Source organism: Caballeronia arationis, from assembly GCF_001544975.2.
Lineage (GTDB): Bacteria > Pseudomonadota > Gammaproteobacteria > Burkholderiales > Burkholderiaceae > Caballeronia > Caballeronia arationis.
Genome location: NZ_FCOG02000002.1, coordinates 1 through 115,343 on the forward strand (window position 1 = coordinate 1; position 115,343 = coordinate 115,343).

The window sequence follows — 115,343 nt, forward strand, 5'->3', positions numbered from 1 at the left end:
CGGGCGCTGGTGAACTCGATCGCCAGCCGATACGTCTCGCTGATCGCCTCGCGTCCTTCGAACGACAACACCGAGAACGGCGCCGGCTGCTTCGCGACACGCAGGCTGTACCCTTGCGTCGGCATCGTCAACGAACCCATCGCTCAGCCCTTCGCCTTCGGCATCTGCGACACCAGCGACAAGCCAATATCCATCCCTTCGACCTGGAAGTGCGGAATGATGACAAGCTTGATGCGGAAGAATCCCGGGTTGTCCTCGATGTCTTCCACCGTCACCTTCGCCTCGCGCAGCGGATGTGAGGCTTGCAGGTCGTCACCCGCATCGGTCATCTCGGTGACGAGGTTCTTGATCCAGTTGTTCAGTTCCATCTCGAGCAGCCGCCGGTCCTTGGTCGTGCCGATGTTCTCGCGCTGAATCAGCTTCAGGTAATGCGCGATACGCGAAAGCAGGAAGATGTACGGCAGACGTGCATTGATACGGCTGTTCGCGGTCGCTTCCCTGGTGTCGTACAGCGCGGGCTTTTGCGCCGAATTCGCCGAGAAGAAGCACGCGAAATCGTGGTTCTTGTAGAACGACAACGGAATGAAGCCGAGATTGGCGAACTCGAATTCACGTGTCTCGGGAATCAGTACTTCGGTCGGGATCTTCGGCTGGTAGCCCGTGCCGAGGTCATACAGATGCACAGGCAGATCGTCGACCTTGCCGCCCGCCTGCGGACCGCGAATCTGCACGCACCAGGCGTTCTTGATGAAGCTATTGACCATGTTCGCAGCGAACGCGAACGAGGCGTTGACCCACAGATAGCGGTTGTGATCGGTGCCTTTCACCGCCTCCTGATAATTGAAGCCACGCACCGGCGTCGTATCCGGCCCATAAGGCAGGCGGCCGAGCACACGTGGCATCGTCAGGCCGATATAGCGTGCATCGTCGGTATCGCGGAAGCTCTTCCATTTGATGTACTCGGCGCGATCGAAGTAATTGCCGATATCCTGGATCGCGGCCACCTCTTCCATCGTTTCCTTGCCGAAGAACCTCGGCCCGACCGAACCGATGAACGGCATGTGCGCGGAAGCGGCCACCTTCGAGTATTTCGCAGCAACGCAATATCCTGCGGCGAGTTGGCGAACTCGAAGCTCGAAATGATCGAACCGATCGGCTCACCGCCTGGCGTGTCGTATTCCTGGATGTACGTGTGGCGATACAAGCCGCTCTGGATTACCTCGGGCGTGTCCTCGAAGTCCTGCTGCAGCGCTTCCTTCGAGCAATCGAGCACTTCGATCTTGATGTTCTTGCGGAAGTCGGTGCGATCGACCAGGAACTTGAGTCCGCGCCACGCCGATTCGATTTGCTGGAACTGCTCCGAATGCATGACCGCGTCGAGCTGGCGGCTGATCTTCTGATCGAGCGTATCGATATGAAAGTCGAGCAGCGATTTGTCGAGCCGATCGACCGGCCGGGTCGACTCTTCCACCATCTTCAGAAACACGCTCGCCGCGCGCGCGAGACGCTCGTCGCTCGGCGCTTCGGCGAGTGCGTCGTTGTCCTGGAATGCTTCGAGCGGACGCGCGCTGTCGACGGGTTTCAGGTTGATCTTTTCGAAGAGCGTCGCATAGACGCTGCGGCCGTCGTGCTCGAGCCTGGTGGTGATCGTCTCGGCGGTAGGGGCGCCGAGCTGCCGGGTTTCGTTGCGTGCCATGGTCTTCCTGTCGTGCGTGCGGTGTACGTATTGGGTCGAATGAGCGGTGAACGCGCGCTCAGGCGTGACCCGCTGGCGGCGTGCTGGTCGTGCCGATCTTCCCCAGATCGGCGCGCAGGCTCTCGGACAGCGCGGGGTTCTTGACGATCTTCTCCAGCTCGCGCCGGAACGTGCTGTTGTCGAGCAGGTTCGATTTGAGGTCGCGCAGCAGATTGCGTGTGGCGAGCAGCGCCTGCAATTCGGGAATCTGGCGGGCCACCTGCTCCGGCTCAAAGTCCTTCATCGACTTGAAGTTCAGCGCCACGGTGGTGTCCGACCCGTCACCGGCCAGCGTGTTTTCCACGTTGATCCTGGACTGCGGATTCAACTTGGCAAGCACGGCATCGAAGTTGTGCTTGTTGACATCGATCTTCTTGCGCTCGGCGAGCGCGCCCGTTGCCTGGCCCGCGCTGTAGTCGCCCATCACCAGCAATTTCAGCGGCAACTCGACGCGCTTTTGCGCGCCGCCCGTATGCAGATCCAGCGAAATATTGACGCGGGACTTCGGAATCTCTCTCTGAAAGCTTTCTGACATGGTTTCGCTCTTCCTTAATCGATGGTTGTACGACACGCAGATGACGTCACCACAAATCACGGCCATGCGGGGTGAAAGCGTTCGATATTCCGTCGCTTTAATAGGCCTGCCTCGCCGTGAAATCAGCTGTTGCGCCGTTTTTTGTTTTTTATTACATCAGGCAGAGCGAACTCTCGTCAAGAGATTAAGTGGAAATTATATTGAGATAAATCGGTGAGATTATGAGATCGCGTCGGCAATGGCTAAAGCGCCTAAGGGTTTGAGCATTCAGCGCGGCCACCAATCGCTGCGACGCCCGCTCGACAGGCCTCCGAGCGATTTCCTATACATATGGAGTATTTTCAGAGATATCTCTGACGGCCTTACTCAGGAAATAAGAAAGCCGAATATGAAGAGTCACGTCAAACTAAAAGGATCATCTCAATAATAGACGTGACGGTATGCTTCGTGTTTAAAATGCCGAACACCTGACAAACTCAAAATAGACAAATAATCGTTATGCGGATTTTCAAGCCGCTCTGGCACGAGGGGGTGATCCTCACGCCTCAGCATTTTCAACAGCAGGAACAATGGCTTAATGTCGCACATCGACAATTCGCCTCGCTTGCAATTGCCGAGCCGTGGGGAATCGTCGACGTAGAGCTTGAAGAAGAGTCGCTTGCCGCCGGCCGGCTCACGCTTTCGCGCCTGAAGCTGCGCCTGCCCGACGGCACGCTCATCGACTCGTCGGCGATCGATGTGCTGCCACATCCCCGCGATCTGTCGCGCGACCTTCAGCCCGAGGTGCAAAGCGTGACCGTCTTCGCCGCCCTGCCGCTTCTGAACGCCGACGGCAGCAACTGCCGCTTCGACGACGAAACGCTGTCGCGCCCACGCCGATCCTTCCGCGAGTTCGTGGAAGTCCCTGATCTGAACGGCACCGGCGTCGAGGAACTGTCGGTCGAGCGCCACGCGGTTCATCTGCTTTTCGATTTCGAGCCGCAAGCGGATGACGTCGTATGTCCCATCGCGCGGCTCGTGCGCGGCGCGCGCGGCCAGTTTGAAGTCGACCGCGCTTTCGTGCCGCCATGTCTGACGCTCGCCGCGCACGGTCGTCATCGGGAGCGCATCGCGCGGCTGTCCGACATCCTGCTCGCGAAGAGCACGGCGCTCGCCGCACGGCGCAGCGAACGAATCGACCAGATCGCCGAGTTCGGTGTCGCCGACGTATCGCTTTTCTGGCTGCTTCATTGCATTCATACGCACTGGCCGAAGCTGTCGTTTCTCGGCACGCATCCGAACCAGCCGCCCGAGCGTCTCTACGATGTGCTCGCCACGCTGGCCGGCGCGCTGATGACGTTTTCCACGGGCACGTCGCTCGCCGCCATCCCGCCCTACGAGCACGCGAGGCAAGACGAGATCTTCAGCACGCTCGAAGCGCTGATCCGCGATCTGCTCGATGCGATCATCCCATCGCGCGCCATTCCGATCGGGCTCGTGCACAGGAGCGCGACCCTTTGGGCGGCCCAGTTCAAGGATGAGCGGCTGCTCGAAGGCGCGGACTATTACCTGTCGGTGAATGCCGCGCTGCCCGCGTTTCAGCTCGTCGAGCAGATTCCGAAGCTCTGCAAGATCGGCTCGCCCGACGATATCGAGCACATCGTCAATTCGGCACTCGCGGGCATCCCGCTGAAGGCCGTGCAGCGCGTGCCGGCAGCAATACCCGTGCGCCTCGAAAACCAGTACTTCGCGCTCGATGCGAGCGATCCGGCGCACGCGCGCATGCTTGCCGCGCGCGCCTGCCCGTTGTATTTGCCGGCGTCGGTGCCGGAGGCATCGCTTGAGCTCTATGCGGTGCTGACATCATGAGCGAAGCGAGCATGATGCAAGCCGATCCCCCGACGATGCGCGCCTTGCTGCGCGACACTGCGCTGGAAGTGTCACTGCTCGCGCAAGGCGGGACCGCCGGATCCGTGCCGGACCTGCGCGCGCGGTGTCTGCAACTGGTGCAGGACTTCGACGCTGCGCTCGAAGCCCGGCAGGTTCCGCGCGATGTGAAAGAAGACGCCGTCCATGCGCAATGCGGGTTGCTCGACGAGATGGCGATGAAGCATCTTTCCGGTGTCGGACGCTCGCAATGGGACGAATATCCGCTGCAGGTCGAACGAGCGGGGAATCATCACGCCGGCGAGCAGGTCTACGAGCGTCTCACAGCGCGCATGCGGGAAACGCCGTCGAACATCGAACTGCTGGAGTGTTACGCCCCAATCCTCGGACTCGGATTCCGCGGGCGTTACGCGCGTGACGAGGGCCAGGGCGAGCGCGCTGCGCTGATCAAGGCGCTCAACGCGCAGATAGCAAAGGCGCGTCCGTCCGTCGAGCCGTCGTTCGTCATCGATTGCGGCGGCGGCAGGCGCTTTGACTGGATGCGTCAAGTGTCGCCGTGGGCGCTCGCAGGCGTCGCGTGCGTCGTGGCGGGTGTGATCTGGTTCGCCTGGGCGCAATCGCTCGATTCGCAGCTGGCGCACCTGCTGGCATCCAGACCGTGATGAACGCAATGGGCGTACCGAGTACCGGCCGCTTCCCCGCGTATCCGTTCCGCTCGCTGGTTGCGTTCGGCACGGTGCTCGCGGCGGGTGTCGTGCTCGCGGTGCTGCCGTTGAGTCGCGGCATCGCGTGGGGCGTGACGGGGGCAGTGTGCGCGGTGAGTGCGGCCCTGATCGGGTGGCACACGCTGCGCATGCGGCGCGCAGTCGAACAGAATACGGCGTCGTTATCGGCGCTCGGCAGATCTTCCGCCGTGGGCAACCTGCCGGTCGAGCTTCGCACGCGCATGCCGCTCGTGATCGTGCTGGGCGATGCTCTCGAACACGTCTTCGCGAACGGGCGAAGCGTGCATGTCGGTGCGGGCGCAATCTGGCTGCGCGCGGACCGGCCTCAGAAACTCGCTGAACTAGCACTCGCCCTCAAGGCGTGGCGCGGCGATCGCGCGCCAGATGCCGTCGTGCTGACGCTCACGCCCGACACCCATAGCCACGAATCGCTGACGCAGACACTGCGCGTGCACCGGCAAGCGCTCAGCGATACGGCTCGCCTGCTTGCTACACGAATGCCGGGCTATGTGGCCGTCTATCAGCGGCTCGCGCAAGATGGCTGCCCGACGTCGGCCGATGCGCGCTGGTTCGGTTTGTCCGCCAGCGCACCGCTACGAGACGCGCGACCGTTCGACGCCGTCGTGCAAGCGGCCGAAGCCGAAGCGCGCGAGAAAGACGGCGAAGAGGCTGAACGACGCGCGGCGGGGCTCGCGTCGCTCATCGGCTGGACATGGCAGGTCGTCAACGACGTGCTGCAGGACCCGCGCCAGCCAGCATCGCCGTGGCCGCTGCACGGCGCAGCGTGGATCGATTGCGGACCGGCCACAAACCCTGCCTCGCCATGGCAAGCGCATCTGCGCTCGCGCACGCGTCTCGCTCCACCCGCACTCGCCGCATCGCCCACGCCCTGGCCGTTCCCCGAACCGCTCGTCGATGGCTGTCCGAAACGCGCGTGGGTACCGCCGCGTCTGCGCGCGCTCGCGCACGCCATTGCGATGCTCGCCTGCGCCGGCGCGCTCGCGTGCTGGGGCGCGGCCAAGAACAATCAGGCGTTGCTGAACCAGGTCGGGTCGAACCTCGCGCGCTTCTCGTCCACGCCCGCCGATCACGACACCGCGCGTCGCACGGCCCTCGTTGCGCTCACCACCGACCGCGACCGGCTCGACCGCTACGAGCGCACCGGCATTCCGCTGCGTCTGAGTTTCGGGATGTATCGCGGAACGGCGCCGCTGCTGCCGCTCAATCGCGCAATCGCGTCGTACCAGCCGCCCGCCCCGCCACCGACCATCATCACGCTCGACAGCATGTCGCTCTTCGACAGCGGTCGCGCCCAGCTCAAGCCCGGTTCGACGCGCTCGCTCGTCGGCGCGCTGGAGATGATAAAGGCGCATCCGGGCAAGCGAATCCTCGTAGCGGGCCACACCGACAACCTTGGCGAGAGCGAGGGCAATCAGCGCCTCTCGGTCGCCCGCGCGAGCGCCGTGCGCGACTGGCTGATGGAAGCGGCCGCGACGCCCGCGTACGCATTCGCGATCCAGGGCCTACGGCGATACCCGCCCGATCGCGGATAACGACACGCCCGAAGGCCGCGCGCGCAATCGTCGCGTTGATATCACGCTGGTTCCGGACATTCCCGGAGCCTGACATGCGCCCGGAACAGAGGGCTCCGGGACTCTTGCTGCAACCACCAAGGAGAAAAAGAAATGGCTATTCCGGCATACATGTGGATCAAGGACGACGGCGGCGCCGACATCAAGGGCTCGGTCACGGTCCATGGGCGCGAAGGCAGCGTCGAACTCGTCGAGTTCAATCACGGCGTCAACATTCCGACCGACGACAACACCGGCAAACTGACCGGCACGCGCGTGCATGCACCGATCACGTTCACGAAGGAAACCGACGCCTCGACGCCGTATCTCTACAAGGCCGTGACGAGCGGCCAGACACTGAAATCGATCGAGATCAAGTGGTACAGGATCGACGACGCCGGCAAGGAAAAGGAGTACTTCAACACCAAGCTGGACAACGTGAAGGTCGTCGCGGTCAAGCCAAGATGCTCGACATCAAGAATCCGGCGTTCGAGAAACACAACCACCTCGAAGACATCGAACTGCGCTACGAGAAGATCACCTGGTCGTACAAGGACGGCAACATCATCCACGCCGACAGCTGGAACGAGCGCTCTTAAATCGTTTCCTTCGATGCTGGCGTAAGCCCGGCTGATCCATCGTCAGCAGGGTGCCAGCGTTTTGTCAGTCCGCCACGCGGACTGACGTCCTTTCGCCCTCTGCGCCATGACCCAACGCGATCTTTCCCCGTTCCTGCGCCGTCTCAACGATCATTGCGCCCGCACACTCGCCGCAGCGGCAAGCTTGTGCGAAACGCGTGCTCATCGCGCAATCGAAGTCGAGCACTGGCTGATCAAGCTGCTCGAACTCGGCGACGGCGATCTCGATGCGATCGTGCGCCGCTACGAACTCGACGTCGACGCGATCTGGAACGGGCTGCTCGCCGCGATCGACCGGCTGCCGCACGATCCGCGCGGCAAGCCTGCGCTGTCGCAGCGCCTGGGTATGTGGCTCGAAGCGGCGTGGATGCGGGCGTCGCTCGAAGAGGGCGCGACCTCGATTCGCTCCGCTCATCTCTTCGCCGCACTCGCCGACGCGCCGCATCTCCTGCACGCGTCCGAGGCGTGGCCGCTGCTCTCCGTGTCCGCCGCCCAGATCGAGCGGCTGCGAGCAGAACTCGACCGCGTTTCGGCGGAGGCACCAGGCGTTGCCGAAGAACAAGGCACGCCGCAGTTGATTCAAAGCAAACAGGAACACGAAGAGCCTGCGTCGAACATCACGCACCGAAGCGAATCCGAAGCGCTGCGGCGCTTTACCATCGACATCACGCAGAAGGCGCGTGACGGCAAGATCGACCCCGTATTCGGACGCGACGTCGAAATCCGGCAAATGGTCGATATCCTCGCGCGCCGCCGCAAGAACAATCCGATCCTGGTCGGCGAGCCGGGCGTCGGTAAGACTGCGCTGGTCGAAGGGCTCGCGCTCAGGATCGCCGAAGGCGATGTGCCCGCGGTGATCCGCAACGTGAGCCTCCTCACACTCGACCTCGGCCTGTTGCAGGCGGGCGCAGGCGTCAAGGGCGAATTCGAGCAGCGCCTGAAGAACGTGATCGAAGCCGTCCAGCAATCGGCCACGCCGGTGCTGCTTTTCATCGACGAGGCGCACACGCTGATCGGCGCGGGCAATACCGCAGGCGGCGCGGACGCCGCGAACCTGCTCAAGCCCGCGCTCGCACGCGGCGAACTGCGCACGATCGCGGCGACGACGTGGTCGGAATACAAACAATACTTCGAGCGCGACGCCGCGCTCGAACGGCGTTTCCAGATGGTCAAGGTGGACGAGCCCGACGACGAACGCGCCTGCCTGATGCTACGCGGCCTGAAGGAACGTTACGCGCAGCATCACGGCGTGCATATCACCGATGCCGCTGTCGGCGCGGCCGTGCGTCTGTCGCGCCGCTATCTGACCGGGCGCCAGTTGCCCGACAAGGCCGTCGACCTGCTCGACACCGCCTCAGCTCGCGTCAGGATGAGCATGGACGCAACGCCCATCGCGATTTCAACCTGCGTGGCCGAACGCGCGGCGCTCGGGGTCGAACGCAAGGCGCTCGTGGAAGACCAGTGCGCGGCATCGGGCGACGTAAGCGAGCGGCTCACCGCCATCGACACTCGGCTCGCGGCGCTCTCGACCGAGCTCGATCGGCTCGAACGCGCTTTCGCCGCGCAGAAAGCCGCGGCCGAAACGCTGATCGAGCGGCGCGAAAAGTGGCTCGCGTCCACCGACGAATCGGCGCGGCGCGACCTGAAGCAATCGATCGCGGCTGCGCACGCGGTCATCGCGGCTCACGGCGCCGACGCCCTGATCCATGCCGAAGTTGACGAAGCGGCGATCGCCCGCGTGATCGCCGACTGGACGGGCGTGCCGGCCGGGAGTCTCGTCGCCGACGAACTCGCGACGCTGCTCGATCTGGAAACGCAACTCGGCCGCGTCGTGGTGGGCCAGGACGATGCGCTCATGGCGCTCGGCAAAAGCCTGCGCGCCGCGAAAGCCGGGCTCAAGTCGGAAGAAGCGCCGCTTGGCGTGTTCCTGCTGGTGGGACCATCCGGGGTGGGCAAAACGGAGACCGCACGCACGCTCGCCGACCTGATGTTCGGCGGGGAACGAGCGCTCGTCACGATCAATCTGTCCGAATGTCAGGAGGCGCATACCGTCTCACAACTCAAGGGCTCGCCGCCGGGCTACGTCGGTTACGGACAAGGCGGCGTGCTGACCGAGGCCGTGCGGCAGCGTCCCTACTGCGTGATCCTGCTCGATGAAGTCGAGAAGGCGCATCGCGATGTGCTGAACCTGTTCTATCAGGTGTTCGATCGCGGCTTCATGCGCGACGGCGAAGGTCGCGTGATCGATTTCCGCAATACCGTGATCCTCATGACGTCCAATCTCGGCAGCGAGGAGATCATCGCCGCGAGTGAGGCTGTTCGTGGCGCCGGCGACGAGGTGACGAGCGGCACGCTGATGGACGTGATCCGCCCTCTGCTCGTCGAGCATTTTCAGCCGGCGCTTCTGGCGCGTTTTCAGACCGTCGTGTTTCGGCCGCTGTCGGCTGACGCGCTGGCGTCGATCGTGCGGATGAAACTCGACACGGTCGCGAAGCGCATCGAACGACGCTTCAACGTGCCGTTCGCCTGCGACGACACGCTGGTAGCTGAACTCGTGCGCGCCTGCCAGTTGCCGGATTCGGGCGCACGCAACATCGACAGTTTGCTCGACCAGCAGATTCTGCCGGTGCTCGCGCGCGAACTGCTCGCGCGTACGGCAAGTCAGCGGGTGAGCATGGGGGTCCGGATGACGTACTCCGATGACGAAGGTGTCGCCGTCGAATTCGAAGACGCGGGCCGCGCGCCATGACGGCCGGCCCGTCGCTCTACGACATGCTGCTCGGCCACATCGATGGCGTGCCGCTCGACGGTCACGACAGCAGCACGCTCGAAATCCTGAGCGTGCTGGAAAACCTGAGACGTATTCTGAACACCCGCGCCGGCACGCTCAAGCATCTGCCGGATTATGGGCTGCCGGATCTCAGCACGATCTATCGAAACCTGCCGGCGTCGGCTCACCAGCTCAAGGCGCAGATGGAAGCCACCTTGCTCATCTATGAGCCGCGCATTCGCTCGATCGATCTGGAAGTGCTGCCGACCGAGAACGGCATGCTGATCAGCTACGAGATGACCTGCCATCTGAGAAAGCACGGGCTCGTGCGCTTTGGCACGCACTATGAGCCGCAAGGGCGCACGCGGGTGGAGTGGCGGCGCCATGGCGATGCCGGCTGAGCAATGCGCTCCGTTGTCAGATGCGCACACTAGCGCTTCGCGTCGCAGCGACAAGCACGATTTGAATGATCTAAACGTTTCCTCACACGGATCCGTCCGCATGCGCAATCGAGGCGCATCGCTTCAATGCCGCACCCCGCGTTGCAAGCATTCGCGCTTCACCGTCAACCGCGCGTAATATTGAGCGCTTAAACCCGACCGCCAATATAAAAGCCGACCAGGGAGACACCATGAGCACCGGCATGTACGAAGCAGGCCTCGACAAGACCGCCGCCAACTTCGCGGCCCTCACGCCGCTCACGTTCATCGAGCGCACCGCGGCCGTCTATCCGACGCTCCCCGCCATCGCGCACGGCGCGGTGCGCCGCAACTGGGCCGAGACCTACGCGCGCACGCGACGCCTCGCGTCAGCGCTGAAGGCACGCGGCATCGGCGAGGGCGACACGGTCGCGGCGATGCTCCCGAACATCCCCGAGATGGTGGAGGCGCACTTCGGCATTCCGATGGCGGGCGCCGTGCTCAATACGCTCAACACGCGCCTCGACGCGAACACCCTCGCGTTCATGCTTGCGCACGGCGAGGCGAAGGCGGTGCTGATCGACCGCGAGTTCTCGGCGGTGATGCGCGAAGCGCTCGCACAGATCGATCACCCGGTCCTCGTGATCGACATCGACGACAGCGAATACACCGGGGCGGGCGAGCGCATCGGCGAGATCGACTACGAGAGCCTGCTCGCGAGCGGCGATCCGGCGTTCGAGTGGTCACGGCCGTCGGACGAATGGAACGCGATCTGCCTGAACTACACGTCGGGGACGACCGGCAACCCGAAGGGCGTCGTCTATCACCATCGCGGTGCCTATACGAACGCTGTGAGCAACATCCTCGAATGGGACATGCCGAAGCACGCCGTGTACTTGTGGACGCTGCCGATGTTCCATTGCAACGGCTGGTGCTTTCCATGGACGGTCGCCGCGCGCGCGGGTGTGAACGTGTGCCTGCGCCGCGTCGATGCGAAGACTATCTTCGACCTGATCCGCAGCGAACGCGTCACGCACTATTGCGGCGCGCCGATCGTGCAGAACCTGCTCGTCAATGCGCCCGATTCGATGAAGGAAGGCATCGCGCATCGCGTTCATGCGATGGTCGCGGGCGCGGCGCCGCCCGCGGCGATGATCGAAGGCATGGAACGGCTTGGCTTCGAGCTGACGCACGTCTACGGCCTCACCGAGGTGTACGGACCGGCCGCCGTCTGCGCGCAGCAGGACGCGTGGCGCACGCTCGATATCGGCGAACGCGCGCGCCTGAACGCGCGGCAAGGCGTGCGCTATCACCTGCAGGACGCGGTATCCGTGCTCGATACGCTCACGATGCAGCCAGTGACCGCCGACGGCGAAACCATCGGCGAAATCATGTTTCGCGGCAACATCACGATGAAGGGCTATCTGAAGAACGCGGCCGCGACGGAAGAAGCGTTTCGCGGCGGCTGGTTCCACACCGGCGATCTGGCGGTCGCGTATCCCGACGGCTACGTGCGCATCAAGGACCGCAGCAAGGACATCATCATCTCAGGCGGCGAGAACATTTCGAGCATCGAAGTGGAGGACGTGCTGTACCGGCATCCGGCCGTGCTTGCGGTGGCCGTCGTCGCGAAGCCGGACCCGCGCTGGGGCGAGACGCCCTGCGCCTTCGTCGAACTCAAGGCCGGCGCGAACGTGAGCGCCGACGATCTGATCGCGCATTGCAAGGCACACCTCGCGGGCTTCAAGGTGCCGCGCGCGATCGAGTTCTGCGAGTTGCCGAAGACGTCGACGGGCAAGATCCAGAAGTTCGAGTTGAGAAAACGCGCCGGATCGGTCACGGCCATCGATGTCTGACGGAGCGAAGACATGAGCGAAGCACCCTTGATCGTCGAGCGGGACGCATATGGACTGCCCGGCGTCTTGCGCATCACGTTGAACCGGCCGGCGGCGTTCAACGCGTTGTCGGAAGCGCTGCTCGATGCGCTGCAGCGCGCGCTCGATGAAGCGTCGGAATCCGATGCACGTGTGGTCGTGATCGGCGGCAGCGGGCGCGCGTTCTGCGCGGGACACGATCTGAAGGAGATGCGCGCGGAGCCGTCGCTTGCGTACTATCGGACGCTGTTCGCGAGTTGCTCGCAGATGATGCTGACGATCCAGCGCATGCCGCAGCCGGTGATCGCGCGCGTGCACGGCATCGCGACGGCGGCCGGTTGCCAGCTCGTCGCGATGTGCGATCTCGCCGTGGCCGCGAGCGACGCGCGCTTCGCCGCCTCGGGCGTCAACTACGGCCTGTTCTGCGCGACGCCCAGCGTGCCGCTCTCACGCAACCTCTCGCGCAAGGCGGCGTTCGAAATGCTCGTGACCGGCGACTTCATCGATGCGGACACTGCGCTCGAACGCGGCCTCGTCAATCGCGTCGCCGCGCCCGATCAACTCGACGATGCCACGCGCGCGCTCGCGGCAAGCATCTGCGAGAAGCCGCGCGCGGCGATTTCGGCGGGCAAGGGCCTCTTCTACCGACAGCTGGAAGCGGGCATCGAAACTGCATACCAGCTTGCCGGCGAGACGATGGCGTGCAACATGATGGACGACGCCGCACTCGAAGGCACGCAGGCGTTTATCGACAAGCGCACGCCGAACTGGCGCAAATCGTAACCGCGCTCCTTAGCTCATCGTCAGCACGACCCTGAAGCGCGCCGCGCCGCTCATCATGCGGTCGTAGGCTTCGGCCGCGCGTGCAAGCGGGAATTCCTCGATCACCGGCTTCACGCCCGAGAGCGCGCTGAATTCGAGCGTGTCCTGCGAATCCGCCGACGTGCCCGACGGCCAGCCCTGCACCGAATGCCGCCCCATGATGAACTGGGCGATCGGCACCTCGACCGGCTCCTGCCCGAGGCCGACCATGATCATCTTGCCGTTCAGACCGAGGCCGCCGAGCGCCGCGCTCATGGCCTTGCCGCTTGTCGCCGTCGCGAGGATCACCTTCGCGCCGCCGAGAGCGGTCAGCGATTCGGCGACGTTCTCCGCGCTGCTGTCGATGTAGTGATGCGCACCCAGTTCCTTCGCGAGCGGCGCCTTGTCCTTGCCGCGCGCGATGGCGACGGTCCGAAAGCCCATCTTTCTCGCGAATTGCACGCCGAGATGCCCGAGCCCGCCGATGCCGAGAATCGCGACGACCTCGCCCGCCCGCGCGCCGCTGTTGCGCAATGCGTTGAACGTCGTGATGCCGGCGCAGAGAAGTGGGGCGGCATCGACGTCGGAGAGGTCGTCGGGGATACGTGCAAGCGCCTGCACGGGTGCGACCATGTAGTTCGCATAGCCGCCGTCGTAGCTGATGCCTGGCACGAGCGCGCGCTGGCAAAGCACGAAATCGCCGCGCCGGCAGTGATCGCAATGACCGCAGTGACCGCCATGCCAGCCGACGCCCACGCGCTGTCCGACCTTCCACTCGTCGACCTCGGCACCGACGGCATCGACGATGCCCGCGATCTCGTGTCCTGGCACGCGCGGATACTGCAGGCCCGGCCACTGGCCTTCCTTGGTCAGCGAATCGCTGTGACAGATGCCGCACGCCTGCACCTTGATGCGGACCTGCCCCGGTCCCGGTTCGGGCACATCGCGCTCGACCAGTTGCAGCGGGCCGCCCGCTTCCGTCACTTCCACGGCTTTCATCTTTGCCATCGCCTGTCTCCGGTGATCGATGAATCTTGAAATTTACCACCACGGAGATTTGCAGGCAGCGACCGCTCAGCCGGCCGCCGATTCGACCGGATGCTGCTCCAGCCACGCCCATTCGTCGTCGTCGAAAAGACGCGAGCGCGTGAGAAAACGCAGGCCCGTGGGCCGTTCCAGCGAAAACATCCCGCCGTTGCCCTTCACGCAATCGATGATCAGTTGCGTGTGCTCCCAGTATGCGAATTGCGATTCGCTCATGTAGAACGGCACGCCCGCAATCGTGCCGAGCTTCACATCCGAGCCGCCGACCATGAACTCGCTGGCCGGAAACATCATCGGAGCGCTGCCGTCGCAGCAACCGCCCGACTGATGGAACAGCACCTCGCCGTGTTCCGCCCGGAGCTTCCCGATCAGATCGATGGCGGCGGGCGTCGCGATGACTCTTTCGATGTCTTCATTACTCATGATGCGTCCCCTTTGGCGAGCGGCCTTCAAGGCCGCCCGCGTCTTTCGGCTTAGAAGAAGCCGAGCGGCTTCTGGCTATAGCTCACCAGCAGGTTTTTCGTCTGCTGATAATGATCGAGCATCATCTTGTGATTCTCCCGACCAATACCCGACTGCTTGTACCCGCCGAACGCCGCATGCGCCGGATACGCGTGATAGCAGTTGGTCCACACGCGCCCCGCCTGGATGTCGCGGCCGAAGCGATAGGCGCGCGTGCCATCGCGTGTCCACACGCCAGCGCCGAGACCGTAGAGCGTGTCGTTGGCGATTTCAAGCGCTTCCTCTTCGTTCCTGAACGTCGTCACCGAGACCACCGGCCCGAAGATTTCCTCCTGGAAAATGCGCATCTTGTTGTGGCCGCGAAACACGGTCGGCTTCACGTAGTAGCCGTTCTGCAGTTCGCCGTCGAGCGCATTGCGCTCACCGCCGATCAGGCATTCCGCACCTTCCTGCTTGCCGAGATCGATGTACGACAGGATTTTTTCGAGCTGCTCGTTCGAAGCCTGCGCACCGATCATCGTCTTCGAATCGAGCGGATGGCCCTGACTGATCGCCGCGACGCGCTTCAACGCGCGCTCCATGAAGCGGTCATAAATCTTCTCCTCGACCAGCACCCGCGACGGACACGTGCACACTTCGCCCTGATTGAGCGCGAACATCGCAAAGCCTTCGAGCGCCTTGTCAAAGAAGCTGTCGTCTTCGTTCATCACGTCGGCGAAGAAGATGTTCGGGCTCTTGCCGCCGAGTTCGAGCGTCACCGGAATCAGGTTCTGGCTCGCGTACTGCATGATGAGACGCCCCGTCGTGGTCTCGCCGGTAAAGGCGATCTTGGCGATGCGCTTGTTCGATGCAAGCGGTTTGCCCGCTTCGAGGCCGAAGCCGTTGACCACGTTCAGCACGCCGGGCGGCAGCAGGTCTTCGATCAGCTCGATCACGACCAGGAGCGAGGCGGGCGTCTGCTCGGCGGGCTTGAGCACCACGCAGTTGCCGGCGGCGAGCGCGGGCGCGAGCTTCCAGGTCGCCATCAGGATCGGGAAATTCCACGGGATGATCTGGCCGACCACGCCGAGCGGCTCGTGGAAGTGATACGCGACGGTGTCGTCATCGATCTGCGAGAGCGAGCCTTCCTGCGCACGCGCGCAGCTTGCGAAGTAGCGGAAGTGATCGATGGCGAGCGGGATGTCGGCGGCCATCGTCTCGCGCAGCGGCTTGCCGTTGTCGATGGTCTCGGCCACCGCGATGCGCGCCAGATTCGCTTCGATGCGGTCCGCAATCTTGTTCAGGATGTTCGCGCGCTCGGTGGCGGAGGTCTTGCCCCATGCGGTCTTTGCCTTGTGCGCGGCATCGAGTGCGAGTTCAATGTCGGCTTCGCGCGAACGCGGAATCGAGGTGAACGGCTCGCCGGTGATGGGCGAAATGTTGTCGAAGTATTCACCGCCTACCGGCGCGACCCACTTGCCGCCGATGAAATTGCCATATTGCTTCTTGAACGGGTATTCGGTCGTCAGGAACTGCATCTCGGCGTGATTCATGTGTGCTCCTCGCATATCGTTTGAGTGACCGGCCCGGTCTAACCGTGCCGTACCGGCCATCCACGCTTGCGAGTTCCATGCCATCCGCCGCTTCCCGCTCCGGCAAGGGTTGCGGGCCAAAGCGAGTCCATCCATCACCGCGCGCGATGTCTCGTTTCAGCGCAGTGTGTCGAAACGAAACAGGTCGTCTTATCCTTCCGCGTCCGCCAGAGCCTTGATCATCGCGACGCCCGCGGCCGGATTGAGCACCTTGTGCCCGCTGATCACGTAGAGATAGACGTCGCGCGGGGTTTCCTTCGCTGGCGGCGTCGTGACCATTTCAAGCCCCTCGGGGACGCCGCCCGACGCCCACACGCGGGCGCGTTCCGTCCACAGGTCGAGCTGCCTCTGCGGATAGCCAAGCCGATGCTTTTCCTCGGTGCCCATGATGCGCGCGTAGACGAACGGCGCGGTAGGGTCCGCGATCTGCGGATACTTCGAATCGCCCGCCATCACGATCGCGACGCCATACTTGCGCGCGAGCGCAACGAAGGCCGCGTCGCGAAAGCTCTCGTGCCGCACTTCGACCGCATGACGAATCGCCCGCCCTTCGACGCGCTTCGGCAGGAGCGCGAGAAAGCCTTCGAAGTCCTCGGCGTCGAATTGCTTGGTGACGGCGAACTGCCAGTTCACGGGACCCAGCTTGTCCTTCAGTTCGAGCACGCCGCTCGCAAAGAACCGTTCGATCGATTCGCCCGCCTCCGAGAGCACGCGCCGGTTCGTCGCGAAGCGCGGTGCCTTTAGCGAGAACACGAAATCGTCGGGGGTTTCGTCATGCCATTTCACGAAGCTCGCCGGCTTTTGCGACCCATAGAACGTGCCGTTGATCTCGATACTGGTCAGCTGGCGGCTCGCGTATTCGAGTTCACGCTTTTGCGCGAGTCCTTCCGGATAGAACGTTCCGCGCCACGGCTCGAAGGTCCACCCGCCAATGCCGATCCTGATTTGTGCCTTCTTCTTTCGGGTTGCCATCGATGATCGCTCGCTGAACGTGAGATGCGCCCCAGTGTAAGGAATAAGCCGCAATCGTGTGAGCGTCGACGTTTCCGCTGACCGAGTGATGCGCGCGGAAAAGATGCCAGACGCTGTTCGCGGCCGTGCTCGCTGCCTTGCGCAAAATGCTCAAGCGACTGAAAAATTTAGCGCCCCTCTTGAGCTACGCGCGCACGACACAGGTCCGTCACGCGTGGCGTTGTCGCTGGAGCGCAGGATGGCATGCCCGATGCTTTGACTCGGATAGACCTGTATACGGACCGCGACACACCGCAGCGGCCGGGCAAGCCAACGGAGCCGTGCCATGCACAGAACCATCGAACCTCACGATCTCGACCACGTCGACTTGTCGCACTATCAGGTAATTCAGGTTTCGGACGGCCAGCATAGCGTCGTCATCTGGGAAGGGCCGTTGTCGCTCGGCGATCTGCGTGCGGGCGAGGTGCGCCCATCCCTTACCGATTCAGCGTCCACACTGACAATACACGTCCCCAATTCGCTCGACGCCGGCCGCCGACGCGACATCTGCGAGCATCTGTGGTCGCGCGTCGTCAAGCGGCGCGATGCAGGGCGGAACCCACAAAAGCGTGTTCAGCAGGGGTGAGCCGCCCGCGCCAGACAACAAAAACGAACGACCGCGCGATAAAAATCTTGGCAGGCAAGACGGAATGACTAAACTTTAGATCAATTCGTTTCAAGCCAGGACGCGCGGATGAGCACACGAGCACACTCGGCGGTGAACGGGTCTCAGCGGGAGTTCCCCCCGTGACACGTTCAGCCGCGCTCGCTGCACTGTTTCTTGCCCTCGCCTCGCTAGTGCAGGCCGAGCGCGTCTGGATCGTCGCCGGACCGAGCGACGCGACGGCGTCGGGAATCGCGAGAAAAGCCGAACCGCTCTACCGGTCGGTGCCCGATGGCTTCGTCATCCAGTCTGCGGACTGCGGCGACAAGCAAAACGTCTTCATGTGGGTCGGCGCGACGGCCAACGCCGATAAGCCCGCGCTCGCCGCGCGCCTGCGCATTCGCCAGACGGTCCCCGATGCCTACATGCGCATCTGCGACGTGCGGTCGGGCTCGTTGGTCGCGCTACGCATGAGCGTCGTCGACCGGTCGATCGGATTGTTGCCCGATAGCGCCGCCAACTGGGAAGCAGGCGATCGCCTTTCGCTCCTGCGGCCGCTGCCGGACGGGCGCAGCCTCGTCATCGTCCGCTACTTCGCCAACGACCCGAGCGATCCGTTCGGCGGCAAGCGCGAACGCGTCGTGCTGGTCAACCGCGGCGGCAGGCGAGTCGCGCTGGACAACGACTGCGTCGATCCGTCGGATGCAATCGCGCAACACGGCTATGTCGCCTTCGAATGCGTGAGAGGGCTCGCGTCGAACAACGTGGTCCACGGCGTCGCAGTCTTCGACGATTCGGGCGCGAAGCTCTTCGAAGCAAACCGCTGCCGCGATCCCAAATGGGCGGGTGACCGGGTGCTGGCGTGCGATTCCGAAGACGCGGACGCGGACGGACGGCTGCACCTCCACCGAAAGCGCATCGCCGTGCAGAGCGGCAAGGAGTTGATGTAGCGGGTCGTTGCACAAATCCGCCGCTTTTGTTATCGGTGACGAATCTACGATGAAAACGGCAACGGCTGGGTGCGTCGTTTTGGTTTCCTATAATCGAATCATTGGCGTTCCTGCGGCGGATCGTTCGCGCAGTGCCCGCTCTGGCCACGTTCCACGTTGCGCGGAGGTCTCAAATGAATCTGGAACGCCTCAAACCGGAAGCAACCCCGGAACAGCGGCTCGTCGTCCGCAACAAGTTGCGGGTGCTGCTCGCCGCGATCGGCACGCTCGCCGCGGTCGTCGGCATCGGCATTGCAGTCAATGGATTGCTCGAATTCAACGAGAAGAAGGTGATTGTCGGAGCATGCGTGATCGTGTTCTCGACAGTCATGTATATCGTGATGCTTTCCCGGGCTAGCTAGCGCGTGATCCATCATGTCGTGAGGTATTGGAAAGCAGGTCGCTGACACGGATTCCATTCCCCGTTCGCCCTGTTTTCGCGGTGTCATCTATCGTAAAAACGCGTTGATTGAGGCGTTTTTCTCATCAATCGGTCGCAATCAGGGAAAACGCCAACAGGCATTTCCCTGCCCCTCCCGTCCGTCGTGACCACCTGCTTTTATGTCACAATGCCATATATTTCATACGGTATCGCACCGCCTTTCGTCGACTTCGATAACCCAAGATGCGCCCCGTTCTCGCTCGCTGGATCGCCAGTTTCGTCCCTTCGCCGGTTGCCGTGAAATGGCCCGAGCGCCTGCGCTCAGGCCTAGGCGCGCTCCTCGGCATCGCGTTCACGGGCGGCTCCATGCTTCTGCTGCTCGGCCCCACGGCGAACATTCCGCTTCTCGTCGCGCCGATGGGCGCCTCGGCCGTGCTGCTCTTCGCTGTGCCGGCCAGTCCGCTCGCGCAGCCGTGGTCGATCATCGGCGGGAATCTCGTTTCCGCGACGGTGGGCGTCGCCTGCGCGACCTTGATTGCCGATCCCATCGACGCCGCCGCGCTCGCCATCGCCATCGCGATCTGTGCGATGTTCGCGTTGCGCTGCGTGCATCCGCCCTCGGGCGCGGTCGCGCTCACCGCCGTGCTGGGCGGCCCGTCGATCCACTCGCTCGGCTTTCGCTTCGTGCTGGAACCCATCGCGCTGCAATCATTCGCGTTGCTCACCTCGGCGATCGTGTTCCATGCGCTGACGGGCCATCGCTATCCCCACGCCGCCGGGCAAAGCGCCGCGAAAGCGCAGGCCGCCGGCCACCCGCCCGCGAATCCGGGCTTCACGCGCGCCGATCTCGACGCCGTGCTCGCGCGCCGCGGCGAATTGCTCGATATCGACCCGGCGGACCTCGAATCGGTCGTCAACGAGGCGCAAATGCGGGCGTACGTCCGCACGTTCGACGAACTGACCTGCGCCGACATCATGTCGCATCCCGTCGCGTCCATCTTCGCGACGACGACAACTGCGACTGCCGCGGATTTATTGAGCCGGCGCGCGGTGAAGGCGCTGCCGGTAGTCGATACGACTCAGCGCGTGATCGGCATCGTCACGCGTGCGGACCTGATGCAGTACGGCTCCGGCGGTGCACTCGCGGCCCTGTTCCGCCTGCCGGCGCGATGGCTCGCGAGCGACGAGGCGACCCGCACGGCCGGCGCGCTGATGACCACGGATGTCTGCACGATCGCCGCCGCGACACCCATCACCGAACTCGTGCCAATCTTCGCGAATTTCGGCCATCACCATATTCCGGTGCTCGACGCCCAGGAAAGGCTCGTCGGGATGATTACGCAGGCCGATGTCATTTCGGGCCTCTACCGGCAGACGCAGCAGCAAAGCAGACAGGCAGCCTGAGACGAACGGCGTCGCCGCAGCGCCGCCATCGCGTCCATTCATATCATCTTGTGATATATTTTCCGTTTGCACTCTTCAGGGCATCACGATGAAAGAACTCGTTCGCACTCCGGCCCGCAGCCTGGCGAAAAAGGATTTCGAACAGCTATCCGAGTTTCGCTATCAGATGCGGCGCTTCGAGCGCTTCTCGGAGAACGCCGCGCAGGGCGAGGGCATCACGCCCTTGCAGTATCTGCTGCTCCTGCATATTCGCGGATACCCCGGCCGCGACTGGGCCACCGTCGGAGAACTGGCCGAGCGCCTGCAGGCGCAGCATCACGGCGTGGTCGCGCTGGTGTCGCGGTGCGAGGCGCTCGGGCTAGTCAGACGCCAGGTCAGCGAAACGGATCGCAGGCAGGTGGAAGTGCATCTGGAGAAGCCCGGCGAGAAAGTGCTGGCAAGACTGGCGGAATTGCATCGCGCGGAATTGAAGTCGCTGCAGGGCGCATTCCGCGTGCCGCAGATCGATTACTAGAGCGCCATGACCCTCCATTCCACAAAACGCGACTTCGCCGCCAACGCGCGACTCCCCGGCATTTCGGCGCTCGCTGCGGTGATCGGCGGCGTCAGCACACTGGCCGCGTTCGTGCTGCTCAGCGTCATCCATCTGTTCACGAACCTCTTTTTCTTCGGCAGCTTTTCGTTCGCCGACCGCTCGCCCGCAGGGAACACGCTCGGCCTCTGGGTGCTCGTCGTGCCGGTCGCGGGCGGACTCATCGTCGGACTGATGGCGCGCTACGGATCGGAGAAGATTCGCGGACACGGCATTCCCGAAGCCATCGAGGCCATCCTGTTCGGCAAGAGCCGGATGTCGCCGAAGGTGGCCGTATTGAAGCCGCTGTCGTCCGGCATCGTGATCGGCAGCGGCGGGCCGTTCGGCGCCGAAGGTCCGATCATCATGACGGGCGGCGCGCTCGGCTCGCTGATCGCGCAGTGCGTGAAGCTCACCTCGGCCGAGCGCAAGACGCTGCTCGTCGCGGGCGCCGCCGCCGGCATGACCGCGGTGTTCGGCACGCCGGTCGCGGCGGTGCTGCTGGCCGTCGAACTGCTGCTGTTCGAATGGCGTCCGCGCAGTTTCCTGCCGGTCGCGCTCGCGTGCGCCGTCGCGGGCTTCGCGCGGGTCGCGTTCTTCGGCCAGGGCCCGCTCTTTCCGCTCGTCACCGCGCCGCCGGACGGGCTCTCGCTAGTGTCGTGCGTGATCGCGGGGCTGCTTTCCGGCGCGCTGGCCTCGGGGCTTTCCGCCGCGCTCTACAAAACCGAAGACCTGTTCGCCAAGCTGCCGATCCACTGGATGTGGTGGCCCGCGCTCGGCGGCGTGATCGTCGGCATCGGCGGTTACATCGAGCCGCGCGCACTCGGCGTCGGCTACGACGTGATCGGCGATCTGCTGCACGGGCACGTCGCGCTGCAGATCGCCGTCGCGATCCTGGCCGTAAAGGCCGTGATGTGGGTCGTCGCACTCGGCTCGGGGACGTCGGGCGGCGTTCTCGCGCCGCTCCTGATGCTCGGCGCCGGGCTCGGCACGGTGCTCGCGCCGGTCCTGCCGGGCGGCGAACCGGCGCTCTGGCCGCTCGTCTGCATGGCCGCGACGCTCGGCGCCACGCTCGGCGCGCCGCTCACCGCGATCGTCTTCGCGTTCGGCCTCACGCACGACGTCAACGCGCTGCTGCCGCTGCTCGCCGCGACGCTCGTCGCGCACGGATTCGCGACGGTCGTCATGAAGCGCTCGATCATGACGGAAAAGATCGCGCGGCGCGGCTATCACATTTATCGCGAATACGGGGTCGATCCGCTCGAGCGGCACCACGTGGACGAGGTGATGTCGCACGCGGTCAAGACGATCGACGCCGGGCTTACGGTCCGCGACGCGCTTGCGACGTTCTTCGACGCGGCGCAAGCGCATCGCGCCTATCCGGCGGTGCGCGATGGCGCGGTGCTGGGCATGGTCGAGCGGGGAATGCTCGACGGCGATCCCGATTCCACCGTCGCCGATGCGCTGCGAGGTCGTTCGCCAGTCGTCGCGCTGCCGCACGAGACCTGCCGCCTCGTTGCGACGCGGCTCGCCGTCCACGGGCTGGAGCGGCTGCCGGTCGTCGCGGACACCGAGTCGCGGCGTCTGGTCGGCATTGTGGCGCGCAGCGATCTCGTGAAGCCGTCGCTCGCCCACTTCGACGAGGAACACAAGCGCGAGCGCTTCCGCCGCATCGCCGTTCCGGCGCTCGCTCGCCGCAGGCGCCTCCCGCGCGGCTGACCGCAGAGGCGCCACGCCCTTTTCCGCGCCTGCGGCGCATGATGCGCCGCAAGACAAGCTCTCCGTGCTATTTGTCCGCGACGCGACTACCCTCTTGTCAGCCGCGCGCGGCATTCAACGCACGAATAGGCAATTTGTCCGCGATTAACTTCCGTGCCCGCCCCGCGTGGGGATTTCCCTGCTTTACGCGCGGTCGTCCGTGGTATTAAATAAATCAACTTGATTTAATTAATCAGAAAGCCAACGGTCCAGACCCGGAGGAGACGCGTGAGAAGCCCCCATATCGGCCAGGGCAGCAACTCGGCCAACGTGCGCCGCTACAACGAGCGCCTGCTGCTGCAGGCGCTGCGTCGCACCGAGCCCGCCTCGAAAGCCGACCTCGCGCGCCACGCGAACCTGACCAGCACGGCAGTCGGCAGCATCATCGAGTCGCTGAACAAGGCCGGCCTGATCGAATTCTCGGGACGGCGTCTCGACGGCCAGCGCGGCCAGCCCGCCTCGCTGATCAAGCTGGACCCGCGCGGTGCGTTCGGCATCGGCGTGCGGCTCAACCGCACGAGTCTCGAAACTGTGCTCGTCAATTTCACCGGTGCGGTGCTGGCGCGCGCTTCCTACGACATGGTGCTGCCGCACCCGAACGAAGTCCTCGCGATCCTCCAGCGCGACATCGAAACATTGCTCCAGCACCTGAGCCCGGGCGAACGCGAGCGGCTCGCGGGCGTCGGCCTCGCGCAACCCTTCAATCTCGGCAGCTGGCTGCGGGAACTCGGCCTGCCCACGGATACCTTCCGCGCCTGGGACGAAATCAACTTCCCGGCCGAACTCGGCCGCGCGCTGGGGCTGCCGGTGTTCAACGAGAACGACGGCAACTCGGCCGCCATCGCCGAACTGTTCTACGGCTACGGCCGCCATTGCGACGACTTCATCTATCTGTTCCTCGGCTCGGCGATCGGCGCAGGCATCGCGGTCGACGGCGACTGTCTGCGCGGCGTGTCCGGCAATGCGGGAGACATCGGCGTGATGCCCGTCGCGCCGAGCCGCCTGCCGTCGGCGCCGCAGCCGTCGAAGCAATGGGACATTTTGATCTCGCGCGCGTCGCTGAACGCGCTCGCACGGCACTTGCGCTTTCGCGGCGAGCCGGTCGAAACGCGTGCCGATCTCGAAGCGTGCATCGCGCGTCGCGTGCCTGCGGTCGACGAGTGGATCGACGATTGCGTCGACGCCCTCGCCCCGGCGCTGCGCTCGATGCTCTGTGTTCTCGACGTGCCGGTGGTCGTGCTCGACGCCGACGTGGACGCGGGCCTGCTAGACACGCTGATCGAACGTCTGCGCGGCACGATGGCGGCCAACGCGCCCGAATCGCGCGGCCTGCCGGTGCTCGCACGCGGCTCGTTCGGCCGCGATGCGGGCGCGATCGGCGCGGCGACGCTGCCGATGTTCTTCAACTTTTCTCCGCGCGCGGGGATTCTCAAGGGCGCCGGCGCCCATACGAACGAGGTGAGTCATGTCCAGTCCTGAGTCGAGGCCCGTGCTGCTCGAAATGCGCGGCATCAGCAAGACGTTCCCGGGGGTCCGCGCGCTCGACAACGTGCGTCTCACGGTGCACCCCGGCGAAGTGCATTCGCTGATGGGCGAAAACGGCGCCGGCAAATCGACGCTGATGAAGATCCTGTCGGGCGCCTATCAGGCCGACCCGGGCGGGCAGATTCTGATCGAAGGCAAGACGGTCGTGATCGACGGGCCGCTCGCCGCGAAAGACCTCGGCATCGCGGTGATCTATCAGGAACTGAGCCTCGCGCCGAATCTGTCCGTGGCGGAAAACATCCACGCAGGACGCGAACTGCGGAGCGGCTTCGGCCTCGTCGACCGGCCCGCGATGGAGCGCGGCTGCGAGGAAGTGCTCAAGCGCCTCGGCGCCTCGTTCAAGCCGCATACGCTCGTCGGCGACCTGTCGATCGCGGAGCAGCAGCTCGTCGAGATTGCCCGGGCGGTGCATGCGCAGGCGCGCATCCTCGTGATGGACGAACCGACCACGCCGCTCTCGTCGCGCGAAACCGACCGCCTCTTCGAGCTGATCCGCCAGTTGCGCAAGGAAGGCCTCGCGATCATCTACATCAGTCACCGGATGGCGGAGATCTATGAACTGTCCGACCGCGTGTCGGTGCTGCGCGACGGTGGCTACGTCGGCACGCTGGAGCGTGCGGACCTGTCGGCGGAAAGCCTCGTGAAGATGATGGTCGGACGCGACATCTCCGGCTTCTACAAGAAGGAACACGCGCCCTACGATCCGGGCAAGGTCGTGTTGCAGGTGCGCGACGTCGCCGATGCGGGCCGCGTACGCGGCTGCAGCCTCGACCTGCATTCGGGCGAAGTGCTCGGCATCGCCGGACTGGTCGGCGCCGGGCGCACCGAACTCGCGCGGCTCATCTACGGCGCGGAGCCGCGCACGCGCGGCGAGATCACCGTCGACGGCAAGAAGCTCAACCCGCGCACGCCGCGCGACTCGATCGAAGCCGGCCTCGTCTATCTCACCGAAGACCGCAAGGGCCAGGGACTCTTTCTCGACATGAGCGTGCGCGACAACATCAACGTGTCGGTCGCAGGACGCGACGCGCGCATGGGCGTGCTCGATCTCGCACGAGGCGCGACGCGTGCACGCGACGCGATTTCCTCGCTGACGATCCGCGTGCCTAGCCCGAAGGTCAACGCGGGCGCGCTCTCGGGCGGCAACCAGCAGAAGGTGCTGCTCTCGCGGCTGCTCGAAACCAAGCCGCGCGTGCTGATCCTCGACGAACCGACGCGCGGCGTCGACATTGGCGCGAAGTCGGAGATCTACCGAATCATCAACGAGCTGGCGAAGACCGGCGTCGGCATCATCATCATTTCGAGCGAACTGCCCGAAGTGATCGGCACCGCGGACCGCGTGCTCGTCATGCGCGAAGGTGAACTGGCCGGCGAACTCGGCGGCTACACCGGCAAACCGATCTCGCAGGAAGCGATCATCGAGCTCGCCACCGGGTCACGCCCGGCGCTCGGCGAGGCGGCCTGATTCAGATATCGCAAGACACACACACAGCAGCTCACAGAGACATATCCGGAGGACGACATGAGCAAGACCATCAAGCATGAGAGCGACGCACCCGGCATCGTGAAGGGACAGAGCCCGGCCCAGCGGCAATCCCGCATCGAGCACAAGGAGCGCATGCAGACACTGATGCGCACGGCCGGCATGCTGCCAGTGCTGATCCTGCTGTGCATCGCGTTCGGCGTCGTGACCGATGGCTTCTTCAGCCTGCAGAACGTGTCGATCGTCGCGCAGCAGGCCGCGATCAACGTCGTGCTCGCGGCCGGCATGACCTTCGTGATCCTGACGGGCGGCATCGACTTGTCCGTCGGCTCGGTGCTGGCGGCGTCCGCGGTGACCGCGCTCATCGCGTCGAACATTCCGGGCTGGGGCTTGCTCGGCATTCCGGCGGCGCTCGGTGTGGGTCTCGTGTTCGGCCTCATCAATGGCGCGCTGATCGCGCTCTTGCGGCTGCCGCCGTTCATCGTCACGCTCGGATCGCTGACTGCGGTCCGCGGCATCGCGCGTCTCATCGGCCACGATACGACCATCTTCAACCCGCAACTCTCGTTCGCGTTCATCGGCAACGACACGGTGCTGGGCGTGCCCTGGCTCGTGATCATCGCGATCGCCGTGGTGATCGTGTCGTGGTTCATCCTGCGACGCACGGTGCTCGGCCTGCGCATCTACTCGGTCGGCGGCAATCCGGAAGCAGCGCGCCTCTCGGGCATCAAGGTGTGGGGCATCCAGATGTTCGTCTATGCGGCATCGGGCGTGCTTGCCGGACTGGGCGCGGTGATGTCGGCGGCGCGGCTCTATGCGGCGAACGGCCTGCAGCTCGGCCAGTCGTACGAACTCGATGCGATCGCCGCGGTCATTCTCGGCGGCACGAGCTTCGTGGGCGGTGTCGGTTCGATCGTCGGCACGCTGGTCGGCGCGCTGATCATCGCGGTGCTGACCAACGGCCTCGTGCTGCTCGGCGTGTCGGACATCTGGCAATACATCATCAAGGGCCTCGTGATCATCGGCGCGGTGGCACTCGACCGCTATCGCCAGCGCGGCTCGGCACGCACGTAATCCAATCGTTTTCTCTGCACGACGGCGTGCGGGAACATGCAGGTCCGCTTGTTCCCGCCAACACCAATGGACCACCTGGAGACATAAAAATGTTCAAGCAAAAAGTCGCATATGCGAGCATCGCGCTGGCCCTCTCGTGCGGCCTCGCCGTTCCCGCGGCGCAGGCGGCCGACAAGGAACTGAAGTCGGTCGGCATCACGGTCGGCTCGCTCGGCAATCCGTACTTCGTGACCATCTCGAAGGGCGCGGAAGCGAAGGCTAAGCAGATCAATCCAAACGTGAAGGTGCAGGCGGTGTCGGCGGACTACGACATGAACAAGCAGTTCACGCAGATCGACAACTTCATCTCTGCGCACGTCGACATCATCCTGCTGAACGCCGCCGACCCGAAGGCGATTGAGCCGGCGGTGAAGAAAGCGCGTGCGGCGGGCATCGTCGTGGTGGCCGTCGACGTGGCCGCAGCCGGCGCCGATGCGACCGTACAAACCAACAACGTGCAGGCCGGGCAGCTGGCGTGCGACTTCCTGTCGAAGAAGATCAACGGCAAGGGCAATGTGATCATCGAAAACGGCCCGCAGGTATCCGCCGTGATCGACCGCGTGAAGGGCTGCAAGGAAGTGCTCGCGAAGTCGCCGGGGATCAAGATCCTCTCCGACGACCAGGACGCGAAAGGCTCGCGCGAAGGCGGCATGAACGCGATGCAGGGCTATCTCACACGCTTCCCGAAAATCGACGGCCTGTTCGCGATCAACGATCCGCAGGCGGTGGGCAGCGATCTGGCGGCCAAGCAACTGCATCGCAAGGATATGGTGATCACGTCGGTGGACGGCGCGCCCGACATCGAAACGGCGCTCAAGAGCGACACGCTGATTCAGGCGTCGGCGAGCCAGGACCCGTGGAAGATGGCGCAGACAGCCGTGGAAGTGGGCTACCAGATCATGAACGGCAAGAAGCCGGCCGATCCGATGATCCAAATGCCGTCGACGCTTATCACGCGCGAGAATATCGGAAGTTATAAGGGATGGTCGGCGCCGCGGTAGGCGATTCGTCCAGCCTCCGGCAAAGCGCTCGCCATATCGGCGAGCGCTTTTTTTACCCCCAAAGCCGCGTCACTTCCCCCTCTGCCCCACCCACCGGATCGCTCTTCGGAAGCGGCAGCGCTTCCATTCTGCGAAGTTCGCTGTCGTCGAGCGCATCGCGTCGGATGTCCCACTGTTGTCCAGGCGGATAGGCGCCCACTACCTGAAAGCGGCCTTCGCTCGCGAGCAGGCAGTGGCCGGTCCCGGCGGGTAACACGAGCGCATCGCCCGCCTGTACGCCGATGATCCGCCCGCCCGGCCCGCCGACGATGAGTTGCGCACGCCCGGTAGCGATTCCGAGCGCCTCGTGCGCGGTCGAATGATAGTGGTGATAGTCGAAAACGCTGTCGCGCCACTGCGGAGGCCAGCCGTTGCGGGCGAACAACGCCTCGAAGCGCTCGGCGCCGTCGGGTTTGCCGCCGTCGATGACGCCGCGGTAAAGCAGCACCGGCAAACGCCGGTTGTTCGGCACCCAGCCGTTCCGGTCGAGTATGAAAGGTTCACAACGCGAATCGAGCGCATGCAGGTGTTCCGTTTCGTAAGTCATCGGGTTTCTCCTGAAGCCTTCCGACAATCACGCAAAGCACGTTCCCGTTGCGCACCTGAATGGGGCGCTCAGCCAGCGCTCCACGGCTCATTCCGACAAAACCTTGACACGGCGATTTGGGCCGATCCGAATGATCGGCCCGTCACACGCTCCATTTGCTCCGTGCGAGAATTCCGAAGTTCGGCCGTCACGGGCCGGCCGCGTTCGGGGCAGCGCGGCCGTTACGTTCGAGCGAGTGGTCCGGGACGGCAGCAGCGCCAAGCGTGTCGAGGAGAAACGCGTTAATGAAACCAGATAACCTGATGGGGGACGCGGGATCCGCCGGCGTCACCGCGAGCTTTCTCGCGGGCGGCGGCGAGATGGGCGCGCTGATGCGCGCGCACGACTGGAACGCGACGCCGCTCGGCAGCCCCGAGACTTGGCCGCAAAGCCTGAAGACGGCCATCCGCATCATGCTGACCTCGCGCCAGCCGATCTGGATCGGCTGGGGCCGCGAACTCATCTTCTTCTATAACGACCCTTACAAGTCGATCATCGGCGGCAAGCACCCGGTTGCGCTCGGCCAGCCGACCGAAGTCGTCTGGCGCGAGATCTGGCCCGACATCGCGCCACTGCTCGCGACGGCGCTGACGGGTGTCGAAGGCACGTTCGTCGAACAGAAGCTCCTCATCATGGAGCGCAACGGCTTTCCCGAAGAGACGTACTACACGTTCTCCTACAGCCCGATTCCCGACGACGACGGCAGCATCGGCGGCATCATCTGCGCGAACAGCGACGACACGGCGCGCGTCCTCGGCGAACGGCAGCTGATGCTGCTGCGCGAACTCGCCGCATCGACGCCCGACGCGCACACGTGGCGCGAGGCGTGCTCGCTCGCCACCCGCGCGCTCGCGACCAATGCGCACGACCTGCCCTTTGCGCTGCTCTACACCGCCGAACCGGGCGAAGCGCAGGTCTCGCTCGTCTGCGCCTGCGGCATCGGCACGGACCATCCTGCGGCGCCCGCGACGATGCAGGCGAGCGCCGCGTCGCCCTGGCCGTTCGACGAAGCGTTGAGCACCCAGGCCCCGGTGCTCGTCGACGATCTCGCGGCAAAGTTCGGCCCCGCTCTTCCGACCGGCGCCTGGACCATCCCGCCGCGCCAGGCTCTCGTGCTGCCGATCCTTGCCGCCGGCGAGACGGGTCGCGCGGGCGTGCTGATCGCCGCGCTCAACCCGTGCCGCCTCTTCGACGACGGCTACCGCGCATTCATGAACCTCGTCGCCGGCCAGATCGGCGCGGCGATCGGCTATGCGCACGCGTACGAGGAAGAGCGGCGCCGCGCCGAAGCGCTCTCGGAAATGGACCGCGCGAAGACCGCGTTCTTTTCCAACATCAGCCACGAATTCCGTACGCCGCTCACGCTGATGCTCGGTCCGCTCGAAGAACTGCTCGCGAAGCCGGAGGTGCCCGGCGACACGGATCGCGAACTGGTCGAGCTTACGCATCGCAACGGCTTGCGGCTGCTGAAGCTCGTCAACGCGCTGCTCGACTTCTCGCGCATCGAAGCGGGCCGCATGCAGATCAACAAGCAGCCTACCGACATCGGCGCGTTCACCGCCGATCTCGCGTCGCTCTTTCGTTCGGCGATCGAGTCGGCGGGCATGCAGCTCGTGATCGATCTCGATGACGAAGGCGGCCGCCCCATCGTCGACCTGGATCGCGAGATGTGGGAAAAGGTCGTGATGAACCTGCTCTCGAACGCGTACAAGTTCACGTTCGCTGGCGCGATCACGGTCGCCATGAGGAAGACAGCCGAAGGCGGCGTCGAAGTGAGCGTGACGGATACGGGCATCGGCGTCGCGGAGGACGAACTGCCGCGACTCTTCGAGCGCTTTCACCGCGTCGCAGGCGCGAAAGGGCGCTCGGTCGAAGGCAGCGGCATCGGGCTCGCGATGGTGCAGGAGCTGGTGCGGCTGCATGGCGGCACGATCGGCGTCGAGAGCCGGCCCGGCGGCGGGTCGCGCTTCTCCGTCACGCTGCCGCAGGGCGCGGCTCGGGCCGCCCGCGCGGTGGAACCCGGAAGCCGCCGAAAGTTTCGCAGAGGACGCCGTCGCGGCCGCGCAAGCCGACGAGGCGGCGCCCGCGCGGGTGCTGGTCGTCGACGACAACGCCGACCTGCGCGATTACATGAAGCGCATTCTGAGCGCGGCGGGTCATCGGGTCGAAGTCGCCGTCGATGGGCAGGCGGCGCTTGATGCCGCGCGCGCGACGCAGCCGGAAATCATCGTGTCGGACGTGATGATGCCGCGCCTCGACGGATTCGGCCTCTTGCGCGAACTGCGCGCGGACGCGCAGCTGCGCGACACGCCGGTTCTGCTGCTGTCGGCGCGGGCGGGCGAGGAAGCGCGCGTGGGCGGCCTCGAATCCGGCGCCGACGACTATCTGACGAAACCCTTCTCCGCGCGCGAACTGCTCGCGCGCGTCGCGAGCAATCTGCAACTGGCGCGGCTGCGACGCGAAACGGAGCAAAAGCTGCGCGAGGAGTCGCGCACGCTCGAAGTGCTGAATCGCGTGGGTCAGGCAGTGGCCGCCGAACTCGATCTGAGCCGCGCCGTGCAGATCGTCACCGATGCCGCGACCGAGCTGACCGGCGCCGCGTTCGGTTCGTTCTTCTACAACGTGCTCGACGAAGCAGGCGGCAGCTACATGCTGTACACGCTCTCGGGCGTGCCGAAGGACGCCTTCTCGAAGTTTCCGATGCCGCGCAACACGGCCGTCTTCGCGCCGACGTTCGAAGGCGCCGGCATCGTACGCTCCGACGACATCACGAAAGACCCGCGCTACGGCCACAACGCGCCGCATCGCGGCATGCCGCACGGGCATCTCGCGGTGCGCAGCTATCTCGCCGCACCGGTCATCTCGCGCAACGGCGAAGTGCTGGGCGGCCTCTTCTTCGGCCATCCGCAGCCCGGAATATTCACCGAGCGCGCGGAACGGATCATCGTCGGGATAGCCGCGCAGGCCGCAATCGCGATCGACAATGCGCGTCTCTATCAGGCCGCGCAAAGCGAGATCGCCGAACGCGCGAAGACGCAGGACGCGCTGCGCGATCTGAACGAGACGCTCGAGCGCCGCGTGATCGAAGCCGTCGCGGATCGCGACCGCCTCTGGGAACTGAGCGAGGATCTGCTCGTCGTCTCAGGCCTCGACGGCAGGCTGCAACGCGTGAGCCCGTCCTGGTCACGTTTGCTCGGACACAACCCGTCGTGGCTGCTCACGCGCTCCTATCTCGATCTCGTGCATCCCGACGATATCCCCGCGGTACGCGAGCATCTCGAACGGCTGCGCGCGAACGGCTCACCGGTGCGCCACGAAAGCCGCCTGCGCCGCATCGATCATTCGTGGCGCTGGGTCGCGTGGACGCTGTCGATCGATCCTTCCACGGAGCGCATCCACGGCGTCGGACGCGATGTCACGTCCGATCGCGAAACCACCGAAGCGCTGCGTCACGCCGAAGAGGCGCTGCGCATGGCGCAGAAGATGGAAGCGATCGGCAAGCTCACGGGCGGCGTCGCGCACGATTTCAACAATCTGCTGCAGGTGATCGGCGGGAACCTGCAACTGCTCGCGAAGGACGTCGCGGGATCGGACAAGCCCGAGCAGCGCGTGCGCAACGCGCTCGCGGGCGTGGCGCGCGGCGCGAATCTCGCGTCGCAACTGCTCGCGTTCGGCAGGCGCCAGCCGCTCGCGCCGAAGGTCGTGAATCTCGGGCGCTTCGTGCGCGGCCTCGACGACATGTTCCGCCGCGCGCTCGGCGACGGCATCGAAATCGAGACGATCGTCTCGGGCGGCCTGTGGAATACGCTCGTCGATCCGTTCCAGGTCGAGAACGCGCTGCTCAATCTCGCGATCAATGCCCGCGACGCGATGAGCGGCCACGGGCGTCTGACGATCGAGGCAGGCAACGCCGCGCTCGACGACGCCTACGCGACACGCAACGCCGACGTGATCCCCGGCCAGTATGTGATGGTGGCCGTCACGGATACGGGCTCGGGCATGTCGCCGGAAGTGCGCGAGCGCGTGTTCGAGCCGTTCTTCACGACCAAGCCCGAGGGCCAGGGCACCGGCCTCGGGCTCTCGATGGTGTACGGCTTCGTGAAGCAGTCGGGCGGGCACGTGAAGGTCTACAGCGAGCCCGGTCACGGCACGACGATCCGCATCTACCTGCCGCGCGTGCGCCAGGAGGAAGACCTGGAGACGAATGTCGACGCCGGCCCCGCGAAGGGAGGCACGGAAACGATCCTCGTCGTGGAGGACGACGAGGAAGTGCGTACGACCGTCGTCGAATTGCTGTCGGACCTCGGCTACCGCGTGCTGCGGGCGAAAGATGCGCAGAGCGCGCTTGCAATCGTCGAAAGCGGCGTGCCGATCGATCTGCTGTTCACCGATGTCGTGATGCCCGGGCCGCTGCGCAGCACCGAACTCGCGCGCAAGACGCGCGAGCGGCTGCCGACGGTCGCCGTGCTGTTTACGTCGGGCTATACGGACAACGCCATCGTGCATTCAGGGCGGCTCGACGAGGGTATCGAGTTGCTCAGCAAGCCCTATACGCATGAAGCGCTCGCGCGCAAGGTGCGGCACGTGCTGACGATTACGGATCAGCGACTGGCGGCGGCGTCGCCCGGGGCGGACGCGGAAGGGCAAGGAGGCGCACTTGGCGTGCCCGAAAGCCTGCGTGGGCTGCGCATCCTGCTCGTCGAGGACGACGACCTCGTGCGCGCGAGCACCGCCGAGTTGCTCGCGACCTTCGGGCTGAACATCGTCGAGGCCAACTCGGAGACCGAAGCAATGCGCATTCTGGGTAGTCAGGCCATCGACGTGATGCTGACCGACATCGGGCTCGGCAGCGCCTCGGGAATCGATCTCGCAATCGCGGCACGCCAGCTCGATTCGACGCTCGGCGTGATCTTCCTCAGCGGTCGGGATCTGGCGTTGGCGCCCGGACAGCGGCAGGCGCTCGAAGGCGCGCAGCAGTTGCGCAAGCCGTATGACCCGCGCGATCTGATCGAAGCGCTGAAGGCCTGCGTGCGAGCAGGCTGATTGCCGGTTGATTGTCAGGCAAACGCATGCCGCGCCGCTTGGGGCACTTGACCGACGCGGCAACGGTCCGATGCGCCTTAGTGCGAGAAGTCGCTTGCGTGAAGCACGATCGGCGCACGTTTGTCGCGCAGCATTTTTCGCTCGACGGCCGCCGCAATGCGTTTGCGCCCGTCCATGTAGGCCTTCAGGAGCCGGGCGTCTGGCGCGCCGACGGGCGTCCAGAAATGCTCCTCGAGCGCGTCCCGCGTGATCGCGCACTGGACCGTCTCGCCGTGCGCGACCGCCATGAAAACGACCATTTTTCCGTCTGACGAGACGCTTGCCTCTGCCGTAAGTGTGCTTTCCATGATCGCGCTTCATGTCTGCCGACCGGCGCCGGCCCACCCGGACGCCTCGCGTCGAATCTGTCCACAGCGAAATAATAGCGCCCAAACGCATTCGGCGCCGGTGCGCCTTCCTGCAATGCCGCCGCCCGTCGTTGTCGAGGCCGTGACAGTGCCGGGCAATGATGCGCAAGGTTCGTCGCGTCGTCCTGATCGTTATGAGCGTGTCGCGTCTGGTTATGTCCGCATAAGTCTGCGAATGAATAAGCGGTTCACTTCAATACGTCAGCGGATGGTTAGGCATGCCTCTAGCGTCATATGATCCGCCGAATCCGGTAATGCTTTCGCACGCCCTTTCCTAGCGCTTACCGTTTTAGAACCAGACCCCGGACGACGCAAACCAACGATGCTTCATGCCGAATCGCGCTGCTTTTAGCATCTTTGCTTGTTCGATGTGGTCAAAGTCTTCGCTAAATGCGCTAAAGATGGCATAGTGCGAGCAAGACCTTCTTTAGGAGATGAATATGGCCACACTCGATCAGCTTTACCAACGAATTGCGCGTCTGCAAAAGCAAGCGGAAACCATCGTTGCGAAGAAGGCTCAGTCCGTACTCGACGACATCCGCGCAATGATGGAACGCCATGGCTTGACCACCGCCGACATCGAAGCGCATGGAAAGCCCGGCAAGGTTACACGCAAGGCCGCATCCAAGAAGGCTGGCGTGGCCGCGAAAGCCAAAGTTCAGGGCAAGCTTCCGCCCAAGTACATGAACCCCAAGACCGGCGAGACCTGGAGCGGGCACGCGCGTCCTCCTGCATGGATCAAGGACGTGAAGGACCGCACCAAGTTCCTGATCGATGGTGCGGCAGCGCAAGCGGCCCCCGCAGCCCGGAAGCCGGCGGCCAAGAAAGCCGCGGCGAAGAAGACGCAAGCCGCGAGTCGCAAGACGGCGGCGAAGAAGTCTTCGACGGGTGTCAAGGCGGCAGCCAAACGCAAAGGTGTCGCGTCGAACAAGACGGCGACACGCCGCCCGCGTGCAAAGCCGGTAGTAGACGGAGCGGTTGAACAGGCGCCTGCTGCCGCTGCTTGACGTAGCGTGGTCAAGTCTTGCCGGGAGCATCCCCCGCAAGACAATCTGCGTTTCGGCACTGGCCGATTCGCGTTTGAACGAACAAGCTGCCGTTGAGCGAACGGCAGCCATTCTTGTCCATCGACTACGCTTACGACTGCGCAATCGTGCGCGCAAGGCGTCGTCCTAAGGCAAGGATAGTCATCGGAATGACAATCCCTCGCTGAGCACGCGGATAGCGGCATTCATACGCAAACATGCGTCACGCCCTTTGAAGTGAAGACTCCAGGAACGCTACGTCAGACGGAGCAATGCTCGCAGTCGAAGCCGGCGGCGAGTCGGGGAGCGGCATAATCGTTCGGGTTTCACGACTTCCGAAAGCGCAATCGATGACCTCGTTCCATTCCTTGCCGTTGCCGTCATGCTGCCCTCCGGAGCTTTCCTTGTGGCGCATCGACATGACGCTCAACGTTCCATTCGACGAATCGAATTTTCCGTCTCTCTCGGACACCGAACGTTTGCGCGCGCGGTCGTTTCATCGAAGTGAGGATGCCTTGCGTTTCGCCGCCGTCCGCGCGGTATTGCGCGAGATCCTGGCCAAGGTGACGGGCATGGCGGCAGCCGACGTGGCGCTCGTCGAAGCTCAGAACCGTCGCCCGGCGCTAAGGCACGCAAGCGAAAGCGCGCAAGAACCGCCCCTCGACTTCAACGTCTCTCACTCAGGCGCGCATGGACTGATCGCGGTGGCATCGGGAAGGCGAGTCGGCGTGGATATCGAACAGTGCATAGCCGGTTTCGACTGGCGCACGATCGCGGACATCGCGCTGAGTCCCGGCGAACGCGCGCATATCGAGCGACTCGGACGCGCCGCGCAGACCGCGGCGTTCTACGATATCTGGGTGACGAAGGAAGCGACTTTGAAGGCCCATGGCGTCGGGCTGACGGACGGCATGCAGCATTTTTCGACGCTGGGCACGCCGCGCGAAGGCATCGCCATCGGCGACGCATTCTTTCAGACCGCCACGCTTGCCGCGCCACCGGGTTATGCGGCATCGGTGGCGTGGTCGGTCTGACGCATCAGAACCTGAAATCGCTAAAGAACTTCTCGCGTTCGATCACGGTGAGCGCTGCGCGCTTGTGCGGGAAGTCGAATTCCTTGAGCGTATGGAAGCCCATGCGGTGCATGTACGCGATGTGCCGCACGTGATCGACGCGCGGTTCGCCGACGAGTCGCTCGGTGCGCGGATCGTCGACGAACATATAGTGCAGCACGCCACTCCACCATGCCCTGAGCTTGCCCGCGCTCTGGAATTGCGGATCGCCGATCAGAAGATGCAGGCCGCGATCGAAATCGCCCGCGTCGTAGAACGGGCCGAGACGGTCTTCCTTCGCCCAGTAGAACTCGAAATAGCCGAAGGGGTTATCGTCGAAATAGCCGAGCATCGGATGCATGTGCGGGTCGTCGCGACGCTCGGCCAGATAAGCCTTGTGCTCGGCGCGCGTACCCTTCTGATCCCAGAAGTACGCGACGCGATCGAGATTCTGCCACTCGCTGAAGACGTCGGCGTCCGCTTCCGGATCGGCGGTGCGCAAGCTGAATGTCATCCCGATCTGCGGAAAGAAGCGCTCGTAGATCGTGCCCTCGGCGTTGTCCGGCCGCACGGGATGACGCCGTCCGTTCGTCTCGGTGTAATGCAGCGGCGTGTCGCCCGACGCGCGCGACCTGAGCCACGGGCGCGGCAGTTGCCAGAAGGTCCTGCGCGAGATCGTGAGCAGCAGTCGGCCGTCGTGCGGCCCGGCCTGATCGATCACGCCTTCGGCCTTCGCACGCGCGACGAACGCGTCGATGGCCTTGGTGTCGGCGCTTGCGAACGGCATCGCGAGCGTCGCACTCTGACGATCCGTCTCGCTGCAAAACAGTTCGGCGAGCGCGGGCAGGAGCGCGTCGGGCACGAGGTCCGGCCGCCATGCGGCAAGCGTGCGATCGGGCGGTTCGATGACGGCGGAAGCCGCCGTCATCTCGGGATCGAAGCGAATGTTCATCGTCATGTCTCCGGCGTTGACGGGTTGGTGGAAGGGCGCGATCCTCAGATCGCCGCTTTCACGAAACTCTCGGCCATCGTGGCGAGCCCGCCTTCCAGCGCGGGAAAAAGGCTTTGCTGAAAATTGTTCCAGCGCAGTTCGAGAATCGTGTCGTTCACGTCGATGGGTGTTTCAAGCACATCGAAAATCACTTCGCCCGAATCGATCCCGTTGTCGACGTAATGGAACGATGCGCCCGTCCGCTCGACGGGCGGCACCGGGCGCGTCTCGCCGGTCGTCCAGTCGACGACCTTCCGGCCGCGCGCGCCATGGAGCGCATCGAGCGTCGCGTACGCCCCGCGCCGTTCGTAGCGCGAGCCGAGCCGCGTCACGCCCGGATGGATATTCGCGATCCGCCGATGAAACGGCGCGCCCGGCCGTACCAGTTCGTCGAGAATCACGAGCAGGCCGTCGAGCACCACGAAATCCGCGTCGAGCGCGACCAGCTTGTCGAGCAAGCGACGCTCGAACACGCTCTTCTGCGCCGGGCGCTCGGACGAATTCAGCGGCAACCGCCGGTATTCCGAAGGAATCGCGTGCAGCAGGCTCGTCACCGGCCTGCCGTGCACCGCGAGATGCGGCGGATGGATCCACGGCCTGCCGGGCTGGCAAGAAAATCCGTATTGGCCGAGCTTCGCGCGGTCCGTGGCCGAACCTTCGTCGTCGTCGTAGATCACGCCTTCCAGCGAATAGGTTTCGCCGAGTTCCGTTTCATTGAGCTGCTCGACGAGAAATTCGAGCGGCGATTTCATGTAGCGCAGGCCGCCCTTGTATTCGATGTCCTGTCCGGCCCGATCGGCGGCGGCGTTACGCAGGGACAGGATGTAGACCAGCTTTATCTTCGTCATGGGTGATGGTTTGTTAAGTGAGCGTCACCAGTTGTAACGGGCGCTGGCGATAACAGTGCGCGGATTGCCGTAGAAGCACGCCGACGACGACTGGCAGCCGCTCACGAAGGTGCGATCGAAAATATTCGAAGCGTTCACCGCAAAGCGCCAGTGACGCATGTCGTAGTGAACGGCGGCGTCATACACCGTGTAGCTCGGCACGTAGAGCGAGTTGTCGGCGGCGCCCGCGAGTCCGCTCTGGTAGCGGATGCCCGCGCCAAAGCCCAGGCCTTCGAGCGGACCCGCGTGCCAGGTCCAGTCGGCCCAGAGCGATGCCATCTGGCGCGGCAGCGGAATCGATACCGGCCACTTGTCGAGCGTGACGTCGTTTGCGCGGATGTTCTTCACGTCCTGATACACGTAGGCCGCGATTACCGAAAAGTTGCGCGTCACGTTGCCGACCGCGCTCAGTTCGATGCCGCGCGAGCGCACTTCGCCGGTTTGCACGGAGAACGTACCGGTCGGGTCGGCAGGATCGGGCGTGAGGACGTTCGTCTGGTTGATCTGGTAGATCGCGGCGTTGAGCATCAGGTTCTTGCCCGCCGGCTGCCAGCGCAGGCCCGCCTCGATCTGCCGGCCTTTGGTCGGCGCGGGCAGGCTGCCGTCGGCCATCTTCACGCCGATGATCGGATTGAACGAGGTCGAATAGCTGATGTACGGCGAGAGACCGTAGTCGCCCAGATAAGTCAGCCCGACGCGCCCGGTGAACGCGCTGTCGTTCTGCTTCTGCTGCGTGCCGCCGATGACGTCATCCTGCTTCGTATCGGTCCAGTCCTCGCGGCCGCCGATCGTCAGCATCCAGCGCTGCCATTTGATCTGATCCTGCGCGTAGAGGCCGAAGGAATCGAGCGTCGAGCGCGTGTTGGTCTGGCCGAACGAGTCCGGGCCACTGAAGATCGCGGTCGAAACCGGCGTGTAGAGCGGGTTGTACATGTTGAGGCTCGGCCCCTGCGCGAGCCATTCGCTGTCGGTCGAGTTCTGGCGGTTGTACTCGAAGCCGAGCAGGACCGTATGCTCGACCGGCCCGGTGCCGAAGCGCGCCTGCGCCTGATTGTCGATGTCGAAGCGGCTGTAGTTCGGCTGGAAGAGCCCGGCATAGCGCGCGAGCGTCTGCTCGGTCGGATCGCTCGGGTCGAGGCCGTCGCCCCAGACCGCGCCGTTGTCGAGCGAGAGATGCATCCAGCGCGTGTTCTGGCGGAAAGTCCAGATGGGATCGAACTTGTGCTCGAACTGATAGCCGACCGACCACTCCTTCTTGCGATAGTACGAGTAGGTCGGGTCGCCGGTGTACAGGTTCTCCGAGATCCTGCCGTTCGGATTCGGCAGCACGGTGCCTTCGGCCGGCAGGAAGTTGTTCGACGCGTCGCCCCAGTCCTGCAGATAGCTCGCGGCAACCGTCAGCGACGTGCTCGCGTTCGGCTGCCACCGGACCGAAGGTGCGATGGAAAAGCGCTGTTCCGCGTGCGGCCCGGTGAGCGAATTGCCGTCGCGTCCGACGGCCAGCACGCGATACGACAGCGTGCCGTCACGGTCGATCGTATCGCCGATATCGAACTGCAGTTGCTTCCTCGCATAGTTGCCGAGCTGCATGCCGACTTCGCGGATGCGCTCGCCGTTCGCGAGCTTGCTCTGCACGTCGACGATTGCACCTGGATCGCCCTGGCCGTACAGCACGGACGTGGGTCCGCGCAGGATCGTGATGCTGTCGATCATGTACGGATCGACGCGCCAGCTCGACAGATTCAGCGTATTGGGTACTTGAAGGCCGTCGACGAACACGGTCGGCGTGAAGCCGCGCAGCGCCGAGTACCAGTCGGAGCGCACGTCCGCGCCATACGACGAAAAGCCCGGAATATAGCGCAGCGCTTCGTTGATGCTCGTGGCGCCGGTTTCCTCGATTTGCGCCGAGGTGACGACGTTGATCGTCTGCGGAATTTCGTCGATCGGCGTATCGGTTTTGGTGCCCGTCCGGCTGCGGCGCGCGACGAGACCGACCGTGCCGTCGCCCTCTGCGGCCGCGCTGACCCTGACTGCGGGCAGCGTGGCTTGTGTTCCTTCCTGGGTTGTCGTTTGCGTTGCTTCCTGCGCCAGAGCGTGATCCATGGCGGCTGCGCAGAACGTCACGCCCGCCGCCGCCGCGATCGCGGTCCGACGCATCCCTCTTCCCCACACCATTATTTTTCTCTCCAGACTGCGTTTCGGCCAACGGCCGCTATCTCATCGACGACATCAAAGAGCGAAAGCCACGTGGCCGCCGCTCACCCCGTTCTTTTTCGTATCCGCCGGCTGGCCGCCAACGCGCTTGTCCGCCGCCTGTTCCGCGAGCGACGCGACGATCTCGTCCGAGCGCAGCGCCAGCACCGAAAGCAATGTGTCGGACAGTCCGTGGCTGTCTTCGCAGCAGCCTTGCAGATAGATGCGCGGCTTGAAGTGCGCGGGCGTCGCGAGCCGGTAGTCGCGGCCGACGCTGCGCTCCGCGAGCGCGTCGCCGAGATGCGGCGGGAGACCTTCGAGCAATGCCAGGTGCGTGTCGCGCCGATAACCCGTCGCGAGCACGAGCGCGTCGAAGCGCTCGGCGCGCGCGTGGCCGCTCAGGCGGTCGCGCATCGTCAGTTCGATCTGGCCGTTCGCCGTGCGCACGGCGCCTTCGATTGCCGTGTTCGCCAGCAAGCGATGCCGCACGTCGTCCGAGACCGTCTGCAGGTACAGCATTTCGTAGATCTGCTCGATCAGCGGGCGGTCGACGACCGCGTAGTTCGTACCGCGGAACCGTTCGATCAGCGAGCGCCGGCCGTCCTGCAACTGTGAATACACGACGTCGGTAAAGGCCGGGCTGAAGATTTCGTTGACGAACGGCGTGTCATCGGCGGGCTTGAGCGCGCTCGAACGGACGACAAGGCTCGCATCGACGTGCGGGAAGCGGCGCGCCAGATCGGAGAAGACTTCCGCCGCGCTCTGTCCCGCGCCGATCACGGCGACACGCTTGTGGCCGCCCTCCGGCTTCCCGACCACGCGCTCGATCGAATTCAGATAGCCCGACGAATGAATCACGTTATGCGGCCCGAGCGCCGCGAACGCCTCCGGCACCTGCGCCGCCCCGCCGATTCCGACCGACAGCGCGCGCGTCACGCGCTGCCACTCGCGGCCCTGGCCGTCTTGCGACAGCACACGCAGTGCGGCGATCTCGCCGCTCGCGCCGGCTTCCATGACCGGCTCGATCGAGGTGACGGTCTGCCCGTAGTGGACGCGCTCCTCGAACGCATCTGCGACCCAGTTCAGGTAGTCGTGAAACTCGATGCGGGTCGGATAGAAGTTCTTCAGGTTGACGAATTCGTTCAGGCGGCCGCGCTCGAACAGATAGTTGATGAACGTGAAGCGGCTTTTCGGATCGCGCTGCGTGACGAGGTCCTTCAGGAAGGAAATCTGCATCCGGCAATCGTCGAGCAGCATGCCGCGATGCCAGCCGAATTCCGCCTGCCGCTCGACGAAGCAATGCGCGAGGTTCGCCGTGCCCGCCTCTTCGGCAAGACGTACGGCGAGCGAAAGGTTCGACGGCCCGAAGCCGATGCCGATCAGATCGAATACTGTTTCTCTCTTCATGTCTCAGATCTCTGTCAGGTGTCTCAGGAGTTATTGGTTGATGGCCGGCACGCCGCGCGGCCCTTCCGCGAGAAGGCTTTGGCGCGCGAGTCGCCGGCCGAGCCCGGCGAAATCCGGTGCCGCGAAGACGTCGTCGATCGCGATGGCGAAGCCCGCCTTGTGCGCCGCATCGACGAAGCGCACGACGTCGAACGACGTGGCGCCTGCTTCGAACAGGTCGTCATGACGGGAAAGGCTTTGGTCCTCGAAGAGATCGCGCCAGACAGCGGCGAGCGCTTCGGCCGTGCGCATGGCGTCGGCTTCGGCGGCTTCGTCGTGAGGCGGCGCTGGCTCGTTCGCTAGCGTGACGATCGAGAAACGCGTCTGAGCTGCACCAAGTGCGTCATGCGGCGCATCGACAAACTGCGCGACGGCCTGCAGATAGCTCTTAGCCAGCGCCTCGGCGAACGCGCTGTCGACCAGTTCGTTCGCATACGAGAACGCGCCGGTCACGCGCCCGTCCGGATGCTCGACGATGTCGAGTTCCAGTTCGAACACCACGCGATGCCGCACGTCATTGAACTCGTCGAGCGCGAGGCCCGCCCAGTTGCGTTCGGCAGCGCCTGTCGGACGCAGATAGTTGAACATCACCTGGAAGAGCGGATTGCTACCACCCGCGCGCGGTGCGCCGAGCGTCGCGACCACATCCGCGAATGGCACGTCCGCATGGGTGTAGGCGGCGAGCGCCGCGTCGCGCACGGTGTTCAGGATCGTCGCCGGCGAATCCTCCCGCGCGATCCGCGTGCGCACGACGACCGCGTTGATAAAGAGCCCGAACGCCTGGCGCGCGGCGTCGCCGGTCAGCTCGCGGGTCGAAGCGAGCACGCCGACAGGCTGGTCGTCCGCACCCGTCATCCGATAGAGCGCAAGGTTGAGCGCGGCGTGCAGGAGCATCGGCAGAGTCGCGTGCGCGTCGAGCGACATCGCGCGGGCGCGGCGCACGAGCGCGCCGTCGAATTCGAACGCGATGCGGCTCGCGGACCATTGCGGCTTCGGGGTGCGACCGGTCGCGGGCGGCGGCAACGCAGTCGCGGGCAGGTCCGCGAGCGCCTCGCGCCAGAACGCGAGCCGCGCGCGTGGCGCCGATGCGGGCAGCACAGGAATGTCGGCGGCCAACGCCGGCCTTGCCAGCGCTGCGCCGGCTTCGAGCGCGATGTAGGTCGTCCGGATATCGTCGAGCCAGAGATCGATCGAATGGCCGTCGGACACGATGTGATGCACGACGAGCGAAAGCACGTGATCGTCGGCGGCGAGGCGGATCAGGCGCACGCGCCAGAGCGGCTCGGCGGCGCAGAGATCGAACGGGGTGAGCGCGTCATCGTCGGTGAGCCTGGTCGCATGCGCGAGACGCGCGGCCTCGTCATGCCCGGAAGCCAGATCGACGACCGGAAGCTCGAACGGCGCCATCGGCACGATGCGCTGGCCCGGCAGCGATCCGGCACGCTCGACGAAGCGCGTACGCAGCGCCGGATGACGCGCGGCGGCGTGCGCAAAGGCTTCGCGCAGCGCATCGGCGGCGAGCGGACCGCGCAGCCGCAACGCGACCGGGATGTTGTACGCGGCGCTTTCCGGCTGCGCGCGCCAGAGGAACCACAAGCCGAGCTGCGCGGCGGAGAGCGGCAGGACGCCTTGCGCGTCCGGCACGAACGCGGGCACCGAAGCGTCCGACACGGTTTCGCTCGCCTGCGCCCGCGACACGCGCTGCGCGTACTGCGAGAGCACCGGCGCTTCGAACAGTGTGCGCACGGGCACGTCGCGCCCGAGTTCTTCCGCGACGCGCGTCGCCACGCGCACGGCCGCGAGCGAGTGTCCGCCGAGTTCGAAGAAATGATCCGCACGGCCGACGCGGCCGATATTGAGCACGTCGCCCCAGATTTTGGCGAGCGCCGCTTCCGTGCCGAGCGCCGGCGCTTCGTACACGCGCTCCTTGCGTGCGGGTGCCGGCAGCGCCGCGCGGTCGACCTTGCTGTTCGCGTTGCGTGGCAACGCGTCGAGCACGACGATATGCGCGGGCACCATGTAGTCGGGGAGCGTGCGGCGCAGGTGTGCGTCGAGCTCGGCGGCATCGGCTGCGTTGCCGCTTTTCGAGCGCTCGCGCGCCGCGTCGGTCAGCTCCACATACGCGACGAGCGCTGTCTGCACGACCTTGCCATGCACGACGGCGACGGCTTCGCGCACGTCGTCATGCGCGGCCAGCTGCGCCTCGATCTCGCCGAGTTCGATGCGCAGGCCGCGCAGCTTCACCTGATGATCGACGCGTCCGAAGAAGTCGAACACGCCGTCCGCGCGCCGCCTGACGAGGTCGCCGGTGCGATAGAGACGCGCGCCCGGCGCGCCGTACGGATCGGGCACGAAGCGCTCGGCGGTCATGGCGGGCCGGTCGAGATAGCCGCGCGCCACGCCGACGCCCTCGCCGCCCAGATACAGCTCGCCCGTCACACCGACCGGCAGCGGATTGAGCCGCGCGTCCAGCACGTGCGCCGTGCGCGCGCCGACCAGCGTGCCGATCGGAAGATAGGCGTTGTCGGCGAGTTTCGTGGGATCGTCACCGGGATAGAACATCCACAGCATCGGCGTGATGACGGTCTCGGTCGGCCCGTAGCCGTTGACGATGCGTGCGTTCGGGAACGCGCGGCGCATCAGCGCGAACGCTTCGCGCGAAGTTGCTTCGCCGCCCACCGTGAGCGAGCGCAGCGTCGGCGGCGCGCCGTGCGCGAGCGCCCATTCCGCGAGTTGCGTCGCGCAGCCGGGCGGGACGTAGGTCATCGTCACGCCCTCGCGCACCATCAGGCGGCAGGTGAGCGCGGGCGGCCAGAGCGTGTTGGCCGTGATCGCGACCGCCGCGCCCGCGATGTACTGCGAGAACCAGCCTTCGTGCGCGCCGTCGAAATTGACCGACTGGAACAGCAGGAACACGTCGTTCGCGGTTGCGCCGTAACGCTCGGCGATCGCGACGCAATGCAGCGCGAACGAGCCATGATCGACGATCATGCCCTTCGGCTTGCCCGTCGATCCCGACGTATAGATTGCATACGCGGCCTGCGTCGGCGCGACGGCGGGGAGTTCGACCGCTAGCGTGGCGTCGTCGTCGAAGAGGCTTTCGTCGTCGATGAGCCAGACGCGCGCGCCTTCGGGCACCGGCAGTGAAGCGAGGCTCGCGCGTTCGGTGACGATGTGGACGATGTCGGCGTCATCGAGAATCTGCGCGAGGCGTTCGCGCGGATGGCTCGGATCGAGCGGCACGAACGCGCCGCCCGACTTCAGCGCGGCGATCAGCCCGACGAGCAGATCGACCGAGCGTCCGAGCGCCACGCCGACGCGCATTTCGGCGCTCACGCCCGCATCGACCAGACGCTGCGCGATGCGCGTCGCGCGGGCATCGACTTCGCCGCGCGTGAGCGAGCGGTCGCGATCCGCGACACCGCGCGCGTCCGGCCGCGCCCGCGCGTGCCGCGCGATGCGCTCGTGCACAGGCACGAACGCCGGTGCTTCGGAAGGCGCGTTGCGGTTCCACGCATCGAGCTGAACGCGCTCGTCGTGCGGCAGCCATTGCAGGTCGGCGACGAGCGTTTCGGGCGCATCGAGCGCATTCGAAAGCAGTTCGACGAAGCGCTGCGCGAGCCGTGCTACGGCGTCGGCGTCGAAGAGATCGAGCGCGTAGATGAAACCCGCGTCGATCGAGCCGTCCGCGCGTTCCTCGAAATTTGCGGTGAGATCGAACTTGGCGAACGGCGTCCCCGACGGCAGTTCGGTCGCGCGGACTTCGGCAAACGACGGCAGCGCGCGGCGCGCGCCGAACGCGGCCATCACCTGGAAGAGGGGATGATGGCTCGCGCTGCGCACGACACCGAGCGCCTCGACCACCTGCTCGAACGGCACGTCCTGATGCGATTGCGCATCGATGAGCGCCTGCTGGGCCGCATCGACCAGCGCCGCGAACGGCGCGGCCACGCCGACGCGCGTCGCGAGCGTCAGCGTGTTGACGAAAAAGCCGATCAGGCCCGCCGTCTCGCCACGCTCCCGGTTCGCGGACGGCACGCCGATCTGGATATGCGATTCGCCCGAAGCGCGCGCAAGGAGCGCATCCAGCGTGGCGAGCAGCACGGCGAACGGCGTCGCGCGTCGCGCGTTGGCGAACGCCCGCACGCGTGCGCCAAGCGCGGCATCGAGCGTGAAAACGTGACGCGCGCCGCGCGCGCTGCGCTGCGCGGGACGCGGCGCAGCGCCGGGCAGCATCAGCACGTCGCGCGCCGGATCGAGTTGCGCGCGCCAGAATTCGAGCTGCCGGTCGCGCTCGCCCGCGTCGAGCCAGCAGCGCTGCCACAGCGCATAGTCGGCGTACTGGATCGGCAGCGGCGCGAGCGAAACGGCCTCGCCCTTCGCATACGCGCGATAGAACGAGGCCAGTTCCGCCAGCGCGATGTCGGCAGACCAGCCGTCGGAGACGATGTGATGCGTCGTCAGGGAAAGCCAATGCGTCGTCGCGTCGAGGCGGATCAGGTGCGCCCGCATCAGCGGCGCGTGCGCCAGATCGAACGGACGCGCTTCGTCGGCGAGCGCGAGTGCGCTAGCGCGCGCTTCACGCTCGGACCCCGGCAACGTGCTCAAATCCACTGCGTGCCACGGACAGCGCATCGGCGCGTGGACCGTCTGCAGCACGCCGTCGGTGCCTTCGGCGAAAGTCGTGCGCAGCGCCTCGTGACGCGCGATCAGCGCATCGCAGGAAGCGCGCAGCGCGTTGGCGTCGAGCGCGCCGCCAAGCCGCATCCGCTCGGTGATGTGATACGCCGCCGGCTCGTCGATCATGCGCGCGTGCAGCCACAGCCGCGTCTGCGCGAACGAAGCCGGCACGCTCGCCGCGCGCTCGGCACGCGGCGGAACCGGCAACAGGCGAAAGTCGATGCCCGCTTCGTCGAGCCTCGTCAGGAACACCTTGCGCTGCGGCTCGGGCAATTGCGCGAAGCGCGTCGCGAGCGTCAGCAGGTCGGGTCTTGCAGTCGTCATCGTCTTTCCTATTCCATTTCCAGTTCGCCGAGCAGGGCATCGATCGCACTCGCGGCGTCTTGCGCGCGCTTCCCGCCGCGTTCCGCCAGCGCCCGGTCGATGGCCGCCGCACACCGTTCGAGCGTGCGTTCGTCGAAGAGCGCGCGCAGCGGCAGCATCAGCGACCAGTGCAGGTTCGCCTGCGCATTGGCCTGCGTGGCGAGCAGCGAATGACCGCCGAGCGCGAAGAAATCGTCATCGCGGCTCACCGCTTCGACGCGCAGCACGCGCTGCCAGATCGCGGCGAGTTCGCGTTCGGTCGGCGTGCGCGGCGCATCGACCGGCTTCGCTTCGCGCGAGGGCGCGGGCAACGCATTGCGATCGCACTTGCCGTTCGGCGTGACGGGCAGCGCGCCCAGTTCGACAAGTTGCGCCGGCACCATGTACGCGGGCAGTTGCGCACGGAGCGCGGCGAGCAGCGCCGGGCAATCGAGCGCGCCCTGCGCACCGCGGGCGACGTAGCCGATGAGTTGCTCGTCGCGCACGATCACGACCGCGTCGTGAACACCGTCAACCGCGCGCAGCAGCGCCTCGATTTCGCCCGGCTCGATCCGCTGTCCGCGCAGCTTCACCTGCGTATCGATGCGGCCGAGGTAGTCGAGCGGTCCGTCGCTGCGTCTCTGCGCAAGGTCGCCCGTGCGGTAGAGGCGCGCGCCCGGCACGAACGGATCGGGCACGAAGCGCTCGGCGGTGAGCGCGGCGCGGCCTAAATAGCCGCGTGCCAGACCCGCGCCGCCGAGATACAGTTCGCCGGTCGCGCCCTGCGGCACCGGATGGAGCGCGGCATCGAGCACGTGCAGTTGCAGATTGGCGATCGGATGGCCGATGGGCACCGACGCCGCTTCGGCGTCGCTCGCCTCACAAGTCCAGTGCGACACGTCGATGGTGGCTTCGGTCGGGCCGTAGAGGTTGTAGAGGCGCGCGTTCGGCAGCAAGCTGGCGACGCGAGCCGCCAGTTCGGGCGCAAGCGCCTCGCCGCTCGCGACGATCCGCTCGATGCTCGCGCAGCGCGCGGCGGCGCCGAACTCGTCGAGATGCGCGACGAACGCCGCCAGCATCGACGGCACGAAATGCAGCGTGGTCACGCGCTGCGCCTCGATTGCGGCGACGAGACGCGCCGGGTCGCGGTGATCGCCCGGCGCTGCGATCGCGAGCTTCGCGCCCGTCGCGAGCGGCCAGACGAATTCCCACACCGAGACGTCGAAGCCGAACGGCGTCTTGTGCAGCACGACGTCGTCCTTCGTCAGCCGATACGCGTCCTGCATCCACGCGATGCGATTCGCGAGCGCGCCATGCGTGTTGCCCGCGCCCTTCGGCTTGCCGGTCGAGCCGGACGTGTAGATCAGGTAGGCGAGTTGTCGCGCGTCGACTTCGATGGGCGCGTCGAGTGTCGCGTCCCTTCGCATCAGGTCGTCGACATTGAGGAGGCGGACGTCGCCGCCTGGCGTTGCCGCTTCGACGCGTCGGCGCAGATGCGGCTGCGTCAGCACGACGGCGGGCTTCGCGTCGCCGAGCAGGTAGGCGATGCGTTCCGCCGGATAATCCGGATCGATCGGCAGATAGGCCGCGCCCGCCTTCAACACGCCGAAGAGCGCGACGACCATCTCGAACGAGCGCTCGACGCACAGCGCCACCGCCGTGTCCGGCTTCACGCCGACCGCGACGAGCGCCGCCGCGACGCGGTTCGCATGCGCATCGAGTTCGGCGTAGCGCATGTGCCGCACGGCGCCGGTTGCGTCGATGAATTCGAGCGCGACGGCTTCCGGCGTTGCTTGCGCGGCTCTTTCGAACTGACGATGCAGCGCTTCTTGCTGAGCGGCGGGCCACTCACGCGCGGTCGCGTTGTAGCGCCCGGAGTCGGCCGTCGCGATGGAGATCGCGCCGAGCGGCGCGTCCGGATTCGCGACGAACGCATCGAGACAGGCCGCCAGCGCGCGATGCAGCGCAGCCACACGCGTTTCGTCGATACGCATTGCGTCGTAGCCGTAGTCGATCGTCATCGCATTGCCGGCTTCGATCACGAGCGTCAGCGCGAAGTCGGTCGCTTCGATGTTGCGCAACTCGCGCATCTTCAGCGCGCGCTCATCGCGGCCAGCCCACGCTTCGTCGACCGGATAGTTCTCGAAGACGACGAGCGTGTCGAACAGTGTGCCGCCGCCCTGCCCCGCCCAGCGCTGGATTTCCGCGAGCGGCGTATGCGCATGCTCGGCGGCGGCGGCGTTGTCGCTCTGCAACTCGCGCAGCCACGCGCTCGCCGCGCGCTGCGGCTTAGGCGCAGTGATGACCGGCAGCGTGTTGATCAAGAGTCCGAGCACGGCATCCGCGTCGGGGAGCGCATCGGGACGGCCGGCCACCGTCGCGCCGAATGCGACCGACAGTTGATGGGTCGTGCGTTGCAGCGCGAGCGCCCATGCGCCCTGCACCAGCGTGTTGACCGTCACGCGCAGACGGCGTGCGGTATCGGTCACGCGGGCGAGCGTCGCGGCGTCGATGGTCGCGCGCCAGGTGCGGTTCTGCGCCTGCGGCGCATCCGCATCGCGCTCCGCGACGAGCGTAGGTTCGTCGAGTCGCGCGAGACGTTCGAGCCAGAACGCCTCGTCGGCTTGGGCATCCCGCGCGGCCAGCCACGCGATGAAGTCGCGATAGCGCGTCTTCGCGGGCAACGCGAAGGGCTGCGCGCGCGGCGGCTCGATGTAGTCGCGCAAAACCTCCGCGAACAGGCGCGCCGTGCTCCAGCCGTCGAGCAGCAAGTGATGGCGCGTCCAGACGAGACGCCATTCGTCGTCCGTCAGGTGGATCAGCGTGACGCGCATCAGCGGCGGCACGGCAAGGTCGAAGCCCTGCGCGCGGTCGGCGGCAAGCCACGTTTCGAGCGCTGCCTGGAGATCGGCTTGCCGGTCGCGCCAGTCGAGCGCAGGATGTCATGGCGCGGCACGGCGGCATCGAACGCAGCGCGCCGACACTCGACGTCCGGCGCGGCCAGCGTCGCGACGAGCTGGTTCACGTAGGTGGACTGCTCCGGCGCAAAGAGCGAATGAAACAGGATGCCCTGCTGCATCGGCGAGAGCGGATAGATGTCGTCGACAGTGCGCAGGTCGAGCGTCAAACGGTCGAGCGCCGCCTGTGTCAAACCGGCGTCGCGGGCGAGCGGATAGTCGCCCGGCGTGGCGCCTGCGCCGGTGTTCGCAAGACGCGCGATGCAGGCTGCCGTGATATCCGAGAGCGCAGTCTCGAAGCACGCGGCGAGCCCTTCGATCGTCGCGCGGTCGAACTGCGTCGCGGCATATACCCAGTGCAGTTTCAGCGTGCGCGGGCCGTCGGCGTCAAGATAGGCGTGAATCGCGAGCGCATTGCCGAGCGGGCCTTCTGGATCGCGCTCGCAGCCCGCACCGCCGAAGCGCGGCACGAGCGCGGCATCGCGCGGTGCATCGAACTGGCCGAGATAGTTGAACGTCACGCGTGGACGCGTCACGCGGGAAAGCGCTGCACGCGTCGCTTCGTCGCCGTAGTGGCGCAGCACGCCGAAGCCGAGGCCCTTGTGCGGCACCGCGCGCAACGCGTCCTTGACCGCCGTGAGCGTGCCGGCCGGCGACGCCTCGACGGGCAACGTTACCGGATAGTGGCTCGTCAGCCAGCCGGGCGTGCGGCTCACGTCGAGGTCGTCGAAGAGCGCCTCGCGGCCATGCCCTTCGAGTTCGAGGCGGCACGAACCGCGCTCCGCCTGCGCGCCGAGCGCATGTGCAAGCGCCGCGATTAGCAGTTCGACGGTCTGCGTCCGATACGCGGCGTTCGCCTCGCTGAGCACGGAGCGCGTGAGATCGGCGCCGAGCGTCTGTTCGACGACGGCTGCGTCGGCGTTGGTCGCCGCGGCTTGCGGATGATCGAGCAGGAGGTCGTCGCCGTCCGTGAGCGCCGACCAATAGGACAATTCGCGAGCAAACGGCGACTGCGGATCGCGGGCCGCGTGTGCGAGCCGCGCGGCCCAATCCTGCGCGCGGGTGCCTGTTTGCGCGAGGCGCACGGGACGTCGCTCGCAGGCAGCGCGATAGGCGGTGTCGAGATCGTCGAGCAGCACGCGCCACGACACGCCGTCCACGATCAAATGATGAATCGCGAGATACAGCTTCGTGCGCCCGTCGGGCAGTGCCGCCGCCAGCGCGCAGGCTAGCGGGCCGCGCGTGTTGTCGAGGGTGCGCTGCAATGCGTCGAACTGCGCGAGCGCGTCGGTTTCGTCGCGTGCGCTGGTCGCCGCAAGCGGGAGCGTTTCAAAGGGCTTCGGCGCATGAATGAGCCGCCATGTGTTCCCGAGTTCGAAGCGCTGACTGAAGATATCGTGATGCGTCAGGAGCGCGTCGAACGCGCGAGCGAAGGCATCGAGATCGAACGGCGCCGCCGTATCGAATTCGATCGACTGGTTCCAGTGGCCGCGCTTCGGCACGTCGAGCGCGAAGAAACGCAGTTGTGCCGGCGTGAGCGAGGTCCCTTCGCCATCGTTCGACACGGCGGGCGCGCGAGGCGCCGCTGCCGCATCCGTCGCCGTGGCGACGAGCGCGAGTTGCGCGACGGTCGGACCGTCGAAAAGTTGTTTCGGCGTGAAGCGCAGACCGCGCTTGCGCAGCCGCGCGATCACCTGAAGTACGAGAATCGAATCGCCGCCGAGTTCGAAGAAGTTGTCGTCGCGGCCGACCTGCTCCGCCTTCAGCACCTCCTTCCAGACCGCCGCGATCGTTTCTTCGGACGCGCCGCTCGGCGCATCGCCGCCCACGCGGACAGGCGCGGGAGACGCAGCGAGCGCGCGCAGCGCGGCGCGATCGATCTTGCCGTTGGCCGTCACGGGCAACGCATCCAGCGTGAGGAGCACGGACGGCACCATGTAGTCCGGCAGGCGCGCGGCGAGAGCCTCGCGCAAAGACTCGTCTGTCAGGCCACGGCCCTTCAGCGTCACGAACGACGCGAGATGCAGGCGCCCGTCGTCCTGTTCGACCGCGAGCGTTTCCGCCTGCGAGACGCCGTCGATGGCGCAGAGCGCCGCGCTCACCTCGCCCGGTTCGACGCGATAGCCGCGAATCTTGACCTGATCGTCGAGCCGGCCGAGAAAGGCGATGCGCCGATCGGCGAGGAGTCGCACGCGGTCGCCGGTGCGGTAGAGCCGCTCGCCGTGCGCGAACGGATGCGGCACGAAGCGCTCGGCAGTCGCCGCCGGGCGTCCGACATAGCCGCGCGCGACGCCCGGACCGCCCAGGCACAGTTCGCCAATGCCGCCCGGCGGCACGCACGCGCCGTTCGCGTCGAGCACCAGCGCGCAGGCATTTGGCAAGGGACGTCCGAGTGGAACGCCTTGAGCGCCACGTTCGTCGCGTGCGAGCGCGGACGTATCGCACGTCAGCGCGCCGACCGTAGCCTCGGTCGGACCGTAGTGATTGATGACGCGGCAGCCCGGTTTCAGCGCCGCGACGCGATCGACGAGCATCCACGGCAGCAGTTCACCGCCCGTCACGAGTGCGCAGGAAGGCAGCACGTCGACGGGATGCTGCGCCTCCAGCAGCGCATGAAGGTGACTCGGCACGATCTTCAGCACGCCGACTTCGCGCGAACGCATCTCGGCTGCGAACTGGTCCGGATCGAACGCGCAACGCGCGGGCAGCAAATGCAGCGTGCGCCCCGAGCACAGCGCGCCGAAGAGCGTCGTGTGACCGAGATCGGCGGCGACGGTCGAGACCATGGCCATCGATGCGTCGGGCGCGAACGCGAGTTCGTCGAGCATGCCCTGCACATAGTCGGCGAGCGCGCGATGCGAGACCGCGACGCCCTTCGGCGTGCCCGTCGAGCCCGACGTGAAGATGACGTACGCGCTTTGTTCGGGCGCCGGCGGCACGCGGCGCGCGGCAGCGTTCGCGAGCGACGCGTCGTGGGCGAGCGAATCGACCTCCAGTATCTGCGCGTCGCCGAGCGCGGCCGGGACGCTGTCGCGCGCAATCAGCGCCCAGCGCGCGCCGCACGCCTTGACGGCGGCATCGAGCCGCGTGGACGGCATCGCCGGATCGAGCGGCACCGCGTACGCGCCGGACTTCAGCACGCCGAGCAACGCGACGACGAAACGCGCCGACCGCTCGATGCACACCACCGCCGCCTCTTCGGCGCGCGCGCCGCGCTGGATGAGCGCAAGCGCGACGCGGTTCGAGGCGTCGTCGAGTTCGGCGAACGTGAATTGCCTCGCGGCGTCCGCGAGCGCGACCTTGTGCGGCGTCGCGCCCGCATGGTGCGCAAAGAGCGCGAGCACGTCATGCGCCGCGAGCGGCAGCGCGCGGCCCTGCCGGGCTTCGCGGTACGCGGGCCCATCGGCGCAATCGAGCAGCGCGATCGGGCGCTGCGGATCGCGAACGGCATCGGCGACGAGGGTCGCGAGACTCGCGAGCCATGCTTCGGCCGTCGGCTTGTCGATGCAGTCGAGCGCATGGGCAGCGACGAGTTCGATGCCGCGCGGATCGTCGGTGAAGTCGAGCGCGAAATCGAAGCGCGCGGCGAGATCGGGGCCCGGCGTCGCAACCGCCGAGGCGCCCGGCAACTCCGCCTTCAACCCGGCGTCGAACTGTTGCGCGAATTTCACGCGCAGCCATTCATCGCCGCGCTTGACCGGCGGCTTAACCGCATCGAGCACCTGATCGAACGGCACGTCCTGATGCGCGAACGCGGCGAGCGACGCGGCGCGCACGGCATCGACGAGCGCAGCAAACGGTTCGCGCGGCGCGATACGCGCGCGCAATGCGAGGGTGTTCAGAAAGAGACCGATGAGCGGCGCTGTCTCCGGCCGCTGACGATCCGCAACCGGCACCGCGACAGCGAAATCATTTGCGCCCGTCAGGCGATAAAGCCACGAGTCGAAGGCGGCGAGCAGCACGGTGAACGGCGACGCGTGGGCGCGTCGCGCGAGTTCGCGAACGGCGGCCGATGTGTCCGCGGGAAGGCGCAGCGAAACGCGTCCACCGCGATGATCGCGCTCGGCCGGACGTGCACGGTCGCCGGGCAGCGCGAGCGGTTCGGGCGCCGCTCGAAGTGCTTCACGCCAGTACGCGAGCTGGCGCTCGCCTTCTTCGCCCGCGACGAGTTCGCGCTGCCATTGCGCATAGTCGGCGTACTGGATCGGCAGCGCGGGCAGCGACGGTTCGCGTCCCGCCACGCACGCCGTGTACGCGGCGGCGAGCTCCTCGAAGACGAGGCGCGAGCTGTAACCATCGGTGATCGCGTGATGCGCCGTGAGCATCAGGCGATGTGCAGCGTCCGCCAGTGCGACGAGCGTCGCGCGCAGCAGCGGTCCTTTCGACAAGTCGAAGGGCGCGCTCGCATGTTCAGCGGCCAGTTCGTTCGCCTCCTGATTGCGCAGGTCGGCGAATTCGATCTTCACCGGCAAGCGCGCATGAATGCGCTGCATGACAATGCCCTCGTCGCTTTCGACGAGCGTCGTGCGCCATGCTTCATGCCGCTCGATCACGCGATCCAGAGCGCGCTGGAGCGCGTCGGCATCGAGCGCACCGCGAATCTCCCAGTGTCCGGCGATGTGATACGCCGAGCCCGCGTCGCGCGTCTGTGCGAGCACCCAGAAGCGCTGCTGCGCAAACGACGCTGGACGGTCGATGAAATCTGCATCGTTGCGTTGCTTCGCGAAGGATGAAATCTGGAGCGACGCCTCTTCCTTGTCGCTCCGATCGATCAGCGCGGCGAGATCAGCCATCGACGGGTCGTCGAGCAGTGCGTCGAGACGCAGGTTCACGCGCCATTCGATGCGGATTGCCGCCTGCACCTGCATCGCCGCGAGCGAATCGCCGCCGCGTTCGAAGAAGCGATCCGCGCGGCCAGGCGCCGCCGGTTCGTTCAGGATGCGCTGCCAGCATTGCGCGAGGTGGCGCTCAGTGTCGGTTTTCGGCGCTTCATAGTCCGCGTCGAGGATCGAGGCAGCTTGTGACGCCTGCATCTTCAGCGCGTCGCGGTCGAGCTTGCCGTTCAGTGTGTACGGCAGGCGGTCGAGCCGCACGAACAGATGCGGCTGCCACGCGTCCGGCAAACGCGCGGCGAGATGAACCTTCAACGCCGCATCGTCCGTTGCATCGGAAGCGATGCACGCGATGAGTTGCGTCCGGCCATCGGACGATTCAGCGAGCACCGCGGCATCGCGCACCGAAGGATGCGTACGCAGGCACGCCGCGATCTCAGCAGGCTCGACGCGCACGCCGCGAATCTGCACCTGATCGTCGATACGGCCGAGATAGTCGAACGCACCGTCTGCGCGTTCGCGCGCGAGATCGCCCGTGCGATAGATGCGCGAGCCTGGCTCGCCCGACGCGTCGGGCACGAAGCGCTCGGCCGTCAGCGCGGCGCGGCCGTGATAGCCCCGCGCGACGCACGCACCGCCGAGCAGCAGTTCTCCTTCTTTTGCTTGGGGGTGCGTCGTGTCGAGCCGCACCACACGCGGGCCGATCGGCTGCCCGATGGGAAGCGCGGCGTACGCGTCGTCATCGGCGAGTTCGGGCGTCACGCCCGGTTCGACCGGCCACAGCATCGGCGAAATGACGGCCTCGGTCGGCCCGTAGCCGTTCACGAGGCGCACCGCCGGGAACACGCGGCGCACGTTCGCGAACGCTTCGCGCGACAGCGCCTCGCCGCCGAACGCCAGCACCCGCAGCGAGGCGGGCACGCCGAGCCGCTCGGCCACCGCCGCGAACTCGCGCAGATACGCCGGCGGGAACGCCGCGATGCTCACGTTTTCGCGCTCGATCAGCGCGCGCGCCGCGTCGGGCGCAAAAGGCGGCTGCTCGCTGATGACGATGCGCGCGCCCATTGCGAGCGGCGCGAGCCAGCATTCGTGCGCCGCGTCGAAGTTGACCGACGCGAAATGCAGCAGGCAATCATCCGGCCGGATCGGCAGTGCGGCGGCAAGCGCGTCGCAATGCGCGGCGAGCGGGCCGTGTTCGACCACGACCGCCTTCGGGGTGCCCGTCGAACCCGACGTGTAGATCATGTAGGCCGCGGCGCGCGGATGAACGTCCTGTTGCGCCATCGGTGTCGCGGATGCATCGTCATCGTCCGGCACCGTGAAGCACTGCGCGAAGCGCGCGCGCAACGTCACGTCTGCGGACGCATCGACGATACCGTGCACGAGGCCCGCGTCCTTCGCGATCCAGTCGAGACGCGCGGCCGGATGACGCGGGTCGAGCGGCACGAAGACGCCGCCCGCCTTCATCACCGCGAGCAGCGCGACGAACAGTTCGCACGAACGCTCGACGCACACGCCGACTCGCATCTCCGTCGTCACGCCCGCTGCGCGAAGACGCGCGGCAAGCCGCTCGGCACGGGCATCGAGTTCGCCGCGCGAGAGACGTGCTTCGGAAGTCGAATCGGACACACGCGCGAACGCAAGCGCGGGTGCTTCAGGACAAAGGCGCGCGAGCGCCTGGATACGGAGATGCAACACAGTGGGAAAACTCGTCATGAACATGAAGTCCTTCGGGTCTGGCCGCGTCGGTCGCGGCCTCGGCCGATCTTGGCCGACCTTGGCCAATACGCAGCGCAGCAGGAATTGCGGCTTCATTGGGATGACGAATCGCGCGAAAAAATTTTTACCGCTTTTTTTGCATTACCCCGCGCAAGCCAATGACAGCGCGATTTCGGCGTGCTATCGCGCATCGTCTTTGACGAACTGCTAAACATTCGCCGCGCCCAAACGTCTATCAAGAAGGAGGTGCATTCCGCACCCGCTCTTTCCCTCGTGCTTTCCTTCCAGTGACCCATTGCCGATGACCGTTGCCAACGAGCGTTCCGACGCCCCGTCTTCCTCCAGTTACGCCGCGCCGCCCAAGCCCGCGGCGCGCCTGATCCTCGCGCTGCTCAGGCGCTCGCGTGGCGCGTTCGCGTTCGCGCTGACCGCGTGCGTGCTGAACGGCATCGCGAGCGTGATGCTCGTCGCGACGCTCAACCGCGCGCTCTCCGTACCCTCTTCCGCCGACAGCGCCCTCGCCTGGCGCTTCGCGCTCTGCGCGATCGTCGCGCTCATGACGCGCGTGATTTCGGGCGTGCTGTTCGCGCGTCTCTCGCAGGACACGATGGCGCAACTGCGCGAACACGTCGCGCAACGGGTGGCTGCGGCGGAACTGCGCGATGTCGAGCGCACCGGCGCGGCGCCCGTGCAGTCGGTCCTGACCGACGACGCAACGAACGTCTCGATGCTCTTCTTCGCGCTGCCGAACATCGTGATGCACGGTTCGATCGTGTTCGGCTGCCTCGGCTATCTAGCGTGGCTGTCGTGGCCGGTGTGTCTGCTCGCGCTCACGGCGATCGTCGCGGGTTCGCTCGGCTATCACACCGGCGACAAGCGCGCGATCGCCTCGCTCGAAGCAGCGGGCAAGTCGCAGGACAAGCTCTTCGGCTATCTCGGCGCGCTCTTTGCTGGCGCGAAGGAACTGAAGCTGCATCAGGCGCGTTCGCAACAGTTCGTCGAGGGACAACTCGGCGCCGCGATCGGCGAGGTGCGCGACCATCGGCGCCGCGCGTTCAGCGCGTATGCGGTCGGGGTCGGCTGGATCATCTTTCTGTTCTATGGGTTTCTCGGAGCGGCTGCGTTCTGGCCGTCGCTCGGCGTGCACGCGGACACGCCCGCAGCCGCCGGCTACGTGATCGTGTTCCTGTTCATGCTGGTGCCGCTCGACGGCTTGCTCAACAACCTGCCGACCGTGAATGCGGCGCGCGTGTCGCTCGACCGGATCGAAAAGGTGATGGGCGAATTCGGCAGCGTCATTGCGATGCCGCCGACGCCTGCGCAACAGCGCGCAGCGCATGCACCGTTCTCGACGCTCACGCTGCGCGGCGTCACGCATTCGTATTTTCACGAGCGCGACGAGCGCATGTTCCGCATCGGTCCCGTCGATCTGACGTTCAGGCCGGGAGAACTCGTGTTCATCGTCGGCGGGAACGGCAGCGGCAAGACCACGCTCGCGAAGGTGCTGACCGGTCTGTACGAGCCGGAAGGCGGCGTGATCGAAGTGGACGGCGCGCCGGTCGGGGCGAGCGAGCGCGCCGCGTATCGCGAGCGCTTCACGGCGGTGTTCAACGACTTTCACCTCTTCGATGCGCTGCTCGGCATCGTCGATCCGAACGATGCGTCGCGCGCGGACGCCGATGCGCGTGCGAATGCGCTCGTCGCGAAGCTCGCGCTCGATCACAAGGTGCAGGTGGTGGACGGCGCATTCTCGACGCGCGCGCTATCGACCGGGCAGAGAAAGCGCCTCGCGCTCGTGATCGCGTATCTGGAAGACCGGCCGCTCTATCTCTTCGACGAATGGGCCGCCGACCAGGACCCGGCGTTCAAGGCGGTGTTCTATGAACAACTGCTGCCGGAACTGCGGGCGCGGGGCAAGACGGTGATCGTCATCACGCACGACGACCGCTATTTCCGGCTCGCGGACCGCGTGCTCAAGCTGGAGAACGGGAAGGTGGTGAACGAAACGTTCGGGGCGGGCGCGAGGCTCGCGGTGATGGGCGAGGCGGGGAACGGGACGTGGGGTGACGTGTTGTGATGTACTGATGGAAAGCCGCCTGGAATGGCGGCTTTTTTTTGCTTGCTTGGGGGTGTTACCGGCCTTGGGCCACCGGCAACGCCAACAACTGGCCGGTGATCATATCCGCGAGGCGCAACGCCGACATCGGTCCGCCGAAGCCCCAGATATTCGGCTCAATGAGCGATACGCGCCCTTCCCTTCGGGCCGGCACGAAGCGCCAGACCGGCGAGTCGAGCTTTGCGGCGATCGACACGTCCGCGCCGGTCGCCGTGACGAACAGCACCGCGACGTCCGGCCGCTTCAGAAAATCCGCCGACGTCAGATAGACGGTGCCTTCGCGCGTAGGCGTGGATGGCCAGAGCTCCACGCCGAGCGCACGCGCCACGCCCGCTGCCGTGCTGTTGCCGGTATAAGCCCAGTAGCGGTCCGGCAGCCCGAGTTCCTGAAGCAGCGCGAACTGCGCGCCGCTTCGTCCGGCTGCGGCGAGACGCTCTGCGTCGCGGGCGAGACCCGCGTCGAGTTTCGCCTCGACCGCGCCCGCAGCGGCCTCGCGCCCCGTGAGACAGCCGATCGTGCGGAAGATGGTGCGCGTCCAGTCGAGCTGGGTCGCCGCGGGGTCACCCTTGCCGACGTCCGGGCTGAACTGGAACAGCACCGTGGGCGCGATGCGGTCGAGTGCGCCGAAGATCGGCGCATGCCGATAGCCGACGCCGACGATCAGGTCCGGCCGTGTCGATGCAATCGCTTCGAGGCTCGGCTCCTGACGCGTGCCGACTTCCGGCACGCCCTTGAACCGCGCGCTGTCGTAGCCGATCCAGCCGTTGTAATACTGCGGGTCGACGACGCCGACCGGCGTCACGTCGAGTGCGGCCAGATCCTCGGCGAACATGAATTCGAGCACGACGATGCGCTTCGGCTTCACCGGCATCGAACGGCTGGATTGCGACACTGTCGGGTTGCTCGCGAGCGGTGTGCATTCGCGCGCGTTCTGCGTCTGGTTCGATGCCGGCTCGGCGGAACGCGCCCCGCCGCTCGCGAACGCCGCGCAGGCAAACACGATCGCGACACCTGCGTGCGCCACACGTTTCATCGGATGGCGTCCTGCAGCGCGAGTTCGTCGTCGCGCATCGTCAGCAGTAACGGGCAGCTTGCGCACAGTTGCGTCTCTCCTGGAATCTCATAGCGAACGCAGCACACGCGGCGCGCGCGAAACGGGCTCGGCAGCAGCGCCGAGCGGGGTGTCGTTTCGCGCACCGGCATGCGCAGCGGATTGGGTTCGCCCGCGGCATCGACGGGACCGAAGAGCCACGCCGCATCGTCGTCGCGCGTGCCGGGCGGTGGCGGACACTGGCCAAGCAGATAGTCGAGCAGATTCCCGACGTTGCTCCACAGCACGCGCGGCGCGATTTTCGTCATGCCCGCGAGCATTTCGATCACGCCGTGCAGATGATCGATCAGTCCGGCGTAGCGGAGCGCGGGATCGTCGACGGGATCTTTCAGCGCGTCGGCGGAAAAGTGGAGCGCGGCCGGCATCCCCGCGCGCAGCACCAGCCGCGAACGCTCGAGCGACATGTCGAGCGGACGACGCAGCAGCCGCGCCGCGACGACGCCCGCCGGCGCGGCGAGCCCGAAGTAGTACTTGCTCCACTGCGACAGCAGCGCGCGCGCATGCAGTTCGGCGTCGCCGCCATAGTGGCAGGTCATCGCATCGAGCAACGCGTCGCGATGTTCGCCAAGCGACGACAGCGGGATACGCACGGCGTCATCGCCGGCTTCGGCGGCAACTTCGGGCACGCCGAGCCACACGTGTTCGAGATAAGGCGCGATCGCTTCCGGCGCGAAATCGGCGAGGCGTTGCGCCGTGCGCTGCGGCGCGTCGTTCATCGGGCGCTCCGCTTGTCGCGCCGGGTTTCCACCACCAGAAGCGCGAGCAGATATGGCGCGCCGATCAGCGCGGTCAGCACGCCCGCCGGAATCTCGCGCGGGGCGAGCAGCGTGCGTGCCGCGAGATCCGCCGCCGCCAGCACGAGCGCGCCAAGCGCCGCCGCGAGCCAGAGGCGCGTGCCGTGCGAGCGCGCGCCGAGCATCCGCGCGAGATGCGGCGCCATCAGTCCGATAAAACCGACCGGCCCGACCGCCGCCACCGCCGCGCACGCCGCGAACGTCGCCACCGTCAGGACCAGCGGTCGCAGGACGGCGACCGGCAGGCCGAGCGCGACGGCCTGATCATCGCCGAGCGCGAGCAGATCGAGCGGACGCGCGAGCAGCACGAACACCGGCAACGCCAGCACGCACCACGGCACGAGCATCGCGACTTCGCCCCAGCTGCGCCCGTAAGTCCCGCCGATGAGCCACACGACAAAGCGCGCCGGCTGCACGCTTTGCTGCGTGATGAGCCATTGCGCGAGCGTCGTCCACAGCGTGCCGATCACGATGCCCGTCAACGCGACCGCGAGCGGCGCGTACTGGTGCCGCCGGTTGAACAGCAGCGTGAGGACGAGCGTCGCGCCGCCGCCCGCGAGCGCGGCAGCGGCAAGAATCGAGTGGCCGGCGAGCGGCCAGATCATCAGCACGACAAGCGTCGCGAGACCGGCGCCCTGCGTCACGCCAAGCACTTCCGGTCCGGCGAGCGGATTGCGCACGATGGTCTGCATCAGCACGCCGCTCGCCGCCAGGAGCGCGCCCGCGAGCAGCGCACACAGGAGCCGCGGCACGCGCAGATCGAAGAGCATCCGCGCGACGTCATCGCGATGGTTCAGCATGCCGAGCCAGCGGTCGGGGCCGAGCCAGGTCGCTCCCATCGATGCGCCTGCTGCGAGCACCGCGCAGGCCGCCGCGAGGAGGATCGCCGCGAGCACAGGCCAAGGCAGCGCCGTGAGCGCCCGGACGATGCGCGTGCCGCCCGCCGCCGACACGCGCTCCTGTCCGGCATGCAGCACACCCGACCACGCCGCGCCGCTGCGAATCATCGCAAGCATCAGCGGCGTGCCGATGAACGCGATCGCGACGCCCGTTGACAAGGTCGAATCGAGGTCGAGGGCAAGCACGGCGCTGTCGGTTGCCAGCACCAGCGCGCCACCCGCGAGCGCTGAAAGCGGCACGAGCGCGCCGAGTTTCGACGACTTCGCGCCGCGCACCTGTCGCAGCAGGTTCGGTGCGATCAGGCCGACGCAGGACAGCGGCCCGGCAATGCTCACCGCGACACTCGCGAAGCCGACCGCGACCGTCATCGCGGCGAGGCGCGTCGCATCGACGCGCACGCCGGCGGCGGCGGCCGCGTCGTCGCCGAGGGCGAGCGGGTCGAGCGGACGGATCACGAACGGCAGCGCGACGAGCGGCGCGACGAGCCAGCCAAGCGCGGCCTTCAAACCCGAGGCGCCCGGTTGATAGAGGCTGCCGCTCGCCCACAGCGAAGCGCCGACGACCGTCTGTTCGAAGAACGCGAGCAGGAGTGTCGTAATCGCGGAGAACAGCAGCATGCAAACGCTGCCCGCAAGCACGAGCCGTAGCGGCGTCGCGCGCCAGCCGCCCGCCGCAGCGGCGACGCAGCCCGCGGCGCCGAGGCCGCAGACGAACAGAAGCGGCACCGAAGCCGCGCCGACGAGCGACGGCGCGATCATCGCAGCGACGAGGCCAAGCTGTGCGCCGCCCGTGATCCCGAGCAGGTCGGGCGATGCGAGCGGGTTGCGGGTCATCGCCTGGAAGAGCGCGCCGGCCACCGCGAGACATCCGCCCGCGACGAGCGCCGCCGCGATGCGCGGCGCGTTCAGGTCGAAGAGAAAGATGCCAGCGAGCTGCTTCGCATCGCTGCCGGCGGGCGCGGCGAGCCATGCGTGAAGGTCGGGCGCGAGACGAAGCGCGGCCAGCGCCACGATCAGCAGGACGAGCGCCGCGCCAAGCGCGCCCACGTGATTCGGCGCGGCGAGGACGCGCGGCACTTCGCGACGCAGCCGCCGGCGGGTAGCGAGCGTCGTCATGCGGCGAGGTCTCCGTCCGATTGCTCCGCGCACAACGCTTCGGCCATCGCGGGCGCGCCATCGTAGGCCGGCACGCACATCGGCGCGCCCGTCTGCGGATGTGCGATGCGGAGCATCGGCACGCCGAAGGTCTCCTGCAGATGCCGCGGATCGAGCATCGCGTCGGGCGAACCCTGCGCGACGATGCGCCCAGCGCGCATCAGCACGATGTCGTCGCTGAAGGCCGCCGCCTGGTTCAGGTCGTGAAGCACCCAGACGATCGTCAGCCCGCGTTCGCGGTTCAGGCGCCGCAGTTCGCGCAGGATGTCGAGTTGATGGTGGATATCGAGATAAGTCGTCGGTTCGTCGAGCAGCACGATCGGCGCCTGTTGCGCGAGCGCCATCGCGATCCACGCGCGTTGCCGCTCGCCGCCCGAGAGCGCCGCGACATCGCGCGACGCATCCGTCGCGAGGCCGCTTGCCTGGAGCGCTTCGTCGATGGCCGCGTGGTCCGCACGCGTCAGGCCGCGCAGCCAGCCGCCATGTGCATAGCGCCCGTAGGCCACGAGTTCGCGCACGGTCAGGCCCGCCGGAATCTGGTTGAACTGCGCGAGCATCGTGAGCGTGCGCGCGAGCGCGCGCCGTCGCAGGCTTCCGAGTGGCGCGCCGTTCACTTCGACCTGACCCGATCGCGCGGGCTGCAGTCCGGCGAGCGTGCGCAACAGCGTGCTCTTGCCGCAGCCGTTCGGACCGCACAGCGCGGTGATGCGCCCGCCGGCGATCTGCAGGTCGAGCGAATCGAGCACGACATTGTCGCGATAGCCGACCGTGAGCGCACGGGCGGCGAGTGCTGCACGAGCCGTCATCGTTGCGCCGTCCCGTCGCGCTCCGGCGGCTCCCGATAACTGCGCGCCATCGCGACGACGACCTTGCGCGGACCTTCGAACGGATCGCGCGCGTGCGCGGCGAGCATGTTGTCGAGCGTCAGCACGTCGCCGGTGAGCCACGGAAAAACGACGCGCTGCTGATCCAGCACGCCGCGGATTTCGGCGAGCGCACCGGCTTCGAGCGGCGCGCCGTCGCCGTAGTACACGTTGCGCGGCACGTTCTCCAGACCGACCGCATCGACGAGCGCTTCCTGCATGTCTTCGTCGAGCGCGGACAGGTGAAAGAGATTCGCCTGGTTGAACCACACCATGTCGCCCGTGCGCGGATGGTGCGCCACCGCCTGGCAACGCTCCTCGGTGCGCAGCAGCAACTCGCCGTCATCGCTTTCGCGCCAGGAACACGCGATACCGCGCGCCGCGCAGATGCGCTCGACTTCACGCGGATCGTCCGAGCCGAACGCCTGCTCCCACGGCAGGTCGAGGCCCTGCCCGAAGTTGCGCACGTAGCGCAGTTCGCGCTTCGCGAAGCGCGCGACGAGCGCGGGATCGAGCGCGCGATAAATCGCGCGGCTGTCTGCGATCGGCGTCGCGCCGCCCGAACGGGCGGCCAGCGCGCAATGGAACCAGATGCGCATCGGCCATTCGCGCGTGTACGACTGCTCGTTGTGCAGCGGAATCGAGCGGTGCGGCGGATATTCGGTCGACGTGTAGACGGCGCCCTCGACCTGGCTGCGCGGCGTCGACGCGAATTCGTAGCCGATCAGCGGATCGCCGAACGCGGCGGCAAAGCGCTGGAAGACCTCGATCGACTCGACGCGAAAGCCGGTGAACAGCACGCCGCCGGCGCGCTCGAGCGTATCGCCGACGATCGCCCTCAGGAGCGGCGCCGCTTCGGCAAGCGACAGGTCCGCGCCCGCGCGCGGCGCGACGACGGTCGGCAGGCCAGGCTCGATGCGGAGCTCGGCGAGCGCTGGCGCCGCGGCGGAAAGTTGGGTCATGCGAAGTCCTCGTGCGGAATCGTTTGCGCGACGCGTCGGCTTTTCGGGCCGGAATCGTCAGGACGCGCGGGGTTTGCGCGCTGCGTCGTCCATGTGGCGGCGCAGGCTCGCGGGACGCATGTCGGTCCAGGCGGTTTCGATGTACGCGAGACAATCGGCCTTCGGACCGCGCATGCCCGCTTCGCGCCAGCCCGCGGGCACGGCACGGAAAGTCGGCCAGATCGAGTACTGTTCTTCGTCGTTCATGACGACGGTGTAGACGAGATCGTCCCCTTCGTTTGCGGCGACTGCGGTTGCGGATGGCTGGGCCTGAGTCATGATCGGTGGCTCTGTCGGAGTGAATTCAATGGGAAAGGCTGCGGAATGGCTGCGAAGGACCCGTTGCTGGCGGGACGTTGAAACGCCGCCTTCATCGAATAGACGTTTGGCGCGCGCGCTTTTTTACCGGCGACGGGCGCGGCCGCCGAGAAACGCCGGGCAGGCAAGGTTGCGGTCGCAGGCGTCGAGGCAGTCGGCGCAGTGTTTCTGCGCGTCGCGGACCATGAAGTGAACGAGCGTCTGCGAGACGTTCAGCGCGCGCGCCGTGCTTTGCAGCGTTTCCTCGGAAAGCCGCACCATCTCGAACGCGGTCCGGCTCCGCGCCGGCAACTGCGCGAGCGCGTCGCAGACGTGGCGCAGCGTATCGCGCGCCTGCACTTTCGCCTCGGGCGTCAGTTCCTGCGACGGCACGTCGAGGCCGTCTTCCTCGTCGGCGTGATAGATGTTTTCGAGGCTCTGCCGGCGACAGGCGTCGATCGACGCGTTGCGCACCATGCGCGCGATATAGCCCATCGGCTGGCGCACCGCATCATGCTCGGAGAAATCGATGAGCTGAACGAAGACGTCATGAACCACATCCTCCGCCCGGCTCGCACAACCGACAAAACCGCGCGCCACGTTCACGAGCATCTGCCGGTTCGCAATGGCGACCTCGAGCAGGGACTGCTGGGCTTTCGGCGTTGCCTTGTCTGGTGCCGGACGCCAGTACTTCTGCCGCGCGGTGACGAGCGGTGGTCGCGGTGAAATTGCAGGACGTTTCGAAGGTGCCAGCGGGGCGCGCATCTGAGACATGAAGTTGCTCCACAGTCGTAGGACAATCCGCAACTTAACGTAAACGCGAATCATTCTCAACTTCTGCGCGATGCGCACTCGTTCGGACGCGCCTGCCTCTTTTGGTCTCGCACTTGCTGGTATTGAGAAAGCGCGCAATTCGGCCCGCCCGGCTCGTACAGGCGACCGGCGAGCCGAATCGACTTGGCTTTTAACCGAGCGCCATCATCGGATCGGGCAATTTGCGCTGCATGATCGGCGCGAGCGCGGCGCCGATGGGATTTGCCTGCCGCTCGTCGACGAGATCCGCCAGCAGTTTCGCGAAGCGCGGCTCTTCGATGCCCGACACGATGTATTGCCAGCGATAGGCGTCGAGCATGCAGCCATCGATCGCTTCGCGTTCAGTCGGCGTGAACGCGCGGTCGCACTGGGCGCGGAAATACGCGGCGTCGGCTTGCGCCTGCTCCTGCAACATGCCGTCGATGCCCGCCAGCGCGATGAGATCGTCGACCGCCGCGTCGCGCGCGGCGTAGTCGAGCCGCGCATCTTCGCGCAGCAGTTCCAGTTCATCGATGATCGCGTGCTGCGATTCCTCTTTCCAGTGGAACAGGAATACGTCCTTGAAGAGCGGAGAGAGCGCCTCGTCGGCCTCCATGCTCTGCCGGTAATGCACCTGCGTGAAGATCTCGATGTGACACGTTAGCGCGAGAATCGCCCACGTCGATTTGCCGAGCACGAAGCGCGCGACATCGTCCGCGTCGGGAAGAAAGCGATATCCGTCCGCCATGCTTTCGGCTGCGAGCAGTTCGACGCGGCGAAACAGTTCCAGATGCTTGAGCTCCTCGTCCGTGAAGCGCACGACGGCCTCGAGCGCGATCTGGTCGCCGAGCGCGTGGTCGCCGCCGACTTCGAGCATCTTCGCGCCGATAAAACGTTCGCACAGCCGGAACATGTTGGCGTACGTGCGGCCCTGGATCTGCGACATCAGCGTGCGCGCGGCAGAATCAAGAAAGGGGAGCCGATCGACCTGCGACAGTCCGTCCGGGAGAAACTTGTGAGCGAAATCGAAGCGGCGCGCGCGAATGACGTCGCGGTCGATATCCCAGCGAATACGCTTCGACACCGCGATGCATGTGGCATAGCGTTGAGTTTGCGTTTCGTGTTGAACGGCTTGCATGTCAGGCTCCTGTGATCTTTGCTGCGATTGAAGAAGGGGTTGAGATGCGTGAATCGCATCGATCGAACGGGAGCAAGAGCACGTAAATCACCGCGACCGTTCAGGAACAAATTGTCCGGACGAAGCGACGGGCATGAGGCGAGAGTCCCGGAAGATCCGGGATCGGCTCGGAAAGGCGGGAGAAAGCAGGACGAGGGTCCGATGGGGATTGTTACGCGCCCCGTGGACGCTCGCTCAACCCGACGACGCGTCGAAGCCCGCCTTGCGGGCCAGGAGGATGGCCTGCGCGCGATTTTCCACTTCGAGCTTCGCGAAGATGCTCGTGATGTGATTGCGCACGGTTTTCTCGCTGAGGCCGAGACGGGCGGCAATCTGCGCGTTGTCGCGCCCGCCGGCGATCAGCTCGACGATGTCGCGCTCGCGGCGCGTGAGCATCGCGAAAGCGGGATCGGCCGGGGATGCCGCAGGCAGGAAAGCACGGAACTCCTCTTGCCAGCGCTGCCAGGCGGGCTCGTCCTCGAGCAGCAGATGGTTTTCGCTATCGAGCGGAACAAAGCGCGCGCCCGGAATCATGCCCGCGATCAGCCGGCTCTCCTCGAATGGCACGCGCGCGTCGGCGCTCGCGTGAAGCACGAGCGTCGGGCAGCGAACCTGTGGCAACAAATCGACGACGTCAATCTCATTGAATACGCGCATGATGCGCGCCGCGTTGTGCGGCGACGTCGACATGCGCTCGAGTTCGTTGAACCACCGATGCTGCTCGGCCGTGCCGCCGGGGATGAACTGCGTCGTGAAAAACTGCCGGAACGCGGGGTTCGTCTGGCCCCAGCCAAGTTCGGCGAGTTTGACCAGCGTTTCTGCTTCCTCGACTGCGTGCTGCGTCGCCTGGCGCCTGAGTCGGCCGCGCGCGTAACCGCCGTACAGGATCAGGTGCGTCACGCGTTCCGGATGCGCAATCGCGTAAGCAATCGAAATCGACGCGCCCTGGGAAATGCCGAGCAACGCAAAGCGTTCGATGCCGCTCGCATCGACTACCGCTTCCAGATCGCTCAGCCAGGCGCGAAAGGAGATGTCGTCGACTTCGCGGTCGGATAGTCCGCAGCCGCGCTGGTCGTAGCGCACGAGCCTGTGCTGCCGGCACAGTTCCGCGACGAGATGGCTCCAGACGGGGCTCTGCAAATCGAAGTCGAGGTGACTCAGCCAGTTTGCGGCCTTGATGATCGGCGGACCGCACCCGCAGTTCGCGTAGGCGATACGCACGTTATCCGCGCCGGTGCAGAGTCGGATGTGCTGCGTGAGCGGCGCGGCGGGCGCGGGCATGGGTTTCGGAGGTCGGGTCGCGATGGGTTGGGCGAGATGCTTTCGAATAGATTAGCAACCGAAGCGACGGCGGTCGAGACGCTTGGCGTTCTTTTAATGCGAACGCGTTTCGGCAGGTGATGTAACGAAAATCACAAATACCGTGTCGATTGAGACGATCTGGGATGATGTTCCGAGAATTGGCAAATTTGCGTCTAGACCGAAGCTTCAAATCGAGCTGGTCGACGTACGTTCGTGAAACATGCTTAGGAAGTTCACGTAACAGTTTGATTTTTAACGACTCTATAGAATAACCGAAAAATGCCTGTTGTTTCACGGGCGTCGCGAAGACTCTTGGCGCCGCGTGCGTCTGTCGTTTTCTCCAGCGTAGGAGGGATTTGCGAGCGTCGCGGCAAGATACCTGACCTCAGGTGCCGACGAGGTATCCGGACACGTGACGACTACTCCACCTGAGTTGTCCATGACGGCACGAATCGCAGTCGACGACCGAATCTAGCGCTCACGCGTCCCCGCAATCCCACGGCAAACCTCGCGTTTACCGGACGCGAACCGCAAAACGCCGCCGAAGCCGCTCAATTGGCCCGCGCCGCCACAACACTTCAGAGTTTACTTGAGGTTTACCAGTTCGACGTTTATTCTTCGGTTTGCAGCATCTTCCACACAAACCGAAGAATTTTTTGCTTACCCAGGCCCGCCAGTGACTGCGAATTCCATGTTAAGCGCTCGGCTTCCCGAAGTCGACCAATCCGTTTCGATAGAAACGCTCTTGGGAGTGGCTGCCCAAGCCACTGATATCCTTAACCAGATTCGCGATGCGATGCTGGAGCCGTATCCGCGAAAGAGTGCGCCCACTTACACCAGTTCGCAGGTCGCATCGCTTTGCGGCCTGGACAAGCAACGCTTTCAGTATCTCACCACCAAGGGCGAACTGCCGCCGGGAACGTCGAAGGGCGCCGGACGCAGCAAGGAATTCACGCTGGCGGAAACGCTGACGTGGGTTCACGCGACGTCCGAACGGTCGAGACGACCCGAGGGTAAACGCGGACGTATCGTGACGGTCGCCAACTTCAAGGGCGGCGTGGCGAAGACGACGACTGCGGTGTCGGCCGCACAGGCTCTAACGCTACTTGGCCGCCGGGTGCTCGTGATCGACTGCGATCCGCAGGGCACGACTACGCAGTTGTGCGGCTGGGCTCCGGACGCCGAGATTTCCGATGACCAGACGCTGCTTCCGCTCATCTATGGCGATCAGACTACATTGCATTACGCGGTGCAGGAGACGTACTGGCACAACCTCGATCTGATTCCGGCGTCCTCGTCCTTGTTCGACGCGGAGTTCGAGATCCCTGCGAAGGTTCTCAACGACAGCACCTTCGAGTTCTGGGAAATCGTGCGCAAGGGATTGATGCCGCTTGCGGCGGAGTACGACGTCATCGTCATCGATACGCCGCCTGCGCTCAGCTACCTCACCATCAACGCGCTGCTCGCCTCCGACGCGATCCTGCTCCCCTGCCCGCCCGAGGCACTCGACTTCGCCAGCTCCACGCAGTTCTGGCACCTGTTCGCCGACATCGCCAAGAAACTCCCCGGCGTGCTGGAGCAAAAGCGCTTCGACTTCGTCAACGTCATCATGACGAAGGCTAAGTCGGACGATGTCTCGCGCGTCGTTCGCGGGTGGCTGCAGAAGGCGTACGGGGATCGCGTGCTGCCTTTCGAGATCCCTGAGTCGACGGTTCCGAAGGGCGCGTCAGCACAACTTTCCACGGTGTACGACCTTTCGAAGCCGGATGGAAGCACGGCGGCGTACAACCGCTTCAAGGAGCCGCTGGATCGACTGGCGGAGCACCTGGACGCTCAGTTCGTCCGCTCGTGGAATCAATCGGAGGATTAAATGGGCATCGGGGACAGACTACTCGCCAAGACGGCGAACATCGGATCGAGGCCTTCGGAATCCGCTCCGCAGAAGACCAACGACTCGGAGCCCCGGACTTCGCCGGGTCGGTTGATGGATGCGCAGAACCGAATCAATTCCGCCCATGCACGGATCAAGGAACTCGAAACACAGCTCGCGGAAAAAGCTGCGCTCGAAGTCAGCCTCGACTCATTGGTCGAGGTGAACGGACGCCGTCGCAAGCTGACGCAGGAACAGTTTCAGGAACTCAAGAACAACTTGGCGCAGCACTCGCTCGCGACGCCCATCCTCGTACGCACCCTGCCTGACGACCGATTCGAGATCGTTGCCGGTCACAACCGCGTGGCGGCGTATCGCGAATTGGGTCGCAAAAGCATTCGGGCGAACATCGCGTCGATCGAAGAAGGCGAGATTGAGTTCGCGGCCTTCTTTTCGAATCTGCTTTCACCCTCGCTGACAGACTTCGAGAAGTACTGGAATTTCAAACGACTTCAGGAGATATCCGGGTTGTCGCGCGCCGAGATCTCGGAAAGCGCGGGCTTGAGCAAGAGTCACGTAACGCGGATTTTTTCGTTCGACGCACTCCCTGACGCCGCGAAGACCGCGCTTGCGGAAAAGCCAGAAAGACTGGGAAGCAACGCCGCACAGAAGCTCGCAGCTCTGGCGGAGTCCGGGAAAGCAGAGAAGGTCGTTGAAGCGATCCGCAGGCTGGTGGACGACGAGAGCTTCACACAGGATCGCGCGGTCGCGCTCGCAACGGAAAAACCTCGCGTGATCACGACAGCGCCAACCGTCATCAAGCGTGGGAAGCGGAAGGTTTGTGAAGTATCGGCTCGCAGCGGTGTCGTCGGCGTTCGATTTTTCGAAAAAGACGCGTCCGAAGCTGAATTGTGGGCCCAACGGATTACCGACTTCATCAATCAGTCTCTAGCGGACGCCGCAGACGACTGAGTGCCTAGTAGATTTTTGAATGAAATCAGTAAGTTAGCATCTCTTCATCGCGACGCAAAACTCGAACCTAGTAGAGTTCTCTTAAGAATCAACTAGTTACGAACAACACTTAACAAAGGTTAGCCATGTAGTCAAACCTGCTTCAGAAAGACAAAAGCCTTCGGCGCCAACCGAAGGCTTTTGAATATCGGGCTTAACTGTCGTTCGCCCGTTACGCTTCCCGACGCCAATCGGGTCACGAGTGCACACCTCGAAGTGTAGCGAATAGCGTTCGCCAGTCAAGCGTTTGACTTCCATTTTTCAGAAATGGGCGACTGGACATGCTTATCGCGCAACTTCCCGTTGCTGGCGAGGATGATGATCGTCTTCGCACACCCAAATCGAACAATTCAGGCCAGGATCAAGCGGCGCTCGACGAGTACGCCTGCGACCGATCAAACCTTCCTTGGGTCATTTTCCGCGCCGCTCACCGAGCGAATCACATCGCCGCACTGCCCGCGCGTTCGCGATCATTGCTCGCGGCCCTGGCGCGTACGGTCGACGCAAACCGTCCTTTCGCAGCCATCTTCGCTCGTCGCGAGCTCCTCACCGGCCGCGCGCTGCAATCCATGCGTACGTTCTACCGCAGCCTCGACGACCTCGAAGGCGAAGGGTTTATCACCCGTCCTCCTCAAAAACGGCACGGGGACGCCGGCCTGTTCGGCCGCGCGTACCTCCATCTCACAGAGAAGGCCGCAGCGCTGCTAGGGCTTGTCGACGAACCGGCTGCGCCCGCAGATCAGTCGACACCGACTTCGGCCGCTCAGGACCGCAGCGATTCGACGAGCCTTTCTTTGCGAACACCGTGTGTCACCGTGGCAGACGGCGCTATATATAAGGATCTATACCCCAATAATCAAAAGAGACAACCGGCGACGCTCCCGACCGACCTTCACCGCCTGCTGAGCCTGGGCTTTCATCAATTCTTGATTTTCAAGTTGATGCGCGAAGCGCGCCTGCAATCCAAACGCCTGTCCGATGTGGTCGAAGTCACCTGGGACCATCTGAAGCAAGCCAAACGTCCGATCAGTTATCTCCGCGCCCTGCTGCGCTCCCCGGTCGACTTTACACATCAGATTCGCGCGAAGGTTTTTGCTCGTGCCGAAATCGAAAGAACGCAGGTGAAAGCCTTGCAAACGAAAGACACGGTTCAGCGTCATGCTGGCGCGACGTTCTTCGATAGCGCGAACGAACGGCGCTTCGTACTTTCCGCGGATGGGCTCGAGATAACCGTCCATCACTGTCGCGAATCGAAGCCACGCGTACGGATCGGCAACTGGGCGGAAGAATTCGCCGCCGCTCTTGGAGGTGGCATGCTCGAACCCGCGACACCGCAACGCGAATTTATCTTTACATCCAAGCTTGCGTCGGTTGTTCCTGCGTCGACGACGGAACGCCAGTCAGCCACGCGAGACAAGCCCGCGCCGGCTCGTGCGACAGTGATCGCCCAAAGTTTGAACGATATGAAGCGTCTGCTGCGGCAGGCAGGTGTCGGCGAGTCCACATTCGTACGTCGAAACACACGCAATGGCTCTCACACCGTGGCAGCCACGTCGAAGGGGAAGTAAAGTGTCCTTCTTTCTCTTGCACGGCAAAACCCTACAAAACGGGACTCTGGCGAAGCCGGAACTCGCGTCCAGGACGAAGTGGGTCAGTCATGGTGTGGAGAACAGAAAACCCGCGATGGTCTCGATTGCACTCTCAGCGTAAGCAACTGAAGTTCTACGGCCAACCACTACTAAGTTATCCGAAATAAAAGAGCCAAGAAGCGCGCGTCTTCGAGCGATCGCACACAGCACGGACTTGCGATCGAGGTTTTCCTACTCCGTTCGTTAATCAACCTAAAGGCAACAATGCATCTTCCCGGACGACTCACCTGATCGCCTCCCGGCCCTGTCTATGAAACCGTGCCATCATTGCCAGCAAAGGCGTCCAACGCGCATGACCAACCTGACAGTTCACCTATGATCCAGTTCTACTATCACCCGTCGCCGAACCCGGCGAAAGTCGCGCTGATGCTCGAAGAAACCGGCTTGCCTTATGAACTCGTGCCCGTCGACACCCGCAAGGGCGAGCAGCATGCTGCCGCCTTCACGGCGATCAACCCGAACGCGAAGACCCCGGCATTGGTCGATGGTGAAGCGATGGTTTTCGACAGCAACGCGATCCTGCTCTATCTTGCCGAGAAAACCGGTCGCTTCCTCCCAGCCAACGCGCCGGAGCAACGCGCGCAGATGTATTCCTGGCTGATGTTCGTCGCCACTGGCGTCGGTCCATATTCGGGGCAAGCTGTTCACTTCAAGCACTTCGCGCCCGCGCCCAAGGAATACGCGGTCAATCGATACGATTTCGAAGCCTGGCGTCACTGGAACATACTCGATGCAAGACTCGCTCAGCAGCCTTATATGCTGGGTGACGACTACACCATCGTGGATATGGCGGTGTGGGGTTGGGCCCGCGTGGTGCCGTTCGTGCTCGGGGCCGAGGCTTGGGACAAATTGCCGCACGTAAGACGTCTCTTCGACGAAATCAACCTCCGTCCGGCGGCGGCTCGTGCCGAAGCGCTTCGGACGGCGCATCAATTCAAGACCGAAATGGACGACGCAGCACGCCGTGTTCTGTTTCCGCAGAATGCGCGTCTTGAATCGTGAAGCAATCAAATAGCTTAAGGGTCCGATCAGTTCAGCGAGTCAATCCATCGCGTTCCTTAATCCCGATTAACTTTTCCCTTGCTGCGACGCAACAACCGTTGCTATAATTAAAGGTTGCGCGTTTTTGCGCATGGTTTCAAACCGGCTCGCCCGATTCGCGGGCCGCGTTCTTTGCTCGTTGCGATCCTGGAAGTCGAGGGGCGCCTCGCGTCGTGAATTCGGCGCAAGGGGCGCGACGCCTGTAGCAAATGCCCGCGCAAGTGCGCGAGGCGGCTGCAAGAGGCGACGCCTGGCCCCCACACAGCCGATGGTCTCGTCATCGCCGAGCAAACCTGTCGAGGAGAAAGTATGGCAAGTTTTGATCGGGAAGATTCAGGGCTGGAAGTCGTCGCATCCGCGCGGAAAACACCGGCCCGGCGCGCTTCGAAAGGGAAGGCCGCCGCCGCCCTTCCGGTGCTGGACGCAGCGTCCACGGCACTGCAGGACGAAGAGCGGCAGCGTCAGATGCGTGCGCTCATTCAGTTGGGGAAAGATCGCGGCTACCTGACCCATGCGGAGATCAACGATCACTTGCCCGACAACTTCGCGCAGACGGCCGCGATCGAAACCATTGTCAGCACGTTCAATGACATGGGCGTGGCAGTCTACGAGCAGGCTCCGGACGCCGAAACGCTGCTTCTGAACGACGCCGCGCCGGCTGCCGTGTCGGACGATCAGGCCGACGAGGAAGCTGAAGTCGCGCTGTCGACCGTCGACTCCGAATTCGGCCGCACGACCGATCCCGTGCGCATGTACATGCGCGAGATGGGCGCAACCGAACTCTTGACGCGCGCGGGCGAAATCGCGATCGCGAAGCGCATCGAAGACGGCCTGCACGAAATGGTTCAGGCGATCGCCGCCTGCCCGTCGACCGTTGCGACCCTGCTTGCCAACGCGGCACAGGTCGAATCGGGCGAAATGCGCATCGACGAACTCGTCGACGGCCTGAACGAGCAGGGCGACGAAGAAGAACTGTCGGCATCGGATTCGACGCCGAGCGCCGATATCGACACCGACGCATCCGACAGCGACGACTCCGACAGTGACAGCGACGACAGCGACCTCGAAGGCGCCGATTCGGGCAAGGCGAACGAAGCGCGCCTGAAGCAACTGACGAGCGACAGCCTCGCGATCTTCGCGCGCGTGCGCGAACGCTTCGAGCAGATGCCTGGCGGAAACGCAACGCCGGAGAAGGGCGCCGCCGCGTTCGCACGTGTGCGCGAAGAGATTCAGCGCGAACTCGCGCCGATCCGCTTCACCGCGCGCACGATCGACCGCCTGTGTGCCGACGTGCAGCAGCAGGTTGCGCAGGTGCGCGCCGTCGAGCGCCGCATTCTCCAGATCGCCGTGGACCGCTGCGGCATGCCGCGCGAGAAATTCGTCGAGACGTTCCCGGGTCACGAAACCGATCTCGGCTGGACCACGAAGGCGGCGTCGGCGACGGGTTCGCGCGAATACGGCGCGTCGCTCGAGCGCAGTCTGCCCGCGATCCAGGCCGAACAGCAAAAGCTGATCGACATCGAGGCGAGCGTCTCGCTGCCGCTGCAGCAACTGAAAAAGATCAACCGCCAGATGACGGCCGCCGAAGCGAAGATGCGTCAGGCGAAGCGCGAGATGATCGAGGCGAACCTGCGCCTCGTGATCTCGATCGCGAAGAAGTACGTGAACCGCGGCATGCAGTTCCTCGACCTGATTCAGGAAGGCAACATCGGCCTGATGAAGGCTGTCGACAAGTTCGAATATCGGCGCGGCTGGAAGTTCTCGACCTACGCGACGTGGTGGGTTCGTCAGGCCGTCACGCGTTCGCTCGCCGATCAGGCGCGCACGATCCGCGTGCCGGTGCACATGATCGAGACGATCAACAAGCTCAACCGCATCTCGCGCGAAATCCTGCAGCAGACCGGCCAGGAAGCGCATCCGGCCGTGCTCGCCGAGCGCATGGAAATGCCGGAAGAGAAGATCCGCGGCATCCTGAAGATCGCGAAGCAGCCGGTTTCGCTCGAAACGCCGGTCGGCGAAGATGCGGACGCAACGCTCGGCGACATGATCGAAGATTCGAGCGCGGCATCGCCGGCGGATGCCGCCGTGCACGCGAACATGCGCGCCGCAATCGACGATGCGCTCAACGCGCTGTCGCCGCGCGAGGCGAAAGTGCTGCGCATGCGTTTCGGTATCGATACGGCTTCGGACTACACGCTCGAAGAACTCGGCAAGCAATTCGACGTGACGCGCGAGCGTATCCGCCAGATCGAAAGCAAGGCGATGCGCAAGCTCATGCATCCGAGCCGCGCGGACAAGCTGCGTCCTTTCCTCGATCGTTGAGCAATCCTGGCGCGCTGGACCCGGCGCCAGTGTCAGCAGTCTCCCGCTCGTGAGCCGACCCGGCGCTCACGAGCGTTCATCCCCGATTTAAACCCCGCATTCCTCGCGCGCCGCAAAGCGCGCGGCGGATTGGCACGCCCGTCATTCCAGCATTTTGCGGTCGACGTTGCTCGACACGGTCGGCGTCGAGCACGACTCGAGCGCTGTGATCGCCTTTTTCGCAAGCGCCAGGGTTTCGTCGCAAGCGGGACGATCGCTGAATATCGCGCATCCGCCGCCGGCGTTCACCTTCGACAACGCTCGCCGCACGCGGTCGAGCGCAGCGTTCGCTGAACCCGCGTCGGCGATGAGTGCCGCTATATTGAACGCGCTTCCGGAAGCCGTCTCCACCCAGTTCGGGCACGCGGCTTCAGCCTGCGCCAGCGCCGAGAACAAGAGCGCAAAGAGGCCGGCGACCCAGAACCAGTGACGCCGCGGTCCAGCGGAAAAGGGTTTCATGATGATCCCCGCTACAAGAGTGCAGCCGCGCTTGCCGATGAAGGTCGCGAGCAGGCGCCCCGCGTGACCGCGCGCGACGTGACTGCATACATATACGGCCCGCGATCATCAGTGGATGTTGTCCACAGTTTCTGTTGGCAAACTTGTGGATATCCTGCCTGAGATTTCGACAAGGCACTGATACGAAAGAAGATTCGCCGCACGAACGATCGGTTGGCAGCAACGCGGATAGGCGTGTCGGAACGAAGCGATCCGAGGAAAGCTGTCACGGACAGCTTCCATGCAAACCACGGTAGCGATTCAAAAAACGCGAAGCAAGCGCGTCTCGCTGCGCTGCAACGGGAGCGAACGCCCCATCGGTAGCCATGCCTTGTCGGGGATGCCATCGCGTGGACAAAGTGGCATAACTCCGGCTGGGCGCGGCAAAAACCGATCGACAGAAGCTGTGTCCGACCAATCCACTCTTCCGACGAATTCGGCAACCGAGACCGAAGCCGTCCCCAACAGGAGGGCAACATGGCGAACATCAAGATTTCAGTCATCAACGCGAGCACGGTCCTGACCGATGCCGAGGTCAAGGCCGCAATTCCGGCCTTGCAAAAGCAGGTGCACGAGCATTTCGCGCCGGCCTGGGGTGTCGACGCCGATCTGACCTTCGTGCGCAAGAAGGGCAAACCGGCTGCGCGCAGCTGGTGGCTCAGCATTCTCGACAACTCCGATCAGGCGGGCGCGCTCGGTTATCACGATGTGACGAACGAAGGCCTTCCGCTCGGGAAGGTCTTCGCAAAGACCGATCAGCAATTCGGCAACAAGTGGACCGTCACGGCGAGCCACGAACTGCTGGAAATGCTCGCGGACCCCGAAATCAACCTGACGGTATTCGTGCAGCCGAGTGCGACGCAAGGCGTGCTCTACGCGTACGAAGTCTGCGACGCCTGCGAAGCCGACAATCTCGGCTACGACATCGACGGCGTTACCGTGTCGGACTTCGTGTTTCCGTCGTGGTTCGAGCCGTCGCGGCCGGCCGGCACGCGTTTCGACTATGGCAAGCATCTGAAGAAGCCGGTGCCCGCGCTCGCGCCGGGCGGCTACATCGGCGCGTTCGACGTGACGTCGGGCGGCGGCTGGAATCAGATCAACGCGCAGAAAGTGCCGGCGACCTATCAGATGCGCGCGAAAGTCGGCACGCGGCGCGAGCGTCGCAGGACGCCGCGTGATCAGTGGCTCAAGAGCCGCGCGGCATTCAAGGGAGCGTGAGGCGCTGCCGACGCGCGCACCCGAGCCGCGTCGGCACGCTGACATTCACACGGCGAAAGCCTGCACCGCCGTTCTGAGCTGGCGCGCTTCGGCATCGAGCGCGCCGGCCGCCGACGCCGCGTTCTGCACGAGTGTCACGTTCTGCTGCATGACGCGATCCATCTGCGAGACGGCGCCGTTCACCTGATCGATGCCGTCGCTTTGCTCGCGCGACGCCGTCGCTATGGCGTCGATCAGCGACGAAACACCGTTCACCGAGCCCAGCAATTCTGCGAGCGTCGCGCCCGCCTGCCGCACGGCAGCGCCGCTCGAATCGACTTGCGTGGTCACTTCGCTCGTAAGCGTGGAAATCTGCCGTGCCGCATCCGACGAACGATGCGCGAGCGCCCGCACTTCCTGTGCGACCACCGCAAAGCCTCGCCCGAGCGATCCGGCGCGCGCCGCTTCGACCGACGAGATGGTTTGCAGCGCCTTCGCGCTTCCTTCGAAAACCTGGCGCAGCGTCGCATTGCCCTGCGCGACGCCGAAGAGCCCGGCGGCGCCTACGACGATCGTCACGGCCGCGACAGCGCCCGTGACGATCCATAGACGCGTCCTGACAGTGAGCTTTGTCATTCCCGTTGAGATCTGGTCTGTAGATGATTTTTGTGGCCGCTGCGCGAGCAGGGGAGAGCGCACTCTACAGAAAGAAAGCGACCATTCGATGACAACGGGATTCAACGCATCGACGGGACGCGCTCAGTTGCGCTTCGGAATGTCGAGCGCCCGCACGACGGCCGGCCGCGCGAGAAACGCGTCGAGCACCCGCGTGACATTCGGAAACTCGGCCATGCCGACCAGGTCGCGCGCCTCATAGAAGCCGCCGAGATTGCGCACCCACGGAAAGACGGCCATGTCCGCGATGGTGTATTCGTCGCCCATGATCCATTCGCGGCCCACGAGACGCTGTTCGAGCACGTTGAGCAGCCGCTTCGATTCCGCGACGTAGCGATCGCGCGGGCGCTTGTCCTCGTATTCCTTGCCCGCAAACTTGTGGAAGAAGCCGACCTGGCCGAACATCGGGCCGATGCCGCCCATCTGGAACATCAGCCACTGGATCGTCTCGTAGCGGCGCGCGACATCCTGCGGCATGAACTGGCCGGTCTTGTCGGCGAGATAGATCAGGATCGCGCCCGACTCGAAGAGCGCGAGCGGCTTGCCGCCGGGACCATCGGGATCGAGGATCGCCGGAATCTTGTTGTTCGGGCTCACCGACAGGAACTCGGGCGTCATCTGGTCGCTGGCATCGAAGCGCACCAGATGCGGCTCGTAAGGCAGGCCGGTTTCTTCGAGCATCGCCGATACCTTGACGCCGTTCGGCGTCGGCAGCGAATAGAGCTGGAGCAGTTCGGGGTGCAGGGCGGGCCACTTCTTCGTGACGAGAAAGTCGGAAAGATCGTTCATCGGGTCCTCGGGCTATGAATGGTGTGCGGCACGTCGTGCGTGCCGGGCAGGTCGTCCAATATAAACACTCCCGCAGCGCTTGTCTTTTCGCGCCCCAGCCGCGTTCGACACATGTATTCATCTAGACGTCTCGCCAGCGTCACCTGCACGTCATCTTGCATTCCTAGAATCTCCCGAACGTTTCAACGCGCTTAGACCATTTCGAGGAAATCATGGATGCAATTCGCATCGAGCGTCTTTCGAAGACGTTCGGCAATGGCCGCAAGGCACTCGACTCCATCGACCTGAAGGTGGGCACGGGAGAAATGGTCGCGCTGATCGGCGCGTCGGGCTCGGGTAAGTCGACGCTGCTGCGCCATATCGCAGGCTTCACCGCGCCGGATCTTGAGCCGTCGCACATTACGCTGCTCGGGCGGCCGATCCAGCAGAACGGCAGGATCGTGCGCGAAGTGCGGCGGATCCGGCGCGATGTCGCGTTCGTGTTCCAGCAGTTCAATCTCGTCGGGCGACTCAGTGTGCGCACCAACGTGCTGATCGGCGCGTTGTCGCGCGTGTCGCTGTGGCGGCGTCTCGTCGGGCGCTTTCCAACTGTCGAACGCGAACTGGCGATGCAGTCGCTCGTGGCGATGGGGATCGGCGAACACGCGAACGAGCGCGCGAGCACGCTCTCCGGCGGCCAACAGCAACGCGCCGCACTCGCGCGGGCGCTGGTGCAGCGCGCGCGCATCGTGCTTGCCGACGAGCCGATCGCCTCGCTCGATCCCGAGTCGTCGCGTCGCGTGATGGACCTGCTGCGCTCGCTCAACGAGGACCACGGGCTGACGGCCGTCGTATCGCTGCATCAGATCGACGTGGCGATGAAGTATTGCGCGCGCACGGTTGCGTTGCGCGACGGCCGTGTTGTCTTCGATGGCCCGACCGACCACCTGACGCCCGCCGTCTTGCGCGATCTGTACGGCGCGGCAGCGGACGAACTGCTGACCGATGCCGAAGCCGCCGAGCGCGATGCCGCCTGGGAAAACGCGCGCCGCGCGGAGCGCGTTCAGGCCCGCAGCAATGAAGCGTCCGCACATTCCGCAGCATTCGCTTCGGCGGCCTCCGCCGCCGGTTCCTGATTCGAACCTCTGCCTTCTCACAGGACCTCATCACATGAAAACGTTCCGCCATTTCCTCGCCGGCACGGCGCTTGCCGCTTCGTTCATCACGCATGCCGCCTACGCGGAGACGCTCAACTTCGGCATCATCTCCACGGATTCCTCATCGGCGCTCAAGCAGCGCTGGCAACCGCTCATCGACGATCTCAACAAGCAGACCGGACTCGACGTCAAGGCGTTCTTCGCGACCGATTACGCGGGCATCATCGAAGCGATGCGCTTTAACAAGGTGCAGATCGGCTTCTTCGGCAATGCGTCGGCGATCGAAGCCGTCGATCGTTCGAATGGCGAGGTGTTCGCGAAGGTGAAGTACAAGAGCGGCGAGGCGGGCTACTACTCGCTCCTGATCACGAACGTGAACAGCAAATGGAAGAGCGTCGATCAGGTGCTGAAGAACAGCCGAGAGATCAATCTCGGATTCGGCGATCCGAACTCGACGTCCGGCACGCTCGTCCCGTCGTACTACCTGCTCGCGAAGAACGGGCTTTCCGCGAAGACTTCGTTCAAGAGCGTGCTGCCGTCGAGCCATGAAGCGAACCTGCTAGCGGTCGTCAACGACAAGATCGATGTCGCGACCAACAACACCGACATGCTCGATACGCTGAAGGCGCAGCATCCGGACCGGTATAAGGAAGTGCGCGTGCTGTGGAAGTCGCCGCTGATTCCTTCGGACCCGCTCGTATGGCGCCGCGACTTGCCGCAGGCGACCAAGGACAAGCTGCGCAGCTTCTTCGATCACTACGCCGAAAAGGACCCGCGCGAGCAGGCGATCATGCATGCGATCTCGGGCTATTCGGGATTCGCCGACTCGTCGAATGCGCAGCTCGTGCCGATCCGTCAGATGGCGCTGTTCCAGAAGAAGGAACAAGTGCGGAGCGACGCGCACATGTCCGACGCCGACAAGAAGACGCAACTCGCGACGCTCGACCAGAAGCTTTCCGAACTCGACACCGTGGCGGCCAAGTGATGAACTCCGTCGATGCATCGCGGCTCGGAAGCACGTCCGCATCTGTCGCAAGCAAACGAAGCTGGGCGTCGATGCTCGGCTGGATCGCGCTCTTCGCGGTGCTCGGCCTGTCGTGGCAAAGCGCCGACATGCGCCCGCTCGATCTGCTGCGCGATCCCGGCAACATGGTGCGCTTCGGCCGCGACTTCTTTCCGCCCGACTTCGCCGAGTGGCGCACCTACCTGCACGAGATGATCGTGACGCTCGCGGTCGCCATCTGGGGGACGGCGCTCGCGCTCGTGTGCGCGGTACCGTGCGGATTGCTCTCGGCGCAGAACATCGCGCCCGTGTGGATCGCGCAGCCGGTGCGCCGCATGATGGATGCGTGCCGCGCGATCAACGAGATGGTGTTCGCGATGCTCTTCATCGTCGCGGTCGGACTCGGGCCGTTCGCCGGCGTGCTCGCGTTATGGGTGCACACGACGGGCGTGCTCGCGAAGCTCTTCGCCGAAGCGGTCGAAGCCATCGACGCGCGGCCCGCCGAAGGCGTGCGCGCGACCGGTGCGAGCGGTCTCGATGAGATCGTCTACGGCGTGTTGCCGCAAGTCATGCCGCTGTGGATTTCGTTCGCGCTGTATCGCTTCGAATCGAACGTGCGCTCGGCGATGGTGGTCGGCATGGTGGGCGCGGGCGGCATCGGCGTCGTGCTGTATGAGGCGATCCGCTCGTTCAACTACGCGCAGACCGCTGCGGTGATGCTGATGGTGATCGTCATCGTGTCGCTGATCGATCTCGGCTCCGCGTGGGTGCGCGAACGCGTCATCTGACGCGGCGGGCGGCGGCGGTCAATCCGCCGCGCCGATCGTCTCCAGCAGTCGACGGCCCGCGTCGGCGAGCAGGCCCGAGTTGTCGATCGTGATGAAATGCGCTTCGTCTGGCAGCACGAGGGAAGGGCGCCGCGCGAGCCGCGCCTCGATCTGGCGAGCGTCTTCGCGTCCGCGCCGTGCGAGCCGTGCGGCGAGTACCGAAGGACTCGCGTCGATCTGCACGAACTGAGCGCCCGGATAGCGCGCGAGCGCCGCGTGTGCATGCTGACGCGAGCCGTTCACGACCACCGGCATGCCGCGTTCCAGCCACATGTCGATTTCCACGCCGACGCCGTATCGCAGCCCGTGGCTTTCCCAATGCAACGCGAACAGCCCGCGCGCGAGGCGCGTGGCGAATTCGTCGTGCGTGAGCGCGATGTGATTCTCACCGTCCGACACCGGGCGCGTGATGTATCGATGCGAAAACATCACGCGTGCGCCGATGCGCTCGCGCGCGAAGCCGAGCAGCGAATCCTTGCCCGCGCCCGAAGGGCCCATTACGTAGATCAATCGCGCGCCTTTTGCCTTGCTCATGCCGGGTCCTGTGCAGTGTCGAAGGGGAGGCGCTGCCACAGCATGAAGGGCGCGCCCGGTTGCGGTTCCGCGAAGAGCGCCGCGCCGTGCAGCGGCAGCAGGCCGAGTGTTTCGACGCGCTCCGTCCAGTGCGATGCGATGGCTTGTCGCGCGCTGGCGTCGTCGAGCGAATCGGAGAGCGTCATGTGGAAGCGGTATTCGTCGAGCACGTACGGGTAGCCCCATTCGCGCAGCATGGCGATCTGCTGATCGCTCATGCCTTCGACGATGCGGCGTTCGCGCTCGGCCTCGGACGGCATCGCGCGCACGGAGCCGAGCGCGTGAAGCGCGCTGGCGGCGATGTCGCGCACCGCCTGGTCGTCCTGCGTGGCCGAAGGACGCAGCGCGACGAAGCGGCCCATTTCGGCGACCGCGACGGGCATCGAAAAAGGCTTGATGCGGCTCGCCCATTCGCGCGCGGCCACGAGCACGTCGAGCGGCGTCGCGCCTTCGGCGCAGCGGAACGGCGCGACGAGCGTCGCATGCCAGCCATAGCGTCGCGGGGCGCGGGTCAGGCCGCGCACACCGAGGCCGAGCGCGGCGAGTTCGCGCGGTGCAGGCCGATGATAAACGCGCGCGCTCTCCGGATCGCGCCCGAGCCACTCGCAGCCCGCGCGCCACCACGAAGAGTCGGCAGGCGGAGCGTAGTAGAGCGCGATGCGCGCGTTCGGGCCGACGACGGCGTGCCTGGCGACCTCGCTCATGCGTCGTGCTCGACCATCAGTTGCACGCGGTCGGCGGCGAAATGCGTGATGCCGTACTTGATCGGCACGCCTGTTTCGTCGACGTCGACGTTCTCGACCCACATGACCGGCTGCTGGCGATTGATCTGCAGACGCCGCGCGACATCCGACGAAGGCAGCACGCTGCCGATGCGGCTCCACTTGCGCGTGTAGTCGACGACGCCGTATTCCGCCAGCGCCGCCGTGATGCCGCCCGCCGATTCGATCGTCGCGGGCAGGTCGGCGAAGCGTGCGGCCGGGTACCAGTTGCGCGCATAGGTGATCGGCACGCCGTCGGAATCGTGGCGTGACTCGATCTGGTAGACGAGCGCGCCTGCGCGGATGTTGAGCGCCTTGGCGACCGTCGGGTCGGCCTTGGTTTTCTCGGCGGATAGCACGACGCCTGCGCTCGTGTGATGCTGCTGCTGCAGGTTCTCCGTGAAGCGCGTGCGCTTGCCGATCCGGTAATCGATCGCACCGGGCTGCACGAACGTGCCGCGTCCCTGCTCGACGCTGACGAGGCCGGTCGCCGCGAGCCGCAGCATCGCGCGGCGCACGGTGTGACGGTTGACGTCGAAGCGCCGCGCGAGTTCCGCCTCGCTCGGCAAGCGGCCTTCGTCCCCGAAGCCGTGCGCCGCGATTTCCGCCGAGAGTATCTGCTCGATCTGCCGCCAGACGGCGACGCCCGCGCCGCGCTCGACCGCTGTCCCTGGCGCTGCGTTTTCGTTGGATGTCATGTGGGTGTCATTCCTCTCGGTTTGAATAACGTCTTGCACATTGTAGTGCGCCACCCGTGATGAAAATATGAAATTGGCGCATGTCTAGCGATGGAAATATCCGCATGTGGAAACGTCTAGACGACCAGATGAAACAACAGGTATGGTAAACGAAGTTAAATGCATGTTGAACCAAAGTCACCCACGACGAGGAAAGCGATGAAAACGTCTGCACAGCCGCCGGAAGCGGCTGGCCGAATGGAGCGGCGGGAATGGATGGCGGTGCTGGCGCGCGCGCCGCGCGAGCAGTTGAAGAGTGCGCTCGACGCTGCGCTCGAAACGGCTCCGCCCGCGTTCGACTGGCTGCGCGCCCCGGAAATCGGGCTCGCGATGGTGCGCGGGCGCATCGGCGGCACGGGCGATGCGTTCAATCTCGGCGAAGTCACCGTGACGCGCGCGACGCTGCGCCTGCGCATGGAAGACGGCAGCGCGCCGGTCGGCTTCGCGGTGCACATGGGACGGGACAAGGAGCGCGCGACACTCGCAGCGCTCGTCGACGCGCTGTTGCAGGTGCCCGCTTTCGAGGCCCGTCTGCGTGAGCGCGTGATTCCGCCGCTTGCGGCGCGTGTCGCCGAACGCCGTGCCGACAGGGAGGCGCACGCTGCCCCCACGAAGGTCGAATTTTTCACGATGGTGAGGGGAGACTGATGCACGCAGTCAATGGGACGAATCGAACGGATCGCATGAGCATCGACATGGCGTCGCTGTTGCCGGGCTTCGGCGACGTCGTGCACGATTCGCAGTCGGTCTTTCGCGCGCTGCTCGACGCGCTCGCGCGGCCGGGCAGCATCGTGTCGATCGACGCGGCGCTCGGAGAAACCGCGCCGCGTGCTCGCGTTCAGCGGGCCGCGTTTGCATCGCTGCTCGCGTTGGCCGATTACTCGACCCCCGTGTATCTGCACGACGACGACCGCGCGCTCGGCGATGCCGTGCGCTTTCACACGGGCGCCCCGCTGACCGCCGATCGCGCGCAGGCGGTGTTCGCGTACCTGAACGACGCACGCACGATGCCACCGCTCGACTCGTTTGCGCCGGGTGAACCGGAGTCGCCGGAAAGCGCGGCGACGCTCTTCATCCAGGTCGATTCGCTCGACGCAGGCACGCCGCTCACGTGGCGCGGCCCGGGCATCCGCGAAGCGCGCACGGTCGCCATCGACGGCCTGCCGCCGCGCTTCTGGCACGAGCGCGCCGCGCTCGCATCGCTATTTCCGTGCGGCATCGATTGCTACTTCGTGGCCGGCGGCTCGCTCGTCGGATTGCCGCGCACGACTCTCGTGGAGGTGAACTGATGTACGTCGCTGTCAAGGGCGGAGAACGGGCAATCGAACGCTCGTGGGACCTGCTCGCCTCCAAGCGTCGCGGCGAACTGTCGGTGCCGGAAATCTCGGTCGCGCAGATTCGCGAGCAGTTGCGGCTCGCCGTCGCGCGCGTGATGAGCGAAGGCTCGGTCTACGACGAGGAACTCGCCGCGCTTGCGATCAAGCAGGCTGCGGGCGATCTGGTCGAAGCGATCTTCCTGTTGCGCGCCTATCGCACCACACTGCCGCGCTTCGGCTATACGCTGCCGCTGGATACCGAGGCGATGTCCATCGAGCGTCGAATTTCCGCCGCGTTCAAGGATATTCCCGGTGGCCAGATGCTCGGCGGCACTTACGATTACACGCAGCGTCTGCTCGACTTCAGGCTGCTCGCCGAAGGCGCGGATACGTCCCGCACCGGGCCCGCTGCGGCGGCTCAAGCGCAGCCCATGCCGCGTGTGCTTGCGATGCTCGACAAGGAAGGCCTGATCGAGCAGGAAGCGCCGTCTGCCGACGCAGCCGAACCCGGCGATCTCTCGCGCGAGCCCCTTACGTTCCCCGTCGACCGGACGACCCGCCTGCAAAATCTAGCGCGCGCCGACGAGGGCTTCCTGCTCGCGATCGGCTATGCGACACAGCGCGGCTATGCGCACAGCCATCCGTTCGCGGGCGAAATCCGCAACGGCGAGGTCTCGGTGGAGATGGACATCGACGAACTTGGCTTCGCGGTCGAAATCGGCGACATCGAAGTGACCGAGTGCCAGATGATCAACCAGTTCGCGGGCAGCGGCGACGTGCCGCCCGCATTCACGCAGGGTTACGGGCTCGCGTTCGGCCACTCGGAAAGGAAGGCGATGGCGATGGCGCTCGTCGACCGCGCGCTGCGCGCGGAGGAACTCGGCGAGACGGTCGAGTCGCCGACGCAGGACCCGGAATTCGTGCTGTATCACAGCGACAACGTCGAAGCGTCAGGCTTCGTGCAGCATCTGAAATTGCCGCACTATGTCGATTTCCAGTCGGAGCTGGAATTGCTGAGGCGCCTGCGCGGCGCGCAGAGCAATGAACAGGAGAAAGCCGCATGAACGCTCGCCAGGAATCGAACGAACTGGCCGAAGGCTACAACTTCGCCTACCTCGACGAGCAGACCAAACGCATGATTCGCCGCTCGCTCCTGAAGGCGGTCGCGGTGCCGGGCTATCAGGTGCCGTTCGCCTCGCGCGAAATGCCGCTACCTTACGGCTGGGGCACGGGCGGATTACAGGTGACCTCCGCGATCATCGGCCGCGACGATACGCTCAAGGTGATCGACCAGGGTTCCGACGAAACGACGAACGCGGTCAACATCCGGCGCTTCTTCGCGCGCACGGCAGGCGTGGCGACGACCACGCGCACCGCCGATGCAACCATCGTTCAGACGCGCCACCGCATCCCCGAGACGCCGCTGACCGACGCGCAGATCATCGTGTATCAGGTGCCGATGCCCGAGCCGCTCTTCAAGCTGGAGCCGCGCGTCATGGAGTGCCGCAAGCTCCACGCGCTCGCCGACTACGGTCTCATCAACGTGAAATATTATGAAGATATCGTGCGGCACGGCAGCATCGCGACCACGTACGATTACCCGGTGCTTGTGAACGACCGCTATCTGACGTCGCCTTCGCCGATTCCCAAATTCGACAACCCGAAGATGCACATGAACCCCGCTTTGCAACTGTTCGGCGCGGGCCGCGAGCGGCGCATCTACGCGATCCCGCCGTACACGAAAGTGAAGAGCCTCGATTTCGAGGATCATCCGTTCAGCGTGCAGCGCTGGGATCACGAATGCGCGCTGTGCGGTTCGCGCGAAAGCTTTCTCGATGAAATGATCGTCGACGATGCGGGCAAGCGCATGTTCGTATGCTCCGACAGCGACTATTGCCACAGCCGCCGCGACGAACAAGACGGCAACGAGGAGGGCGCGCGATGAAACCGCTCCTCACCGCGCGCGGCCTCACCAAACGCTACGACGGCCGCGGCGGCTGCATCGACATCGACCTCGATCTGTATCCCGGCGAAGTGCTGTGCATCGTCGGGGAATCGGGCTCGGGCAAGTCCACGCTGCTCAATGCGCTCGCGCTGCGCACTCCGTCGAACGCGGGCACGCTCAGCTATCGTACGAAAGACGCAGAGACGCTCGACCTGATCGCGCTGCCCGAAGCGCGCCGGCGGCTTCTCTCGCGCACCGAATGGGGCTTCGTGCATCAGAACGCGCGCGACGGCCTGCGCCACGGCGTATCGGCGGGCGCGAACATCGGCGAGCCGCTGATGGCGATCGGCGCGCGCCACTATGGGCGGCTTCGCGAGACGGCGTCGGACTGGATGTCGCGCGTCGAACTCGATGCCGCGCGCATCGACGAACTGCCTTCGGCGTTCTCCGGCGGCATGCAGCAGCGCCTTCAGATCGCGCGCAATCTTGTCACCGGTCCGCGCCTCGTCTTCATGGACGAACCGACCGCCGGCCTCGACGTCTCCGTGCAGGCGCGCCTGCTCGACCTGTTGCGCACGCTCACGAGCAAGCTGCATCTCGCCGCGCTGATCGTCACGCATGATATCGGCGTGGCGCGTCTGCTCGCGCATCGGCTGATGGTGATGAAGGACGGCCGGGTGGTCGAGAGCGGCCTCACGGATCAGGTGCTCGACGATCCGCAACATCCCTATACGCAGACGCTGGTCGCGTCCGTGCTGCCCGTCTGAGGTGCGACGATGAATGCCAATACCGATTTTTCACACGAACCAGCGTTTTCCGAGCGCAACGCGCTGATGCTGCGCGCCCGCGACATCACCAAGCGCTTCACGCTGCATCAGCAGGGCGGCGTGCGTATCGCGGCGCTGCATGGCGTATCGCTCGACGTCTCGCGCGGCGAGTGCGTCGTGCTCGCGGGTCCGTCGGGCGCGGGCAAAAGCACGCTGTTGCGCTGCATGTACGGCAACTATCTCGCGACGAGCGGCTCCATCGCGATCCGCGACGACAGCCGTCCTTCGCGCCACGTCTCGCTCACGAACGCCGCGCCGCACGACGTGATCCGCCTGCGCATGACGACGATGGGCTACGTCAGCCAGTTCCTGCGCGCGATCCCGCGCGTGTCGTCGCTCGATCTGGTGAGCGAGCCGCTGATCTCGCGCGGCGTCGGCGAAGAGGAGGCGCGCGCGCGTGCGGGCGCGCTGCTCGAACGGCTCAACGTGCCGCGCCGGCTATGGGCGCTAGCGCCCGCGACCTTCTCGGGCGGCGAGCAGCAGCGCGTGAACATCGCGCGCGGGCTGATCGCGGAGCAGCCGCTCTTGCTGCTCGACGAACCGACCGCCTCGCTCGATGCGGAAAACCGCGACGTGGTCGCCAGCCTGATCGTCGAGGCGCGCAGAAAGGGCGCTGCGATCGTCGGCATCTTTCACGACGAGGACACGCGCGAACGCGTCGCGACGCGTACCGTCAGGCTCGAAGCCGTGCCCGCGCAAGTCGAACACAACACCGGAGTCTTTCAGACATGCTGATCAGGAATGCGCGCATCGTGACGCGCGACGAAGAATTCATCGGCGTGGTGCGCATCGAGGATGGCCGCATCACGGAAGTCGCGCCGGGCGGCACGTCGGCGCGCGAGGCGGAGGACTGGAACGGCGATTATCTCCTGCCCGGTCTCGTCGAGCTGCATACCGACAACATCGAAAAACATCTCTCGCCACGCCCCGGCGTGCTGTGGAATCACGAAGCGGCCATTCTGGTGCACGACGCGCAGGTGGCGGCAGCAGGCATCACGACCGTCTTCGATGCGCTCGGGATCGGCTCGCGCCAGGACAGCCTGCGCGAGCGCGAACTGCAGACGAACTGCGCGCGGTCGATCGACAGCTTCACGCAGCGCGGCCTGTTGCGCGCCGATCATTTCCTGCATCTGCGCTGCGAAGTGGCGACGCCCGATGTAGTCGAGATCTTCGACTCGCTGAGCGCGCATCCGCTGCTGCAACTCGCGTCGGTGATGGATCACACGCCGGGACAGCGCCAGTGGCACGATCCGGTGCAGTGGCGCCGCTATCAGGAGCGCAACGGCAAGATGACCGACGAGCGCGCGAACGAAGTCGTCGAAACACTCACCGCCCATCAGCGCCGCTTCGCCGCGCTGCATCGCGAGCAGATCGTTTCGCGCTGCAAGTCGCTCGGCGTGGCGCTCGCGAGCCACGACGACACGCTCGTCGAGCACGTCGAGGAAGCCGCGCGCGACGGCATCGTGCTCTCCGAATTTCCGACCACGCGCGCGGCGGCGCAAGCTGCGCACGCGCACGGCATCGCGACGATCATGGGCGCGCCGAACGTCGTGCGCGGCGGCTCGCATTCGGGCAACGTGTCGGCGCTCGCGCTCGCACAGGAAGGATTGCTCGACATCCTCTCGTCGGATTACGTGCCGTCGAGTCTGCTGATCGGCGCGTTCGAACTTGTCGAGAAGGCCGGCTGGACACTGCCGCGCGCAATCGCTACGGTCTCGTCGGCGCCCGCGCGCGCAGCGGGCCTGACCGATCGCGGCACCATCGCGCCCGGACTGCGCGCGGACTTCGTGCGCGTGGTCACAGCAGGTGCATTGCCGGTGCCGCGCGCAACCTATCGGCGAGGCGAGCGTGTCAGCTAGACGCGTGAGTGGCGCGCCCTGCGGCGTTTGCAATTCGGTTATGACGCCATTGCAAAAAGGGACTGAGGCTTCCCGTACAGACGTCAGACGGGCAAACGCGGGAAGCTGAACATACCCGCCCGGCCCGCGTATTTGCGAACATTCCGGGCGAGTCTCGCGCCAGGTCCCGCGGCGCCGTTTTCGAAACTGAATCTGGCGCGCTTATTGCATCGATCCTGACGCCTTTGTACCGTCAGAAAACGTTCGACGCATAGCCGCCATGAATCAGGGCTTTTATCTCTTCGCGAGCGCGCTCGCCGTGGTGACCTTGCCGGTCGCCGCGTACGGGCACGCGCTCGATCGCCCGCTCGACTGCAAGTCGAATGCGCACACTTTCATCGCGCCGCTCGTCAGCTCGCAATCCATCGAAGCGACGCCGATGCGCGTCGAAGCAAACTCGGTCAATGCGTTTCGGCCGACGCGCGGCAGCGACCTCACCGCCTTCGGCTATCGCGTCTACGCGGTGCTCGGCTATGAGCGCGGCGACGCGATGTTCAAGCAGGGCAGCGGCCAGCCGCTGACCGAGTCGGCTTATGGCGTCGTGGTGCAGGGCCCGGCCGAGACGGTCGAGGAGCGCGTGCGCGCGGCGGGCAGCGACGCCGTCGTGCATCAGGTCGTGCCGCTCGTGCTCACGGCCGTGTTCTGCGGCAAGCGGTAGGGGCCATCTGCGTGTGAAGCGCGCTCACGTTTGGTAATGTCGGGTCTTTGGCACCACGGTGCGCAACCACGGAGACTTCGGCAATGACTGACGGAAGCAACAAGAACGAACAGAACCCACGCATCGCGATCGTCACAGGCGCGGGCAGCGGCATCGGCCGGGCGGCGGCGCTCGCGCTGCTCGAAGACGGCTGGCGCGTCGCGCTCGTGGGACGCCGGCCCGAACCGCTCGAAGCGGTCGTCGCCGAAGCAACCGCGCAAGACCGCGCCGTCGCATTCCCGACCGACGTCGCCGATCCGGAAGCCGTCGCCGGCCTCTTCGCCTCCGTCGTCGAGCGTTTCGGCCGGCTCGACCTGCTGTTCAACAACGCGGGCGTCGGCAACCCGCCCGGCCCGTTCGAGGACTGGACGCCCGAGCAGTGGAAGGGCGTCGTCGACATCAATCTGAACGGCATGTTCTATTGCATCCAGAACGCGTTTCGCGTGATGCGCGCGCAGGATCCGAAGGGCGGCCGCATCATCAATAACGGCTCGATTTCGGCGCATGCACCGCGTCCCAATTCGATCGCCTATACGGCGACCAAGCACGCCGTCGCCGGGCTGACGAAAACTGCTTCGCTCGACGGCCGCAAATACGACATCGCGGTCGGCCAGATCGATGTCGGCAATGCGAAGACAGAACTGTCGCAGCGCATGGAGAAGGGCGTGCCGCAGGCAAACGGCGAGATCAAGGCCGAGCCGATGATGGATGTGCGCGTCGTCGGGCAGTCGGTGCTGTATATGGCGAATCTGCCGCTGGAGGCGAACGTGCTTTTCCACACGGTCATGGCGACCAAGATGCCGTTCGTCGGCCGCGGATGAATCCCGTCGATCACTCCGTCCTGTACCAGACCCGGATGCCCGAATACCAGTGACTGACGCTGGTATCGTCGCCGGCGCCGAACGTTGAGAGGCTCTCGACGTTCAGCACGTCGATGCCGTGCTCTGCGATCCACCGGTTCGCCCGCTCCACCAGCGCGGCGCCGTTTTCGTAGACGTTCCCCTTGATCAGGTGGTGTTGCAGCACCTGCCGCTCGAAGTCCTCGAACGCGATCTTCGTCATCGTTGTCTCCAGGTATTAGGCAAGCATCGGCGATGACCTGAGTCTATCAAAGGCTCGTGCTCGCATTACGCGCGCGAAAGCTTTCGTGTGAATTAAATGCTTGCTGCGCCGCGGTTTGCCCAACTCGCGCGCAGTCGGCTACAGTAGGAGTCCGTTCCGGACATCGAATCAGCCAGCGGCGAATCCACGCGCTCAGAGAAGCGCAGGCGCCGCGCCGTTCCGGACCAGGAGACATCAGCAACCTTGCAGGCGGCCGGAGCAGGGCGCATGAGTAAGCGCATGGGACCCGAGTAAGCGTTAAAACGCCAACCCGGGTCGACATCGCCAACTCTGGTCGACAGGAGAAAGCACGATGGACATGCGGCAACGCGAGCACATCGAGGCGGTAGTCGAGGCGACCACGCGCAATGCGCCGGCCGTCGCGGCGCGCACGCACGAGGCGATCATCCAGTCGTCCTGGCGGCGCTGCGTGCATCAGTATGGTCTCGACCCGTCGCGGATGCAGGAGGCGCGCATCCTGCCGCAGACGCGACTGCGCGAGCACCAGCAGCGCATCGACGACTTCGCCCGCATCGCCCGCCACGGCCTGCAGACGCTTTACAGCCAGGTGGCCGGTCTCGGCTACGTCGTGCTGCTGACCGACGCGCAAGGCGTCACCGTCGATTATCTCGGCGACGCCAACACCGATGCGACCCTGCGCCGCGCCGGCCTCTACCTCGGTGCGGAATGGAGCGAAAACGGCGCGGGCACCTGCGCGGTCGGCACCGCGCTCGCGACCGGCCAGGCGCTGACGGTCCATCAGGTCGATCACTTCGACGCCACGCACATTCCGCTCACGTGCACCGCCGCGCCCCTCTTCGATTCGCTCGGCAGCCTGACCGCGATCCTCGACATTTCCGCGCTGACTTCGCCGCAGGCACGCGACAGCCAGAGCCTCGCGCTGCAACTGGTGCGCATCTACGCGAGCCACATCGAGAACGCCAATTTCCTGCGCGCACACCGTCAGGACTGGATTCTCAAGCTGAACGCGGCGCCGGAATTCCTCGATGTCGATCCCGACTTCCTGATCGCGCTCGATGCGAGCGGACGCGTAGTCGGGCACAACCGGCGTGCGCACGAAATGCTCGCGGCCGAGCACGGACTGCGCGACGCGCCGCTGCCGTCGCTGATCGGCACGCCGTTCGAGTCGCTCTTCGAAGCGCGGCTCGACGACTTCGGCCGCTTCGTCTACTCGCGTCCGAGCGAACTGCGCGCGCTGGCGCTCGCGAAGAGCGGCGCGCTCTTGTACCTCAGCGTGATGCCGCCCGCGCCGATGTGGCAGCCGGGCGCGGCGTCGAAGACCGGCACGCAGGCCGCGCGTGCCGCAAAGATTCCGCCGCCGCTCGCCGCGCTTTCCGGCGGCGACGCCGCGCTCGACCGGCAACTGGAACGCGCGGCGAAGCTCGTCGATTCGCCGATCAACCTGCTCATCAACGGCGAAACCGGCTCCGGCAAGGAATATTTCGCGAAGGCGCTGCATCAGTCGAGCGCGCGCCGCGGCGGTCCGTTCGTCGCGGTCAACTGCGCGGCGATTCCCGAAACGCTGATCGAAAGCGAATTGTTCGGCCATCTGCCGAACAGCTTTTCCGGCGCGGGTCCGAAGGGCAAGCGCGGGCTCATCCAGGAAGCCGACGGCGGCACGCTCTTCCTCGACGAAATCGGCGACATGCCGCGCGAACTGCAATCGCGCCTCTTGCGCGTGCTGGCGGAGGGCGAAGTGCTGGCGATCGGCGCATCGCGGCCGGTATCGGTCGACGTGCGCGTGATTTCCGCAACGCATCATCCGCTCGATGAGCTGGTCAGCAGCGGACGCTTCCGCGAAGACCTCTACTACCGGCTGAACGGCGCGCGCTTCGCGCTGCCGCCGCTGCGTGAGCGCAGCGATCTCGACTGGCTGATCCAGAAGCTCTTGAAGGACACGGCGGGCGGGGCGGTCGCGATGGCGCCGGCGGCACGCGAGCGGCTGCACCGGCATCGCTGGCCGGGGAATCTGCGCGAGCTGTGCAACGTGCTTCGATACGCGCAGGCGGTGTGCGCGGACGGCCACATCGACGTCGACGATCTGCCGGAGAATTTCTCCGGGCATGCGCCCGCGAGCGAAGCGGCGACGCCGGCATTGCCCGCTTCGAACACCTCCGCCGACGAATTCGATCCGCATCTGCTGCCGCCCGAAGGCATGCTGCTGATGCAGTACCTGCGCGCAGCAAGCTGGAACCTGAGCGCGGTGGCGCGGCAGATCGGCGTGAGCCGGATGACGCTGTACCGGCGCATGGCGCGCTATGGCATCCGCTCGCCCAATCAACGCGACGCCGGCTCGCACTAACCGCGTTACGCCTGTACTCCCCCGATACACCTGCCGCTGTGACACCTGTCACAGCGGCACCTTCACGAGGCCCGATTTCTCCGGGTTATCCCTCGACTTTCCCGCCTTCACACGCCAATAAACGGTTGGCATATCCCTTGCCTTGTATAGCCGCAAACAAGATCAGGAGACATGCATGCGCAACCCCGCGCCCGTGCGGCCGCCGCTCGTCGGCATCATTGCGAATCCGATTTCCGCGCGTGACATTCGCCGCGTGATCGCGAACGCGAGCAGCCTGCAACTCGCCGATCGCGTCAACATCGTGCTGCGCCTGCTTTCGGCGCTGGCGGCGTGCGGCATCGAGCGCGTCATGATGATGCCCGACCGCGAAGGGCTCAAGGTGATGCTCGAACGCCATCTGTCGCGCCGTCAGGGTCCGGACGCCACGCTTGCCGCCGTCGACTGGCTCGACATGCCGGTGACCGCCCGCGTCGACGATACCTTTCGCGCCGCGCAACTGATGCGCGAGGCGGGCGTCGCGGCGATCGTCGTGCTCGGCGGAGACGGCACGCATCGCGCAGTGGTGCGCGAGTGCGGCGCGGTGCCGGTCGCGGGCCTCTCGACCGGCACGAACAACGCCTTCCCCGAAATGCGCGAGCCGACCATCGCCGGACTCGCCGCCGGTCTCTACGCTGCCGGCCGCATTCCTTCAACCGACGCGCTCGTCCACAACAAGCGGCTCGACATCGATATCCGCGACGCGCACGGCAACGTGCGCAGCGACATCGCACTCGTCGATGCCGTCATCTCGCACGAGCATTTCATCGGCGCCCGCGCGCTCTGGAAGATCGACACGCTCGCCGCCGTCTACGTGTCCTACGCCGATCCGCAGGCGATCGGGCTCTCCGCGATAGCGGGATTGCTCGAACCCGTCGGCCGCCACGATCCGGGCGGCCTCGCCGTGGAACTCGCCGCGCCGGGCGAAGGCGAATTCGATCTCTGCGCGCCGATCGCGCCCGGCCTGATGTGCGCGGTGCCGATCGCAAGCTGGCAGCGTCTTCGCGACGGCGTCCCGCAACGCGTGCGCCAGCGCTCCGGCATCGTCGCGCTCGACGGCGAGCGTGAGCTGGCCTTCTCCGCAAGCGACGAAGTCACCATCACCCTGCGCGAAGGCGCGTTTGCCAGCATCGATGTCGCCGCGTGCATGCGTTATGCCGCGCGCGCCGGGTTGATGCGCCAGGTCGCGCCAGTCCAGTCGTAACCGTTTTTCTGCCCCACCACTTCCAACGAAGGAGACAGACATGACAGTCGGTTCAACGCAGCAGGACGCAGCGCTGCCGCTCGGCAAGGAGGAACTGCTGAGCGTCTATCGGAAGATGCGCACGATCCGCGATTTCGAGGAGCGCCTGCACGTGGACTTCGGCCGCGGTGACATCCCCGGCTTCGTCCATCTTTACGCCGGCGAGGAAGCGGCCGGCGTCGGCATCATGCATCACCTGAACGACGGCGACCGCATCGCGAGCACGCACCGCGGACACGGCCACTGCATCGCGAAGGGCGTCGATCCCGTCGCGATGATGAAGGAGATCTACGGCAAGAAGGGCGGCTCGTGCAACGGCAAGGGCGGGTCGATGCACATCGCGGACCTGTCGAAGGGAATGATGGGCGCGAACGGCATTCTCGGCGCGGGTGCGCCGCTCATCTGCGGCGCGGCGCTCGCCGCGAAGTTCCGCGGCAAGGGCGAAGTCGGCATCACCTTCGCCGGCGACGGCGCGTCGAACCAGGGCACGTTCCTCGAAAGCCTGAACCTGGCTGCCGTGTGGAACCTGCCGGTGATCTTCGTCATCGAGAACAACGGCTACGCGGAATCGACGTCGCGCGAATACGGAACGGCGGTGGACAGCTACGTCGACCGCGCGGCGGGCTTCGGGATTCCCGGCGTGACCGTCGACGGCACCGATTTCTTCGCCGTCCACGAAGCGGCGGGCGAAGTGATCCGGCGCGCGCGCGAAGGCGGCGGACCGGCGCTGCTCGAATGCAAGATGATCCGCTTCTACGGCCACTTCGAAGGCGACGCGCAGACCTATCGCGCGCCCGGCGAACTCGACGACATCCGCTCGAACAAGGATTGCCTGAAGAAATTCGCGCACACGGTCACGCAGGCTGAGGTGATCACGCGCGCGGAACTCGATGCGATCGACCGCGACGTCGCCGAGCTGATCGAGCGCGCGGTGCAGGAGGCGAAGGACGCGCCGCAACCGAGCGCCGCCGACCTGCTCACCGACGTGTACGTCAGCTACTAACTCGCAACGAACGAACTGGAGACATTCATGGCCCGCAAACTGAGCATGAAGATGGCGATCAACGAAGCACTCGATCAGGAAATGACGCGCGATCCGAACGTGATCGTGCTGGGCGAGGACATCGTCGGCGGAGCAGGCGCCGATGGCGAAAAGGACGCATGGGGCGGGGTGCTCGGCGTCACGAAAGGACTCTATGCAAAGCACGGCGACCGCCTGCTCGACACGCCGCTGTCCGAATCCGCGTATGTCGGCGCGGCGATCGGCGCCGCCGCGTGCGGCATGCGGCCGGTGGCGGAACTGATGTTCATCGACTTCATGGGCGTCTGCTTCGACCAGATCTTCAACCAGGCCGCCAAGTTCCGCTATATGTTCGGCGGCAAGGCGGAGACGCCCGTCGTGATCCGCGCGATGGTGGGCGCAGGTTTTCGCGCGGCGGCACAGCACAGCCAGATGCTCACGCCGCTGTTCACGCACATTCCGGGGCTCAAGGTCGTGTGTCCTTCAACGCCCTACGACACCAAAGGCCTGCTGATCCAGGCGATCCGCGACAACGATCCCGTCATCTTCTGCGAGCACAAGAACCTGTACGGCTTCGAAGGCGAAGTGCCGGAAAACTCGTACGCGATCCCGTTCGGCGAAGCGAACATCGTGCGCGACGGCAAGGACGTGTCGATCGTCACCTATGGCCTGATGGTGCATCGCGCGCTGGAAGCGGCAGCCACGCTCGCTAAGGAAGGCATCGAAGTGGAGATCGTGGATTTGCGCACGCTGTCGCCGCTCGATATGGACACGGTGCTCGAATCGGTCGAGAACACGGGGCGGCTCGTCGTCGTCGATGAGGCCAGCCCGCGCTGCAACATCGCCACCGACATTTCGGCGCAGGTCGCACAGCAGGCGTTCGGCGCGCTGAAGGCGGCCATCGAGATGGTCGCGCCGCCGCATACGCCGGTGCCGTTCTCGCCGACGCTCGAAGACCTGTATATCCCGAGCGCCGCGCAGATCGCGGATGCTGCGCGCAAGACCATGAAGGGAGGCAAACACTGATGGCCGAAATCACTCCGATCGTCATGCCGAAATGGGGCCTTTCGATGAAGGAAGGCACGGTGAACGCGTGGCTCGTCGACGAAGGGACGCAGATCACCGTCGGCTTGCCGATCCTCGACGTCGAAACCGACAAGATCGCCAACGCGGTCGAGGCGCCCGACGCGGGCACCCTGCGCCGCAAGGTCGCGCAGGCGGGCGAGGTGCTGCCGGTCAAGGCGCTGCTCGGCGTGCTCGCGCCCGCGGAAGTGAGCGACGCCGACATCGACGCATACGTGGCCGGCTACGTGACACCCGTCGACGAAGAGGGCGGCGACGACGAAGCCGCCGCGGCGTATCACTTCGTCGAAGTCGATGGCATCCGCGTGCGGTACGCGAGCCGTGGCGAGGGCGAGAAGACGGTGCTCTTCATCCACGGCTTCGGCGGAGATCTCGACAACTGGCTCTTCAATCTCGACGCGATCGCCGAGAAAAACAAGGTCGTCGCGCTCGATCTGCCCGCGCACGGCCAGTCGACGCCCAAGCTGCCCGGCACGACGCTCGAAGACCTCTCGCAGTTCGTGCTGCGCTTCATGGACACGCTTGACATCGAAGCGGCGCATCTCGTCGGCCATTCGATGGGCGGCGGCGTCGCTGCGCAGATGGCCGTCGATGCGCCCGCACGCGTGCTGTCCGTCGCGCTGATTTCGCCGGCGGGGCTGGGCGAGGAGGTCAACAACGCCTATACCGAGGGCTTCGTCAACGCGCAGTCGCGGCGCGACCTGAAACCGGTGGTCGAACTGCTCTTCGCCGATCCGGGGCTCGTCAGCCGCCAGATGCTCGACGACCTGCTGAAGTACAAGCGGCTCGACGGCGTCAGCGAAGCGCTGGGTGCGCTCGGCGGCAGTCTCTTCGCGAACGGCAGGCAAGGCGGGCAGCCCGGCGCGAAGCTCGCGGGAACGGGCAAGCCGGTGCTCGTCGTGTGGGGCGCGCAGGACCGGATCATTCCTGCCTCGCACGCCGGGAATGCGCCGGCGGGCGCGACGGTCAAGGTCTTCGACGACGCCGGCCACATGAGCCAGATGGAAAAGGCCAACGACGTAAATGCGCTGCTGAAGCAGCATCTGGCCGGTTGACGGTCCTGAACGGGCGGACGCGGCACGCCGTGTCCGCCACTCCTTCTCCCGAACCATTTCATCCGACATGAGCACCGACACGACCACCGATCTCAAGAGCCGCCTCGCCGGCATCAACCAGCAGTTCGCCGCGCTCGGACAGGCGCAGCCCGCCGTGATGGGCGGCTTTCAGGCCGTGATGAAGGCCGCGACCCAGGAGGGCAGCGTGCCGGCGGCGTTCCGCGAACTCGTCGCGGTGGCGCTCGCCGTCCACAAGGGCTGCGACGACTGTGTGCTGTTCCATACGTCGCAGGCGCTGCGCCACCGGGCGACGCGCGCCCAGCTCACCGACGTGCTCGCCGTCAACATCGAAATGGGCGGGGGGCCGGGCGCGATGTACGCTTCGAAGGCGCTCGCCTACTTCGATGCGCTGAGCCAATAGCGCTTTCCTTTGGCTGACCGTCGTGCGCCAGCGCGCAAAGAGCGCGGTTGCATCGCGCGGTTCTTCGTTACCATGTTTCATGTGTTGGGCGAGCGGCGCTGACCGCTCGCCTTTTTGCGTGCCGCTCACTTGCCGCTGTTCTTATCGTCCGACCGATGCCCTTTGAAATCGTCAACACCGCCGCCGATGCCGGCAATCCGCTCGACGCCGAGGAGGCGCTGCTTGCGCATGCGGCTGCGGGGCGCGCGGTGGCGCATCTGTGGGAGGCGCCGGTTTCACTCGTGCTTCCGCGCAGCTATCAGCGCCACGCCACGCTCGACGCGGCCCGCGACGCCTTCGCGCAGCGCGGCTGTCCGGTGTGGCTGCGCCTGTCGGGCGGCGGCCTGGTGCCGCAGGGACCGGGCATCCTGAACCTGAGCCTCGCGTATCCGCTCGCGGGCACGATCGGCACAATGGCCGACGCCGTCTACCTGCATCTCTGCGCGATCCTGGCTGGCGCGCTGCATGAGCTCGGTATCGAAACGCACTGGCAGGAAGTGGAAGGCTCCTTCTGCGACGGCCGCTTCAACCTCGCATGGGGTCCCGCCGACGATGCGCGCAAGATCGCCGGCGCTGCGCAATACTGGCGGCGCGTGCCACAGTCTCCGGATTTGCGCGGCGAGTCCTTGTACGCGGTGCTCGCTCATGCGGTGTTGCTCGTCGATGCCGATCCGCTCGAGATCAACCGGCGCGCCAACGACTTTGAGTCGCTGATTGGCAGCGGCCGGCACTACGAAGCCGCGAAGGTGGTGAGCGTCGCGGACGCGCTCGCACGACAGGGCGCTGTCGTCGACGAGGACCTTCGCGCGACCGTGGCCCGCGCGCTCGGGGCGGCGGTCGTCGCGGCATCGCCGCCTCCGGTTCCATGGACTTCATGACGCGCTAACGGCTTGTTCACCTGCCTGGAGATCCGCCTTGTCGCTCAGCCGAATATCGAACGGGTTCTTCTTCGCGCTCTGGGTCGCGGTCTGCTCGGCCGCGCCCGAGTTCATCTGGCAGGGAATGCTGTCCGTGTTCGGCCACTTCACGCTGCGCGATGCAGCCGCGGCGCTTCTCATCGGCCTGATTCTCGCGTTCTTCGTCGAACCGCTGATCGAGCGGCTGCGCACCATGAGCCTCACGCCCGCTCACGCGAGCAAGAGCCCGGCGTTCGCCGCCTGCACGGCGATCGGCTTCGCGGTGGCGGCCGTCTGCGTGCACGAGGCGATCACCGTTTCCATCGCCGCGAGCCATACCAACGAGCAGGCCGCAGTGAATCTGCAGAACGCGGTCTCGCAAGCGCTCGAATGGGCCGGGACGCCGTTCGCGATCACCGTCGCATGGCTCTCGGCGCGCTCGCGGTCGTGGATCGCGTGGAGCGTCGCGGTCGCGGCTGCGCTGGTGGCCGTGCTGTCCGGCGTCGTATTCGAATGGGGGACGCTAGTCATCTTGACGAGCGCGCTGCCGGGCATCCTGATTCTTGCTGCGGGCATGTTTGCGGTGCGCGAGACGTGGGATCACCACACGTTCCGGCGCTGCGCGCGCGTGACGGCGGTGACGGCGATCGTGTGGCTCGTCGTGACGGGGGCGTTGCAGGCGGGACTGTCGCTGGCTCACGTGCAGCGGTTCGAGGTCTACGACCTGAGCGAGTACTGGATCGACTTCCGGTTCTATCTGGGCTGGGTGGTCGGGCTCCTCGTCGCGCCGGATTTCGTGGGGGCGCCGAGGATGCGGGCTTCGAGCGACGCGTGGCGGGGAAGGCGGTGAGGCGTGCGCGATGGCATCGCGAGGTGAGCGGACCGGGTGTACCGCCGCACGCACGCGATCAAACAGGCAGCGCTGGCCGCAACGCTTTCCTCAGCTCGAAGGCGGCGGGGGCGGCGGCATCCCTGGCGGCGGTGGCGGAGGCGGTGGCGCGTATGCACGGGTGCCCGGCGCTGAAATCACACGTCCGCTGACCGGCACGCGATCGCCGGCTGCATACATGCATTGCAGGTACGCGTAGTCATAACGCCGCTGCACCTCGTATCCCGCGCCCTGAGCGTTGCCGAACCCGACGAGGCTCCCCGCGAGCAAACCCACCCCGGCGCCGGCGGCCGCGCCTGCGCCGCCATTGAACGCCGCTCCGGCCGCGGCGCCGAGTGCCGTGCCGACAGCCGCGCTTCCCAAGGCGCTCGTGGTGGCCGCCTGGTCAGCGGTTACGCCGCCCACCTGGTGGTACGCGAACTCGCGGCATGCGCCGTCGTCGGCGCGGAACTGGTCGAAGGTCTTGCCGGTGCCGGGGAGCGCCATGACGCTCGGCGTCGTCGGCAGGACAGTGCACGCGCTGACGCACGTCAGCGTGGCGAGTAGTGCGATGGTTGAACGGGCCATGTTGCCGGGACGATGCGCTCGATGCGTCAATTGGAAGGGGCCGGTTGCGGCGCGACTTCGCGCCATCCGCCGGGGCACTGCTTCACGTACGGGTAGTAGGCCCTCGATGCGTCGCAGTAATACCAGTATCCGCTCGACTGGGCGGAACCGCCCGCCGGCTGCCCCTGTTCGACGTAGGCTTGCGGCGCGGCCGGCACGGCGACGACGGGCGGCGGCGGATAGTAATAGTACGGAACGGGCGCGACCGGATAATAGAGCGGCCCGCCGATGAACACGCCGACGTGCCCGCCCGCATTCGCCGACCCGCAGGCGAACGCAGCGGCCAGGACCGGCAGCGCGGCGAATATTCTCAGGGATTGCACGGCGATCTCCTCGTTCGGCGTGTTGCGCCGTCAGCCTCGAAGTGGAGCACCTACGCACTTACAGGAGAACGGCCAGCGGCGAGCACCGCATCATGCAACGCTATGCCGATTGCGCCTGAAATTCAATTACAGGCGCGCCCGGGATTTTTTCGGCGCGTTACGCGGGGGAGGAATGTAAGGATGGCGAAGCGCGATCGCCCGCAGGCGATGCATGCGACGGCTGCCCGAGCTCAGGCCAGGAGCGAGACTGCCTTGACCTGCGCCCAGACCCGCGCGCCGACGTGGAGACCGAGGTGATCGTATGAGTAGCGCGTGATGCGCGAAAGGAGCGGCGTGCCGTCGATGTCGAGCCGCACCATCATCTGTGCCGGGTCCGCGGCCGGTTCCATCGCGACGACGGTCGCGGGCAGCACGTTGAGCACGCTCGTGTCGCTGGCCGCGCTCGACGCGAGGCTCACGTCGCGCGCCCGGACGACGATCCGCATCGGCCGGCCCGCCGGCAGCGCCGCATGCACGACCCGCAGCGACGCGCGCCCGCCCGGCAGGCCGAGCGTTAGCAACCCGTATGTTGCATCGTGTGCACCTACCATGCCTTCGATCACGACCGAGGCGTCGTCGGCCATCGTCATCGGCACGAGGCGCGCGAGTGTCTGAGCGATCGGGCCGCTCGCGAGCGCGCGGCCGTTCTCCAGCAGCACCAGATGGTCGGCGAGCCGCGCTACTTCCTCGGGCGCGTGGCTGACGTAGAGGATCGGGATGTCGAGTTCGTCGTGCAAACGTTCGAGATACGGGAGGATTTCAAGCTTGCGCTTCTGGTCGAGCGACGCGAGCGGCTCGTCGAGCAGCAGGAGACGCGGACTCGTGAGCAGCGCGCGCGCAATCCCGACGCGCTGCTTCTCGCCGCCCGACAGACCCGCCGGCATGCGATCCAGCAGATGGCCGATACCGAGCAGCCCGGCGGCCTGCGCGAGATCGACGCGACGCGCCGTCGCGGGAACGCGGCTCATGCCGTAGCGCAGATTGCGCTCGACCGTCAGATGCGGGAAAAGGCTCGCCTCCTGGAAGACGTAGCCGAGCGGGCGCTTGTGCGTCGGCAGGAAGATGCCGTTCGCGGTGTCGAGCCACGTTTCGCCGTTGACACAAAGGCGCCCGCGGGTGGGCTTCGTGAGGCCGGCGAGGCAGCGCAGGACCGTCGTCTTGCCGGAGCCCGAATGACCGAAGAGCGCGGTGACGCCGCGTCCGGGCAGACGCACGTCGACGTCGAGCGTGAACCCGCCCTGCTGGACCAGAAAGCGCGCCTCGATTCCAGCGGGCGCGGCATCGGCATCGGCGCGGCCGGTCGCGATGCCTTCAGGAGTGGCCGGCGCCTGGGAATCACTCATCGTCATTCAGGAAAAAACGAGCGTCAGACATAGGCGGAAGGCGTGCGCCGGGTCGAATAGAGCGCGAGGAGCACGAGAAACGAGAACACGACCATGCCGCCCGCGAGCCAGTGCGCCTGCGCGTATTCAAGCGCCTCGACGTGATCGAAAATCTGCACCGACACCACGCGCGTCCTGCCCGGAATGTTGCCGCCGATCATCAGCACGACGCCGAACTCGCCGACCGTGTGCGCAAAGCCGAGAATCGTCGCGGTCACGATGCCCGGTCGAGCGAGCGGCAGCACCACCGAGAAGAAGCAGTCCCACGGGCTCGCGCGAAGCGTCGCGGCGGCTTCGAGCGGACGGTCGCCGATGGCTTCGAACGCGTTCTGAAGCGGCTGCACGACGAACGGCATCGAATAAAGCACCGAGCCGACGACAAGCCCCGCGAACGTGAACGGCAAAAGACCCCAGCCGAGCGATTGCGTCAACTGCCCGACCTTTCCGTTCGGTCCCATCGCGACGAGCAAATAAAAGCCGATGACGGTCGGCGGCAGCACGAGCGGCAACGCGACAATCGCGCCGACCGGCCCCTTCAGCCGCGAGCGCGTGCGGGCGAGCCACAACGCGAGCGGCGTCCCGACGATCAGCAGCATCAGCGTCGCGAGCGACGCGAGCTGGACGGTAAGCCAGATCGCTTCGAAGTCGGCACGGGTGAGCGGCATCTTGCTGCAATTACAACTGGTAGCCGTACGACTTGATGACGGCGGCGGCCTTCGGTCCCTTCAAATAATCGACGAATTGCTTCGCGACGGGATTGTCCTTGCCCTTGTTCAGGATCACCGCGTCCTGCCTGATCGGCTCGTGCAGCGAAGCCGGGACGATCCACGCCGAGCCGCTCGTGATCTTGCCGTTCTTGTAGATCTGCGACAGCGCGACGAAGCCGAGTTCGGCGTTGCCCGTCGCGATGAATTGCTGCGCCTGCGAGATGTTCTGCCCTTCGACGATCTTCGGTGCCACCGCCTGCGCGAGCCCGAGCTTGTCGAGCGCCTGCGTCGCGGCGAGGCCGTAAGGCGCGGTTTTCGGATTGGCAATCGCGAGGTGGGTGAATTCGTTTTTCTTCAGCACGTCGCCGTTCGAATCGACGTAGCCCTCTTTCGCCGACCAGAGCGCAAGTGCGCCCGTTGCGTAGGTGAAGCGGCTGCCCGGCACCGTCATGCCTTCGGTTTCGAGCTTGGCGGGCGTCGAATCGTCGGCGGCGAGGAAGACTTCGAAGGGCGCGCCGTTCTTGATCTGCGCATAGAACTGGCCGGTCGCGCCGAACGACGCGACCACCTTGTTGCCGGTGTCCTTCTCGAAGTCGGCTGCGATTGCCTGCACGGGCGCCGTGAAGTTGGCCGCTACCGCAACCTGCACCTCGCCGGCAAAGCCTGCGCTCGACGCCAGGGCGGATACGGCGACAACCAACGCGCGGAAAAATCGAGCCTTCACGAACACCTCCTCAAAGTGGCATTGAAATCGAGAACCGTAATATAGCCGAATATATTGCGGATCGAGTTCGATGCGCGCCTGGGAAGCACGTTTTGTCGATATGACCGTTATACGACGCCGTCCGCCTTCAGCCGCGCGAGCCGTTCCTCCGACAAACCGAGCAGCGACTGCAAGACGTCCTTCGTGCCTTCGCCAAGCGTCGGCGGCGCGCGCCGCACCGGCAATCGCACACCGTCGAAGCGATATGGCGGCGCGAGCACCGGCGTGCTGCCCGCTTCCGGATGCGGCTGACTCGTGACCATTCCAGCATCGGCGGCGCGCTTCGAAGTGAGCGCTTCGTGCAGGCCGAGCACTTCGCCGCAGGGAATGCCGGCTTTTGCCAGCCGCTCCAGCAGGACCGTGCGCTCGCGCCGCGCGACTTCGCGATCGATCTCCGGCGCGAGCACGTCCCGGTTGGCCGCGCGGCCGACGTTTGTCCGGAAGCGGACGTCGTCGGCGAGGTCGGGGCGCTCGATCACGTCGCGGCAAAAGCGCGCGAACTGCGCGTTAGTGCCGACCGTGATGACGAGCGGACCGTCGGCGGCGTCGAACACGCCGTAGGGCACGATCGACGGATGCGCGTTGCCGTAGCGCGGCGGGTCGCCGCCCAGGATGAGCGCTTCGAGTCCGTAGTACGCGGTGATCATCAGCCCGCAATCGAAGAGCGCCATTTCGATATGGCGTCCGCGCCCGGTCTTCTGCCGCTCGAACAGCGCCGCCAGCGCGGCCTGCGCGCAATACATGCCGGTGAACAGATCGACGGCCGCGACGCCGAACTTGAGCGGCGGCTGGTGCGCTTCGCCGTTCATCGCCATCAGCCCGGCCTCGCCCTGCACGACGAGGTCGTAACCGGGACGCGCCGCCTCCGGCCCGCTGCGGTCGTAGCCGGAAATCGAGCAGTAGATCAGGTCGTCGCGTTCCCGGCGCAGTTGTTCATAACCGAGGCCAAGCTTTTCCGCCCCGCCGAACTTGAAATTCTGGATCACGACGTCGCATTGCCGCGCGAGATCGCGCGCGATCTGCTGCCCTTCGGCGGTCTGCAAGTCGAGGCTCACCGATCGCTTGTTGCGGTTCACGCTGTTGAAATATGCGGTCTCGGTCGAGCCGACGCGCACGCCCCAGTCGCGCGTATCGTCGCCGCGCTCGGGATGTTCGAGCTTGATGACTTCGGCGCCGAGGTCGCCGAGCACCATGCCGCACCACGGGCCCGCCAGCACGCGGGAAAGATCGAGCACGCGCACGCCCGCGAGCGGCAACGAGGAATTCGGATTCGACATGGGCAGGTCCGGGTTCGTTTGGCGTCGACTGGCTCAGTCTTTGCCGAGCGCGATATAGCGTTCGAGATGATGGTCTTCGTCGCCGAACTGGTGGTCGATCATGACGAGGCGCTTGGCATAGTGCGCGAGCGGCAGTTCCCACGTCATGCCGATGCCGCCGTGCAACTGGATGCACTCTTCGGCGACGCGCGCGCCGATGCGCCCGATGCTGTATTTCGCAGCCGACAGCGCTCGCTCGCGCGCGACGCGTCCCGCGCCGAGCGCGGCCGCCGCATTGATGACAGCCGAGCGCGCCTGTTCGATGTCGAGCAGCAGGTCGGCCATGCGATGCTGCAACGCCTGAAAGCTGCCAATGGCGACGCCGAACTGCTTGCGCGTGCGCAGGTAGTCGAGCGTGAAGTCCTTCGCGACGTCCATCGCGCCGAGCGCTTCGGCGCAAAGCGCGAGCACGCCGAAGCCGATGCCGCGTTCGAGCGTCGCGAAACCGGCGTCCGGCGCGCCGAGGAGCGCGTCGGCGGGCAGGCGCACGTCGTCCAGCGCGACTTCGGCGGCGCGTCCGCCTTCGATCGTGCGATAGCCGCGCACGCTCACGCCGGCCGTGTCGCGCGGGACGAGAAAGAGCGAGATGCCGTCTTCGGCATCGTCCGGGCCGCGTGTGCGCGCCGAGACGAGGAACACGTCGGCGGCTTCGCCCTGCTGCACGACGCCCTTCGCGCCGTTCAGCGTCCACTGGCCGTCGGCGGCGCGGGTTGCGCGCGTCGATACCCGCGCGAGTTCGTAGTGCGAGCCGGGTTCGTCGTGCGCGAGCGCCGCGACGGCCGTGCCTTCGATCAACCGCGCGACGAGCGCTTTCTGTGCGTCGCTGCCGGCCGCGGCGACCATCCGCCCGACGACGAGCGCGCCGAGAAACGGCTCCACGACGAGTCCGCGCCCGAGGCTTTCGAACACAACGGCGATGTCGAAGCCTTCGCCGCCGAATCCGCCGTCGGCTTCGCCGAACAGCGCGCCGACGATCCCCAGTTCCGCGAAACGGCCCCACATCTCGCGGCTGAAGCCGGTGGCCGAGCGCGCGATGGCGTCGCGCGTCTCGAAGCCGTACTGCTCGGCGATGAAGCGATTCAATGTGTCCGCCAGCATGCGGCGGTCTTCGGTATGTTGGAAGTCCATCGCGCGCGTCCCCTTACAGTCCCAGGATCATCTTCGAGATGATGTTCTTCTGGATTTCGTTCGAGCCGCCGAAAATCGACAGCTTGCGGTTGTTGAAATACATCGCGGCGGCGCTCGCGGCTCCTTCCGGACCGACCGGCGGCTCGTCGTAACCTTCGTCGAGCGCCTCGTCGATGAACGGGCGCGCGTACGGCCCCATCGCGCGGCGCATCAGCGACGAAATCTCCTGGCGAATCTCGGTGCCGCGAATCTTGAGCATCGAGCTTTCGGCGCCTGGCACGCCGCCGCCCGCGACCGCCGCGATCACGCGCAGGTTGGTCGTCTTCATGTTTTCCAGATCGATTTCGACGCGGGCCATGCGCGCCGCGAACATGGGATCGTCGGCGAGCGGGCGGCCGTTGCGGGTGAGCTTCGCCGCGACCTTGTGCAGGCGCTCCAGCGCCGCGACCGAAAAGCCGACGCCCGCGATATTCGTGCGCTCGTAGGTGAGCAGATACTTCGCGTAGGTCCAGCCCTTGTGTTCCTCGCCGACGAGGTTCGCAGCCGGCACGCGCACGTCCGTGAAGAACACTTCGTTGATCTCGTGCTCGCCGTCGAGCGTCAAGATCGGGCGCACTTCGACGCCCGGCGTGTTCATGTCGACGAGCAGGAAGCTGATGCCTTCCTGCTTGCGCACGTCGGTCGCGGTGCGCACGAGGCAGAAGATCATGTTCGCGTGCTGGCCGAGCGTGGTCCACGTCTTCTGGCCGTTCACGAGGTAATGCTCGCCGTTCTCGTCGATGCCGCGCACGGCTGTCGTCCTGACCGCCGCGAGGTCGGAGCCCGCGCCGGGTTCGGAATAGCCCTGGCACCACCAGTCGGAGCCGTCGAGGATGCGCGGCAGCCAGTGGCGCTTCTGCGCGTCGCTGCCGTACTTGATGATCACCGGCCCGAGCATGTTTACGCCGAACGGCACCACGCGCGGCGCGCCGGCGAGCGCGCATTCGTTCTCGAAGATGAACTTCTGCACGGCGTTCCAGCCCGGGCCGCCCTGTTCGCGCGGCCAGTGATTCGCGAGCCAACCCTGTCCGTTCAGGATCGCGTGCCATTCGGCCATGTCGGCGCGCGTCAGGCGCCGGCCGTTGCGGACTTTATCGGAGAGCCGTTGCGGAAGCTTGTCTTGCAGGAAGCGCACGACCTGCTCGCGAAACGCTTCCTCTTCGGGGGTGAAGTTCAGGTCCATGATGGGCTTCTTTCGGTGAAGTTCGATGCGATCCCGCGCGACGCATGACGCGTCGCGCGGATTTCAGGCTTTGCGCCGAAGAGGATCACGCGGCTTGATTGAGGCTCGCAAAATCGGCGCCGCGCTCGACGAGATCGACGATCAGCGGCGACGGCTGCCAGAACTGCGGATCTTCCTTCGCGAACTCGCGAATATCGGCGAGCACCTTCGCGAGGCCGACCGTATCGGCGTATTTCATCGGGCCGCCGCGATGGCGCGGGAAGCCGTATCCGTAGAGAAACGCGACGTCCACGTCGAGCGGGCGCAGCGCGATGCCCTCGTGCACGACGTTCGAGCCTTCGTTGATCATCGCGGCCATGTAGCGGCGGATGATTTCGTCGTCGGAGAATTCACGCGGCGCGACGCCCGCGCGCTGGCGCTCCGCATCGATGATCGCCTCGACTTCCGGGTCCGGCGTGCCGCTGCGGGCGCCGTCCGGATACAGGTAGAAGCCGCGCCCGGTCTTTTGCCCGAACCAGCCGCGCTCGCAGAGCCGGTCCGCGATCTGCACGTAGCGCGCGTTCGGATCGCGCGTAGCGGAGCGGCGCTTTCTCGCCGCCCAGCCGATGTCGCCGCCCGCCAGGTCGATCACCTGGAACGGCCCCATCGGGAAGCCGAATTCCCGCACCGCGCGATCGATCTGGTAAGGCGACGCGCCGTCTTCCATCATGTGATCGGCGGCCGTGCGGTACACCGCCAGCACGCGATTGCCGATGAAACCGTCGCACACGCCCGCGCGCACCGGCACCTTGCGCAGCTTTTTCGCGAACTCGAACGCGGTCGCGACCACATCCGCGCCAACCTTCGCCGGCACGACTACTTCGAGCAGCTTCATCAGGTTCGCGGGCGAGAAGAAGTGCAGGCCGATCACGTCGGCGGGACGCGAGACGCTGGCGGCGATCGCGTCGATATCGAGATACGACGTGTTGGTTGCCAGCACCGCCCCCGGCTTGCAGACGCGATCAAGTTCCGCGAACACGGCTTTTTTCACGTCGAGGTCTTCGAAGACCGCCTCGATCGCGACATCGACGGCTGCCAGCGCATCGTAGGACGTGCTGCCGGTCCAGCGGCTCATCACGTCGGCTTTTGCTTCCGGCGTCATGCGGCCCTTTGCGATCTGTCCGTCGTAGACCTTCTCGACATGCGCGCGGCCGCGCGAGAGCGAGGCCTCGTCGCGCTCGATCATCGTCACGGGCAGGCCCGCGTCGAGCGCGGCCACCGCGATGCCCGCGCCCATCGTGCCGCCGCCGATCACGCCTACGCTCGCGATCGCGCGCGGCTTCGCCGTGCGCGTCTCCGGCGCCTTCAGCACTTCGCGCTCGGCGAAGAACGCGTGGATCAGGCCGGCGCGCTGCGGGCTGTCGATGCATTGCAGGAAAAGCTGGCGCTCGTGGCGCAGGCCGTCGTCGAAGGGAAGTTCGAGCGCGGCCTGAACCGCGTCGACGATTTTCAGCGGCGAGAACAATCCGCGCGATTTCTTCGCCGTCTGTTCGCGTGCCGCTTCGATCGCGGCGCGGCTCGTGCGACGGTCGGAGAGGCCAGCGGCGTCGCGGGTGCGGCGCACCGGCGCGCGCGCGGCGAGCAGTTCCTGCGTGTAGGCGAGGCCGTCGGCGAGTGCCTCGCCCGACTTGCCGACGCGATCCACGAGGCCGAGCTTGTGCGCTTCTTCCGCGCCGATGTGGCGCCCGCTCAGGATCAGGTTGAGTGCGGCTTGCGCGCCGATCAGGCGCGGCGTGCGCTGCGTGCCGCCCGCGCCCGGCAGCAGGCCGAGCGTGACTTCGGGCAGTCCGAGCTTCGCGCCCGCGACGGCCAGCCGGTAGTGCGCCGCGAGCGCGACTTCGAGGCCGCCACCGAGCGCCGCGCCGTGGATTGCGGCGACGACCGGTTTCGCGCACGCTTCGATCCGGTTGCAGACGTCGGGCAGCGAGGGCGGCATCGGCAGCTTGCCGAATTCGCGGATATCCGCGCCGCCGATGAAGTTGCGCCCCGCGCCGACGATCAGGACCGCCTGGACGCCGCTGTCTTCGTCGGCCCGTTCGATGGCGGCGGAAAGTCCGCGCCGGACGTCCACGCCGAGTGCGTTGACGGGCGGATTGTCGACGGTCACGACGAGCACGCCGTCGCGCAATTCGGTTTTGACGGGAGCGTCGGCTAGTTGAGCGTTCATCGTGCTAAGTCTCCTGATTGTTTGAACGTATTGTGGGCTGACCTGCCGGTATTGACAATTCCAATTGAGATTGATGGACTGTTAATTCAGAATTGACAAAGCGTGCGACGAGTCATTCCCACGTCTGCGCGAGCGCCAGAATTTCGTCGCGCAGATAGTCGATCAGCGCCTGCGTCGATGGCGACGGGTAACGGTTCGGCAGCGTCACGATATAGAGCGTGTTCTGCTGCCCGGCCACGCGATATTCGGGCAGGATCTGCACGAGGCCGCGGTTTCCCGGCGCGTGCGGCACGTACTCCGGCAGCATGCCGACGCCCATGCCCTGACACACCGCGTCGGCGAGAAACGGAAAGTCGGGCGATTGCAGTGCGGGCTGCATCGGGATCGAGTGGACGTCGGTGTCGTTCTGCCGGTGGATCAGTTCGATCACCGCGCGCAGTCCCGGATAAGGCGACGCGACGAGTGTCTGCCGCGCGAGATCGGCGGGACGCTCGATCGGGCCGTGCCGCGCGACGTAATCCGCCGACGCGTACAGGTTCCATTCGATCGGGCAAATGTTGCGCGCGACGTGATCGAGCGGCGGCGTCGACGTGATGCGCACGGCGACGTCGACTTCGGCGGCGATCAGATCTTCGATGCGATTGTTGAACGACACGTTGAGCGTGATGCCCGGATGCGCGCGCGCGAATTCGAGCAGCTTCGCGCCGATGAACATGCGCCCGAAGCCCGTCGGCACGCTGATGCGCACGCGGCCGCGCAGCGTCTGGCCGAGGCTGTCGATCGACGCTCGCGCGGTGCTCAGGTCTTCCAGCATGCGCTGGCCGCAGTCGTAGAGCGTGTGGCCGGCTTGGGTGAGTTCGAAGCTGCGCGTCGAGCGGCGCAGCAACTGCGCGCCGGTTTCGCGTTCGAGCAGCTTCAGCCGCTGGCTGATGTTCGAGCGCGTCATGCCCAGCTTGCGGGCGGCGGCGCTGAGGCTGCGCGATTCGACGATCTCGACAAACAGCCCGACCAGGTTCAGGTCCATGAGATTTGTTCATTCACACTCGACAGAGTCGCCCATCTTAGGGCGATTGTCGCGGGGACGATAGCGCCCCTGGCGTATCCCGTGTGTGAGCGTTACTCACGAAATCGTATTGACCTTTGTGTGATGGCCGTCGAAAATCGGAAATGTCACCGAGCAATACTCAGAAAGCGAGGCGCCGAGCCATGATCACCCTGTTCCACTGCGTCAGTGCGCGTTCGTTCCGTCCTTTGTGGATGCTCGAGGAAATCGGCTTGCCTTACGAACTGAAGATGCTGCCGTTCCCGCCGCGCGTGCACGCCCGCTCGTATCTCGACGTCAATCCGCTTGGCACCGTGCCCGCGCTTTTTCTGGATGACGCCGGACGCATGACGGAATCCGCCGCGATTTGCCAGTATCTGGCGGCGCGCCATTCGCCCGGCGTACTCGATGTCGCGCCGCACGAAGCGGATTTCGGCGGCTACCTCAATTACCTGCATTTCGGCGAAGCGACGCTCACGTTTCCGCAGACGCTGATCCTGCGCTACGCGCATTTCGAGCCGCCGGAGCGCCGCCAGCAGCAAGTCGCCGACGATTACACGAAGTGGTTTCTCGCCCGTCTGCGCACGCTCGAACCGCTGCTCGCGGAACGCGCGTTCCTGTGCGCGAAGCGTTTCACGGCGGCCGATATCTCGGTTGGCTACGCGCTCATGCTGGCCGAGCATCTGCAACTGAGCGAGCGATTCCCGCCGTCGATCGCCGCCTACTGGAAGCGGCTGCGCGAGCGTGAGGCTTTCCAGCGCGCGCTCGAAGCACAACGCGCTGCGGCCCGGGCGCAGGGCGTCCCGGAAATGCCGGCACCGGACGTGCGCTGAACGGCTTTCGTCCGTTAGCGCTCCACGGGACACGCCCGATCCCTGCTTCAGGTCCCTTCCTCAGTGGGGCTGTCGAATCGTCGGCGCGAAACTAACCTCACATTCAGACGCATCTGATTGCTGATCGCGTTCCGGCAAACGTTTTTCGGGGTTCGCCCTTCTGATTTGTACCGGACGCCGTCGATACGAGTTCGTTCTACCCGCTGACCGCCGCGACACGCCCGCGCTCACGAATTTCCCCGGAACTCGCAGATGCACGCCTGATGCTCACCATTAGCGAGGTTGCCCATCATGTACGTATCGATCTGGCTGAGCGCGATTGCCGTTGCTCTTGTTGCTGCGTGGACCATCGCCTTCGCGCTGCCGATGTCCGCCGAGGAAGAACTGAATCGCGCCGCGGTTTCCGAGGCGCTGCTCGACGTCGATCTTCCCGCGCTGCCGAACTGGCTCGCTTCATCGACGAATGCGCTGGCGGTCTCGTTCTGCGGCCAGCAGCGCGTGCGTCACTGAGGAACGGAGACCCGCCTGCACCTTCCGCGCCAACGCCTTTCGGATCAACGCGTTGGCGCGTTCACCGGCCCGATATCCACAGGGTTAAGCACAAAAACTGTGGATAAATGCGGCGCTGCATCGATATCCACAGCTTCATGCCCGGCTCAGGCGTCCTTGCGATGCGCTTCGCCCTGTTTGGGGTCGTCGGCGATCGAGGGGAAAAACGCGTTCCAGACGGCGCGCACGCCTTCAGCGGCCGTCGCTTCGGCATCGATGTTTTCGGTTTCTCCCGAGAGCGTCGGGTCCGCCGATAACCCGCGCCAGTGCGTAAAGGTGAGCGCGGGCTTCTCGGTCCACTGGCCTTCGATGAACTTCGAGAACGCGGTCGCGCCGCTCGTCAACTGCACTTCGTACCAGCCGTCCCGAACGGGCGCGTACTCGTCGAGCGGGAACCAATCCGTCGATTCGATTTGCATCGTCTCCTCCGTTGTAGTTGTAGAGAGGAATAGCACGATTCGTTCCTTTTTTGTCTAACCCGGTCGCGTGCGGCGCGCGTCGCGCGGGCGGCGAATTCCGCTAACATCGGTCGCGACGATACGAACAGATCGAGGCGGCCGGCGCATGACGAAGCGAGCACTTTCCACCAGCGACTACGACGGCATCCGCTCGGGCATCGTCGAGGTGCTGGAAAGCGCGCGCCGGGCGGCGGCGCGCAGCGTCAATGCGGTCATGACGGCCTCGTACTGGGAGATCGGGCGGCGGATCGTCGAATTCGAGCAGGGCGGCGCGGACCGCGCGGCGTACGGCGAAGCACTCGTTGCCCGGCTCGCCGACGACCTGACGCAGCGCTTCGGCCGGGGCTTCGGACGCGCGAATCTCGCGAACATGCGCGCGTTCTATCTGCAATGGCCACTTGGGCAGATTGTCCAGACGCCGTCTGGAAAATTGCCGCTGGACCCGAATGTCCAGACGGCGTCTGGAGAATCCGCAGCCGCAGCCGCAGCCGCCGACGATGCCGCGACACCGCCCGCCCTTGCGACGCTCGCTGCGCGTTTTCCGCTGCCGTGGTCGGCGTACGTGCGACTGCTCTCGGTGAAAAGCGACGCGGCGCGCGCCTACTACGCGAGCGAGGCGTTGCGCGAGGGTTGGTCGGTGCGGCAGCTCGACCGGCAGGTGAACAGCCAGCTCTACGAGCGACTCGCGCTGTCGCGCAACAAGGCGGCGCTCATCGAAAAGGCCGGCGAGCCTGAGCCCGGCGACGCGATGACGCCCGAAGAAGCAATTCGCGACCCGTTCGTGCTCGAATTTCTCGATATCAAGGACGAATACTCGGAATCCGATCTCGAAGACGCGCTGATTCACCGTCTCGCGGATTTCCTGCTCGAACTCGGCGACGATTTCGCGTTCATCGGACGCCAGCGGCGACTGCGAATCGACGATACGTGGTTTCGCGTCGATCTCGTTTTTTTCCACCGGCGGCTGAAGTGCCTCGTCGTGATCGACCTGAAGGTCGGTCGGTTCAGCTACGCCGACGCGGGCCAGATGCATCTCTACCTGAACTACGCGCGCGAGCACTGGATGAAGCCCGGCGAAAATCCGCCGGTCGGACTCATTCTCTGCGCCGGGAAGGGCAGCGCGGAAGCGCGCTACGCGCTCGACAACCTGCCGAACAAGATCCTCGCCGCCGAATATCAGACGGTGCTGCCGGACGAGCAACTGATCGCGGAAGAACTCGAACGCTCGCGACGCCAGCTCGAAGCTCGGCGCGGCGGATCGAAAGAGGAGTAGTGGCGCGGGCTGCCGTGCGCGCCGCCACAAAAACGAAAGCCCGCGCTTGGCGGGCTTTCATGTGAGGGCGGGGCCAAAAACAGGCGGCGTACCTTCCGGCCAGCACCGCTTTTCGCCCCGTTTTGCAGTCTCGTGCTCGACACGGACTACGATTTCAGAATAGGCGATTCATCGCGGAGGGCCAAGTTTTTTTCGAGATGGCCGCGCGCGGTCGATTCGACGGCCTTTCGGAAAAGCAGGGCAAAAAAAAGCCCGCTCTCGTTGAGCGGGCGTAATCCATATCGGTTGAGACATGGAGGAGACAGGACTAAGTATAAACCCTTAAATCTTCCTGTCAACACCTTTGATAAAACGACGCCGCGCCGCTACTGTTTGCCGAGGCTGTGATAGTAGGCGGCGAGATTGGCGATATCCGCGTCCGTCAGCGGTTTCGCAATCAACGTCATCATGTCGTTCTGACGCGCGCCGGATTTGAAGTCTTTCAGCGCCTTCACCAGATATTCCTCGGTTTGGCCTGCGAGATTGGGCGCTTCCGGAATCTTCGCGAGTCCGTCGATCCCGTGGCAGGCCTGGCACTGTACCGCCTTCGCCCGCCCCGCCTTGACGTCGGCGGCGAAAGAAACGCCCGCCGTACTCGCCGCGCACGCGGCGAGTACGGCCGCCGCGATCATCGTCGTCGTTCCGTGTCTCATTTTCCGCCTGCGTAGGAAATGCGATAGATCGCGCCGGCGAAGTCGTCGGAAACGAGCAGCGACCCGTCCTGCAATTGCTGGACGTCCACCGGGCGGCCCATGTATTCGCCCGTCGACGTAAGCCAGCCTTCCGCGAACACTTCGGTCGGGCCGGCGGTGCCGTCGTCCTTGACCGGCGTGAACATGATGCGCGCGCCGATCGGCTTGGTCCGGTTCCACGAGCCGTGCTCGGCGTCGAAGATCCCGCCCTGATATTTCTCAGGGAACATCTTGCCCGTGTAGAACGACATGCCCAGGTCGGCCGCGTG

General features: G+C 65.5%; 90 protein-coding genes and 4 pseudogenes (1 of these 94 running past the window's edge). 51 read left to right on the forward strand and 43 right to left on the reverse strand.

Annotated features, from left to right (window positions below; translation table 11 throughout):
• Window positions 1–143: 143 nt before the first annotated feature.
• Window positions 144–1,696, reverse strand: a pseudogene (gene tssC, locus AWB81_RS01235) (type VI secretion system contractile sheath large subunit).
• Window positions 1,697–1,754: 58 nt separating this feature from the next.
• Window positions 1,755–2,270 (reverse strand): type VI secretion system contractile sheath small subunit, encoded by a 516-nt coding sequence (tssB, locus tag AWB81_RS01240; RefSeq protein WP_062632088.1) that lies wholly within the window; start codon window positions 2,268–2,270, stop codon window positions 1,755–1,757.
• 498 nt (window positions 2,271–2,768) lie between these two features.
• On the opposite strand from tssB, the gene tssK reads away from it, so the two are divergent.
• The 8 genes and pseudogenes from tssK to AWB81_RS01280 all read left to right on the forward strand — a co-directional run bounded on the left by tssK (window position 2,769) and on the right by AWB81_RS01280 (window position 12,916).
• On the forward strand, window positions 2,769–4,118 hold the full coding sequence (gene tssK, locus AWB81_RS01245; RefSeq protein ID WP_062632089.1) for a type VI secretion system baseplate subunit TssK: 1,350 nt from the start codon (window positions 2,769–2,771) through the stop codon (window positions 4,116–4,118).
• Window positions 4,115–4,798: a DotU family type IV/VI secretion system protein gene (locus AWB81_RS01250; protein ID WP_235025688.1), complete on the forward strand. Its 684-nt coding sequence runs from the start codon at window positions 4,115–4,117 to the stop codon at window positions 4,796–4,798. The genes tssK and AWB81_RS01250 overlap by 4 nt, the downstream gene beginning before the upstream one ends.
• Window positions 4,798–6,414: an OmpA family protein gene (locus tag AWB81_RS01255; RefSeq protein ID WP_235025689.1), complete on the forward strand. Its 1,617-nt coding sequence runs from the start codon at window positions 4,798–4,800 to the stop codon at window positions 6,412–6,414. Before AWB81_RS01250 ends, AWB81_RS01255 begins: the two co-directional genes overlap by 1 nt.
• Before the next feature lie 132 nt (window positions 6,415–6,546).
• Window positions 6,547–7,031 (forward strand): annotated as a pseudogene (locus AWB81_RS01260) (Hcp family type VI secretion system effector).
• Between the two features lie 106 nt (window positions 7,032–7,137).
• Window positions 7,138–9,819 (forward strand): type VI secretion system ATPase TssH, encoded by a 2,682-nt coding sequence (gene tssH / locus AWB81_RS01265; protein ID WP_062632090.1) that lies wholly within the window; start codon window positions 7,138–7,140, stop codon window positions 9,817–9,819.
• Complete coding sequence (tssE, locus tag AWB81_RS01270; RefSeq protein ID WP_062632091.1) at window positions 9,816–10,241, forward strand: type VI secretion system baseplate subunit TssE; 426 nt, start codon at window positions 9,816–9,818, stop codon at window positions 10,239–10,241. The genes tssH and tssE overlap by 4 nt, the downstream gene beginning before the upstream one ends.
• A gap of 230 nt (window positions 10,242–10,471) precedes the next feature.
• Window positions 10,472–12,115: an acyl-CoA synthetase gene (locus AWB81_RS01275; RefSeq protein WP_062632092.1), complete on the forward strand. Its 1,644-nt coding sequence runs from the start codon at window positions 10,472–10,474 to the stop codon at window positions 12,113–12,115.
• A gap of 12 nt (window positions 12,116–12,127) precedes the next feature.
• A complete protein-coding gene (locus AWB81_RS01280; protein ID WP_062632093.1) occupies window positions 12,128–12,916 on the forward strand; it encodes an enoyl-CoA hydratase in 789 nt (262 codons plus the stop codon).
• Window positions 12,917–12,925: 9 nt separating this feature from the next.
• Here the strand turns inward: AWB81_RS01280 and AWB81_RS01285 are convergent, their stop codons facing one another.
• From AWB81_RS01285 to AWB81_RS01300, 4 genes are all read right to left on the reverse strand, one after another.
• Window positions 12,926–13,942: an alcohol dehydrogenase gene (locus AWB81_RS01285; protein ID WP_062632094.1), complete on the reverse strand. Its 1,017-nt coding sequence runs from the start codon at window positions 13,940–13,942 to the stop codon at window positions 12,926–12,928.
• A gap of 66 nt (window positions 13,943–14,008) precedes the next feature.
• Complete coding sequence (locus tag AWB81_RS01290) at window positions 14,009–14,401, reverse strand: DUF779 domain-containing protein (protein ID WP_062632095.1); 393 nt, start codon at window positions 14,399–14,401, stop codon at window positions 14,009–14,011.
• Between the two features lie 50 nt (window positions 14,402–14,451).
• Window positions 14,452–15,972 carry an aldehyde dehydrogenase gene (gene adh / locus AWB81_RS01295; RefSeq protein ID WP_062632096.1) on the reverse strand — a complete coding sequence of 507 codons (1,521 nt, stop codon included), beginning with the start codon at window positions 15,970–15,972 and terminating at the stop codon, window positions 14,452–14,454.
• A 189-nt stretch (window positions 15,973–16,161) separates the two neighbouring features.
• Complete coding sequence (locus AWB81_RS01300; RefSeq protein WP_062632097.1) at window positions 16,162–16,983, reverse strand: DUF72 domain-containing protein; 822 nt, start codon at window positions 16,981–16,983, stop codon at window positions 16,162–16,164.
• 325 nt (window positions 16,984–17,308) lie between these two features.
• Here AWB81_RS01300 and AWB81_RS01305 point away from each other — a divergent pair, with 325 nt between their 5' ends.
• The 10 genes from AWB81_RS01305 (at window position 17,309) to AWB81_RS01350 (ending at window position 27,872) form a co-directional block, all read left to right on the forward strand.
• Window positions 17,309–17,608 carry a hypothetical protein gene (locus AWB81_RS01305; RefSeq protein ID WP_062632098.1) on the forward strand — a complete coding sequence of 100 codons (300 nt, stop codon included), beginning with the start codon at window positions 17,309–17,311 and terminating at the stop codon, window positions 17,606–17,608.
• Window positions 17,609–17,769: 161 nt separating this feature from the next.
• Window positions 17,770–18,576, forward strand: coding sequence for a hypothetical protein (locus AWB81_RS01310; protein WP_143753708.1), 807 nt, complete (start codon window positions 17,770–17,772; stop codon window positions 18,574–18,576).
• 173 nt (window positions 18,577–18,749) lie between these two features.
• Window positions 18,750–18,977 carry a DUF2964 family protein gene (locus AWB81_RS01315; RefSeq protein WP_062632100.1) on the forward strand — a complete coding sequence of 76 codons (228 nt, stop codon included), beginning with the start codon at window positions 18,750–18,752 and terminating at the stop codon, window positions 18,975–18,977.
• A 263-nt stretch (window positions 18,978–19,240) separates the two neighbouring features.
• Window positions 19,241–20,401: an HPP family protein gene (locus AWB81_RS01320; RefSeq protein WP_062632101.1), complete on the forward strand. Its 1,161-nt coding sequence runs from the start codon at window positions 19,241–19,243 to the stop codon at window positions 20,399–20,401.
• An 88-nt stretch (window positions 20,402–20,489) separates the two neighbouring features.
• On the forward strand, window positions 20,490–20,915 hold the full coding sequence (locus AWB81_RS01325) for a MarR family winged helix-turn-helix transcriptional regulator (RefSeq protein WP_062632102.1): 426 nt from the start codon (window positions 20,490–20,492) through the stop codon (window positions 20,913–20,915).
• Window positions 20,916–20,921: 6 nt separating this feature from the next.
• Window positions 20,922–22,691 (forward strand): chloride channel protein, encoded by a 1,770-nt coding sequence (locus AWB81_RS01330; protein WP_062632103.1) that lies wholly within the window; start codon window positions 20,922–20,924, stop codon window positions 22,689–22,691.
• Between the two features lie 267 nt (window positions 22,692–22,958).
• Complete coding sequence (locus AWB81_RS01335; protein ID WP_062632104.1) at window positions 22,959–24,209, forward strand: ROK family transcriptional regulator; 1,251 nt, start codon at window positions 22,959–22,961, stop codon at window positions 24,207–24,209.
• A complete protein-coding gene (locus AWB81_RS01340; RefSeq protein ID WP_087134730.1) occupies window positions 24,196–25,740 on the forward strand; it encodes a sugar ABC transporter ATP-binding protein in 1,545 nt (514 codons plus the stop codon). The genes AWB81_RS01335 and AWB81_RS01340 overlap by 14 nt, the downstream gene beginning before the upstream one ends.
• Window positions 25,741–25,797: 57 nt before the next feature.
• On the forward strand, window positions 25,798–26,832 hold the full coding sequence (locus AWB81_RS01345; protein ID WP_087134732.1) for an ABC transporter permease subunit: 1,035 nt from the start codon (window positions 25,798–25,800) through the stop codon (window positions 26,830–26,832).
• An 89-nt stretch (window positions 26,833–26,921) separates the two neighbouring features.
• On the forward strand, window positions 26,922–27,872 hold the full coding sequence (locus AWB81_RS01350) for an ABC transporter substrate-binding protein (protein WP_062632105.1): 951 nt from the start codon (window positions 26,922–26,924) through the stop codon (window positions 27,870–27,872).
• A gap of 52 nt (window positions 27,873–27,924) precedes the next feature.
• Here the strand turns inward: AWB81_RS01350 and AWB81_RS01355 are convergent, their stop codons facing one another.
• A complete protein-coding gene (locus AWB81_RS01355) occupies window positions 27,925–28,458 on the reverse strand; it encodes a cupin (RefSeq protein ID WP_062632106.1) in 534 nt (177 codons plus the stop codon).
• A gap of 284 nt (window positions 28,459–28,742) precedes the next feature.
• Here AWB81_RS01355 and AWB81_RS01360 point away from each other — a divergent pair.
• Window positions 28,743–33,540, forward strand: a pseudogene (locus AWB81_RS01360) (response regulator).
• A 77-nt stretch (window positions 33,541–33,617) separates the two neighbouring features.
• Here the strand turns inward: AWB81_RS01360 and AWB81_RS01365 are convergent.
• Window positions 33,618–33,887 carry a DUF1488 family protein gene (locus AWB81_RS01365; protein WP_062632107.1) on the reverse strand — a complete coding sequence of 90 codons (270 nt, stop codon included), beginning with the start codon at window positions 33,885–33,887 and terminating at the stop codon, window positions 33,618–33,620.
• Between the two features lie 500 nt (window positions 33,888–34,387).
• Here AWB81_RS01365 and AWB81_RS01370 point away from each other — a divergent pair, with 500 nt between their 5' ends.
• Entirely contained in the window at window positions 34,388–34,954 is a 567-nt protein-coding gene (locus tag AWB81_RS01370; protein ID WP_062632108.1) for an H-NS histone family protein, read from the forward strand.
• Between the two features lie 422 nt (window positions 34,955–35,376).
• Window positions 35,377–36,006: a 4'-phosphopantetheinyl transferase family protein gene (locus tag AWB81_RS01375; protein ID WP_327371267.1), complete on the forward strand. Its 630-nt coding sequence runs from the start codon at window positions 35,377–35,379 to the stop codon at window positions 36,004–36,006.
• Between the two features lie 4 nt (window positions 36,007–36,010).
• Here AWB81_RS01375 and AWB81_RS01380 read toward each other — a convergent pair whose 3' ends face one another.
• From AWB81_RS01380 to AWB81_RS01405, 6 genes and pseudogenes are all read right to left on the reverse strand, one after another.
• Window positions 36,011–36,976, reverse strand: a complete 966-nt coding sequence (locus AWB81_RS01380) for a GNAT family N-acetyltransferase (protein ID WP_087134752.1) — start codon at window positions 36,974–36,976, stop codon at window positions 36,011–36,013.
• Window positions 36,977–37,020: 44 nt separating this feature from the next.
• Entirely contained in the window at window positions 37,021–37,863 is an 843-nt protein-coding gene (locus AWB81_RS01385) for a formyl transferase (RefSeq protein WP_062632110.1), read from the reverse strand.
• Window positions 37,864–37,887: 24 nt separating this feature from the next.
• Window positions 37,888–40,077: a TonB-dependent siderophore receptor gene (locus AWB81_RS01390; RefSeq protein ID WP_062632111.1), complete on the reverse strand. Its 2,190-nt coding sequence runs from the start codon at window positions 40,075–40,077 to the stop codon at window positions 37,888–37,890.
• A gap of 54 nt (window positions 40,078–40,131) precedes the next feature.
• Window positions 40,132–41,502, reverse strand: coding sequence for a lysine N(6)-hydroxylase/L-ornithine N(5)-oxygenase family protein (locus AWB81_RS01395; protein ID WP_062632112.1), 1,371 nt, complete (start codon window positions 41,500–41,502; stop codon window positions 40,132–40,134).
• A gap of 30 nt (window positions 41,503–41,532) precedes the next feature.
• Window positions 41,533–46,545, reverse strand: a complete 5,013-nt coding sequence (locus tag AWB81_RS01400; protein ID WP_062632113.1) for a non-ribosomal peptide synthetase — start codon at window positions 46,543–46,545, stop codon at window positions 41,533–41,535.
• A gap of 8 nt (window positions 46,546–46,553) precedes the next feature.
• A pseudogene (locus AWB81_RS01405) lies at window positions 46,554–56,068 on the reverse strand (amino acid adenylation domain-containing protein).
• 304 nt (window positions 56,069–56,372) lie between these two features.
• On the opposite strand from AWB81_RS01405, the gene AWB81_RS01410 reads away from it, so the two are divergent.
• Entirely contained in the window at window positions 56,373–58,148 is a 1,776-nt protein-coding gene (locus tag AWB81_RS01410) for a cyclic peptide export ABC transporter (RefSeq protein WP_062632262.1), read from the forward strand.
• A gap of 55 nt (window positions 58,149–58,203) precedes the next feature.
• Here AWB81_RS01410 and AWB81_RS01415 read toward each other — a convergent pair whose 3' ends face one another.
• From AWB81_RS01415 to AWB81_RS01455, 9 genes are all read right to left on the reverse strand, one after another.
• Window positions 58,204–59,220 (reverse strand): ABC transporter substrate-binding protein, encoded by a 1,017-nt coding sequence (locus AWB81_RS01415; RefSeq protein WP_062632114.1) that lies wholly within the window; start codon window positions 59,218–59,220, stop codon window positions 58,204–58,206.
• Complete coding sequence (fhuF, locus tag AWB81_RS01420) at window positions 59,217–60,014, reverse strand: siderophore-iron reductase FhuF (protein WP_062632115.1); 798 nt, start codon at window positions 60,012–60,014, stop codon at window positions 59,217–59,219. Before fhuF ends, AWB81_RS01415 begins: the two co-directional genes overlap by 4 nt.
• Window positions 60,011–62,107: a Fe(3+)-hydroxamate ABC transporter permease FhuB gene (fhuB, locus tag AWB81_RS01425; RefSeq protein WP_062632116.1), complete on the reverse strand. Its 2,097-nt coding sequence runs from the start codon at window positions 62,105–62,107 to the stop codon at window positions 60,011–60,013. Before fhuB ends, fhuF begins: the two co-directional genes overlap by 4 nt.
• Window positions 62,104–62,952, reverse strand: coding sequence for an ABC transporter ATP-binding protein (locus AWB81_RS01430; protein WP_062632117.1), 849 nt, complete (start codon window positions 62,950–62,952; stop codon window positions 62,104–62,106). The genes fhuB and AWB81_RS01430 overlap by 4 nt, the downstream gene beginning before the upstream one ends.
• On the reverse strand, window positions 62,949–63,971 hold the full coding sequence (locus tag AWB81_RS01435; protein ID WP_062632118.1) for a TauD/TfdA family dioxygenase: 1,023 nt from the start codon (window positions 63,969–63,971) through the stop codon (window positions 62,949–62,951). Before AWB81_RS01435 ends, AWB81_RS01430 begins: the two co-directional genes overlap by 4 nt.
• A gap of 57 nt (window positions 63,972–64,028) precedes the next feature.
• On the reverse strand, window positions 64,029–64,289 hold the full coding sequence (locus AWB81_RS01440) for an MbtH family protein (RefSeq protein WP_062632119.1): 261 nt from the start codon (window positions 64,287–64,289) through the stop codon (window positions 64,029–64,031).
• Between the two features lie 123 nt (window positions 64,290–64,412).
• On the reverse strand, window positions 64,413–65,072 hold the full coding sequence (locus tag AWB81_RS01445; RefSeq protein ID WP_374730464.1) for an RNA polymerase factor sigma-70: 660 nt from the start codon (window positions 65,070–65,072) through the stop codon (window positions 64,413–64,415).
• Between the two features lie 199 nt (window positions 65,073–65,271).
• The gene (locus AWB81_RS01450) at window positions 65,272–66,237 is read right to left on the reverse strand and encodes a hypothetical protein (RefSeq protein WP_062632121.1); all 966 of its coding nucleotides are present in this window, start codon (window positions 66,235–66,237) and stop codon (window positions 65,272–65,274) included.
• A gap of 234 nt (window positions 66,238–66,471) precedes the next feature.
• The gene (locus AWB81_RS01455; protein ID WP_062632122.1) at window positions 66,472–67,557 is read right to left on the reverse strand and encodes an alpha/beta fold hydrolase; all 1,086 of its coding nucleotides are present in this window, start codon (window positions 67,555–67,557) and stop codon (window positions 66,472–66,474) included.
• Window positions 67,558–68,269: 712 nt separating this feature from the next.
• Between AWB81_RS01455 and AWB81_RS01460 the strand changes: the two genes are divergently transcribed.
• From AWB81_RS01460 to rpoD, 5 genes are all read left to right on the forward strand, one after another.
• Entirely contained in the window at window positions 68,270–69,448 is a 1,179-nt protein-coding gene (locus AWB81_RS01460; RefSeq protein ID WP_062632123.1) for a ParA family protein, read from the forward strand.
• Window positions 69,449–70,420, forward strand: coding sequence for a ParB/RepB/Spo0J family partition protein (locus tag AWB81_RS01465; protein ID WP_087134734.1), 972 nt, complete (start codon window positions 69,449–69,451; stop codon window positions 70,418–70,420). It begins immediately after the preceding gene.
• A gap of 320 nt (window positions 70,421–70,740) precedes the next feature.
• Complete coding sequence (locus tag AWB81_RS01470) at window positions 70,741–72,027, forward strand: hypothetical protein (RefSeq protein WP_062632124.1); 1,287 nt, start codon at window positions 70,741–70,743, stop codon at window positions 72,025–72,027.
• 396 nt (window positions 72,028–72,423) lie between these two features.
• Window positions 72,424–73,110: a glutathione S-transferase family protein gene (locus AWB81_RS01475; RefSeq protein WP_062632125.1), complete on the forward strand. Its 687-nt coding sequence runs from the start codon at window positions 72,424–72,426 to the stop codon at window positions 73,108–73,110.
• 348 nt (window positions 73,111–73,458) lie between these two features.
• Window positions 73,459–75,471, forward strand: a complete 2,013-nt coding sequence (gene rpoD / locus AWB81_RS01480) for an RNA polymerase sigma factor RpoD (RefSeq protein ID WP_062632126.1) — start codon at window positions 73,459–73,461, stop codon at window positions 75,469–75,471.
• A gap of 141 nt (window positions 75,472–75,612) precedes the next feature.
• Here rpoD and AWB81_RS01485 read toward each other — a convergent pair whose 3' ends face one another.
• Window positions 75,613–75,969, reverse strand: coding sequence for a hypothetical protein (locus tag AWB81_RS01485; protein ID WP_235025691.1), 357 nt, complete (start codon window positions 75,967–75,969; stop codon window positions 75,613–75,615).
• A gap of 516 nt (window positions 75,970–76,485) precedes the next feature.
• On the opposite strand from AWB81_RS01485, the gene AWB81_RS01490 reads away from it, so the two are divergent.
• Complete coding sequence (locus tag AWB81_RS01490; RefSeq protein WP_062632127.1) at window positions 76,486–77,226, forward strand: hypothetical protein; 741 nt, start codon at window positions 76,486–76,488, stop codon at window positions 77,224–77,226.
• Between the two features lie 45 nt (window positions 77,227–77,271).
• Here the strand turns inward: AWB81_RS01490 and AWB81_RS01495 are convergent, their stop codons facing one another.
• Entirely contained in the window at window positions 77,272–77,841 is a 570-nt protein-coding gene (locus tag AWB81_RS01495) for a methyl-accepting chemotaxis protein (RefSeq protein ID WP_062632128.1), read from the reverse strand.
• Between the two features lie 123 nt (window positions 77,842–77,964).
• Window positions 77,965–78,669, reverse strand: a complete 705-nt coding sequence (locus AWB81_RS01500) for a glutathione binding-like protein (protein WP_062632129.1) — start codon at window positions 78,667–78,669, stop codon at window positions 77,965–77,967.
• Window positions 78,670–78,881: 212 nt separating this feature from the next.
• On the opposite strand from AWB81_RS01500, the gene phnC reads away from it, so the two are divergent.
• The 3 genes from phnC (at window position 78,882) to phnE (ending at window position 81,596) form a co-directional block, all read left to right on the forward strand.
• On the forward strand, window positions 78,882–79,784 hold the full coding sequence (gene phnC, locus AWB81_RS01505) for a phosphonate ABC transporter ATP-binding protein (protein WP_062632130.1): 903 nt from the start codon (window positions 78,882–78,884) through the stop codon (window positions 79,782–79,784).
• Between the two features lie 34 nt (window positions 79,785–79,818).
• Window positions 79,819–80,790: a phosphonate ABC transporter substrate-binding protein gene (gene phnD / locus AWB81_RS01510; RefSeq protein ID WP_062632131.1), complete on the forward strand. Its 972-nt coding sequence runs from the start codon at window positions 79,819–79,821 to the stop codon at window positions 80,788–80,790.
• 71 nt (window positions 80,791–80,861) lie between these two features.
• Entirely contained in the window at window positions 80,862–81,596 is a 735-nt protein-coding gene (phnE, locus tag AWB81_RS01515) for a phosphonate ABC transporter, permease protein PhnE (protein WP_374730465.1), read from the forward strand.
• 18 nt (window positions 81,597–81,614) lie between these two features.
• Here phnE and phnN read toward each other — a convergent pair whose 3' ends face one another.
• Genes phnN through phnF form a run of 3 tightly spaced genes read right to left on the reverse strand, consistent with a single transcriptional unit; the run spans window position 81,615 to window position 83,667 of the window.
• Window positions 81,615–82,169, reverse strand: a complete 555-nt coding sequence (phnN, locus tag AWB81_RS01520; protein ID WP_062632133.1) for a phosphonate metabolism protein/1,5-bisphosphokinase (PRPP-forming) PhnN — start codon at window positions 82,167–82,169, stop codon at window positions 81,615–81,617.
• Window positions 82,166–82,912: a DUF1045 domain-containing protein gene (locus tag AWB81_RS01525; RefSeq protein ID WP_062632134.1), complete on the reverse strand. Its 747-nt coding sequence runs from the start codon at window positions 82,910–82,912 to the stop codon at window positions 82,166–82,168. The genes phnN and AWB81_RS01525 overlap by 4 nt, the downstream gene beginning before the upstream one ends.
• On the reverse strand, window positions 82,909–83,667 hold the full coding sequence (phnF, locus tag AWB81_RS01530) for a phosphonate metabolism transcriptional regulator PhnF (RefSeq protein WP_062632135.1): 759 nt from the start codon (window positions 83,665–83,667) through the stop codon (window positions 82,909–82,911). Before phnF ends, AWB81_RS01525 begins: the two co-directional genes overlap by 4 nt.
• Window positions 83,668–83,865: 198 nt before the next feature.
• On the opposite strand from phnF, the gene phnG reads away from it, so the two are divergent.
• From phnG to AWB81_RS01575, 9 genes are all read left to right on the forward strand, one after another.
• Window positions 83,866–84,354, forward strand: coding sequence for a phosphonate C-P lyase system protein PhnG (phnG, locus tag AWB81_RS01535; protein ID WP_062632136.1), 489 nt, complete (start codon window positions 83,866–83,868; stop codon window positions 84,352–84,354).
• Window positions 84,355–84,389: 35 nt separating this feature from the next.
• Entirely contained in the window at window positions 84,390–84,995 is a 606-nt protein-coding gene (gene phnH / locus AWB81_RS01540) for a phosphonate C-P lyase system protein PhnH (protein ID WP_062632137.1), read from the forward strand.
• The gene (locus tag AWB81_RS01545; RefSeq protein WP_062632138.1) at window positions 84,995–86,086 is read left to right on the forward strand and encodes a carbon-phosphorus lyase complex subunit; all 1,092 of its coding nucleotides are present in this window, start codon (window positions 84,995–84,997) and stop codon (window positions 86,084–86,086) included. The genes phnH and AWB81_RS01545 overlap by 1 nt, the downstream gene beginning before the upstream one ends.
• A complete protein-coding gene (locus AWB81_RS01550; protein WP_062632139.1) occupies window positions 86,083–86,967 on the forward strand; it encodes an alpha-D-ribose 1-methylphosphonate 5-phosphate C-P-lyase PhnJ in 885 nt (294 codons plus the stop codon). Before AWB81_RS01545 ends, AWB81_RS01550 begins: the two co-directional genes overlap by 4 nt.
• Entirely contained in the window at window positions 86,964–87,734 is a 771-nt protein-coding gene (gene phnK, locus AWB81_RS01555) for a phosphonate C-P lyase system protein PhnK (RefSeq protein ID WP_062632140.1), read from the forward strand. The genes AWB81_RS01550 and phnK overlap by 4 nt, the downstream gene beginning before the upstream one ends.
• A gap of 9 nt (window positions 87,735–87,743) precedes the next feature.
• A complete protein-coding gene (gene phnL, locus AWB81_RS46745; protein WP_062632141.1) occupies window positions 87,744–88,529 on the forward strand; it encodes a phosphonate C-P lyase system protein PhnL in 786 nt (261 codons plus the stop codon).
• Window positions 88,523–89,653 (forward strand): alpha-D-ribose 1-methylphosphonate 5-triphosphate diphosphatase, encoded by a 1,131-nt coding sequence (locus tag AWB81_RS01565; protein WP_062632142.1) that lies wholly within the window; start codon window positions 88,523–88,525, stop codon window positions 89,651–89,653. Before phnL ends, AWB81_RS01565 begins: the two co-directional genes overlap by 7 nt.
• Window positions 89,654–89,912: 259 nt before the next feature.
• Window positions 89,913–90,350: a hypothetical protein gene (locus tag AWB81_RS01570; RefSeq protein WP_062632143.1), complete on the forward strand. Its 438-nt coding sequence runs from the start codon at window positions 89,913–89,915 to the stop codon at window positions 90,348–90,350.
• A gap of 83 nt (window positions 90,351–90,433) precedes the next feature.
• A complete protein-coding gene (locus AWB81_RS01575; RefSeq protein WP_062632144.1) occupies window positions 90,434–91,210 on the forward strand; it encodes an SDR family oxidoreductase in 777 nt (258 codons plus the stop codon).
• 10 nt (window positions 91,211–91,220) lie between these two features.
• Here AWB81_RS01575 and AWB81_RS01580 read toward each other — a convergent pair whose 3' ends face one another.
• Entirely contained in the window at window positions 91,221–91,451 is a 231-nt protein-coding gene (locus AWB81_RS01580; protein WP_062632145.1) for a hypothetical protein, read from the reverse strand.
• 352 nt (window positions 91,452–91,803) lie between these two features.
• Here AWB81_RS01580 and AWB81_RS01585 point away from each other — a divergent pair, with 352 nt between their 5' ends.
• From AWB81_RS01585 to AWB81_RS01620, 8 genes are all read left to right on the forward strand, one after another.
• Complete coding sequence (locus AWB81_RS01585) at window positions 91,804–93,813, forward strand: sigma-54-dependent Fis family transcriptional regulator (RefSeq protein WP_062632146.1); 2,010 nt, start codon at window positions 91,804–91,806, stop codon at window positions 93,811–93,813.
• Window positions 93,814–93,988: 175 nt separating this feature from the next.
• Window positions 93,989–95,053 (forward strand): NAD(+)/NADH kinase, encoded by a 1,065-nt coding sequence (locus AWB81_RS01590; RefSeq protein ID WP_062632147.1) that lies wholly within the window; start codon window positions 93,989–93,991, stop codon window positions 95,051–95,053.
• 40 nt (window positions 95,054–95,093) lie between these two features.
• The gene (locus AWB81_RS01595) at window positions 95,094–96,095 is read left to right on the forward strand and encodes a thiamine pyrophosphate-dependent dehydrogenase E1 component subunit alpha (protein WP_062632148.1); all 1,002 of its coding nucleotides are present in this window, start codon (window positions 95,094–95,096) and stop codon (window positions 96,093–96,095) included.
• A gap of 27 nt (window positions 96,096–96,122) precedes the next feature.
• A complete protein-coding gene (locus tag AWB81_RS01600) occupies window positions 96,123–97,139 on the forward strand; it encodes an alpha-ketoacid dehydrogenase subunit beta (RefSeq protein WP_062632149.1) in 1,017 nt (338 codons plus the stop codon).
• Window positions 97,139–98,251: an acetoin dehydrogenase dihydrolipoyllysine-residue acetyltransferase subunit gene (locus tag AWB81_RS01605; protein ID WP_062632150.1), complete on the forward strand. Its 1,113-nt coding sequence runs from the start codon at window positions 97,139–97,141 to the stop codon at window positions 98,249–98,251. The genes AWB81_RS01600 and AWB81_RS01605 overlap by 1 nt, the downstream gene beginning before the upstream one ends.
• A gap of 67 nt (window positions 98,252–98,318) precedes the next feature.
• On the forward strand, window positions 98,319–98,672 hold the full coding sequence (locus tag AWB81_RS01610; protein ID WP_062632151.1) for a carboxymuconolactone decarboxylase family protein: 354 nt from the start codon (window positions 98,319–98,321) through the stop codon (window positions 98,670–98,672).
• Window positions 98,673–98,827: 155 nt separating this feature from the next.
• Window positions 98,828–99,589 carry a lipoyl protein ligase domain-containing protein gene (locus AWB81_RS01615; protein ID WP_062632152.1) on the forward strand — a complete coding sequence of 254 codons (762 nt, stop codon included), beginning with the start codon at window positions 98,828–98,830 and terminating at the stop codon, window positions 99,587–99,589.
• A gap of 37 nt (window positions 99,590–99,626) precedes the next feature.
• Window positions 99,627–100,457 carry a hypothetical protein gene (locus tag AWB81_RS01620; protein WP_062632153.1) on the forward strand — a complete coding sequence of 277 codons (831 nt, stop codon included), beginning with the start codon at window positions 99,627–99,629 and terminating at the stop codon, window positions 100,455–100,457.
• A 90-nt stretch (window positions 100,458–100,547) separates the two neighbouring features.
• On the opposite strand, the gene AWB81_RS01625 is transcribed toward AWB81_RS01620, so the two are convergent.
• From AWB81_RS01625 to AWB81_RS01670, 10 genes are all read right to left on the reverse strand, one after another.
• Window positions 100,548–101,063 carry a glycine zipper family protein gene (locus AWB81_RS01625; protein ID WP_062632154.1) on the reverse strand — a complete coding sequence of 172 codons (516 nt, stop codon included), beginning with the start codon at window positions 101,061–101,063 and terminating at the stop codon, window positions 100,548–100,550.
• Window positions 101,064–101,089: 26 nt separating this feature from the next.
• On the reverse strand, window positions 101,090–101,425 hold the full coding sequence (locus tag AWB81_RS01630) for a hypothetical protein (RefSeq protein WP_062632155.1): 336 nt from the start codon (window positions 101,423–101,425) through the stop codon (window positions 101,090–101,092).
• Between the two features lie 230 nt (window positions 101,426–101,655).
• The gene (gene modC / locus AWB81_RS01635; RefSeq protein ID WP_087134756.1) at window positions 101,656–102,807 is read right to left on the reverse strand and encodes a molybdenum ABC transporter ATP-binding protein; all 1,152 of its coding nucleotides are present in this window, start codon (window positions 102,805–102,807) and stop codon (window positions 101,656–101,658) included.
• 23 nt (window positions 102,808–102,830) lie between these two features.
• Window positions 102,831–103,511: a molybdate ABC transporter permease subunit gene (gene modB / locus AWB81_RS01640; RefSeq protein ID WP_062632156.1), complete on the reverse strand. Its 681-nt coding sequence runs from the start codon at window positions 103,509–103,511 to the stop codon at window positions 102,831–102,833.
• Window positions 103,512–103,521: 10 nt separating this feature from the next.
• Entirely contained in the window at window positions 103,522–104,253 is a 732-nt protein-coding gene (modA, locus tag AWB81_RS01645) for a molybdate ABC transporter substrate-binding protein (RefSeq protein ID WP_235025697.1), read from the reverse strand.
• Window positions 104,254–104,384: 131 nt separating this feature from the next.
• Window positions 104,385–105,593, reverse strand: coding sequence for a CaiB/BaiF CoA transferase family protein (locus AWB81_RS01650; RefSeq protein ID WP_062632158.1), 1,209 nt, complete (start codon window positions 105,591–105,593; stop codon window positions 104,385–104,387).
• Window positions 105,594–105,626: 33 nt separating this feature from the next.
• Window positions 105,627–106,760, reverse strand: coding sequence for an acyl-CoA dehydrogenase family protein (locus tag AWB81_RS01655; RefSeq protein ID WP_062632159.1), 1,134 nt, complete (start codon window positions 106,758–106,760; stop codon window positions 105,627–105,629).
• 13 nt (window positions 106,761–106,773) lie between these two features.
• Window positions 106,774–107,982, reverse strand: a complete 1,209-nt coding sequence (locus AWB81_RS01660; protein ID WP_062632160.1) for an acyl-CoA dehydrogenase family protein — start codon at window positions 107,980–107,982, stop codon at window positions 106,774–106,776.
• Window positions 107,983–108,067: 85 nt separating this feature from the next.
• Window positions 108,068–110,188 (reverse strand): 3-hydroxyacyl-CoA dehydrogenase NAD-binding domain-containing protein, encoded by a 2,121-nt coding sequence (locus AWB81_RS01665; protein WP_062632161.1) that lies wholly within the window; start codon window positions 110,186–110,188, stop codon window positions 108,068–108,070.
• Between the two features lie 112 nt (window positions 110,189–110,300).
• The gene (locus AWB81_RS01670) at window positions 110,301–111,212 is read right to left on the reverse strand and encodes a LysR family transcriptional regulator (protein ID WP_062632162.1); all 912 of its coding nucleotides are present in this window, start codon (window positions 111,210–111,212) and stop codon (window positions 110,301–110,303) included.
• A 182-nt stretch (window positions 111,213–111,394) separates the two neighbouring features.
• Here AWB81_RS01670 and AWB81_RS01675 point away from each other — a divergent pair, with 182 nt between their 5' ends.
• The gene (locus tag AWB81_RS01675; protein ID WP_062632163.1) at window positions 111,395–112,063 is read left to right on the forward strand and encodes a glutathione S-transferase family protein; all 669 of its coding nucleotides are present in this window, start codon (window positions 111,395–111,397) and stop codon (window positions 112,061–112,063) included.
• Between the two features lie 291 nt (window positions 112,064–112,354).
• On the forward strand, window positions 112,355–112,573 hold the full coding sequence (locus AWB81_RS01680; RefSeq protein WP_062632164.1) for a hypothetical protein: 219 nt from the start codon (window positions 112,355–112,357) through the stop codon (window positions 112,571–112,573).
• Between the two features lie 146 nt (window positions 112,574–112,719).
• Here AWB81_RS01680 and AWB81_RS01685 read toward each other — a convergent pair whose 3' ends face one another.
• Entirely contained in the window at window positions 112,720–113,031 is a 312-nt protein-coding gene (locus AWB81_RS01685; protein WP_062632165.1) for a hypothetical protein, read from the reverse strand.
• Window positions 113,032–113,176: 145 nt separating this feature from the next.
• Here AWB81_RS01685 and AWB81_RS01690 point away from each other — a divergent pair, with 145 nt between their 5' ends.
• Complete coding sequence (locus tag AWB81_RS01690; protein WP_062632166.1) at window positions 113,177–114,343, forward strand: PDDEXK nuclease domain-containing protein; 1,167 nt, start codon at window positions 113,177–113,179, stop codon at window positions 114,341–114,343.
• Between the two features lie 365 nt (window positions 114,344–114,708).
• Here the strand turns inward: AWB81_RS01690 and AWB81_RS01695 are convergent, their stop codons facing one another.
• Both AWB81_RS01695 and AWB81_RS01700 read right to left on the reverse strand, forming a co-directional pair.
• Complete coding sequence (locus AWB81_RS01695; RefSeq protein WP_062632167.1) at window positions 114,709–115,035, reverse strand: c-type cytochrome; 327 nt, start codon at window positions 115,033–115,035, stop codon at window positions 114,709–114,711.
• Window positions 115,032–115,343, reverse strand: the 3' portion of a protein-coding gene (locus AWB81_RS01700; protein ID WP_062632266.1) for a PQQ-dependent sugar dehydrogenase. Its footprint extends 960 nt past the window's final position; the window shows 312 of its 1,272 coding nt (coding positions 961–1,272); the start codon falls outside the window, past its right edge; it ends in the stop codon at window positions 115,032–115,034. Before AWB81_RS01700 ends, AWB81_RS01695 begins: the two co-directional genes overlap by 4 nt.

Bases quoted from the DNA above. Each gene is read 5' to 3' on its own strand.
- tssB (WP_062632088.1), bottom strand. From the start codon at position 2,270: ATGTCAGAAAGCTTTCAGAGAGAGATTCCGAAGTCCCGCGTCAATATT.
- tssK (WP_062632089.1), top strand. From the start codon at position 2,769: ATGCGGATTTTCAAGCCGCTCTGGCACGAGGGGGTGATCCTCACGCCT.
- AWB81_RS01250 (WP_235025688.1), top strand. From the start codon at position 4,115: ATGAGCGAAGCGAGCATGATGCAAGCCGATCCCCCGACGATGCGCGCC.
- AWB81_RS01255 (WP_235025689.1), top strand. From the start codon at position 4,798: ATGAACGCAATGGGCGTACCGAGTACCGGCCGCTTCCCCGCGTATCCG.
- tssH (WP_062632090.1), top strand. From the start codon at position 7,138: ATGACCCAACGCGATCTTTCCCCGTTCCTGCGCCGTCTCAACGATCAT.
- tssE (WP_062632091.1), top strand. From the start codon at position 9,816: ATGACGGCCGGCCCGTCGCTCTACGACATGCTGCTCGGCCACATCGAT.
- AWB81_RS01275 (WP_062632092.1), top strand. From the start codon at position 10,472: ATGAGCACCGGCATGTACGAAGCAGGCCTCGACAAGACCGCCGCCAAC.
- AWB81_RS01280 (WP_062632093.1), top strand. From the start codon at position 12,128: ATGAGCGAAGCACCCTTGATCGTCGAGCGGGACGCATATGGACTGCCC.
- AWB81_RS01285 (WP_062632094.1), bottom strand. From the start codon at position 13,942: ATGGCAAAGATGAAAGCCGTGGAAGTGACGGAAGCGGGCGGCCCGCTG.
- AWB81_RS01290 (WP_062632095.1), bottom strand. From the start codon at position 14,401: ATGAGTAATGAAGACATCGAAAGAGTCATCGCGACGCCCGCCGCCATC.
- adh (WP_062632096.1), bottom strand. From the start codon at position 15,972: ATGAATCACGCCGAGATGCAGTTCCTGACGACCGAATACCCGTTCAAG.
- AWB81_RS01300 (WP_062632097.1), bottom strand. From the start codon at position 16,983: ATGGCAACCCGAAAGAAGAAGGCACAAATCAGGATCGGCATTGGCGGG.
- AWB81_RS01305 (WP_062632098.1), top strand. From the start codon at position 17,309: ATGCACAGAACCATCGAACCTCACGATCTCGACCACGTCGACTTGTCG.
- AWB81_RS01315 (WP_062632100.1), top strand. From the start codon at position 18,750: ATGAATCTGGAACGCCTCAAACCGGAAGCAACCCCGGAACAGCGGCTC.
- AWB81_RS01320 (WP_062632101.1), top strand. From the start codon at position 19,241: ATGCGCCCCGTTCTCGCTCGCTGGATCGCCAGTTTCGTCCCTTCGCCG.
- AWB81_RS01325 (WP_062632102.1), top strand. From the start codon at position 20,490: ATGAAAGAACTCGTTCGCACTCCGGCCCGCAGCCTGGCGAAAAAGGAT.
- AWB81_RS01330 (WP_062632103.1), top strand. From the start codon at position 20,922: ATGACCCTCCATTCCACAAAACGCGACTTCGCCGCCAACGCGCGACTC.
- AWB81_RS01340 (WP_087134730.1), top strand. From the start codon at position 24,196: ATGTCCAGTCCTGAGTCGAGGCCCGTGCTGCTCGAAATGCGCGGCATC.
- AWB81_RS01345 (WP_087134732.1), top strand. From the start codon at position 25,798: ATGAGCAAGACCATCAAGCATGAGAGCGACGCACCCGGCATCGTGAAG.
- AWB81_RS01350 (WP_062632105.1), top strand. From the start codon at position 26,922: ATGTTCAAGCAAAAAGTCGCATATGCGAGCATCGCGCTGGCCCTCTCG.
- AWB81_RS01355 (WP_062632106.1), bottom strand. From the start codon at position 28,458: ATGACTTACGAAACGGAACACCTGCATGCGCTCGATTCGCGTTGTGAA.
- AWB81_RS01365 (WP_062632107.1), bottom strand. From the start codon at position 33,887: ATGGAAAGCACACTTACGGCAGAGGCAAGCGTCTCGTCAGACGGAAAA.
- AWB81_RS01370 (WP_062632108.1), top strand. From the start codon at position 34,388: ATGGCCACACTCGATCAGCTTTACCAACGAATTGCGCGTCTGCAAAAG.
- AWB81_RS01380 (WP_087134752.1), bottom strand. From the start codon at position 36,976: ATGAACATTCGCTTCGATCCCGAGATGACGGCGGCTTCCGCCGTCATC.
- AWB81_RS01385 (WP_062632110.1), bottom strand. From the start codon at position 37,863: ATGACGAAGATAAAGCTGGTCTACATCCTGTCCCTGCGTAACGCCGCC.
- AWB81_RS01390 (WP_062632111.1), bottom strand. From the start codon at position 40,077: ATGGTGTGGGGAAGAGGGATGCGTCGGACCGCGATCGCGGCGGCGGCG.
- AWB81_RS01395 (WP_062632112.1), bottom strand. From the start codon at position 41,502: ATGAAGAGAGAAACAGTATTCGATCTGATCGGCATCGGCTTCGGGCCG.
- AWB81_RS01400 (WP_062632113.1), bottom strand. From the start codon at position 46,545: ATGACGACTGCAAGACCCGACCTGCTGACGCTCGCGACGCGCTTCGCG.
- AWB81_RS01410 (WP_062632262.1), top strand. From the start codon at position 56,373: ATGACCGTTGCCAACGAGCGTTCCGACGCCCCGTCTTCCTCCAGTTAC.
- AWB81_RS01415 (WP_062632114.1), bottom strand. From the start codon at position 59,220: ATGAAACGTGTGGCGCACGCAGGTGTCGCGATCGTGTTTGCCTGCGCG.
- fhuF (WP_062632115.1), bottom strand. From the start codon at position 60,014: ATGAACGACGCGCCGCAGCGCACGGCGCAACGCCTCGCCGATTTCGCG.
- fhuB (WP_062632116.1), bottom strand. From the start codon at position 62,107: ATGACGACGCTCGCTACCCGCCGGCGGCTGCGTCGCGAAGTGCCGCGC.
- AWB81_RS01430 (WP_062632117.1), bottom strand. From the start codon at position 62,952: ATGACGGCTCGTGCAGCACTCGCCGCCCGTGCGCTCACGGTCGGCTAT.
- AWB81_RS01435 (WP_062632118.1), bottom strand. From the start codon at position 63,971: ATGACCCAACTTTCCGCCGCGGCGCCAGCGCTCGCCGAGCTCCGCATC.
- AWB81_RS01440 (WP_062632119.1), bottom strand. From the start codon at position 64,289: ATGACTCAGGCCCAGCCATCCGCAACCGCAGTCGCCGCAAACGAAGGG.
- AWB81_RS01445 (WP_374730464.1), bottom strand. From the start codon at position 65,072: ATGCGCGCCCCGCTGGCACCTTCGAAACGTCCTGCAATTTCACCGCGA.
- AWB81_RS01450 (WP_062632121.1), bottom strand. From the start codon at position 66,237: ATGCAAGCCGTTCAACACGAAACGCAAACTCAACGCTATGCCACATGC.
- AWB81_RS01455 (WP_062632122.1), bottom strand. From the start codon at position 67,557: ATGCCCGCGCCCGCCGCGCCGCTCACGCAGCACATCCGACTCTGCACC.
- AWB81_RS01460 (WP_062632123.1), top strand. From the start codon at position 68,270: ATGTTAAGCGCTCGGCTTCCCGAAGTCGACCAATCCGTTTCGATAGAA.
- AWB81_RS01465 (WP_087134734.1), top strand. From the start codon at position 69,449: ATGGGCATCGGGGACAGACTACTCGCCAAGACGGCGAACATCGGATCG.
- AWB81_RS01470 (WP_062632124.1), top strand. From the start codon at position 70,741: ATGCTTATCGCGCAACTTCCCGTTGCTGGCGAGGATGATGATCGTCTT.
- AWB81_RS01475 (WP_062632125.1), top strand. From the start codon at position 72,424: ATGATCCAGTTCTACTATCACCCGTCGCCGAACCCGGCGAAAGTCGCG.
- rpoD (WP_062632126.1), top strand. From the start codon at position 73,459: ATGGCAAGTTTTGATCGGGAAGATTCAGGGCTGGAAGTCGTCGCATCC.
- AWB81_RS01485 (WP_235025691.1), bottom strand. From the start codon at position 75,969: ATGAAACCCTTTTCCGCTGGACCGCGGCGTCACTGGTTCTGGGTCGCC.
- AWB81_RS01490 (WP_062632127.1), top strand. From the start codon at position 76,486: ATGGCGAACATCAAGATTTCAGTCATCAACGCGAGCACGGTCCTGACC.
- AWB81_RS01495 (WP_062632128.1), bottom strand. From the start codon at position 77,841: ATGACAAAGCTCACTGTCAGGACGCGTCTATGGATCGTCACGGGCGCT.
- AWB81_RS01500 (WP_062632129.1), bottom strand. From the start codon at position 78,669: ATGAACGATCTTTCCGACTTTCTCGTCACGAAGAAGTGGCCCGCCCTG.
- phnC (WP_062632130.1), top strand. From the start codon at position 78,882: ATGGATGCAATTCGCATCGAGCGTCTTTCGAAGACGTTCGGCAATGGC.
- phnD (WP_062632131.1), top strand. From the start codon at position 79,819: ATGAAAACGTTCCGCCATTTCCTCGCCGGCACGGCGCTTGCCGCTTCG.
- phnE (WP_374730465.1), top strand. From the start codon at position 80,862: ATGCTCGGCTGGATCGCGCTCTTCGCGGTGCTCGGCCTGTCGTGGCAA.
- phnN (WP_062632133.1), bottom strand. From the start codon at position 82,169: ATGAGCAAGGCAAAAGGCGCGCGATTGATCTACGTAATGGGCCCTTCG.
- AWB81_RS01525 (WP_062632134.1), bottom strand. From the start codon at position 82,912: ATGAGCGAGGTCGCCAGGCACGCCGTCGTCGGCCCGAACGCGCGCATC.
- phnF (WP_062632135.1), bottom strand. From the start codon at position 83,667: ATGACATCCAACGAAAACGCAGCGCCAGGGACAGCGGTCGAGCGCGGC.
- phnG (WP_062632136.1), top strand. From the start codon at position 83,866: ATGAAAACGTCTGCACAGCCGCCGGAAGCGGCTGGCCGAATGGAGCGG.
- phnH (WP_062632137.1), top strand. From the start codon at position 84,390: ATGAGCATCGACATGGCGTCGCTGTTGCCGGGCTTCGGCGACGTCGTG.
- AWB81_RS01545 (WP_062632138.1), top strand. From the start codon at position 84,995: ATGTACGTCGCTGTCAAGGGCGGAGAACGGGCAATCGAACGCTCGTGG.
- AWB81_RS01550 (WP_062632139.1), top strand. From the start codon at position 86,083: ATGAACGCTCGCCAGGAATCGAACGAACTGGCCGAAGGCTACAACTTC.
- phnK (WP_062632140.1), top strand. From the start codon at position 86,964: ATGAAACCGCTCCTCACCGCGCGCGGCCTCACCAAACGCTACGACGGC.
- phnL (WP_062632141.1), top strand. From the start codon at position 87,744: ATGAATGCCAATACCGATTTTTCACACGAACCAGCGTTTTCCGAGCGC.
- AWB81_RS01565 (WP_062632142.1), top strand. From the start codon at position 88,523: ATGCTGATCAGGAATGCGCGCATCGTGACGCGCGACGAAGAATTCATC.
- AWB81_RS01570 (WP_062632143.1), top strand. From the start codon at position 89,913: ATGAATCAGGGCTTTTATCTCTTCGCGAGCGCGCTCGCCGTGGTGACC.
- AWB81_RS01575 (WP_062632144.1), top strand. From the start codon at position 90,434: ATGACTGACGGAAGCAACAAGAACGAACAGAACCCACGCATCGCGATC.
- AWB81_RS01580 (WP_062632145.1), bottom strand. From the start codon at position 91,451: ATGACGAAGATCGCGTTCGAGGACTTCGAGCGGCAGGTGCTGCAACAC.
- AWB81_RS01585 (WP_062632146.1), top strand. From the start codon at position 91,804: ATGGACATGCGGCAACGCGAGCACATCGAGGCGGTAGTCGAGGCGACC.
- AWB81_RS01590 (WP_062632147.1), top strand. From the start codon at position 93,989: ATGCGCAACCCCGCGCCCGTGCGGCCGCCGCTCGTCGGCATCATTGCG.
- AWB81_RS01595 (WP_062632148.1), top strand. From the start codon at position 95,094: ATGACAGTCGGTTCAACGCAGCAGGACGCAGCGCTGCCGCTCGGCAAG.
- AWB81_RS01600 (WP_062632149.1), top strand. From the start codon at position 96,123: ATGGCCCGCAAACTGAGCATGAAGATGGCGATCAACGAAGCACTCGAT.
- AWB81_RS01605 (WP_062632150.1), top strand. From the start codon at position 97,139: ATGGCCGAAATCACTCCGATCGTCATGCCGAAATGGGGCCTTTCGATG.
- AWB81_RS01610 (WP_062632151.1), top strand. From the start codon at position 98,319: ATGAGCACCGACACGACCACCGATCTCAAGAGCCGCCTCGCCGGCATC.
- AWB81_RS01615 (WP_062632152.1), top strand. From the start codon at position 98,828: ATGCCCTTTGAAATCGTCAACACCGCCGCCGATGCCGGCAATCCGCTC.
- AWB81_RS01625 (WP_062632154.1), bottom strand. From the start codon at position 101,063: ATGGCCCGTTCAACCATCGCACTACTCGCCACGCTGACGTGCGTCAGC.
- modC (WP_087134756.1), bottom strand. From the start codon at position 102,807: ATGAGTGATTCCCAGGCGCCGGCCACTCCTGAAGGCATCGCGACCGGC.
- modB (WP_062632156.1), bottom strand. From the start codon at position 103,511: ATGCCGCTCACCCGTGCCGACTTCGAAGCGATCTGGCTTACCGTCCAG.
- AWB81_RS01650 (WP_062632158.1), bottom strand. From the start codon at position 105,593: ATGTCGAATCCGAATTCCTCGTTGCCGCTCGCGGGCGTGCGCGTGCTC.
- AWB81_RS01655 (WP_062632159.1), bottom strand. From the start codon at position 106,760: ATGGACTTCCAACATACCGAAGACCGCCGCATGCTGGCGGACACATTG.
- AWB81_RS01660 (WP_062632160.1), bottom strand. From the start codon at position 107,982: ATGGACCTGAACTTCACCCCCGAAGAGGAAGCGTTTCGCGAGCAGGTC.
- AWB81_RS01665 (WP_062632161.1), bottom strand. From the start codon at position 110,188: ATGAACGCTCAACTAGCCGACGCTCCCGTCAAAACCGAATTGCGCGAC.
- AWB81_RS01670 (WP_062632162.1), bottom strand. From the start codon at position 111,212: ATGGACCTGAACCTGGTCGGGCTGTTTGTCGAGATCGTCGAATCGCGC.
- AWB81_RS01675 (WP_062632163.1), top strand. From the start codon at position 111,395: ATGATCACCCTGTTCCACTGCGTCAGTGCGCGTTCGTTCCGTCCTTTG.
- AWB81_RS01680 (WP_062632164.1), top strand. From the start codon at position 112,355: ATGTACGTATCGATCTGGCTGAGCGCGATTGCCGTTGCTCTTGTTGCT.
- AWB81_RS01685 (WP_062632165.1), bottom strand. From the start codon at position 113,031: ATGCAAATCGAATCGACGGATTGGTTCCCGCTCGACGAGTACGCGCCC.
- AWB81_RS01690 (WP_062632166.1), top strand. From the start codon at position 113,177: ATGACGAAGCGAGCACTTTCCACCAGCGACTACGACGGCATCCGCTCG.
- AWB81_RS01695 (WP_062632167.1), bottom strand. From the start codon at position 115,035: ATGAGACACGGAACGACGACGATGATCGCGGCGGCCGTACTCGCCGCG.